103 protein-coding genes and 6 pseudogenes (2 of these 109 running past the window's edge) are annotated in these 115,343 nt (G+C 50.8%); 52 read left to right on the forward strand and 57 right to left on the reverse strand.

Going from position 1 to position 115,343, the window contains the following annotated elements:
- The 8 genes from ACM1PF_RS25315 to ACM1PF_RS25350 all read right to left on the reverse strand — a co-directional run.
- A protein-coding gene (locus ACM1PF_RS25315) for a hypothetical protein (RefSeq protein ID WP_416668416.1) crosses the window boundary here: on the reverse strand, nucleotides 1-81 show its beginning. Its footprint begins 198 nt before the window's first position; the window shows 81 of its 279 coding nt (coding positions 1-81); it begins with the start codon at nucleotides 79-81; its stop codon lies beyond the left edge, outside the window.
- Nucleotides 78-1,691 carry a tetratricopeptide repeat protein gene (locus tag ACM1PF_RS25320; RefSeq protein ID WP_416668417.1) on the reverse strand — a complete coding sequence of 538 codons (1,614 nt, stop codon included), beginning with the start codon at nucleotides 1,689-1,691 and terminating at the stop codon, nucleotides 78-80. Before ACM1PF_RS25320 ends, ACM1PF_RS25315 begins: the two co-directional genes overlap by 4 nt.
- Nucleotides 1,692-1,759: 68 nt before the next feature.
- Complete coding sequence (locus ACM1PF_RS25325) at nucleotides 1,760-3,100, reverse strand: protein kinase domain-containing protein (protein WP_416668419.1); 1,341 nt, start codon at nucleotides 3,098-3,100, stop codon at nucleotides 1,760-1,762.
- Complete coding sequence (locus ACM1PF_RS25330) at nucleotides 3,031-6,921, reverse strand: protein kinase domain-containing protein (protein ID WP_416668422.1); 3,891 nt, start codon at nucleotides 6,919-6,921, stop codon at nucleotides 3,031-3,033. The genes ACM1PF_RS25325 and ACM1PF_RS25330 overlap by 70 nt, the downstream gene beginning before the upstream one ends.
- 285 nt (nucleotides 6,922-7,206) lie before the next feature.
- A complete protein-coding gene (locus ACM1PF_RS25335; protein WP_416668425.1) occupies nucleotides 7,207-7,827 on the reverse strand; it encodes a L,D-transpeptidase in 621 nt (206 codons plus the stop codon).
- Between the two features lie 202 nt (nucleotides 7,828-8,029).
- The gene (locus ACM1PF_RS25340; protein WP_416668428.1) at nucleotides 8,030-8,422 is read right to left on the reverse strand and encodes a hypothetical protein; all 393 of its coding nucleotides are present in this window, start codon (nucleotides 8,420-8,422) and stop codon (nucleotides 8,030-8,032) included.
- Nucleotides 8,423-8,692: 270 nt separating this feature from the next.
- Nucleotides 8,693-9,838: an MORN repeat-containing protein gene (locus ACM1PF_RS25345; protein WP_416668431.1), complete on the reverse strand. Its 1,146-nt coding sequence runs from the start codon at nucleotides 9,836-9,838 to the stop codon at nucleotides 8,693-8,695.
- Nucleotides 9,839-9,948: 110 nt separating this feature from the next.
- Nucleotides 9,949-11,109, reverse strand: a complete 1,161-nt coding sequence (locus tag ACM1PF_RS25350; RefSeq protein ID WP_416668434.1) for a protein kinase domain-containing protein — start codon at nucleotides 11,107-11,109, stop codon at nucleotides 9,949-9,951.
- A gap of 341 nt (nucleotides 11,110-11,450) precedes the next feature.
- Here ACM1PF_RS25350 and clpB point away from each other — a divergent pair.
- Nucleotides 11,451-14,074: pseudogene (gene clpB / locus ACM1PF_RS25355) on the forward strand (ATP-dependent chaperone ClpB).
- Nucleotides 14,075-14,257: 183 nt separating this feature from the next.
- On the opposite strand, the gene ACM1PF_RS25360 reads toward clpB, so the two are convergent.
- Nucleotides 14,258-14,461 (reverse strand): hypothetical protein, encoded by a 204-nt coding sequence (locus ACM1PF_RS25360; RefSeq protein WP_416668437.1) that lies wholly within the window; start codon nucleotides 14,459-14,461, stop codon nucleotides 14,258-14,260.
- A gap of 602 nt (nucleotides 14,462-15,063) precedes the next feature.
- Here ACM1PF_RS25360 and ACM1PF_RS25365 point away from each other — a divergent pair.
- On the forward strand, nucleotides 15,064-15,807 hold the full coding sequence (locus ACM1PF_RS25365; protein WP_416668440.1) for an SAM-dependent methyltransferase: 744 nt from the start codon (nucleotides 15,064-15,066) through the stop codon (nucleotides 15,805-15,807).
- Between the two features lie 78 nt (nucleotides 15,808-15,885).
- On the opposite strand, the gene ACM1PF_RS25370 is transcribed toward ACM1PF_RS25365, so the two are convergent.
- From ACM1PF_RS25370 to ubiG, 3 genes are all read right to left on the reverse strand, one after another.
- Nucleotides 15,886-16,311, reverse strand: a complete 426-nt coding sequence (locus tag ACM1PF_RS25370; protein ID WP_416676793.1) for a VOC family protein — start codon at nucleotides 16,309-16,311, stop codon at nucleotides 15,886-15,888.
- Nucleotides 16,312-16,507: 196 nt separating this feature from the next.
- The gene (locus tag ACM1PF_RS25375; RefSeq protein WP_416668442.1) at nucleotides 16,508-17,986 is read right to left on the reverse strand and encodes an alpha-amylase; all 1,479 of its coding nucleotides are present in this window, start codon (nucleotides 17,984-17,986) and stop codon (nucleotides 16,508-16,510) included.
- Nucleotides 17,987-18,548: 562 nt separating this feature from the next.
- The gene (gene ubiG / locus ACM1PF_RS25380) at nucleotides 18,549-19,292 is read right to left on the reverse strand and encodes a bifunctional 2-polyprenyl-6-hydroxyphenol methylase/3-demethylubiquinol 3-O-methyltransferase UbiG (RefSeq protein ID WP_416668445.1); all 744 of its coding nucleotides are present in this window, start codon (nucleotides 19,290-19,292) and stop codon (nucleotides 18,549-18,551) included.
- Nucleotides 19,293-19,375: 83 nt separating this feature from the next.
- Here ubiG and ACM1PF_RS25385 point away from each other — a divergent pair, with 83 nt between their 5' ends.
- Nucleotides 19,376-20,128: a TIGR04283 family arsenosugar biosynthesis glycosyltransferase gene (locus ACM1PF_RS25385; protein WP_416668447.1), complete on the forward strand. Its 753-nt coding sequence runs from the start codon at nucleotides 19,376-19,378 to the stop codon at nucleotides 20,126-20,128.
- On the opposite strand, the gene ACM1PF_RS25390 is transcribed toward ACM1PF_RS25385, so the two are convergent.
- Complete coding sequence (locus ACM1PF_RS25390; protein ID WP_416668449.1) at nucleotides 20,110-20,811, reverse strand: DUF547 domain-containing protein; 702 nt, start codon at nucleotides 20,809-20,811, stop codon at nucleotides 20,110-20,112. The genes ACM1PF_RS25385 and ACM1PF_RS25390 overlap by 19 nt on opposite strands.
- 229 nt (nucleotides 20,812-21,040) lie before the next feature.
- On the opposite strand from ACM1PF_RS25390, the gene ACM1PF_RS25395 reads away from it, so the two are divergent.
- The 3 genes from ACM1PF_RS25395 to ACM1PF_RS25405 all read left to right on the forward strand — a co-directional run bounded on the left by ACM1PF_RS25395 (nucleotide 21,041) and on the right by ACM1PF_RS25405 (nucleotide 23,811).
- On the forward strand, nucleotides 21,041-21,694 hold the full coding sequence (locus ACM1PF_RS25395; RefSeq protein ID WP_416668451.1) for a Uma2 family endonuclease: 654 nt from the start codon (nucleotides 21,041-21,043) through the stop codon (nucleotides 21,692-21,694).
- Nucleotides 21,695-21,806: 112 nt separating this feature from the next.
- Nucleotides 21,807-22,841 (forward strand): tRNA dihydrouridine synthase DusB, encoded by a 1,035-nt coding sequence (dusB, locus tag ACM1PF_RS25400; protein ID WP_416668454.1) that lies wholly within the window; start codon nucleotides 21,807-21,809, stop codon nucleotides 22,839-22,841.
- 337 nt (nucleotides 22,842-23,178) lie between these two features.
- Nucleotides 23,179-23,811, forward strand: a complete 633-nt coding sequence (locus tag ACM1PF_RS25405; RefSeq protein ID WP_416668457.1) for an HPF/RaiA family ribosome-associated protein — start codon at nucleotides 23,179-23,181, stop codon at nucleotides 23,809-23,811.
- Nucleotides 23,812-24,030: 219 nt separating this feature from the next.
- Here ACM1PF_RS25405 and ACM1PF_RS25410 read toward each other — a convergent pair whose 3' ends face one another.
- From ACM1PF_RS25410 to ACM1PF_RS25465, 12 genes are all read right to left on the reverse strand, one after another.
- Nucleotides 24,031-24,720, reverse strand: a complete 690-nt coding sequence (locus ACM1PF_RS25410; protein WP_416668459.1) for a DUF2834 domain-containing protein — start codon at nucleotides 24,718-24,720, stop codon at nucleotides 24,031-24,033.
- 41 nt (nucleotides 24,721-24,761) lie between these two features.
- The gene (locus ACM1PF_RS25415) at nucleotides 24,762-25,079 is read right to left on the reverse strand and encodes a hypothetical protein (RefSeq protein WP_416668461.1); all 318 of its coding nucleotides are present in this window, start codon (nucleotides 25,077-25,079) and stop codon (nucleotides 24,762-24,764) included.
- Entirely contained in the window at nucleotides 25,069-25,266 is a 198-nt protein-coding gene (locus tag ACM1PF_RS25420; protein ID WP_416668464.1) for a hypothetical protein, read from the reverse strand. Before ACM1PF_RS25420 ends, ACM1PF_RS25415 begins: the two co-directional genes overlap by 11 nt.
- 253 nt (nucleotides 25,267-25,519) lie before the next feature.
- On the reverse strand, nucleotides 25,520-27,379 hold the full coding sequence (locus tag ACM1PF_RS25425; protein ID WP_416668467.1) for a CheR family methyltransferase: 1,860 nt from the start codon (nucleotides 27,377-27,379) through the stop codon (nucleotides 25,520-25,522).
- Complete coding sequence (locus ACM1PF_RS25430) at nucleotides 27,376-27,999, reverse strand: chemotaxis protein CheB (RefSeq protein WP_416668470.1); 624 nt, start codon at nucleotides 27,997-27,999, stop codon at nucleotides 27,376-27,378. Before ACM1PF_RS25430 ends, ACM1PF_RS25425 begins: the two co-directional genes overlap by 4 nt.
- Before the next feature lie 69 nt (nucleotides 28,000-28,068).
- A protein-coding gene (locus ACM1PF_RS25435) for an IS630 family transposase (protein WP_416668472.1) occupies nucleotides 28,069-29,207 on the reverse strand; the annotation gives its coding sequence in 2 pieces (ribosomal slippage) (nucleotides 28,069-28,772 and nucleotides 28,772-29,207; 1,140 coding nt in all).
- A gap of 584 nt (nucleotides 29,208-29,791) precedes the next feature.
- Nucleotides 29,792-30,868 (reverse strand): chemotaxis protein CheB, encoded by a 1,077-nt coding sequence (locus ACM1PF_RS25440; RefSeq protein ID WP_416668475.1) that lies wholly within the window; start codon nucleotides 30,866-30,868, stop codon nucleotides 29,792-29,794.
- A gap of 296 nt (nucleotides 30,869-31,164) precedes the next feature.
- Nucleotides 31,165-32,487: a sensor histidine kinase gene (locus ACM1PF_RS25445; RefSeq protein ID WP_416668478.1), complete on the reverse strand. Its 1,323-nt coding sequence runs from the start codon at nucleotides 32,485-32,487 to the stop codon at nucleotides 31,165-31,167.
- A 324-nt stretch (nucleotides 32,488-32,811) separates the two neighbouring features.
- Entirely contained in the window at nucleotides 32,812-33,366 is a 555-nt protein-coding gene (locus ACM1PF_RS25450; RefSeq protein ID WP_416668479.1) for a hypothetical protein, read from the reverse strand.
- Nucleotides 33,367-33,989: 623 nt separating this feature from the next.
- Nucleotides 33,990-34,208, reverse strand: coding sequence for a hypothetical protein (locus tag ACM1PF_RS25455; RefSeq protein WP_416668482.1), 219 nt, complete (start codon nucleotides 34,206-34,208; stop codon nucleotides 33,990-33,992).
- A gap of 316 nt (nucleotides 34,209-34,524) precedes the next feature.
- Nucleotides 34,525-34,953 carry a response regulator gene (locus tag ACM1PF_RS25460; RefSeq protein WP_416668484.1) on the reverse strand — a complete coding sequence of 143 codons (429 nt, stop codon included), beginning with the start codon at nucleotides 34,951-34,953 and terminating at the stop codon, nucleotides 34,525-34,527.
- Nucleotides 34,954-35,476: 523 nt separating this feature from the next.
- Nucleotides 35,477-36,046 (reverse strand): Crp/Fnr family transcriptional regulator, encoded by a 570-nt coding sequence (locus ACM1PF_RS25465; protein WP_416668487.1) that lies wholly within the window; start codon nucleotides 36,044-36,046, stop codon nucleotides 35,477-35,479.
- A 341-nt stretch (nucleotides 36,047-36,387) separates the two neighbouring features.
- Here ACM1PF_RS25465 and ACM1PF_RS25470 point away from each other — a divergent pair, with 341 nt between their 5' ends.
- Nucleotides 36,388-37,071 (forward strand): hypothetical protein, encoded by a 684-nt coding sequence (locus ACM1PF_RS25470; protein WP_416668489.1) that lies wholly within the window; start codon nucleotides 36,388-36,390, stop codon nucleotides 37,069-37,071.
- Between the two features lie 182 nt (nucleotides 37,072-37,253).
- Nucleotides 37,254-38,081 (forward strand): NADH-quinone oxidoreductase subunit NuoB, encoded by an 828-nt coding sequence (nuoB, locus tag ACM1PF_RS25475; protein WP_416668490.1) that lies wholly within the window; start codon nucleotides 37,254-37,256, stop codon nucleotides 38,079-38,081.
- A 245-nt stretch (nucleotides 38,082-38,326) separates the two neighbouring features.
- Here nuoB and petG read toward each other — a convergent pair whose 3' ends face one another.
- Nucleotides 38,327-38,461: a cytochrome b6-f complex subunit V gene (gene petG, locus ACM1PF_RS25480; RefSeq protein WP_416668492.1), complete on the reverse strand. Its 135-nt coding sequence runs from the start codon at nucleotides 38,459-38,461 to the stop codon at nucleotides 38,327-38,329.
- An 800-nt stretch (nucleotides 38,462-39,261) separates the two neighbouring features.
- On the opposite strand from petG, the gene ACM1PF_RS25485 reads away from it, so the two are divergent.
- Together ACM1PF_RS25485 and ACM1PF_RS25490 are read left to right on the forward strand one after the other, a co-directional pair.
- Nucleotides 39,262-39,447, forward strand: coding sequence for a hypothetical protein (locus tag ACM1PF_RS25485; RefSeq protein WP_416668494.1), 186 nt, complete (start codon nucleotides 39,262-39,264; stop codon nucleotides 39,445-39,447).
- A 147-nt stretch (nucleotides 39,448-39,594) separates the two neighbouring features.
- The gene (locus ACM1PF_RS25490; RefSeq protein WP_416668496.1) at nucleotides 39,595-40,074 is read left to right on the forward strand and encodes a DUF4383 domain-containing protein; all 480 of its coding nucleotides are present in this window, start codon (nucleotides 39,595-39,597) and stop codon (nucleotides 40,072-40,074) included.
- Nucleotides 40,075-40,481: 407 nt separating this feature from the next.
- Here ACM1PF_RS25490 and ACM1PF_RS25495 read toward each other — a convergent pair whose 3' ends face one another.
- Nucleotides 40,482-40,652, reverse strand: a complete 171-nt coding sequence (locus ACM1PF_RS25495) for a PsaJ protein (RefSeq protein ID WP_416668497.1) — start codon at nucleotides 40,650-40,652, stop codon at nucleotides 40,482-40,484.
- A gap of 359 nt (nucleotides 40,653-41,011) precedes the next feature.
- On the opposite strand from ACM1PF_RS25495, the gene crtW reads away from it, so the two are divergent.
- The 4 genes from crtW (at nucleotide 41,012) to ACM1PF_RS25515 (ending at nucleotide 43,808) form a co-directional block, all read left to right on the forward strand.
- A complete protein-coding gene (gene crtW, locus ACM1PF_RS25500; protein WP_416668500.1) occupies nucleotides 41,012-41,878 on the forward strand; it encodes a beta-carotene ketolase CrtW in 867 nt (288 codons plus the stop codon).
- A 202-nt stretch (nucleotides 41,879-42,080) separates the two neighbouring features.
- Complete coding sequence (locus tag ACM1PF_RS25505) at nucleotides 42,081-42,332, forward strand: high light inducible protein (RefSeq protein WP_416668502.1); 252 nt, start codon at nucleotides 42,081-42,083, stop codon at nucleotides 42,330-42,332.
- A gap of 423 nt (nucleotides 42,333-42,755) precedes the next feature.
- Nucleotides 42,756-43,463 carry an SGNH/GDSL hydrolase family protein gene (locus ACM1PF_RS25510; RefSeq protein WP_416676794.1) on the forward strand — a complete coding sequence of 236 codons (708 nt, stop codon included), beginning with the start codon at nucleotides 42,756-42,758 and terminating at the stop codon, nucleotides 43,461-43,463.
- Between the two features lie 96 nt (nucleotides 43,464-43,559).
- Complete coding sequence (locus tag ACM1PF_RS25515; RefSeq protein WP_416668504.1) at nucleotides 43,560-43,808, forward strand: hypothetical protein; 249 nt, start codon at nucleotides 43,560-43,562, stop codon at nucleotides 43,806-43,808.
- A 92-nt stretch (nucleotides 43,809-43,900) separates the two neighbouring features.
- Here ACM1PF_RS25515 and ACM1PF_RS25520 read toward each other — a convergent pair whose 3' ends face one another.
- The 9 genes and pseudogenes from ACM1PF_RS25520 to ACM1PF_RS25560 all read right to left on the reverse strand — a co-directional run bounded on the left by ACM1PF_RS25520 (nucleotide 43,901) and on the right by ACM1PF_RS25560 (nucleotide 55,615).
- Nucleotides 43,901-45,280 carry a CheR family methyltransferase gene (locus tag ACM1PF_RS25520; protein WP_416668507.1) on the reverse strand — a complete coding sequence of 460 codons (1,380 nt, stop codon included), beginning with the start codon at nucleotides 45,278-45,280 and terminating at the stop codon, nucleotides 43,901-43,903.
- 45 nt (nucleotides 45,281-45,325) lie between these two features.
- Entirely contained in the window at nucleotides 45,326-46,348 is a 1,023-nt protein-coding gene (locus ACM1PF_RS25525; protein ID WP_416668509.1) for a sensor histidine kinase, read from the reverse strand.
- 53 nt (nucleotides 46,349-46,401) lie between these two features.
- On the reverse strand, nucleotides 46,402-49,209 hold the full coding sequence (locus ACM1PF_RS25530; RefSeq protein WP_416668511.1) for an ATP-binding protein: 2,808 nt from the start codon (nucleotides 49,207-49,209) through the stop codon (nucleotides 46,402-46,404).
- 262 nt (nucleotides 49,210-49,471) lie between these two features.
- Nucleotides 49,472-49,678 (reverse strand): hypothetical protein, encoded by a 207-nt coding sequence (locus ACM1PF_RS25535; RefSeq protein WP_416668514.1) that lies wholly within the window; start codon nucleotides 49,676-49,678, stop codon nucleotides 49,472-49,474.
- Nucleotides 49,665-50,147, reverse strand: coding sequence for a type II toxin-antitoxin system VapC family toxin (locus tag ACM1PF_RS25540; RefSeq protein WP_416668517.1), 483 nt, complete (start codon nucleotides 50,145-50,147; stop codon nucleotides 49,665-49,667). The genes ACM1PF_RS25535 and ACM1PF_RS25540 overlap by 14 nt, the downstream gene beginning before the upstream one ends.
- Nucleotides 50,148-50,254: 107 nt before the next feature.
- A pseudogene (locus ACM1PF_RS25545) lies at nucleotides 50,255-53,450 on the reverse strand (ATP-binding protein).
- Nucleotides 53,434-53,556, reverse strand: a complete 123-nt coding sequence (locus tag ACM1PF_RS25550; protein ID WP_416668520.1) for a hypothetical protein — start codon at nucleotides 53,554-53,556, stop codon at nucleotides 53,434-53,436. Before ACM1PF_RS25550 ends, ACM1PF_RS25545 begins: the two are co-directional and overlap by 17 nt.
- Before the next feature lie 74 nt (nucleotides 53,557-53,630).
- On the reverse strand, nucleotides 53,631-54,674 hold the full coding sequence (locus ACM1PF_RS25555) for a response regulator (protein WP_416668522.1): 1,044 nt from the start codon (nucleotides 54,672-54,674) through the stop codon (nucleotides 53,631-53,633).
- A gap of 476 nt (nucleotides 54,675-55,150) precedes the next feature.
- On the reverse strand, nucleotides 55,151-55,615 hold the full coding sequence (locus ACM1PF_RS25560) for a phosphate-starvation-inducible PsiE family protein (RefSeq protein ID WP_416668525.1): 465 nt from the start codon (nucleotides 55,613-55,615) through the stop codon (nucleotides 55,151-55,153).
- 98 nt (nucleotides 55,616-55,713) lie between these two features.
- Between ACM1PF_RS25560 and queG the strand changes: the two genes are divergently transcribed.
- Nucleotides 55,714-56,685: a tRNA epoxyqueuosine(34) reductase QueG gene (gene queG, locus ACM1PF_RS25565; protein WP_416668528.1), complete on the forward strand. Its 972-nt coding sequence runs from the start codon at nucleotides 55,714-55,716 to the stop codon at nucleotides 56,683-56,685.
- 107 nt (nucleotides 56,686-56,792) lie between these two features.
- Here queG and psbP read toward each other — a convergent pair whose 3' ends face one another.
- Complete coding sequence (gene psbP / locus ACM1PF_RS25570; protein ID WP_416668530.1) at nucleotides 56,793-57,332, reverse strand: photosystem II reaction center PsbP; 540 nt, start codon at nucleotides 57,330-57,332, stop codon at nucleotides 56,793-56,795.
- Nucleotides 57,333-57,502: 170 nt separating this feature from the next.
- Nucleotides 57,503-57,784: a hypothetical protein gene (locus ACM1PF_RS25575; protein ID WP_416668533.1), complete on the reverse strand. Its 282-nt coding sequence runs from the start codon at nucleotides 57,782-57,784 to the stop codon at nucleotides 57,503-57,505.
- 572 nt (nucleotides 57,785-58,356) lie between these two features.
- Here ACM1PF_RS25575 and ACM1PF_RS25580 point away from each other — a divergent pair.
- Nucleotides 58,357-59,619 carry a hypothetical protein gene (locus ACM1PF_RS25580; protein ID WP_416668536.1) on the forward strand — a complete coding sequence of 421 codons (1,263 nt, stop codon included), beginning with the start codon at nucleotides 58,357-58,359 and terminating at the stop codon, nucleotides 59,617-59,619.
- A 215-nt stretch (nucleotides 59,620-59,834) separates the two neighbouring features.
- Here ACM1PF_RS25580 and ACM1PF_RS25585 read toward each other — a convergent pair.
- Nucleotides 59,835-60,544 (reverse strand): annotated as a pseudogene (locus ACM1PF_RS25585) (response regulator transcription factor).
- 354 nt (nucleotides 60,545-60,898) lie between these two features.
- Between ACM1PF_RS25585 and ACM1PF_RS25590 the strand changes: the two are divergent.
- From ACM1PF_RS25590 to ACM1PF_RS25615, 6 genes are all read left to right on the forward strand, one after another.
- Nucleotides 60,899-61,417 carry a phycocyanin subunit beta gene (locus ACM1PF_RS25590; RefSeq protein WP_416668539.1) on the forward strand — a complete coding sequence of 173 codons (519 nt, stop codon included), beginning with the start codon at nucleotides 60,899-60,901 and terminating at the stop codon, nucleotides 61,415-61,417.
- A gap of 84 nt (nucleotides 61,418-61,501) precedes the next feature.
- Nucleotides 61,502-61,990, forward strand: a complete 489-nt coding sequence (locus ACM1PF_RS25595) for a phycocyanin subunit alpha (protein ID WP_416668542.1) — start codon at nucleotides 61,502-61,504, stop codon at nucleotides 61,988-61,990.
- Between the two features lie 128 nt (nucleotides 61,991-62,118).
- Complete coding sequence (locus tag ACM1PF_RS25600; protein WP_416668544.1) at nucleotides 62,119-62,958, forward strand: phycobilisome rod-core linker polypeptide; 840 nt, start codon at nucleotides 62,119-62,121, stop codon at nucleotides 62,956-62,958.
- A gap of 127 nt (nucleotides 62,959-63,085) precedes the next feature.
- Entirely contained in the window at nucleotides 63,086-63,865 is a 780-nt protein-coding gene (locus ACM1PF_RS25605; RefSeq protein WP_416668546.1) for a HEAT repeat domain-containing protein, read from the forward strand.
- 42 nt (nucleotides 63,866-63,907) lie between these two features.
- On the forward strand, nucleotides 63,908-64,537 hold the full coding sequence (locus tag ACM1PF_RS25610) for a HEAT repeat domain-containing protein (protein WP_416668549.1): 630 nt from the start codon (nucleotides 63,908-63,910) through the stop codon (nucleotides 64,535-64,537).
- 116 nt (nucleotides 64,538-64,653) lie between these two features.
- The gene (locus ACM1PF_RS25615; RefSeq protein WP_416668552.1) at nucleotides 64,654-67,329 is read left to right on the forward strand and encodes a PAS domain S-box protein; all 2,676 of its coding nucleotides are present in this window, start codon (nucleotides 64,654-64,656) and stop codon (nucleotides 67,327-67,329) included.
- Between the two features lie 25 nt (nucleotides 67,330-67,354).
- Here ACM1PF_RS25615 and ACM1PF_RS25620 read toward each other — a convergent pair whose 3' ends face one another.
- The gene (locus tag ACM1PF_RS25620; protein ID WP_416668553.1) at nucleotides 67,355-68,272 is read right to left on the reverse strand and encodes a pentapeptide repeat-containing protein; all 918 of its coding nucleotides are present in this window, start codon (nucleotides 68,270-68,272) and stop codon (nucleotides 67,355-67,357) included.
- Nucleotides 68,273-68,749: 477 nt separating this feature from the next.
- On the opposite strand from ACM1PF_RS25620, the gene ACM1PF_RS25625 reads away from it, so the two are divergent.
- Nucleotides 68,750-69,163, forward strand: coding sequence for a Fur family transcriptional regulator (locus tag ACM1PF_RS25625; RefSeq protein WP_416668556.1), 414 nt, complete (start codon nucleotides 68,750-68,752; stop codon nucleotides 69,161-69,163).
- A 300-nt stretch (nucleotides 69,164-69,463) separates the two neighbouring features.
- On the opposite strand, the gene ACM1PF_RS25630 is transcribed toward ACM1PF_RS25625, so the two are convergent.
- On the reverse strand, nucleotides 69,464-71,578 hold the full coding sequence (locus ACM1PF_RS25630; protein ID WP_416668557.1) for a catalase: 2,115 nt from the start codon (nucleotides 71,576-71,578) through the stop codon (nucleotides 69,464-69,466).
- A 181-nt stretch (nucleotides 71,579-71,759) separates the two neighbouring features.
- Complete coding sequence (locus tag ACM1PF_RS25635; protein ID WP_416668559.1) at nucleotides 71,760-72,770, reverse strand: lipase family protein; 1,011 nt, start codon at nucleotides 72,768-72,770, stop codon at nucleotides 71,760-71,762.
- 124 nt (nucleotides 72,771-72,894) lie between these two features.
- Between ACM1PF_RS25635 and ACM1PF_RS25640 the strand changes: the two genes are divergently transcribed.
- Genes ACM1PF_RS25640 through ACM1PF_RS25655 form a run of 4 tightly spaced genes read left to right on the forward strand, consistent with a single transcriptional unit; the run spans nucleotide 72,895 to nucleotide 76,678 of the window.
- Nucleotides 72,895-74,157 (forward strand): alpha/beta hydrolase fold domain-containing protein, encoded by a 1,263-nt coding sequence (locus ACM1PF_RS25640; RefSeq protein ID WP_416668562.1) that lies wholly within the window; start codon nucleotides 72,895-72,897, stop codon nucleotides 74,155-74,157.
- Nucleotides 74,154-74,942, forward strand: coding sequence for an SDR family NAD(P)-dependent oxidoreductase (locus ACM1PF_RS25645; RefSeq protein WP_416668565.1), 789 nt, complete (start codon nucleotides 74,154-74,156; stop codon nucleotides 74,940-74,942). The genes ACM1PF_RS25640 and ACM1PF_RS25645 overlap by 4 nt, the downstream gene beginning before the upstream one ends.
- A gap of 24 nt (nucleotides 74,943-74,966) precedes the next feature.
- Nucleotides 74,967-76,328 (forward strand): flavin-containing monooxygenase, encoded by a 1,362-nt coding sequence (locus tag ACM1PF_RS25650; protein ID WP_416668567.1) that lies wholly within the window; start codon nucleotides 74,967-74,969, stop codon nucleotides 76,326-76,328.
- 38 nt (nucleotides 76,329-76,366) lie between these two features.
- Entirely contained in the window at nucleotides 76,367-76,678 is a 312-nt protein-coding gene (locus ACM1PF_RS25655) for a hypothetical protein (RefSeq protein WP_416668569.1), read from the forward strand.
- 41 nt (nucleotides 76,679-76,719) lie between these two features.
- Here ACM1PF_RS25655 and ACM1PF_RS25660 read toward each other — a convergent pair whose 3' ends face one another.
- Nucleotides 76,720-77,385 carry an SDR family oxidoreductase gene (locus ACM1PF_RS25660; RefSeq protein ID WP_416668572.1) on the reverse strand — a complete coding sequence of 222 codons (666 nt, stop codon included), beginning with the start codon at nucleotides 77,383-77,385 and terminating at the stop codon, nucleotides 76,720-76,722.
- Nucleotides 77,386-77,573: 188 nt separating this feature from the next.
- Between ACM1PF_RS25660 and ACM1PF_RS25665 the strand changes: the two genes are divergently transcribed.
- A complete protein-coding gene (locus tag ACM1PF_RS25665) occupies nucleotides 77,574-77,843 on the forward strand; it encodes a hypothetical protein (RefSeq protein ID WP_416668575.1) in 270 nt (89 codons plus the stop codon).
- 17 nt (nucleotides 77,844-77,860) lie between these two features.
- Here the strand turns inward: ACM1PF_RS25665 and ACM1PF_RS25670 are convergent, their stop codons facing one another.
- Nucleotides 77,861-78,490, reverse strand: coding sequence for a Uma2 family endonuclease (locus ACM1PF_RS25670; RefSeq protein ID WP_416668578.1), 630 nt, complete (start codon nucleotides 78,488-78,490; stop codon nucleotides 77,861-77,863).
- A 194-nt stretch (nucleotides 78,491-78,684) separates the two neighbouring features.
- On the opposite strand from ACM1PF_RS25670, the gene ACM1PF_RS25675 reads away from it, so the two are divergent.
- The 5 genes from ACM1PF_RS25675 to ACM1PF_RS25695 all read left to right on the forward strand — a co-directional run bounded on the left by ACM1PF_RS25675 (nucleotide 78,685) and on the right by ACM1PF_RS25695 (nucleotide 82,218).
- Nucleotides 78,685-80,520, forward strand: coding sequence for an ABC transporter ATP-binding protein (locus ACM1PF_RS25675; protein ID WP_416668581.1), 1,836 nt, complete (start codon nucleotides 78,685-78,687; stop codon nucleotides 80,518-80,520).
- A 20-nt stretch (nucleotides 80,521-80,540) separates the two neighbouring features.
- A complete protein-coding gene (locus ACM1PF_RS25680) occupies nucleotides 80,541-80,717 on the forward strand; it encodes a hypothetical protein (RefSeq protein ID WP_416668583.1) in 177 nt (58 codons plus the stop codon).
- Nucleotides 80,718-81,054: 337 nt separating this feature from the next.
- A complete protein-coding gene (locus ACM1PF_RS25685; RefSeq protein ID WP_416666324.1) occupies nucleotides 81,055-81,447 on the forward strand; it encodes a helix-turn-helix domain-containing protein in 393 nt (130 codons plus the stop codon).
- Entirely contained in the window at nucleotides 81,435-82,001 is a 567-nt protein-coding gene (locus ACM1PF_RS25690) for an IS630 family transposase (protein WP_416666323.1), read from the forward strand. Before ACM1PF_RS25685 ends, ACM1PF_RS25690 begins: the two co-directional genes overlap by 13 nt.
- A gap of 16 nt (nucleotides 82,002-82,017) precedes the next feature.
- Complete coding sequence (locus ACM1PF_RS25695) at nucleotides 82,018-82,218, forward strand: hypothetical protein (RefSeq protein WP_416668585.1); 201 nt, start codon at nucleotides 82,018-82,020, stop codon at nucleotides 82,216-82,218.
- Between the two features lie 112 nt (nucleotides 82,219-82,330).
- Here the strand turns inward: ACM1PF_RS25695 and ACM1PF_RS25700 are convergent, their stop codons facing one another.
- Complete coding sequence (locus ACM1PF_RS25700; RefSeq protein WP_416668588.1) at nucleotides 82,331-82,615, reverse strand: pentapeptide repeat-containing protein; 285 nt, start codon at nucleotides 82,613-82,615, stop codon at nucleotides 82,331-82,333.
- 146 nt (nucleotides 82,616-82,761) lie between these two features.
- On the opposite strand from ACM1PF_RS25700, the gene ACM1PF_RS25705 reads away from it, so the two are divergent.
- Nucleotides 82,762-83,061, forward strand: coding sequence for an RNA recognition motif domain-containing protein (locus ACM1PF_RS25705; RefSeq protein WP_416668590.1), 300 nt, complete (start codon nucleotides 82,762-82,764; stop codon nucleotides 83,059-83,061).
- Nucleotides 83,062-83,180: 119 nt separating this feature from the next.
- A complete protein-coding gene (gene rpsU, locus ACM1PF_RS25710) occupies nucleotides 83,181-83,372 on the forward strand; it encodes a 30S ribosomal protein S21 (RefSeq protein WP_416668593.1) in 192 nt (63 codons plus the stop codon).
- A 116-nt stretch (nucleotides 83,373-83,488) separates the two neighbouring features.
- Here the strand turns inward: rpsU and ACM1PF_RS25715 are convergent, their stop codons facing one another.
- Entirely contained in the window at nucleotides 83,489-84,235 is a 747-nt protein-coding gene (locus ACM1PF_RS25715) for a DUF6920 family protein (RefSeq protein WP_416668595.1), read from the reverse strand.
- Between the two features lie 125 nt (nucleotides 84,236-84,360).
- Nucleotides 84,361-85,293 (reverse strand): Fic family protein, encoded by a 933-nt coding sequence (locus ACM1PF_RS25720; RefSeq protein ID WP_416668598.1) that lies wholly within the window; start codon nucleotides 85,291-85,293, stop codon nucleotides 84,361-84,363.
- A 102-nt stretch (nucleotides 85,294-85,395) separates the two neighbouring features.
- Here ACM1PF_RS25720 and ACM1PF_RS25725 point away from each other — a divergent pair, with 102 nt between their 5' ends.
- Complete coding sequence (locus tag ACM1PF_RS25725) at nucleotides 85,396-85,905, forward strand: 2'-5' RNA ligase family protein (RefSeq protein WP_416668600.1); 510 nt, start codon at nucleotides 85,396-85,398, stop codon at nucleotides 85,903-85,905.
- Between the two features lie 76 nt (nucleotides 85,906-85,981).
- On the opposite strand, the gene ACM1PF_RS25730 is transcribed toward ACM1PF_RS25725, so the two are convergent.
- Nucleotides 85,982-86,752 carry an aldo/keto reductase gene (locus tag ACM1PF_RS25730; protein WP_416668602.1) on the reverse strand — a complete coding sequence of 257 codons (771 nt, stop codon included), beginning with the start codon at nucleotides 86,750-86,752 and terminating at the stop codon, nucleotides 85,982-85,984.
- 392 nt (nucleotides 86,753-87,144) lie between these two features.
- Between ACM1PF_RS25730 and ilvD the strand changes: the two genes are divergently transcribed.
- The 16 genes and pseudogenes from ilvD to ACM1PF_RS25810 all read left to right on the forward strand — a co-directional run bounded on the left by ilvD (nucleotide 87,145) and on the right by ACM1PF_RS25810 (nucleotide 109,215).
- Nucleotides 87,145-88,986, forward strand: coding sequence for a dihydroxy-acid dehydratase (gene ilvD, locus ACM1PF_RS25735; protein ID WP_416668604.1), 1,842 nt, complete (start codon nucleotides 87,145-87,147; stop codon nucleotides 88,984-88,986).
- A gap of 804 nt (nucleotides 88,987-89,790) precedes the next feature.
- Entirely contained in the window at nucleotides 89,791-90,546 is a 756-nt protein-coding gene (locus ACM1PF_RS25740; RefSeq protein ID WP_416668606.1) for an alpha/beta fold hydrolase, read from the forward strand.
- Between the two features lie 589 nt (nucleotides 90,547-91,135).
- Nucleotides 91,136-92,182: pseudogene (locus ACM1PF_RS25745) on the forward strand (PAS domain-containing protein); the annotation flags it as partial.
- 9 nt (nucleotides 92,183-92,191) lie between these two features.
- A complete protein-coding gene (locus ACM1PF_RS25750; RefSeq protein ID WP_416676796.1) occupies nucleotides 92,192-94,240 on the forward strand; it encodes a hybrid sensor histidine kinase/response regulator in 2,049 nt (682 codons plus the stop codon).
- 5 nt (nucleotides 94,241-94,245) lie between these two features.
- The gene (locus tag ACM1PF_RS25755) at nucleotides 94,246-96,786 is read left to right on the forward strand and encodes a PAS domain-containing sensor histidine kinase (protein ID WP_416668608.1); all 2,541 of its coding nucleotides are present in this window, start codon (nucleotides 94,246-94,248) and stop codon (nucleotides 96,784-96,786) included.
- Nucleotides 96,717-97,073, forward strand: a complete 357-nt coding sequence (locus ACM1PF_RS25760; RefSeq protein WP_416668611.1) for a response regulator — start codon at nucleotides 96,717-96,719, stop codon at nucleotides 97,071-97,073. The genes ACM1PF_RS25755 and ACM1PF_RS25760 overlap by 70 nt, the downstream gene beginning before the upstream one ends.
- Before the next feature lie 89 nt (nucleotides 97,074-97,162).
- Nucleotides 97,163-100,462 (forward strand): GAF domain-containing protein, encoded by a 3,300-nt coding sequence (locus ACM1PF_RS25765; protein WP_416668614.1) that lies wholly within the window; start codon nucleotides 97,163-97,165, stop codon nucleotides 100,460-100,462.
- A gap of 624 nt (nucleotides 100,463-101,086) precedes the next feature.
- On the forward strand, nucleotides 101,087-101,827 hold the full coding sequence (locus ACM1PF_RS25770) for a FeoA family protein (protein WP_416668617.1): 741 nt from the start codon (nucleotides 101,087-101,089) through the stop codon (nucleotides 101,825-101,827).
- A gap of 11 nt (nucleotides 101,828-101,838) precedes the next feature.
- Entirely contained in the window at nucleotides 101,839-104,226 is a 2,388-nt protein-coding gene (gene feoB / locus ACM1PF_RS25775) for a Fe(2+) transporter permease subunit FeoB (protein WP_416676797.1), read from the forward strand.
- Nucleotides 104,227-104,230: 4 nt separating this feature from the next.
- Nucleotides 104,231-104,449 carry a FeoC-like transcriptional regulator gene (locus ACM1PF_RS25780; RefSeq protein WP_416668620.1) on the forward strand — a complete coding sequence of 73 codons (219 nt, stop codon included), beginning with the start codon at nucleotides 104,231-104,233 and terminating at the stop codon, nucleotides 104,447-104,449.
- Nucleotides 104,450-104,492: 43 nt separating this feature from the next.
- A complete protein-coding gene (ftnA, locus tag ACM1PF_RS25785) occupies nucleotides 104,493-105,035 on the forward strand; it encodes a non-heme ferritin (RefSeq protein WP_416668623.1) in 543 nt (180 codons plus the stop codon).
- A gap of 112 nt (nucleotides 105,036-105,147) precedes the next feature.
- Entirely contained in the window at nucleotides 105,148-105,750 is a 603-nt protein-coding gene (locus ACM1PF_RS25790) for a ferritin-like domain-containing protein (protein WP_416668626.1), read from the forward strand.
- Nucleotides 105,743-106,339 carry an HMA2 domain-containing protein gene (locus tag ACM1PF_RS25795; RefSeq protein ID WP_416668628.1) on the forward strand — a complete coding sequence of 199 codons (597 nt, stop codon included), beginning with the start codon at nucleotides 105,743-105,745 and terminating at the stop codon, nucleotides 106,337-106,339. Before ACM1PF_RS25790 ends, ACM1PF_RS25795 begins: the two co-directional genes overlap by 8 nt.
- 24 nt (nucleotides 106,340-106,363) lie before the next feature.
- Complete coding sequence (locus ACM1PF_RS25800) at nucleotides 106,364-108,658, forward strand: heavy metal translocating P-type ATPase (RefSeq protein WP_416668630.1); 2,295 nt, start codon at nucleotides 106,364-106,366, stop codon at nucleotides 108,656-108,658.
- Between the two features lie 205 nt (nucleotides 108,659-108,863).
- A complete protein-coding gene (locus ACM1PF_RS25805; protein WP_416668632.1) occupies nucleotides 108,864-109,043 on the forward strand; it encodes a hypothetical protein in 180 nt (59 codons plus the stop codon).
- Nucleotides 109,033-109,215, forward strand: coding sequence for a hypothetical protein (locus tag ACM1PF_RS25810; protein ID WP_416668634.1), 183 nt, complete (start codon nucleotides 109,033-109,035; stop codon nucleotides 109,213-109,215). The genes ACM1PF_RS25805 and ACM1PF_RS25810 overlap by 11 nt, the downstream gene beginning before the upstream one ends.
- 184 nt (nucleotides 109,216-109,399) lie before the next feature.
- Here the strand turns inward: ACM1PF_RS25810 and ACM1PF_RS25815 are convergent, their stop codons facing one another.
- The 9 genes and pseudogenes from ACM1PF_RS25815 to ACM1PF_RS25855 form a co-directional block, all read right to left on the reverse strand.
- Nucleotides 109,400-109,723, reverse strand: a complete 324-nt coding sequence (locus tag ACM1PF_RS25815; RefSeq protein ID WP_416668637.1) for a DUF5132 domain-containing protein — start codon at nucleotides 109,721-109,723, stop codon at nucleotides 109,400-109,402.
- Between the two features lie 139 nt (nucleotides 109,724-109,862).
- On the reverse strand, nucleotides 109,863-110,777 hold the full coding sequence (locus ACM1PF_RS25820; protein WP_416668640.1) for an arsenic resistance protein: 915 nt from the start codon (nucleotides 110,775-110,777) through the stop codon (nucleotides 109,863-109,865).
- A gap of 95 nt (nucleotides 110,778-110,872) precedes the next feature.
- Nucleotides 110,873-111,217, reverse strand: a complete 345-nt coding sequence (locus ACM1PF_RS25825; protein ID WP_416668642.1) for a hypothetical protein — start codon at nucleotides 111,215-111,217, stop codon at nucleotides 110,873-110,875.
- A gap of 31 nt (nucleotides 111,218-111,248) precedes the next feature.
- Nucleotides 111,249-111,782, reverse strand: coding sequence for a DUF3122 domain-containing protein (locus ACM1PF_RS25830; protein WP_416668645.1), 534 nt, complete (start codon nucleotides 111,780-111,782; stop codon nucleotides 111,249-111,251).
- 70 nt (nucleotides 111,783-111,852) lie between these two features.
- Nucleotides 111,853-112,182, reverse strand: a complete 330-nt coding sequence (locus ACM1PF_RS25835; RefSeq protein ID WP_416668647.1) for a DNA-binding protein — start codon at nucleotides 112,180-112,182, stop codon at nucleotides 111,853-111,855.
- A 146-nt stretch (nucleotides 112,183-112,328) separates the two neighbouring features.
- Nucleotides 112,329-112,933 (reverse strand): annotated as a pseudogene (locus ACM1PF_RS25840) (Tll0287-like domain-containing protein).
- A gap of 166 nt (nucleotides 112,934-113,099) precedes the next feature.
- A complete protein-coding gene (locus ACM1PF_RS25845) occupies nucleotides 113,100-113,513 on the reverse strand; it encodes an ArsR/SmtB family transcription factor (protein WP_416668650.1) in 414 nt (137 codons plus the stop codon).
- Nucleotides 113,506-114,809: pseudogene (locus ACM1PF_RS25850) on the reverse strand (NAD(P)/FAD-dependent oxidoreductase). The gene ACM1PF_RS25845 and the pseudogene ACM1PF_RS25850 overlap by 8 nt, the downstream one beginning before the upstream one ends.
- A 229-nt stretch (nucleotides 114,810-115,038) precedes the next feature.
- On the reverse strand, nucleotides 115,039-115,343 hold the 3' portion of the coding sequence (locus ACM1PF_RS25855) for a cation transporter (protein ID WP_416676799.1). Its footprint extends 295 nt past the window's final position; the window shows 305 of its 600 coding nt (coding positions 296-600); its start codon lies beyond the right edge, outside the window — the gene reads right to left on this strand; it ends in the stop codon at nucleotides 115,039-115,041.

The raw sequence follows: 115,343 nt of genomic DNA on the forward strand, positions 1-115,343 counted from the left end.
CATTCCCAAACAGGCGACACAAACCGCCGCTTCCCGATGTCCCAGGGCGTAGTGCGCCTCAGCAAGATAGCTGTAGTTCAACCCCTGAAGATAGACATCGCCTGAAAACTGAGCCGCCTGGGCCCCTGCTCCAGATAGCGAATTGCCTCCTGGGGTTGTTCCAATAGGACGTAGGCAATGCCAAGGCTGTTGTAGCAAAGGGACTGGCTCTGCCGATCGCCCAACCGTTCTGCTAAGTTCAACCCTTGCTGAAGATAGTGAATCGACATTTCGTAGTCGGGTTCTGGGCGATCGAGTTGGCGGGCTGAAAGCACCTCACTGTATCCCAAATTGGTTAACGCATTAGCTTCCCCCTGCCGATCGCCAGACTGCCGGGAAAGTACCAACGCCCGCTGGCTATGACGAATCGCTGCTTCGTAGTTTTTCTGCGTGGCGTAAATGCGGCTGAGGTGGTTTAAATTTGCCACTTCACAAACCTGATCTTCCGCCGTTTGGGCAATCTCTAGAGCCTGTTGATGGAAGGCAATGGCCCGATCGTACTGACCTAACGCTCGATGGGAATAGCCAATTAAGGTGAGAATTCTGGACTTCTCCTGAGTCCCCGGCACCTGCCGCAGGGGCGCATCCAGATAGGACAGGGCATCCTGGAGATAGTTCCCAGACAGCAACGCGAACACGCCACCGTAGAGGGGAAAGTAGGACTGCTGGGAAAACTGCCGCAGGATTTGCAACATCACATGAAAGCATCCCTGGATCAGTCGGGGGCGATCGTCTGCCTGGACACTGGCTTGCTCAAAGCCGATCGATAGCTGACTCCACAGCACCGCAAAGGTTAGAAAGGTAGCAACCGACTGTTTGGTGCCCCACTTCGAGTCATAGGGCTGTTTCTCAAACCAGGTGATCAATCCTCGCTGGAGGTACTGAAACAAAATCACGAGTTCAACAAATTCCTCGATCCCGATCGTGCCCTGGTGAGCCACGACATCAACGATCGAACGTCCCTCGGCGATCGCTGCAAAGATTCCCCTGGGTAAAGCCTGATTCACCTGCCGGGCCCATAGCTTCCACGGACCCCACTGGGAGGGTGTCCCCTCAAACCCGATCGAGCTAGGGACTTCATAAACCCACTGAATTAAATAGGGTTCAAGCTCCTGTACGGCCTTGAGTCCATTGCGAATTCCTACCGCTATCTGCTGCACATCCGCCGGGAGTTCAGTTTCAGCAGTGGAGCTAGTTTGAGCCACCAGCGATTGCGCCAATCCCTTGAGGCGATCGAAGGTAATCCCCTGGGGCCGGTTTGGATCAACCCAATCTAGCCAGATCGACAGCCGTTCTCCCGCATCCGCTGCCATCAAGGCCTGGGTTGCTGCCGTAACTGCCTGATTTCCCCCCTGAACCTTTTGATACCGCTCCCATTCCCCCTGAATGGCTTGCAGGGCCCGCAGGATACGGCTGGCCTTGGCTTGCTTCAGTTCATCTCCTTGATCAAGCTGAACCTGCGTCTCATCCAATCGGGATTGCAGGCAACGCTCAAACATTTCCCCGCTTCCCGCTGGCACATCCTGTACCAATAGTTGATAGATCTGTTCCTTCGATCGCAATTGTCCTTTCAGCGTGATCTGGACAATGTGATCAATTAGATGCAGATGCCGATCGCGCTCGGAGGGGGTAGGAGTCGATGAGTCTGACATAAGCGGTTATGGGGATAAGGCGACAAAACTTGTCCTCAATTATAGAGATTGTGCGTTCAAGTCCCACCTCAGCGCATACTTTCCAACATCCGCCGGAAAGCAGCAGCATCCCTAACGCGAATTTCAGGATTGTCCACCAGCGCGGTATCAATAACTTCTGCCAGCGATCGCGGAATTTTAGGATTCTGCTGCTGGATGGGAACGGGTTCGTTTTGTAACAGGGCCAGGTAGGGATCCTTGCCAGAGAAGTTGCGGGGAGAAGTTCCCGTCAGCATCTGATAGAGGCAGGCCGCCGCCGCCCAGACATCCACTTCAGGTTCAGCGTAGTTGAAATTGACCGCACGTTGACGCGGCATAAATAGGGGTGGCTCTAGATGATTGACCTCTGAGGATCTTAATCCAGCCCGATCGATTGCCTTTGCCAAACCGTAGTCACCAATTTTGGCTACCAGCTTGCCCTGCACCTGAGAGAGCAAAATGTTTGATGGCTGCAAATCTCGATGCACTAACCCCTGTCCCCGCTGAAACGCATCGCTCGTGGGACTGATCCGAGGTAATGGTAGCGTGTGGGCATACTCCAGGGCATTCAATACCTGAAGCACAATGCCAATCGCCTCCGTCATGCTCAACTGTCCGCCCCCTTCCTGCATCAGATCAACCACACTCCCGCGATCGCAGTATTCCTGCACAATATAGAGGGTTTCGTTGGAGTAGCCTGCTGCAATTTGTCTGGCAATATGGGGATGTTGAAGCAGTTGGGTTTCTTCGAGGGACTGCAAACAAGCGTCGATCGCCGCCTGCCGAACTCCGGTTTTAGGGCGAATGACCTTGAGGACAGCCATCTCGTTGGTTTGCGCCTGCCGCACCAGATAAGTCTGTTGAGCCAGGGTTTCGTGAATCGGTTTGAGAATGGTATAGTCCCGCAGGTCAGGTAGGGGATAGGATTGCATCGACGGATCCCCTACGTCACCATTTGATCCCTGATGCGGAGCGGGGTGTGCTGGTGTTCCTGCGCGATCGGAATAGGGGAGTGATGCATTGTCCGATGGAGCGGGGCCAAATCGCTGGGGTTCCGCAAAGGCTGTCTGGTCAAAGCTGGTATCGAAGCTGGTTTGAGCCGTCCGGGTATCCATGACTGTGTCTGCCGGATCGGCGGGTGGTTCCTCTGTTTGCACCTGGAAAATGGTTTTACCCAGCTTGATTTCATCCCCCGTCTTCAAGTCGTGGGAGGGGAAGCTATCCTGGGACAGATCCTCTGGGGACTGATTGGGTCGTCGTCGTCCAATAATTTGCCCATTCACATAGGTTCCATGCAAACTACCCAGATCTCGAATCCGGATCACGGGCGGATTGATGTCGAGCAGGCAATGGTAGCGCGAAACGGTTTTATGGTACTCATCGTTCGGCAATTGCAGATTACAATCCTTGGCCGGCCAATAATGCAGGTGGTGCGATCGCGGAATTCATACACCTGTCCCTTAAGGCTGCCCTCTGTGACGCTCAAAATCACCTTCGCAGTTGGGGGTTCCGGCTCAAAGATTCCCGTTGGAAAAGCAGTTTCAAAGGTGCTACCAAAGGCAGTGGCAAAGGCTGTGGAGGGGGCGGACTCCCGACTGGGTGGGGATGATGCCTGGGCGATCGTGCTGGCCAGGGTTTGCAGCTCTTGCCGGACTCCCTCTGGGCGTAGCCAGCCGTAGCCAACTGTGCCCAGGGTTTGCATCAATCCAACAAAATCCGCTTCTGTCCAGGTCGGTACGCCTTGAGCCGTCAGGGCCAGCGTCACCTCCTGTTCGTTCGGATCCCGGTTTTTGGGTAAAAGCCCTACCTTAGGAGTATGCTGTCTCAAAAAGGTTTCCAGGTAGACTCTGGCTCCTTCATCCCAGAGGGCAGGGAATTTGTCTACCAGATCCCAATCCAGCGACCACAGCTTCAGGGTGCGATCGTCCCCAGCGGAAATGGCGTAGCTGCTATCGGCACTGAAGTCCACAGAACGAACCGGAGCACTATGACCCTCCAGGGTATGCAAACAGATTCCCACCGTGATATCCCAGAGCTTCAAGGTGCGATCTTCCCCCGCCGAAAGAGCATAGCGACCATCCCGGCTCAGGGCAACGGAGCGAACGGCAGCCGTATGACCCTCCAGCGTCCGCAGGCAGGTTCCCTGAGCCACATCCCAAACCTTAAGGGTATGGTCTTCACTTCCCGACAGAATCACCCGCTGATCCAGACTCATTACCCCTGCACTGACCCCCGCCCCGTGTCCGGCAAAGGTTTGCAGACAGGTTCCAGCCGCCAGATTCCAGAGTTTCAGGGTAGCATCCTGGCTGCTCGTTAAGACCTGAGCACCATCTGCACTATATGCAACTCCATTGATTCGATCGCCGTGGGCTTCGATCGCCCGCAGACAGCGTCCCATCGCCGTATCCCACAGTCTTAAGGTGCGATCGTCCCCACCGGAAACGGCATACAGGGCATCTGGACTGAAGGCAACGGCACAAACCGCTCCATTATGGCCACGGAAGGTGCTAACACAGCTCCCAGTGGCCACGCCCCACAGTTTCACGGTTTTATCGGTACTGCCCGACAGAGCATAGGCTCCATCCGAACTAAAGGCAACGGCATTGACACGATCGCGGTGGCCCTCAAAGCTGCGCAGACATCGATGGGTCGGCAATTCCCACAGTTTCACCGTCCAGTCATTGCTGCCAGAGAGGGCATAACGGCGATCGGGACTGATCGTGACGGCTTGCACCGCATCCACATGGCGATCGAGGGCCAGGCTTTCCCAGGCTCCATTCAATCCCTGATGGGGCAACACCGTATAGAGCCGAGTCCAGGCAGCGATCGCCTCTGAGGCGCGGTTGTATCCTGGAAGCGATCGGGCCAGACGAATGTGGCGGGCTGCACTCACCAGATCATCCTGCTCCTGGGCGGTATGCGCCTGGAGTAATTCCTGACGATAGACCAGATCGCTGGATAGGAAGGCCTCCGAGAGCTGTACCCGTGACAGGCGCAAAGGAGCCGCAACAGACCCCTCCGATAGGTTGACTGACCATCGCCGCATCCCCTCTGCATCCCCGGACACAATGTATTGTGCATCGGCACTCAGGGCAAAGGCACGAATGGGATATTGATGTCCCACGAAGGTGCGTAAACAGCGACCAGTCCCCGCTTCCCATAGTTTCAGGGTCGTATCATCCCCGGACGACAGCACGTACCGACCATCGGCACTAAAGGCAACCGATCGCACGGGCTGATCATGACCTTCAAAGGAGCGAACGATCGTGCCAGAGGCAATATCCCATAGCAGCAGCGAGGCTCCAGCTGACAGAGCATACTGACCATCGGGACTATAGGCAATACTGACCGCAGGCGAATCGGGTAGATCAAAGGTGCGAATTCCCCAACCCGATGCCACATCCCACTGCCGAATCGTCTTATCATCGCTGGTAGAAAGGGCAAACCGACCATCCTGACTGAAGGCAAGGGAGAGAACCCGCCCCCGATGCCCCCGAAAGACCCGCACACACCGACTTCTGACCAGATCCCAGAGCCGCAGGGTGCGATCGTCGCTGCCTGACAGGAAATATTGCCCATCGGGGCTGAAGGCAATGCACTGGACTGCCCGGCCGTGGCCCTTATAGGTTTGCAGATAGCTGGTGGTGACCATCTCACAGAGCTTGATGGTTTTATCTTGACTGGACGATAAAATGTAGCTGCCATTGGGGCTGAAGGCCACGGCAGTCACACTATCCTTGTGTCCCCTGAAGGTACAGAGACATCGTCCGGTTTGAATATCCCAGAGTTTTGTGGTTTTATCTAAACTGCCAGAAAGGGCAAAGCGACCATCGGGGCTGAGGGCAACAGAAACCACATCCGGATGGGCGTAGGTACGGAGTGGCTCATTTTCTGGCGTTCGCTGCCGCGTCTGGGCAACCCGCTCCCGCGCAAAGGTGAGTGCCTGTTCCACATCTTCCTGCTGTACACCGCTATTTTGCAACGCTTCTAGCAATTGAACTGCGGACTGAAAGTCTCCCCGCTCCAGGTGCACCAGGCTAAGGAGGTAATCGGTATTCCAATCTCTGGAGTGAGGACGATTGGCTTCAATTTGCTGTAGTAGGTCAGCATCGCTGCGAAGTTGCCCCGATCGCCACAGAATCAGTCCTCGATTGTAGTGGGTTTCCTGATGCTGGGAATTCACCGTCAGGGCTTGATCCCACAGGTGCAGAGCCTCTTCATACCGGCCCAGATCCCACAGAGCCACCGCACGATTATTCAGGCTGTCAGCAGTTTCCCCTGTGATGGCGGGAGCCTGACGGGGATAGGTTTCTCCGATTAACTCCTGATAAATCTGCTGTAGTTCCGTCGCTACGTCGTTCAGGGTGTGAGGACGGGCATCGGGATTGACCTGGAAGCACCGCCGCAACAGTTGGGCGATCGGTTCTGGCATCCGAGGCAGTTGGGGGTTCGCAGCAGAGACTAGATATTGTTCTAAAACCTGGGCCGCCTGGGCCCCCGATACCCAAATTCGATCACCAGCAAACATTTCCAGCACACATAAGCCCCAACTCCAGAGATCGGAGCGTCGGGTCAGAATGGCGCGGTTCACCTGTTCGGGAGAGCAATAGGCAGGGGTTAAGGCTCCTGTATTGGGCGCAATCAAGGTTGTAGAGGTACTGCCACTGGGGGCATCCAGCACGGTGGCGATCGCCTGGGCATTGACCAAGCCAAAATCTGTCACCTTGACCACGCCATTAGTGGTCATCATCACGGTGGCCGGTTTGACATCCTGATGGATCAATCCCTGCTCATGGGCGTAGTGCAGCCCCCAGGCAAATTGGATCGCCACATCCAGAATGCGGCGCAGAGCCAGCGTCGTCCCATCGGCATAAAGCCGGCGATCGGCAATCCAACTGTGCAGCGTACCGCCATTCACGTACTCGGTGAACATCAGCGGGTTATTATCAACCCGACGGACATAGTAACAGCCCACAATATGGGGATGCAGCCCCAGGTTAATCCATCCGGAGGCTTCCTGCTCAAACCGATCGCTCCCCAGAGCTGCAACAATCTCCGGTTTGGGACTTTTGACCGCCAGATCAATATTCCAGTTTAAGTGCCGAACCCGATAAATTTCACCCAGTCCGTCCTGCCCCAGAATGCCGATGACTCGGTACAGATCCAGAATGACATCTCCAGCCTGCCACTGAGTCCCGATTTGATATGACATAGTTGAAAATGCCCCTATCGCCGCAGATGTGTATTTACCGTACCCTACTTTAACATTTGTACAAATACCACAAGGGGCAACCCGGATATTACGGAAAAAAGCCGAATCTGAAGGGGTGTGACCCTCCAATCTGCCTTTCCCGATAGGTTGAGGAAACCCAGGAGCGTAGATTAAATCACCTGTCAATCATTCTGTCTGTTCAACTGGGCGGGCAAGACTTCGGCTTGAGCTCAGTCGAAACGCTGCCCACCCCACAAGAATTTGGGATGATTCAATTTGCATTCCCTAGTTTTCCACAACTACAGTCGTACCCATGCTGACAATTTCATAAAGTTCGCGGATGTCATGGTTGAACATGCGGACGCAGCCGTGGGAAGCTGCCTGCCCAACGGACTCAGGGTTCGGCGTACCATGAAAGCCGATATAGTTTCTGCCATCTGTCCAGAAGGCAATCCAGCGCTCGCCCAGTGGGTTATAGGGCCCCGGCGGTACGACTTCGCCGGTAAATGGATTCGTCCAGCCCGGATCCTGGAGCATTCCAATCACTTCATAGCTTCCCGTTGGCGTTTCCCATCCAGGTCGGCCGATCGCCACTGGATAGCTATTTTTCAGCGTTTCTCCCTCGTAGACGTAAACTCGGCGTTCAGACAGTCTCAAAACCAGACGAATCGGATGATTCACTTCTGGCAGAAATCGTTCGATCGAATCTCCTGTATCGATCGTCGGCAGTTCTGGCAACAGCAGGTAGGGCCGGAGTCGGGTGGTGGAAACCAGCGTTGGTTCCCCCGTCGCCTGAGAAGACTCTGCTTCCCAATCTGTCGGCGTTTCGGCTGCTGTACGAAACTGGGCAGCCAGTAAAACCGCGATCGTACTGAAGCCAATCGAAAAAGAACGATACCAGTTCATAGTGCGTCTACCCCGTACATTTCCCCTCACATTGATTGAATTTGGCAGCCCACAACAGTCAAAAAAGCTGCACTCAGATAGCCAGAAATCAGATATGGGCAAACCCGATCGATCGAGAAATACCCTGATACTTTTTTACCCCATCTCAGAGGGTTACGTCTCGTATCCGATCGGGTTGACCAGTTTCAAGCAACCATGACCGTTACCACAGGGCTGGTGGAGCGGCGGGAGCTGGTGCTGGAGTGGGCGTGGTTGGGGCGGGAGTAACCTGGGGAGTTGGGGTGGGCGTAGTTGTGCCAGGATCCGGGGTTGGAGCCGGCGTTGGGGTGGTTGGAGCTGGGGTGGGAACGGGAGAGGGAGAGGGAACCGTTGTGCCCGGAGAGGGTGGGGTAGTTGGAGTCGGAACGGGTGTGGGCGTAGGCGTAGGAACCGTGGGCGTTGGGGTGGGAACCGTAGGAGTCGGTTCGGGTGCATCCTGAGCAACGGCTCGCTGTAAGACCAGGGTTCCGCCCCCAGCGGTCAACAGCAGTGCTCCCAGCGGTAATAACCCTCGCAGGGCAAAGCTTTTGAGTGTGGAAAGTTTCTGATGATTCATTGATGCTCCTCCTATAAAAACCATGTCAAAATCATGAACCCGATCGCAGTTTGGATCGGCTTGGATCGGCTAATAACTGAGTGCTGGTCTGAAAACTCACTAGGTTTTTCAATCTACTGAGTTGAAACGTTAGCTCTGTGACCCACTCTAGGGGGTTGATCTGAACTCAGGCAATCTGAAATTAGGTTGATTTATTAGGTTGATTTAACGCATATCCGAATCGATAGAGCTTTGGGACTCCAAAACCCCTAACGGAGTTTTCGGAAGTGATTAGAGAGGGGTACAGCTTAACTCCTCGCCTACCAGATTACCATCCTGCCAAATGCCCCGTTGACTGCGACCATCGGCAAAGACGAAAACGCCCTCTCCATGACAGCGATTGTCTCGAAAAGTTCCAATGTAGCGATCGCCATTTTCCAAAATCCACATGCCCTGCCCCTGGAACTGATCCGCCTGAAATTCTCCGATATATTGTCTGCCATTGGCATTGGTTTGGGTGCCACAGCCATTGCGCTGCCCATCTCGAAACTCGCCATCGTAACGGTTTCCACTGGGAAAAACCAGGATACCGCGCCCATCTGCTGGCTGCTGCTCTGCCATTGCTCCGTAATACCTGGTGCCATCTGGAAACACGTAATCGGGTGGGTTGGGCAATCTGGCTGGAATCGGAGGTTCATTGCAGGTCAGAGCCTGGAATTCGGGGAAAGCTGCAAAATCCGTAGATGCTCGCGGTCTTGGATTCGCTAAATTTGCCAGAAAGGCGATCGTGGCAATCCCGATTAGCCCAATTCCCACTGCACCCGCCCCGATGAGCAGAATCCAGACGGTGCGAGAAACGAGTAGAAAGCGTGAAAACCCTGAAGGTGAACGGTCAGGAGAAGCAGGATCAGGCTCAGAACCGAGATCAGAGGGAGGCAGAGCCGTTTCATTGTTTGAGTTCGCAGTTCCGGTAATTTGTGTGGGGGCTGGGATCTCGGAGTCAGCGATGATGGTGGGAGGAATCGGGGGATGGAGTGGAACGGGATCTGGGTGAAAGGGAACCGGAGGAAAAGCTGGCGTTTCCAGGGCTTTAATATTTGATGCTTTGAATTCCTCGGAAGTGGCGGCTGGGAAGTCTGCGGCTGGAGATTCGCCCGATGCCTCCAGGGCTGTGGCTGAGGGTGGGGTTCCTGATGGAAGGTCAGAAAGCGGGGAGAGGTCAGAAAGCGGGTGTGCGGTAGGCTCCGCGATCGTGTCTTGAATCAGTGATTCTGGTTCCTGGGGTAGATTGTCTTCTGGGGATGTCCCCCTGGATGGGACTGGCTCTCCCGCAGCGATAGGGACTTCCGAAGTGATTGTCGCCGCTGATAAATCGAGCTGTGTCCAATCGATCTGAGCCGTGTCTACCTGGAGCAAAGATAAACCGATCGTAGTCAACGGACTGGATTCGATCGGGTTGGACTCAACGGGTGCTGCTGCGACGGGGTTGGATTCGATTACGTCTGGCTCGATTACGTCTGGCTCGATCGCGTCTGGCTCGATCGCGTCTAAATCACCAGGTTCAGAACTATCTTCACTGAAAGCTGCGATGGAGGATGCGTCAGATGAGGGGGGCTCTGGGGGAAAAGGGCCGTAATGTAGGGTTCAGAGGGGTCATCGTCCGCCAAGGAGGAGGCTTCCAGCACAATCGGCAAAGCAACCTGATCAGAGGGAGTGGTTTCGATCTCAGTTTGGTCAAATTGCGTCGGTTCAACAGACGGCTCGGACAGCGCAACGGGCGGCAGAATGACCGTATCTGCGGATAGCTCATCCTCCGGCTGTTCGGGCTGCTGGGCCATCAGATCGGATAAATCTTGCAAAACTTCCGTTACGCGCTGATAGCGATCCTTGAAGTGATAACAAACCATGCGATCGAGAATGGTTGCTAACCCTGAACTCACGCGCAGGGCAGGCAGGCTGCGGCCCTCCATGCGATGATTGCGCCAGTCTACTTCTCCGGTGTGGGGGTGGCGATCGATTTGTTTGGGATGCGTTCCCGTCAGAGCCTGGATCCCCACCATTCCGGCGGCATAGATATCGCTACTGAAGCGCGGATGTCCACCCAACTGTTCCGCGGGCATATATCCCTGAGTCCCGACCGATACCGTTTGCGTCTGTCCGACTCTGGAATCCGTCTGGGTCTGTCCCACCTGCTTGACGGCTCCAAAATCAATCAGCACAATCTTGCCGTCGGTGCGGCAGATTAAATTAGACGGCTTAATGTCCCGATGGATCACATTCTGTCCATGCACAAACTCCAGAACGGTCATCAGGTCATAGAGTAATTCCATCACCCGTTTTTCTGCCCAGGGAAAGCCCGATGCCAGCTTCTTGGTCAGCGGTTCCCCCTCAATCAGCTCCTGCACCAGGAAAAATTCTTCTCCATCCATAAAGTGAGCCAGCAGCCGGGGAATCTGATCGTGATTACCAAGCTGATAAAGGACTCTGGCTTCCGTATCAAACAGTCGTCGAGCGGTCTGCAAATGTCGCTCATCCGTCACCTGAGGCTTGAGTTGCTTCACCACGCACTTTGGATGCCCAGGCAGGTGCAAATCCTCCGCCAGAAAAGTTTGGCTGAACCCGCCGACCCCTAACTGGTTGACTAATCTGTATCTTCCACCGATCGTTAAACCTGTTGCAGTGGATTGAAAACGCTTGAAAAAATTCAATGCTCGCTGAGTCCTAAACCGTGTGAGGAGAAATACCTGATCAAAAGCGGAACGATGCTAAGAGGAGCGGATGCACACTAAATTTTTGCGACCTGGAGGCCCATCCTCAGTCATTAACTGATTTTGACGCAGGATGGCGGAACAGGTGGAAAACGTCGTACCTATTTTCAAACTGTACCTCGACTTGGGCCAAACGGCTGAGGAATTGTGCCCCCGGATAGAGATGGAAGGACGGTAATTGTGATCAGTCTGGGGGGAACACCGATCGCGTCATTTCCGTTTCAATCCATACAATAAGAGACATCATTTCCCTATTCCTGTACTCCTATTCCTGTACTCCTATGCAACCAACCAATCCGAATCAATTTACTGAAAAAGCCTGGGAGGCGATCGCGCGCACCCCAGATGTGGCAAAACAGGCACAGCATCAGCAGATTGAGCCTGAACATTTGATGTTAGCGTTACTGGAACAGCCAGAAGGGTTGACCACCAGCGTCCTTCATAAGTTAGGGGTCGATGTGCGCCGGGCCCGCGACTACACGGAAGACTTTATTCGCCGTCAACCCAGGGTGTCTGGAGCGGCTGATTCAGTCTACCTGGGTCGAGCACTGGATAAATTGCTCGATCGGGCAGATGCCTCTCGCAAAGACTTCGGGGATGAATATATTTCAGTTGAACACCTATTATTGGGCTATCCCAGAGACGATCGATTTGGCAAGGGATTGTTTCAAGAGCTTAAATTAAATGAAAAAAGTCTAAAAACGGCAGTGGAGCAAATTCGAGGGAATCAGAAGGTGACAGACCAAAATCCAGAGGGCAAGTACGATGCACTGTCAAAATATGGCCGAGATCTAACCGAAGCGGCCCGACAGGGAAAACTCGATCCGGTGATTGGCCGGGATGATGAAATTCGCCGCACAATTCAAATTTTGTCTCGCCGCACCAAAAATAACCCGGTGCTGATTGGGGAACCTGGTGTTGGTAAGACGGCCATTGCTGAGGGACTGGCCCAGCGGATTGTTAACAAAGATGTGCCAGAATCCTTGAGCGATCGCAAATTAATTGCCCTGGACATGGGGGCACTGATTGCGGGGGCGAAGTATCGCGGTGAGTTTGAGGAGCGGCTGAAGGCGGTACTGAAGGAAGTGACGGAATCCGCCGGAACCATTATTCTGTTCATCGACGAAATTCATACCGTTGTCGGAGCAGGAGCCACTCAGGGGGCAATGGATGCCGGAAACCTGCTGAAGCCGATGCTGGCTAGGGGGGAACTGCGCTGTATTGGCGCGACGACGCTGGATGAATACCGCAAGTACATTGAAAAAGATGCAGCCCTGGAACGGCGATTCCAGCAGGTGTATGTTGATCAACCGTCGATCGAGGACACCATTTCGATTCTGCGCGGCTTAAAGGAACGCTACGAAAACCATCATGGGGTGAAAATTTCCGACAGCTCCCTGGTGGCGGCAGCAACGTTATCCAACCGCTACATCAGCGATCGGTTCCTGCCCGATAAGGCGATCGACTTGGTAGACGAAGCAGCGGCCCGGCTGAAGATGGAAATCACCTCTAAGCCCGAAGAACTGGATGAGGTCGATCGCAAAATTCTGCAACTGGAAATGGAGCGGTTGTCTCTGCAAAAGGAAAGTGATGTGGCTTCCCGCGATCGGTTAGAACGATTGGAAAAGGAACTGGCTGACCTGAAGGAAGAACAGAGTGGATTAAATGCCCAGTGGCAGGCTGAAAAGGATGTGATCACTCAGATTCAAACCTTGAAGAAGGAAATTGATCAGGTCAACATCGAAGTTCAGCAAGCCGAGCGGGATTATGATCTGAACCGGGCCGCCGAACTGAAGTTTGGTAAGCTCACGAACCTGCAACGCCAGCTTCAGGAGGCAGAAACCAACCTGTCCCAAACTCAAACCAGTGGTAAAACCTTGCTGCGGGAAGAGGTGACGGAGTCCGATATTGCCGAGATCATTTCCAAGTGGACGGGCATTCCGGTCAGCAAACTGGTGGAATCGGAGATGCAAAAACTCCTGAACCTGGAGAACGATTTGCATCAGCGCGTGGTGGGGCAAGACGAAGCCGTGACTGCCGTTGCCGATGCGATCCAGCGTTCCCGTGCCGGACTGGCCGACCCCAACCGACCGATCGCCAGCTTCATCTTCCTGGGCCCACGGGGGTGGGTAAGACGGAATTGGCCAAGGCTCTGGCATCCTATCTGTTTGATACGGAAGATGCAATGGTGCGGATTGATATGTCGGAATACATGGAGAAACACGCCGTTTCCCGATTGATTGGTGCCCCTCCAGGCTATGTGGGCTATGAGGAAGGGGGACAGTTGACGGAAGCGATTCGTCGTCGGCCCTATGCAGTGATTCTGTTTGATGAAATTGAAAAGGCCCATCCCGATGTGTTCAATGTGATGCTGCAAATCCTGGATGATGGACGGGTGACGGATGCCCAGGGACGTACCGTCGATTTCAAAAATACGATCGTGATCATGACCAGCAACATCGGATCGCAATACATTTTAGATGTGGCCGGGAATGACGATCAGTATGAAGAAATGCGCTCTCGCGTGATTGATGCGATGCGATCGAATTTCCGTCCAGAGTTCTTGAACCGGGTGGATGAGTTCATTATCTTCCACAGCCTCCAGAAGTCCGAACTTCGCAATATTGTCAAGCTCCAGGTTCAGCGGTTAGAACAGCGGTTAGCCGATCGCAAGATGGGACTGCGATTGTCAGAAGCGGCTCTAGACTTCCTGGCGGAGGTTGGCTACGACCCGGTGTATGGAGCACGTCCTCTGAAGCGAGCCATTCAGCGGGAACTGGAAACCAAAATTGCGAAGGCGATTTTGCGGGGTGAATTCCATGATGGGGATGCGATCTTTGTTGATGTTGGTGAGACAGAACGCCTGGAGTTTAAGCGGCTGCCGACGGAGTTGGTGACGATGTAGGTTGCAGGGATTGAGGATGGATAGGGGGAATGGCTATTCATCCCAGCAGGAATCAGGAATAGGAAGGATCGTGGATTAAATAACCTGTTCACCGTTCTATTTCTGGAACTGGGCGGGCAGAATGCCCACCCCACAAGGCTTTCAGGTTATTCAATTTGCATTTCTGAATGGGACGATCGGTAATCATTCGATCGTCCTATTTTTGTAGCGTTCAGGATAGAGATCGTGAATGGTGGCACGAACGACTTCTTTAGAGCCAAAGATAATAATGCGAACACGCTCTCGTCCGGCACTCGGATCAGCATCCTCTCCAAAGGTAGGATGAGCGAACAGGTTAAAGTCATACCAATTTGATTGCAGAAATTGCACATCCCGGTAAGGGTGCATTGCTGTGCGCCCCTACAGGCAATCTATCTGCCGTACAAACGATTTGAATCGGTATCACCTGTCACAAAGGGCGCACAGCAGTGCGCCCCTACAGGCAATCTATCTGCCGTGCAAATGATTTGAATCGGTATCACCTGTCACAAAGGGCGCACAGCAGTGCGCCCCTACAGGCAATCTATCTGCCGTGCAAATGATTGGGGTTTGAATGAACAGAAGAAGCTAGGTTGTTGGGAATCAGGCTACTGCGACACGCATTTTTGTAGGCATAAACTAAGAAAATACCAGATCGATCGCCTCAGTCAAGTGTTCTGTTGTACAAATTCACTGGAAAAATCCAGAAAATACCGGCCGATCGGCATAGTTTAGGCAGGGTTTCTGTCTGAAGGTGGACATGGCAGTTCCCTAAATTCACTACAGTCTAAATAGAATGCAATCAAAATGCCTGGGAGATTTTGCTGGGATATGCCCAGGAAAAGTTTGTAGGAGAACTGGTCGATCGTGCTGTCATGCCATACATCAAACGGGCTGAGTTTTTCCTGCCTGCAGTTCCTGAGTGCGTCAATGTTGAGTTTGCTTTTTACCCTATTTATTGAGTTCCGACTATGAACAAAAGTTTGTTAACCTCCGATGCTACGGTTGAGGTTAAGTCCCCCAATCAAGTTTTCTTTTGTCCGGAAGAATCCCAGTTTTATGCCCAGTGTTTGGAAAAGATGGTGCTATCGCAGAACAGTGCAGAAGCCTCTATTGTTGAATTTGGGGCTGGAGATGGTAGTCCTGTGATTCGTGCACTGTTAAAGAGTGCTTTTGATGGCATGGTTTTAGGATATGAATTAAATCCCGATGCTTGCCAGTTAGCACAGTTAAGAATTGAACAATATGATTTGGGTTCCTATTATCGAGTTCATAATGCTTGCTTCTTTGAAAATGCACCTGACACCGCTCAATGTTTGATTGCTAATCCTCCCTATCTTCCAGCTCCAGATAATCAGCTTTATATGCCGACTTTACATGGCGGACAGGATGGCTCAGGTATTACAAAACGGCTGCTGTCCCACGGCTGTGAACAGGTGATGCTAATGATTTCAGCTTACTCAAACCCAGTTGATACGATCGATCATGCCCTGAGTTTAGGCTACCAGGTTGTTGATTTTATGGTATCTCCGCTCAAGTTTGGCTACTACAGTTGTGAACCCAAAGTTAGAAATACGATTACGGATTTGCAGCGTCAGCAGAAGGCGTTTTTCTCGGAGAACATTTACTTTTTGGCGGGCGTTCTGTTTCAGCGGAAAGGTGCCCAAACTTCCTGTTTAGCAGAGGAGTTTTTGAAGGTCATGACGGTTTTGTGAGGATGACCCACCCCAGCCCCTCCCAGGAGGGGATTTTGGAGGAGGTTGCTTTGGTAGGAAAGGTTTGCCAACGTTCCCTTACCTGGAGGCGTTAGAGGGGGTTCCGGCTTCAGTTGGAATTTGCGTTAATTCAACCACATTTCCATCCGGATCCTGCGTAAACAAAGCCGATCGCCCCGAAGCACTCAGTTGAATCGGGCAGTTGTGGGCCATCAGATGCGCCTTGGCTGCCTCCAAGTTATCCACACCGAGGGCAAGATGGGGATTACGCCCCCATTTCTCTGGATTGTGTAACCGGCTGGAACCGGAACCCACCCCTACCCTCCTGGGGAGTAACTCATCCACTATTAAATGCACCTGAATCTCCCCCAGTTGATACCAGACTCCTGGATATTTGAGCGGGCGATCGACTTTTTCCAGCCCCAATACAGTGCTATAAAAGTGCATTGCCTGCTCTAAATCAGTCACCAGAATGGCAGTGTGCAAATATCGAGTAATATGCATGGCAAACCAGAATCCAAACCCATCTATTGGCTTAGGATAGCGGATTTGGCTGGACATCGATCGAGGAGAGTGGAGCAATTAAGGATGGCGGATCATCAGTGGAGTGGTGAGGTTTAGAGGACTGGGCGGGCAAGATGCCCACCCCACAAGAATGAATTTGATGATTCTACAGAACCCAGTTGTTAAGCCAGCGATCCTAAGATTGGGGAACCCAGACTGAAACGGAACCCGCATCGCACCGGAACTCTGCCCAGCCTTCCTCATTTGTAGTAATTGGCTCGTCAATGTGTTCTGTGATGTCAATGTATGTGCAGTTGGGTTGCCCCACTTCCATATATTTGGTTCCAGCATCGCCATTGCTGAGGACTACCGCCATCCCGCCAGGATGTTCCTCGTTTCCTAACCGCGTCCAGCCGATCGTATTGGCGTGATCAAAGTAATCGTACTGATCACCATAGGCATAGGTGCGACGAGCGTGGAGAAACTTGTCAATGATCCACTGGTGGCTATCCATCCAGATCTCGTACTCTTCACCATCGTTTCCGGTGTCGGTGTAATGGGCCCCGTAATAATCGGCGTAGAAAATACAGGGATAACCATCCTGCCGGAGCAGAATCAGGGCATAGGCGAGGGGTTTAAACCAGCCTTCCACTACCGATTCCAGGGACTGTAACGGTTGCGAATCGTGATTGTCTACCAGGGTAACAGCTAGAGGCGGTTGCTGTTGCACCAGCGTGCCATCAAAGATTTGCCGCATATCGTAGTCATTGCCCTGCTTGCTGGCGGCACTGAAGTTGTAGTGGAGTGGTGCATCAAATAGTAAGACATCACCCCCCGTGACGCTGATGAAATGATGCAGAGCCTCAATCTCGTTCGACCAGTACTCACCCACCGCAAATAGCTGCCGTCCGGCATGATGACGACAGTGATCTAACCATTCTGGGAAGAATCCAGCCTTAACGTGCTTCACTGCATCAAAGCGGAAACCATCTACGTTGGTGGTTTCCACAAACCATTCGCCCCAATATTTCAACTCATCGCGCACTTCTGGATGTTCCATGTCCAGATCGCATCCCATCAGATAGTCAAATGCGCCCTTTTCCAGGTCAACGTTATCATCAAAGGACTTGTCTTTGAACAGGTAAACGGCGTTCTCACCTTCGTTGTAAACGTTGTAGTCTACGGCATCAAAGTGCCACCAGTGCCATTCTAAACCAGAGTATTTTCCATCTCGCCCGGGGAAGGTAAAGTGCGTCCAGACCTTGATCGTTTGCATATCCCCGATCGGCTGATTGCGATCGTCTGGGTTGTAGGGGGTTGCTTCCACTTCCTCCGGCTCATCGGCTCCCAGCTTGTGATTCAGCACCACATCAGCATAAACGCGAATCCCTGCGTCCTTGGCGGCTTTGATGGCGGTAATGTATTCTTCCTTGGTGCCGTACTTGGTGCGCACGGAACCCTTCTGGTCAAACTCACCCAGGTCAAACAGGTCATACACGCCATAGCCCACATCATAACCGCCCGCCGTTCCCTTATAGGCTGGGGGTAGCCAAACGGAAGTGACTCCCGCTTCAGCCAGGTCTTTGACCCTATCTTTGAGTTCATTCCAGAGGTTACCGTCGGGCGGAATATACCAATGAAAATACTGCATCATAACGCCATTTGGCTCAGACATAATGATACCTATCCTTTATCAAATTAATTAAGTGAGTGAAGGGTGGTTGATTAGAATCAAGAGCAAAAACAATAACCGTACAGCAATTCATAGCTGTGAAGCGAACGACCTACCATACTTTAGACAGTGTCGCATTAAGTTTTAAAAAATCTATCTCCCCTTAGAGATATTGACATTCTAAGTGACTTTGCAGGGATCATGAGCGAGAGGAATCGATCGGTCGATCGGATGATTGGGGTTGATTAAATGTTAGCTCAATAACAATTCTGCTGGTTGACTGGGCAGACAAGACTTCGGCTTGAGCCCTTCGGCTTGAGCTCAGGAGTTCGGCGAGGCTCACTCGAGCCGTCGAAAGCTCAGTCGAAACGCTGCCCATCCTACAAGAATTCGAGTTGATTGATTGAAGCTGTTGTGCTGGTTGACTGGGCGGGCAAGATGCCCACCCCACAAGAGTTTTAGTTGATTGATTGAAACTGTTGTGCTGGTTGTGACTGGGCGGGCAAGATGCCCACCCCACAAGAGTTTTAGTTGATTAGATTTGGATTTCTTGTAAACGATCGCTTTAATGTCTAACCATCTTTCTGGCTTTGCCAATGTACATGACTGCCGTATCCTCGTTAAGGCTGATTCTAAAATTACCCGTTTTGCGATAGTGCCAGTACGCAGCGATATTGTTGAACAGGGTGCTGCCGAAGATGTTAAATCCTTTGATTTCGATTTCAGTGAAGCCAACTTGCTGCATCAAATCTGACAATTTATTGGGTTGGATAAACTTCTGCCAGTCGTGAACTCCTCGCGGAATTTCCTGAAGAATATTTTCCAATAGCCAGATCATGATCACCTTTGATTTGAAGGTTTGGTTAATCGTATCAAAACAAAAGAAGCCACCTGGTTTTAAGACTCGATCGATTTCTGAAATCGTTTTTTGTACATTCGCCACGTGTTCCAGAACATCAACACAAATTACCCCATCAAAGGTGTGGTCTGGGTAGGGTAATGCTTCGGCAACACCGTGCTGATAATCGATCGCCAATTGATTCTGTTGGGCGTGGGTTCTGGCAGTCTCAATGCAGGGTTTTGACTGATCAATCCCGGAAACGATCGCCCCCCGGTTCGCCAGAAACTCGCAGGAGAACCCACCACCGCAACCCACATCTAGCACTCGTAATCCTTGCCAGTTAGAAATGTGGCGATCGAAGTACTCAAAGCGGGGAGCATTCAAATGATGTAAGGCGTAGATTTTGGAGGTTGTATTCCACCAATCCCCGGCACTGCGGTCATAAAAGCCTAGATCGTTTCGCTGCATACCAGTGTGATTTACAATTCATTCTGCTTTTAACTCTATTTATAATTCATATCAGCATACAATCTTGATCCTGAAATTTAACCGTGACAGTGTACGTTTCCATCATCATTCCAACTCTGAACGAAGCAACAACCCTGAACCAGACCCTGCAATGCCTGACGACCCTTGATCCACCCGCCCAGGAGATTCTAATCGTAGATGGTGGCAGCCAGGACAACACGATCGCCCTTGCCGAAGCCGCAACGTTTACCCAGACGACCCTCCAGATTTTGACTTCTCAGCAGGCAGGACGATCGGTGCAGATGAACTGCGGTGCAAAACAGGCAACGGGCGAGGTACTATGCTTTCTCCATGCCGATACGCTGGTGCCACCGGATTTAGTGACTGTAATTGACAAAACCCTGGCTGATCCGAGCGTCGTTTGTGGTGGGTTTATCTCCCTGATGGCGGGAACGGACACAACCCGGTGGAGCATTTCTCTACACAATTACCTCAAAACCTACTATGCCCCGCTGCTGTTTCGTCCCCACCTGTTTTTGTTCAAAGGGTTACGTTTACTGTTTGGCGATCAGGTGATGTTTTGCCGATCGCAGTCCTTCTGGAACTGTGGTGGGTTTGACCCAGCCTTACCGATTATGGAGGAGGCAGATTTGTGTCGCAAATTAGTGCAGCAGGGACGCATTCGTCTGGTGAATCGAGTGGTGCAGTCCTCCGATCGTCGGGTGGCGAAGTGGGGTCTGCTGAAGGCTAATTTGATCTATCTCTACGTTGGTTTCCTCTGGGGCATCGGCGTTTCCGCGAATTACCTCAAGCAATTTTATGAGGACATTCGTTGATTTAAGCCCCAATCGTAGTCCAAATACTTGACGGAGAGGGGATCAGGAAAGGGATCGGGAGATGCACGATAGGGTTGAATGTATTTTGGGATGGAATCCGCCACTGCCAGAAAATCCTGACGATACCACTTGAAGATCTTGCTGCAATACAGCGTTTGGCTGACGGCATCGTAGCGTACCTTTTCGGGATTGTTGATAAACCGATCGGCATCTGCCTCTAACTGCGCCTGCACCGTTTCCGGGAAATAGGCCTGATTTCGCAACAGCGGACAGCCGATCGCTGCACAAACTAAAGCAAAGTGTATCCGCGGTTCACCCAGCGGACGCAACACACGATGTTCAATATCATTCAAACTGTAGCGACGATCGCCTAATCCACAAACCGGATGCCAGAAGAACCAGAAAAACGCAATCCAGTTCGGCACTCCCAGGATGGGTCGCTGAATCGATGCGATCGGATATTGCGCCAAAACTTGCTGAATCACTAACGCATTGTAGAGGTTCATCCAGAAAGCAAGCTGATGATCCCTATCTGGTAGTGACTGAGGAGCGATCGTGGTAATGGACTTTAACCAATCATCTAATTGGTGCCTGGACTCCTGTTGCCAGGTGCGATAATCCACTCGTCCCTGCGGATTCACGTACTGGTGCAGCATTTGGTTCCAGGGATCGAAGTTTAGCATGATTCAGGCAGGGTAGGAGGGAGGGAGGGAGAGAGGGGTGACAATTAGCGTGGAATCAATCACCTGTGAAATTATTCTACTTTGTTGAAAGGGTGGGCAAGTTTGTTGAAAGGGCGGGCAAGATGCCCACCCCACAAGAGAGGCAGGCAAGATGTCTCCCTTACAAGAGGCATACAATAGCAGTGAGAGCGATTCAGTCCACAAATTCTATGACCGTAGTACTTGTGCCATGACTATAGTGCTTGCTACCCCCATCAGTCAGATTGAACTGGCTCCCGGTAGTGCCATTCGGATCGATGGTGTCACCTGGGAAAGCTATATTGCTCTACTTCAGGAGCTAAGAGACGATCGATCCACTCGCATGGCCTATGAAAACGGAGCATTAGAAATCAGGATGCCGGGGCAACCCCACGAAGCCGCCAATCGGGTGTTAGCGACCATTGCCCTCACCCTGGCAGAAGAATTTGGTTTTGAGTTTAACGATTTGGGTTCGATGACCCTGAACCGCCCAGAAATCAGGAAAGGGGTTGAACCCGACAGTTGTTTCTACATTCAAAACGCTCAAGCAGGACAAGGTTTAGGGGAAGCCATCTCCAGCGATTTGCCCCCCGACTTAGCCTTAGAAGTAGACATTGCAAACCGCTCTGATAGCAAACTCAGAATTTATCAAGCTATGGGCGTACCGGAAGTCTGGCTTTATCAACGCGAGCAGGTCAAGATTAAGCATCTGGAAAATGGCACCTATTTAGATGCTTTAACCAGCCGTGCTTTTCCTGCGGTCAGCACCGAGCAGTTGAACCAGTGGCTAGAAGTCCGACGCACCGGAACCGATCTAACCGTTGTGCGAGCAGTTCGTCAGTTTTGCCGAACTCTATTGCAGTAGAACCGTTGCAGTAGAACCGTTGCAGTAGAACCGATTGTTTCAATTCGTATTCCTGAAAGCAGCTAACCAGGGCGATAAGATGGGGAAGGCAATTGTATCGCACTCTACTGGCATGGTAACGCTGTCTTCGGCTCTCCAAACTGATCTATCCCAACCGCTGAGAATTGGCAATCTGGCGGTCAATAGTCGTGTCCTGCAATCGCCCCTGTCCGGCGTGACGGATCTGGTGTTTCGGCGGCTGGTGCGGCGGTACGCGCCCGATTCCATGATGTATACCGAGATGGTGAGTGCATCGGAACTTCACCATATGCGGCAACTCCCGAAGCTGATGGAAATTGATCCCCATGAGCGACCGATTAGCATTCAACTTTTTGATTGTCGGCCTGATTTTTTGGCAGAAGCAGCCCAGAAAGCGGTGGCGGAAGGAGCCGATACGATCGATATCAACATGGGATGCCCGGTGAACAAAATCACCAAAAAGGGAGGTGGTTCGTCCCTGTTGCGGCAGCCGGAACTGGCGGAGGAAATTGTGCGATCGGTGGTGGCAGCGGTGGATGTGCCTGTGACGGTGAAGACGCGAATTGGCTGGTCGGAGCAGGACATTAATGCGATCGAGTTTGCCCAACGCATGGAAGCCGCCGGAGCTAAGATGCTGACGTTGCATGGTCGGACTCGTTCCCAGGGCTATAATGGTGCAGCCGATTGGAACTGGATTGCGAAGGTGAAAGCGGTGCTGTCGATTCCCGTGATTGCCAATGGCGATATTGTTTCAGTGGAGTCGGCCCTGCGCTGCCTGGAGGTGACGGGAGCCGATGGAGTGATGTGTTCGCGGGGAACGTTGGGTTATCCGTTTTTGGTGGGTGAAATTGACTATTTCCTGAAAACGGGAGCCAGACTGCCTGCCCCCAGTCCAGTCGATCGACTTCAGTGTGCCAGGGAGCATCTGGTGATGCTGTGGGACTACAAGGGCGATCGGGGGATTCGCCAAGCCCGAAAGCACATGGCCTGGTATGCCAAGGATTTCCCAGGCGCGGCTGAGTTGCGCAATCAGTTGACCTTAATCGAATCGGTCGATCAGGGAGTTGAGCTACTGGATGGGGCGATCGATCGATTGGTTGCAGTAGAAAGCAATCAAAGCTTGAATTAAACTCAGGAATGCGAAGTTGATAATCTGAGTTAACAATCTGAAACTCTTGTGGGGTGGTCATCTTACTACCCAGTTAACAAAGTAAAAGGTAAATGATCTGCGATCAAACAGTGAACCGATCCAGGAGGTTAAGTTGAGCTGATCAATGTATTGATTTTCACAAGCTCAATTTGTATTTTTCCTAACCTACGACGGATAGATCAATTCTGTAAATTATTTATGATAATAGAACAGTTTTTTGAGTACTTTAGCGTTTGTAGAAGCAGTGGCTTGATGAGCCAGAAGGCTAACAAACTGGTATCAGGTGACTGAATTTAGAGCATTGGCTCCTTAGGTTATGAAAGTTGAACCAACCATTTCCTATCGTGATGTAGAGAAAACATCGGCGATCGAAAGCTTAATTCAAGAAAAAATTACCAAACTAGAACAGGTTTGTGATTACATCAGCAGTTGTCGAATTGCGGTGGAAACGGCTCACAAGCGTCCGAGCCACGGTTCACCCTATCGAGTTCGGATTGATATGACGGTTCCACCCAGCCATGAACTGGTTGCAGAAAGTAATCCGGCTGAACAGAATCAGTACGTCGAGTTAGACACCGTGATTCGAGATGCTTTTAGCCGGGCGGAACGGCAATTGCGAGAATTAGCCCGCAAACAGCGAGAAAGCGAACGCACCACCAGTCATGATGTTCCGGAAGACGATCGGGCCTTTGTGATCAGGATTTTCCGCGACCAGGGCTATGGCTTCCTGAAGACGCTCTCAGATGAAGAAATCTATTTTCATTCCAATAGTGTCCTTCATAACGACTTTGAGCGACTTGAGGTAGGAACCGCCGTTCGGTTCGTGGCAGCCCCACAGGGTCAAGAGCAACCCCATGCCAGTACGGTTCAAATCATCGACAAGCCGGGGCATCGGGCTGGAGAACAGAGTCATCCTGTTATTGAACCGCCCCTGGGATGGCAGGAATAACCCAGCATTAAATCCCCAGGTTACGGCTTTGTCTCACCAGCTCAAGTTAAAAGATTTGTCGTGTTAGTTATCCTCCTCTGTACAGTGTGCCTCCATGAATGGGGGCATTTTTTTGGTTGGATTAGAGGATGTTTTAAGAACTTCTGGCTAGTTGACAGGGCGGGCAAGATGCCCACCCCACAAGAAGTTAATGCTCACCCCAGAGGAATTTCAGGGGATTCAATTTGTATTTCTGATCGCATTGATTTCTTTCACTTGCAGCGGCGGGCGTAGACACAAATAGGCTAATGCACCGATCAGGGGGAATAAAGCGATCGCCCAGAACCCTTGAGAGCGGTCTAATCCGTGTCGAGCCATATCGTCATCTAGAAGCGGGGACAGGGGAAAGAGCAGACCCATCAGACAAAAATCGAGGGTGATGAGATGGACAAAAGGGATGGTGCGCCATTGCTCCACAAAATCTTGCCAGTCTCCTGTGAGCACGGCATAACTCAAGAGGACGATCGTACAGAAACTCAAAAATAGCCCCATGAGATGGGAATCCAACGATCGTAAGAGCCAATCCATTCGTCCCATAAAGAATGGTTTGCGGCTGCGGAGGGCCAGATAGGGAGCCAGTCCTACAATCCCGATGCCGTTGGAGACGAAAAAGTACAGAAATGCAGGCAATTTTTGCATTCTGCCATCGGCAAACAGGAGGCAGGCGTAGATCATGGGCCATACTCCCATCATCCAAAAAATGGCCACCAGGTAGGAATTCACCTGATCCAACTCAAAGGTGAGCAGGTGCCGAAACAGGGTAAATGTTTCTGGACGATCGAGGGGGGCAAGCCAGAGAATGTACAGCGTGAACCCCAACCAGATGATACCAACGGTAATTCTTCGTCCAAAGGATTGAAGGAATGACACGGTTTTTCCAGGTAAGGGTAGTCAAACGGCTGCCAGGGATACTACTCCAATCCGCCCGCCAACCGAGTTTCATCCTCATCGTCATCTACATCTGCAACCACATGGGTTAGCTGTTCCAGGGCGATTTTGGCATCCATTTCTTCAGGCAGCGTTTTGATTAAGATTGCCAGGGAGTGGGAAACGTCATGAAAGACTTCAACCTGTTCATCGGAAGAGTCACCGATCGCATCGGCTTTTGCTTCAACTAGATGTTTTAAGCCATTCAGAACGCTAACAAATCCATGTTCTTGAATGAGGGAGTTTAAGCTCAATTCAAGTTCATTGGGTTGTGTTTCCATCGGGAGAGGATTAAGGGTCATTGGCTTGCTCCTCAGAGCTTAGATGAGCAGTCTGTGCCCCCGGTTGAGAAGGAGGAACATCCAGTTCTGGATCAATTGGCAGTCCATCAATTTCCTGATCAGAGCCAGGGGCAGGTTCAGCGATCGTTTCTTGCAGGGATCGCTCATCTAGCAGATCATTGGTTGATGGCAGATTCTTTTCACTCACGGATCCGTCCTCTAACTCACAGGGTAAATGCCTTGAGCCTATCGCGTTCGTTCCGTCCCCTGCCCCTATCCAAGGTTGTAATTCAGCCTGGCTCCTGGCGATCGAACGTCCCATTCGGGAGCATGTCACTTTTGTCGCCCTCACCCTAAATCCCTCTCCCAAAGGGCGAGGGACTTCGATCCGGTTCCCCATGCGGGGAGAAGGGGTTAGGGGATGAGGGTTAGACTTGCAAACGTGCCATACTCCCTCCCATTCACGCCTCATCGACCGATCGCTCTTCCATTACCAGAATCACCCCTCCAATTCCCTCGTGAACCCCCACCAACGGCATACAGGTAATGCGACACTGAATTCCTCGGCCTCGACGATTAATGGCATCCAGGATCACCTCCGAAGAACTGCCATCGGAACTCGCCAGACAGTCTCGAATTGGCTGCCGCAAGTATTCTACGGGTAGTCCAATATCTAAGTTCAGGAAATTCTGCTGGAGGGCTTCTTCAACCCGCAAGCCCCACAGGTCTTCTGCCTTGTGGTTCCAAATCTGCACCCGCAAATCTCGATCGACCACCACCACTCCCCCCTTGAGGCTGGTGAGGATAGACTCCAGAAAGGCGTTGCTCTGGTTCAGTTCTTCGCTGCGGCGTTGTAGTTCATCATTAACCGTTTGTAATTCTTCATTGGTGGACTGCAATTCTTCATTCATCGTTTCCAATTCTTCATTGGTGGATTGCAGTTCTTCATTCGTGGTTTCCAGTTCTTCGTTGCTGGATTGTAATTCTTCATTCGTAGTTTCTAACTCTTCGTTGGTGGATTGCAGTTCTTCATAGGCCATTTCCAGTTCCTGGTTGGAGTGTTCCAGTTCTTCCTGGAGCCGTTTGTAGCGAGTGACTTCGATAAAGTTAATGCCAATTCCCAGGATGGTATTGTTATTGTCTAAAAGGGGCAAAATCTGCACATCCAGGTAGAACATATCTCCTGATGCGGTGAGCCACTGCACATCTCGCAGGTGAACTGCCCGCCGATCGCCATAGACCTGTTCAATGCAGGAGCGCAATTCCACCGGACGATAGGACAATTCCAAATCTTGCAGCCGCCGACCCACATCGCGGGCGGTTAGATTAAACAACCTTCGGGCCTGTTCGTTGATCAGGCTGATTAATCCATTGGCATCTACCACCACCCGTGCGGTGGGGCCGCTGTCGAACGCTGCTTCTCGTAGACGTATATGGTTAGACAATTGATCATCCCCTTCTTCATTGCCCGTTTGCGCCATGACGATGAATCGATCGCGCATATTCAATTGAGGGACTTTGCTGAATACCCGGCACTTCAAATTAACTGGACGAAAGAGGCTCGAACGGGTGAGCAGCATTTCCGCTTTCCCTAAAAATAGAATGCCCTCATTCCGCAAGGCAAAATGAAACCGCGCCAGAATTCGGCTCTGGGTTTCGGCATTGAAGTACATCAGCGTGTTGCGACATACGAGCAGATCAACTTTGGAAATGGGTGCATCCTGAATCAGATCATGGCGACCAAAGATGACCGATCGCCGCAAATCTTTACGAAACGTATAACGGTTTTCAACTTGTTCAAAATATTGCTCAATCTGCTGATCATCCAGCCCTTTCAGTTGGTTGATCGGATAGGTTGCCTGCCTGGCCTGATTGAGTGCGTCTTCATCTACATCTGTAGCATAAATTTTGACCCGCTCCTGAAATTGTTCTATCCCAATTAACTCAGCCAGCATCATGGCGATCGTATAAGCTTCTTCGCCAGAGGCACAGCCTGCACTCCAAACCCGAATTGGCCCATTCGGAGCCTTGGCAGAGAGCAGCGGAGGGAGAACCTCTTTTTCCAAATGTTCCCAGGCGGAACGATCTCGAAAGAACGAGGTAACGTTAATCAACAACGTGTTAAATAGATGGTTGAATTCTTCGGGATGAACTTCTAAATAGTCTAAATAATGGTTGTATCCTTCAATTTCAACGGTCTGCATCCGTTTGTTGACTCGCCGCATCAGACTCGATCGCTTGTAGCCTGTAAAGTCAAATCCTCGGTTGCGTTTGACATAATCCAAAAGGGCTTCAAATTCAGTATTGAGCGAATCGGTCACACCCTATCTCCCCTGCCGTTGATCAAATGAGTCAGTTTGGCAGCAATCTGGTCTAGCGGTATGATCCAGTCTACAGCCTGGGTTTGAATTGCGGCGGTGGGCATTCCAGAAAACTCTGCCGTTTGAGGGTCTTGAGCAATGGTCAGCCCTCCCTGTTGCTTCACCCTCTGAATTCCCCTTGCGCCATCTTGCCCATTTCCCGTCAGCACAACTGCAATGGCCCGCGCTCCACAACTGAGAGCCACGGACTCAAACAGGCGATCGGCCGATGGACGGGCATAGTGTACCTTTTCGGTGTGGGCCAGGGCAATTGTGCCCGTGGGTTCAATCAGCAGATGTTGATCCGGTGGGGCAATATAGACGACTCCAGGTTTTAGTGCTTCTCCAGCTCTAGCTTGTTTGACCATTAACCGAGTTTGCCGGGACAGAATGTCGGCAAGGAAGCTATGGGCCTTGGGGTTAATGTGTTGCACAATGACAATGGCTGCCGGAAAGGGAACAGCTAAACCCGACAAAACCTGGCTCAATGCCTTGATGCCGCCCGCCGACGTAGCCAGTGCCACAACGTCGAATAGGGCAGATGGGAAAAAAGCAGTCTTGGGCTGTAGATCAGGGGCCACAGGGCAGTTACAGGGGGGAATAGGAGTGGACTACCCCTTACTTATACCTTTATTTGCTCTAGTGGTCTGTCAAGGTTGAAATGAAGGGTAAAGTCGTTTGAGTTTAACCCGTGCATCTTCCGTGGTAAATTGCCAATCGATGGTTCGCAGTTGAGCATTCCTGCGCTGCTCCCACGCTAGTGTTTCTTGTTGCAATGACGGTTGATCTGGAATGCGGCGATCTAGACATTGGCGGGCTAAAACACTGAGTTCAGTTTCAGCCATATTGAGCCAACTGCCGTGAACCGGGGTGTAATGAAATTCCAACTTATCGAGGATCCGCTTGGCTTCTTGGGGTTCAAAGGTGGCATACAATGCCGAAGGGTCATGAGTGTTGAGTTGGTCTTGGACAACCGTGACCCACTCCGCATCCGGATAACGCTCGTCGACCAAGTATTTCATTTGCTGGGCATAATCGTGCTTGGTGCGCCGGTCTGTGACTTGGACATGTCTCCAACCCGCTAAGGGCTCAACGAACATGAACAGATTGTTGACCCCGTTTCGTTCATACTCGTAGTCATAGCGCGGCGGTTGACCCGGTTCAATCGGTAAAGGGACTTGGGTTTCCTTGACTAACTGTTTGCTGGTTTCGTCAAAACAAACTACGGGATAGCGTGAGTCGTAAGAGCGGGTGTAGACACTTAAGATATCTTCCATGTAGTAGACAAACGTCGCATTGGACTCGGGAGGAATCACCCAGCATTCTTTCAACCAGGGCTTGAGGTCGTTTTTTTCAGCGTTTGTCGAACGGTTTCATGGCAGATGCTTTCGACCACCTCTAATTCCACCATTCGCTCAGCTAACAAGCGCAGACTCCAACGGGCTTGTCCTTCGGGAGGCTCACTACAGGTCATCGCAATCAGATGTGCTTCTTGGGATCCATCGAGGCGGCGCGGTTTGCGTTGTTGCTGCACTTGCCGACTCAAGGCACTCTCTAGACCTGTTTCAACAAAGCGTTGCCGCACCCGTTCAATCGTCGCTACACTGATGTCGAGTGCTTGGCTAATTGCTTGATCCGTCCATCCTCCATCTTCTTGGTTGGTGTCGGCTTTGAGCAAAATCCGTGCATGGTTCATTTTGTAAGCAGCAACTTTGCCAGTTGTAGTGAGTTGCTCCAACTCTTTTCGTTCTTCAGCAGTTAGAGAAACGATGTATTTTTTTCGCGCCATAATGGTTTGACTGATTGGAGATAGCTCAAATTATCAATCCATTTACCCTTCAAATCAAGGCTGACAATCTACTAGGTTGAGGGTTAAATTTGCCAAGCTTCGATCCTGGTTCTAGCAGCTACCGTGTACACAGATCTTGACTGAGAGGCTCAAACCCTGATAGATCCCCCTAAATCCCCCTTAAAAAGCTACCGTGTACACAGATCTTGACTGAGAGGCTCAAACCCTGATAGATCCCCTTAAATCCCCCTTAAAAAGGGGGACTTCTAGTCCGGTTCCCTCCTTTTTAAGGAGGGTTAGGGAGGATCAAACCCAGTCGTGACTAGAGCAGATGACTTGTGTGTACCTGATTGACTGACAAAACTCCTGAAACCCTCATTCTCCCGTAGGTTGGGTTAGCGATAGCGTAACCCAACAGAACATAGGCTGGTGTTGGGTTTCACGTTGTTCAACCCAACCTACGGGAAAAGATTTGTCAGTCAACCAGTGTGTGTACACCGTAGGGTTCTAGCAGGGGGTTCGCTCGATCGGAGCCGGGAGCCGAGAGCCAATATCAGTCGATCGCCTGAGACTAGAACCCTACCCTATAGATCGGTGCGATCGATCGCTTCACGCGCTTGGTGCTTTCCATTGCCTCGTCTGATTTCTGTTTGCTGGAGAATCATTTGCCGCAGCATTTCTGCCTGATGTTGGGCTTCCTGGGCCCGCTCCAGGAACTGGGTTTCAGAGATACGGCGGTTTTGCTGTTTCGCCTGGGCAGCCATGCGTCGGGCTAGGGCTGCTTTTTCCTCCAGTGCGCGCGTGGCTGACCAGAGGGCCCGCTCTAAATCGTTTTCTTGCTCTGCAACTAAACTTTCCAGGGAGTAGGTATGGCCCGTATGACAGCGGAATCGGATCAGACTTTCATCCTGAAGTTCCCATAGCACCCCCCCGCAGTCTGGGCAGGTCCAGGTGGATGCAGTTCCAGATTTTTCGCCTTGCTCTAGTTTGGCTTTGTCCAGGGCAACAATTTCCCCTTCTCGCTCGATCCCATTATTCCTATCCTTTGCCATATCATGCTCTGCTGGGTCAGACATGGACTTTTCCTCCGGAATGGGTGTATGAGCCAGTTGAATTATCAGGGCTGCAACATCAGCAACTTTGAGCACATAGTCCACATGGGTATGTTCGATCGCACTACGCGGCATACTCTCGAATAACGCTTCCTCTGGATCCTGGGCGATCGTCACTCCTCCTCTGGCATGGATGAACTTTAATCCAGCCGTCCCATCATCCAGCATTCCCGACAGGATGATCCCCACGGCTCGCCGACCATAGGCGCGCGCCACTGAACGGAACAGAGTATCGATCGCCGGACGATGACCATTTTCTCGAGGGCCCCGACTTAACAGAATTTGTCCCGACTGTACCAGCAGATGATGATTCGGTGGCGCGACATAAATTTGACCCGGCTGAATGGGTTCACCATTGCGGGGATGAGCGGCCGGTAAAGTTTTGATGCGGTTCAGAATCTGAGGCAGGACGCTGCTGCTATTGGACGGAAAGTGCAGCACGACAAACAGGGGCGCAGGCAAGTCAGGGGGTAGGCGTTGAATCAGTTTTGCTACGGTTTCAACACCACCTGCAGAAGCCCCAATCGCTATGATGTCGTGATTGGGCATAAGCTCTCCTGATCAGGTGCTAGCAATGATTCACATATAACAGAAGAAATAGCCGTTTGCGTCCATCGAAAGGGTAAGGATCTGCGATTAAATGGCTTCCATCGGTAGACCAGAGATCTGCGATTAAATGGCATCCCAATTTTTGAAAAAATCGGCTGTAAAGGGTGTACGGCGATAAACCTGGGCGCACGGCGATAAACCTGGGTGTACGGCGATAAACCTGGGCGCACGGCGATAAACCTGGGTGTACGGCGATAAACCTGGGCGCACAGCAGTGCGCCCCTACGATCCATTTTCTAACCATTGCGGGATTTCAACCCGAACGGTTGTTCCCTGCCCAATTGGCTCTCGACCGAAATCGAACCCTGCATTAAATTCACAATGGCCTGGACGATCGCCAGTCCCAGCCCTGTGCCGCTTTGCGATCGGGTGGTGGAGGCGTTGACTTGCCAGAATTCGCAAAAGATTTTGGGCAGGTCGGATTCTGCAATGCCAATGCCGGTGTCTTGAACAATCAGAGCAATTTTCTGTTTGGGGAGTTCTCGAATTTCAACTTGAACGCTGCCCTGATCTGTGAATTTAATGGCGTTGGAGATGAGGTTAACCACGATCTGGCGCAGCCGAGTTGGATCGTTGACGATCGCAATGCAGTCCTGGGAGGTATGGAGTTGCAGGTCAATCGCTTTTTGCTCCACTAGCGGTTGCAGTTCCTCCATTACCAGCGTCACGAGTTCTACCACATCCAATGGTTCAGGGTGCAGTTTTAACTGAGCCGATTTTAGCCGAGAAAGATCCAGTAGTTCTTCGATCAGGGCGAGCAAATGCCGACCATTGCGAAAGACGCGCTCGATCATGCCTGCCAGATGGGGATCATAATTCTTTTGGAGATGACGCTGGATTAATTCTGAGAAGCCCAGAATGGCATTCATCGGCGTTCGCAGTTCATGGGAAATATTGGCGATGAATTGATTTTTGAGGCGATCGGATTCCATCAACTCCAGGTTTTGCAGTTGCATCTGCTGCAATCTTGCTTCTGCTTGTTTCCGGGCGGTGACGTTGCGGATCAGCCAGCGCAGTCCAGAGGGTTGTCCATCCTCATAAACTGTTTCTACCGTCAATGCCGCATCAAAGGATGCCCCGTTCCGTTGACACATCATCATTTCCCATTCCTGAATTCGGCGCATGGAGGGAAGTTGATTGAGCATGACGCGAAACGATCGCCGCTGTTCTTCTGGAATAAAGTTGACGATGGGTTTACTCAAAAGGTACCTGTGTTCCACATCGAAGAGGGAAGCAGCTACCTGATTCGCTTCTCGGATAAGGCCGTGAGTATCTGTGACTACGTAGGCATCTGGAGCAAATTCAAATAAATCCTGGTAGCGTTGCCGTTCCACTGCGATCGATTCGTACGCTGAAATTAAAGCTTCATGCTGTTCCCGCAGTTCTTCTTCCGCAATATGCAACTCTTCTAAAGCCACCCGCAGTTCTTCAACATACTCAAGCACAATTTGCGGGTACCGATGCGTATCAGTACTCTTAGCCTTTTCACTCAGAGCTTCTGTATACTCGTAAACAGCTTGAATGCGTGGGGTGAATTTATCGTTCTGCGGAGTGTGCATAATTCTCCTATGCTCTAGCCACGACTGGGTTTGATCCTCCCTAACCCTCCTTAAAAAGGAGGGAACCGGATTAGAAGTCCCCCTTTTTAAGGGGGATTTAGGGGGATCTATCAGGGTTTGAGCCTCTCAGTCAGGATCTGTGTACACGGTAGCTCTTTTTAAGGGGGAATTAGGGGATCAAAAGCAGGTGTTGCCGTGAATGCAATTCATTTTCGATCGACTGAAACCAGCTCAAACTCGGTGACGATATTGGGTTAACAATTCATTAATCGAGGAAGTAATTCAAGTTAAGAAAATGACGATTTCTTAATCGATCGCTTTCACCTAAACATGGAGCATATCATACACATTCCAACTGCGGATGCTTTGTTGCTCTAACTTTGTTCCCGCTGGCTCAATTTCATCCTTTTGACCTTCAAGGCTAATTAAATAATTCCCCTGCACCACGCGATCGACGTAGAATCGGGCATCCTTTTCAGGAATCCCCAGCTTTGTCATTGCTTGAACTAAATCCTTAATTGCCAGGGATTCAACCCCAGCCCCAGCCACACCCGTTACTAACGCTGCGCCAAAGCTTCCGGCTGCCAGTATGGGGCCAATACCAAACAAGGAGAGGCTGGTTAATCCAGCCAACACTGTTCCCCAGGTTGCATTATTGACGGCATCCGTTACAATATCTGAAGATTTTTCAATGGATTGACCGTGGATGCGATCGGTGGCTTCAGCACCCTGTAAATCTATTTCTGCGTCAGTCGGTTTAGCAATGACAGAAACCTTGTCCATTGGGAAACCGGAATGATTTAGTTCGCTAAGGGCAGATTCTAACTCTCGTCGGTGTAGAAAAACGCCAACGGCTCTAAGCTGATGATCTCCAACCATGTTCTCTTCCTTCCTTTCAATCCTGCCTTTTTCTTTAAGCTTGTATTCTTGAGCTTGTATTGACGTTTTTATTAAGTTTTGTCAATCAGGCAGCTTTATGACAGTGCAAGTGTGTTTCCTGCGTTTGTAGCTTTGAATATTTCCGGTTGAACAATTTTTGAACGATCGTGATCGCGGACATTTGTTCAATCAAACTGAATTTGGTTTCAGCTGAATCACAAAGCATTCTACCTATTAAAGTCGTTGATTTTCGTAGGATCAGCATCGTGCCTGCGAGAGAGATACAGCTACTAAAAATGTAGAGCGAGTGTACCTCTATGCAAACTTTAAGATGATCGGATGGATACGTTAAATCTTAACAATAATGATTCTATGCTGGTTGACTGACAAATCTTTTCCGTAGGTTGGGTTGAACAACGTGAAACCCAACACCCGTCTGCATTCCGTTGGGTTACGCTATCGCTAACCCAACCTACGAGAGAATCAGGGTTTCAGGAGTTTTGTCAGTCAATCAGGATTCTATGACTCCTTGGCAGGCAACCACAGTATAAACAACCCACCTGAGAGGGAGATCCCAGGCAGGTAATAAAAGTTTGGGTCGGTTAAAGTTGAACCAATCTTTCTTAATCAATCCGGCGAGGTGTACGGGAATCAAGGTGGTTGATAAAGGGAAGGCTTTTATGCTTGGCTAAATCACGCCCAAAGCTGACAATGCTCATATAATCTTTCTGGGCACAAAGAAACCGTCCGGTATGAACATCCTTTTCATTGGGATAAAGTTCGATCGCGCCTGGAGAAACGTAAAGGGAGTAAATTTCTTCGTTATGCTGGGTTGATTTCATGTTAGCCTCCTGATTCACAAAAATATTTTTTCTTTAACGGGCTTTAACCGGAGCATCCCACTGCTGCAAATGGCTGATTGACTGAGAAAAGTTGTGTGCCCTCACCCCCAACCCCTCTCCCCCTGGGAGAGGGGAGCGATTTACTTTTCCAGTTCCCTCTCCCAGGGGGAGAGGGCTAGGGTGAGGGCTTTCAGGGTCTTGACTAAGAAGTTTTGTCGGTCAACCACTGCTGCAAATGAATTAATTTCCGTAGCGCAGGTATCGCCTGCCAGGGGATAATTTCTGATGCAGATGCAAAATGTAGGATACATTTCCTTCAACAAAGGAGTTGCTGCTGGCGAATGGTCTGCTTCAAACTCAGTAAATTTTTTACTTTTGACAATAAATTGTCAATTTCATAGGGCAAACACACGCAGCTTTGGGCTCCTACTTCAAAACCACGCAGGGCATAGTGCGCACCATGAGCGGTCATCAACACGATCGGGATAAACGGCAGCCATTCTGACGATCGAATTCGCCGAATGACTTCGTAGCCATCCATCCCCGGAAGTCCCAAATCAAGCATTAATAAATCAGGTGGGTTTGCAGTGATCTGATCCAGGGCATCAAACCCATTGTTCACGCATTCGCTCTCGTAGCCTTCTTCTTCTAAAATCTGTTGAAGCAGAAATAAGTTGTCGGGTTGATCATCCACCAGCAAAATTTGTTCCGGATACCTGAAGCAGTAGATTATGTCGTTTTGCATGCCAGCTTCAAAAAATATTCAAAAAGGTTTGCTCAAACACGATTTAATTAAGCTGGAATTCATCAAACGGTTATCCGTCAAACCTTTTAGCTCATGGTTATTCCCATTTCTGCTTTTAAGATAATTGGTTACACCCTTTTTTGAATCCCAAATTAGTTAGATGCTATCGCCAATAAAATGGTGCGTCTGTTCGCTTGCGTACGCTACCTTAAAAAACTTTTCAAACCAATGTTTGTTAGAAAAACTTGATGTTCCTTGAAAGGAGTATTCAGGTTATGGAAACGAAACAGTATCGCTCGATGCAAACGCTGGTTAGAGGGTGTTTGAATAGGGTTCTGTTGTGGCTTCAGGCACTTTGATCGGGAGCATCCCACTTTTGTAATAGGGTGAAGATTAACCCACCCCTGCCCCTCCCAAGAGGGGATTTGATGGACATTCTTCTGGTTAAGTAGGGATTTCCTAGAGTTTCCCCTCCTGGGAGGGGTTAGGGGTGGGTTCCAACGTCTGATTCCACCAGATCTTTCTATCCGATCGCCCTCATGCGGCGCGTCCCCAGCATATGGGAAATGAATTCCTGAGTCAGAGGTAATTCGTTAGACTCCAGGCGATCCTGAAACGTGAGCAGCCAGCGGGCCAAGCGATTTTCCAACCGATGTAGCCGATTACAGGCCGCCAGCCGAGTCACATGGATAAAAACAACCTGAATATAGTGCAGAATTGCATCCTGGAACGCGCCCCCCCGATCGAATTCTGCCTTAAACTGTTCTGCGTGCATTCGCATCGCTAATCCAGAAATCTGGACAACAGCCTGTACAGTTGCAATATTTGTACCCAGAACAATGGGGATACCAACCGCCCCTTCGTTCCCCACAACAACCGCTTCCACCATTGAGCCATCTTCCATGACGGACAATAAGGAGATCACGGCTTCTACCGGAAAGTAGGCATATTCCAGCGATTCACCCGCCTCCGCTAAAACCTGATGTTGGGATAGGGAGACAAATTCTAAGTGAGGCAGTAACCTTTCATAGTCGCTGTCTGGCAGTTTCGCCAGTAAGCGGTTGGCAGTTCGGTGAGCATTCAGAACGTTCATTATCATAAGTGTCCGATACGCGACAGCAGGGTGAAATTTAAGTCCAGCTTGACCTATCAAAAGTTTTGTAGCTTCGGGCACTGATCGATCTCATGCTGTTTGCTGATAGCTGTTCTGTTAAATGCTTCAAACAACCGAGAATCAGCGGAAGATGCGGGGCTTTGAGTATCTCATTTAAGAGAAATGAACTACACGAGAGGGATTCAGAAATCCTTGGATAGATATTGGTATTTACCAATGATTCGTACCCTTTCCCAGCAGTTTTGCTTTAAGTATATAGTAAGAGAAGGACAAGCAACTGCACGATCAAAACGGGTAGATTTTTTAAGTACGAATCACCTATGGACTTACTGAAGGGCTTGCAAACCGATCTGGAAATTCTTCAAACAGAGCGATCGCATCTGATTCAAACGGGCTGGTGTTTACAGCACTGCTGGTTAGTTCAGGTTAAACCGGGTGGAACCGCCAGAACGACCCGTACCTACTGGCAGGCCAGGAGCCGCCAACCCATTTTTGATGGGAAGAAGCTAAAACACTTAAAGACGGATGAAGTGGAAACCTATAGGGCTGCGATCGAGCGAGGACGGCAGTTAAAACAAATTGATGCGGAAATTAGCAAGGTGCAGCAGCAGCTTTGGCGAGCCGTCAAAAAACTTAATCGATCTCAGCCCCAAAGCGAATCTCATTCCCCCATAGAGCAGCAGCCTGCATCATCTCCAGCCGCGCCCGAATCAGATCCATCTACCGCCACGCTTCCCGCCCAGATAAATCCCGATCATCTCACCCGTCCGGAAAAACAACCTGAGCAACTTGATCCCGACCATGCCATTGAACGTTTGATTAGCCGAAGCCAGGAATTACGCACCCTGATGCAGCAAACCATTGCTTACAAACGCACACTTATGAAAGAAAATCGATCGCTAAGAGCGCAATATCAGCAAACGCGATCGACCACACGGCTATGTAGTGCTGAATTATTGGCTCGTGTCAAAAATTGCATGAACAAATCTTCCCAAACGCCATAGCATTTGCAATCTCAGGTTATTGCCCAAGCTGTATTGATGTTCACGTTGATTCTTAACGTAGCCTATTTCAACCGGAGGATTAATTCCATCGGGTAATCCACCTATGTTAAGACAGGATACCTTGCGCGTCTTCATCGCCTAATCCTGACTTCAGGCTGAACTCCCTCGCTGAGCATCGTACCATGACCAATCCTTTTGCCCGCGAATTAAATCAACCGATCGATTCTCAAACCGCGCCTCCTCTTGTGAATCCGATCGCGCATTCCCAGGTTACCCAACAGCTATCAGAAAACGTCATTCTCACGACGGTGGATGATCTATACAACTGGGCTCGGCTTTCCAGTCTGTGGCCCATGCTGTACGGAACTGCCTGCTGCTTTATCGAATTTGCCGCCCTGATCGGCTCTCGCTTTGACTTCGATCGATTTGGTTTGCTCCCCCGTTCCAGCCCCCGTCAAGCCGATCTGATTATTCTGGCAGGCACATTAAACATGAAAATGTCCCAGCCGACCCTGCGCCTGTACGAACAGATGCCCGATCCTAAATATGTCATTGCGATGGGAGCCTGCATGATTACTGGCGGGATGTTCAGCATGGACTCTCCGACGGCCATTCGCGGTGCAGACAAAATTCTGCCCATTGATGTTTATATTCCGGGTTGTCCGCCTCGCCCCGAAGCAATCATCGATGGCATCATCAAGCTTCGCAAAAAAATCGCCAATGAATCCCTACAGCAGCGAGGAATGCGGGCCCAAACCCATCGATACTATTCGGTTCAACACAAAATGAAGCCTGTTTCCCCCATCTTCACGGGTGAGTATCTCCGTTCCGCCGATCGCCAGCATCTCCCTGAAAACGTCGCTGCCGTCATGGGCGATCGAATCCCGCCAGCCCTGGCAACGATGCCCGATCGAGATGCAGAAAGGGCAAAGGATGACCCGCGTTTACAGGCGAAGGTGGAGGAGGCGGGTGAGAAAGCAGTTGAAGGCACTTCGGATGTAGGAGCCTAGAGGCAAATTGAATCATCTGATCTTCTTCTTGTGGGGTGGGCATCTTGCCCGCTCAGTCAACCAGCCCGCCTACCGGGAGCATCCCATTGATGCAAATTGATCGATCGATTCCCGTAGCGCAGGCATCCTGCCTGCCAGTGAACTATCCGTCATGCAAACGCAAAAGTGGGATACACCCAGCCTGACTGAGTGATCCGCGAGAATCGTGGTATCAGAAATTTTGTCAGTCAATCAGATCAATCAGGTTACGGCTTGTCAGGATTGTTCTTGTCTAGCAATTTTTCACTGCGGCGATATTGCAGGTAAGCATCAACTAATAATCCCAGAATAGTAACGGGAATAAGTCCAAGGACGATGCCATCCAGTAGCGGTTCAGTCATGACAGATATCCCTCGGCAATTTTTCTACTTTAAAGATGCCAATTTTCTACCCGGCGATCGTCTATCTGGCAAAGGAAGTTTGATTACATTGAATTGTGAAAAGAAACACAGTTTAATTGATGAAGGTCAACCCACCCCTGCCCCTCCCAAGAGGAGAAACGCTGGAGAACCCCTGCTGAACCTAGAGATTGTCCATGAAAATGGGAGCATGTCACTTTTGTAGCCCTCACCCTAAATCCCTCTCCCAAAGGGAGAGGGACTTCCGATCCCCTTCTCCCCAGGGAGAAGGGGCTGGGGGATGAGGGTAAACTTTCAAGGGTGATATGCTCCCCATGAAAATCCCCTCCTGGGAGGGGTTAGGGGTGAGTTTCACTGTCTGATCCCGCTGAGTTTACCTGAAGAATCGTTCACTGGCAGGCAAGATGCCTGCGCTACGGGTAATCGATCCATTTGCATCAATGGGATGCTCCCAAAACGAGGTTTGCGATCGAATAAAACTATTAATAGTTAAAACCAGACAAAAACTGAAGAATTAAATCAAAATCAAGCAGAATATCTATTTTTTTACCAACCTATCGAACAACAAATTTGTGTTCCTTAGCACCAACAAACGATCGCAATTTGTACGATCGATCATCCTACTTAAACGGCTTTCATGTTTCTTTTGATAGAAGGCAAAAACTTGATAAATCATTTTCATGGAATAAGCGCGCTGGCTAGCAATATTGCTTCAAGGCGTTCATTCAAATAAATGATGCACATAAATAATGCACCCTATGCACATTGACTAAGAGGAAACCATGAAAAGAATTGGGCTTTTATTGTCAGTCTTTGGGGTATTAATGTTGACTGCTGCTTGTGATCCGGGTACGGGGGGCACAGGCACCACCGATGACACCACCACACCCGGTGCAACCCCCGGTGAAGTGGAACCGACTCCTGGAGAAGGTGCTGCTCCAACCAGTCCTCCTCCTGCATCTCCTTAACGTTCGCTTTGCTAAACAGCTTTTTGTTTCCACATCAGCTTAACCCTAATTTCAGAATTCTAATATCAGCATGAGGAGTGAACGAAACAATTTCTAAAACTGGCTTCACCCACAAGTTCCATACTTTTGATTCAGCGAGATTCAACGATGAAATCATCCAACACTCAACCTTCCCTTAATCAACTCTCTGATCTGATGCAAATTCGTTACTGTGCCCTGTTCTTAGGGGTACTCTTCCTGCTGCTCGGTTTAGGTGGCTTTGCGTCAGGACTATCTGCTGAGTTGCCCGGTGTCCACCCTGGGCCAGGCTACGGGTTTGTCCTGGGCATCTTTCCCACCAACTACTTTCATAATGCCATTGGGCTTCTAGTCGGACTTTGGGGGCTGGCTGCTTTTACCAGCCTGAGCGGGGCGATCGCCTTTAACCAGGCCTTTGCCATCATCTACGCCACTCAGGCCATTTTCGGCTTACTTCCCTACACCAAAACCCTATTTGGCACTATGCCCCTCTATGGCAATAACATCTGGCTCAGTCTGCTCACAGCCGGAATTGCCTATTACTTCGGATTTGTGAAGCCAGGTCGTCTGCGGCGGGAGACCGGGCTTTCGGCTAATGCTAGTTCCTAGCGATCGCAGGTAATTGGCGCAGGCAGTGGTACTCAGGAATGCAAATTTAATCATCTGAAATTCTTGTGGGGTGGGCATCTTGCCCGCCCATTCAACAAGGCAAATTAGATTACAGGTTATTTGATCCACGATCCCTAGAGGATGTTTTAAAAGTCCTGCTGTTGGTAGGAGAACGGTTTGGATCCCCCTAAATCCCCCTTAATAAGGGGGATTTTGAGTTTGGTTTCCCCCTTTTTTAAGAGAGGTTAGGGGAACCTAACGTGTTCAAAAGCATAACAAAACAATTTTCAAACACGCTCTTAAATCAGTCCATAAAATAAATCTGATCCATTCGTTTAACCGAGCTGGATCAGATGATAAGTTGGGAGAAAACATTTGGGAGAAAACGCGATCGTCTTAATCTAAAACTATTGTGGGAAGAAAAGCCGATCGGGATAGAATCGGTTGATAAAAGCCCATACCGTGAAGGCGATCGAGATTGAAACAACAGCAATGACTGGAATTAAAGAGAGGTATCGGCTGAAATAACGAGGTTGTCCTTTGTCAGTTTTGGATGTGTTGGGTTGGGATGATTGCATAGTTTACTCCAACAAAATAAAGATTAGAAACATTGCAAACATACTATTTGAAATTGTTTGAGCAAGCGTCTGACTAAAGAGAGGATACATCTCAAAAAAGATTGTTTTTCTCAATACATTGACCAGGCATTCTTCTCAACATTTAGCTTTAATTTATTCTGTCTCCAAAGGCGGACGGCAATTCCTATTGCGAACCATATCATGAGTTATTGAGGCAAAACCCATCGGTATGGACACGAAAAGGGTAAAGGCAATACTTCGCACAAGGTACTGAAACCCAAAGGGAATCAGCTTTGCAATTCAAATGAGCCTGTTCCCTCGCTACACTACTAATTGTGCAATGAGCAAGGAGCCGAACATTGGTAGACTCTGGTACAACCCTTCTGGAAGCAGCGCAGACTGAAACTGCAAAAGTTGTTTCACTCAAAGATCAAGACCCATATCAGAAATCATCCAGCCAGCAAGGATTATCTCAACCTCACGCCCAAACCGATCATTCCGCATTCAATTCAAACGCGACAAGTTATGGCGGATGGATTGCTGGTGCAATCGTCCTGCTCTGGGCAACCAGCTTCAGCCTGTTTATGAGATTGGACATCACGCAATTTCCCGCCTGGCTGGTGGCACTCGCAGCCCTCTGGCAAACACTACTCTACACGGGATTATTCATCACGGCCCATGATGCCATGCATGGTTCCGTTTGTCCGCAAAACCCTAAGCTTAATCAGGCGATCGGTTCATTTTGTACCGTCAGCTATGGGCTGTTTTCCTACAAAGAATTGCTGCGAAAACATCAACTGCACCATCGCTATCCAGCCAGCGATCGAGATCCCGATTTTCATGATGGCATCCACAAACACCCGGTTGCCTGGTATCTCTATTTCATGGGGCAATACTGGCAATGGCAGCGGGCATTTGGGTTAGCATCCGTCTTTATCCTGGCGAACCTGGCATTGCATATTCCGGTTAGCAACCTGCTAATTTTTTGGGTGCTTCCTTCCCTACTCAGCTCCATTCAGCTCTTCTACTTCGGCACCTTTTTAACCCATCGAGAACCCCACACCGGATACAGCACTCCCCAGCGGGCCCAGAGCACTTCCCTGCCTATCTTTTGGTCTCTTGTCACCTGCTATCACTTTGGCTATCACCACGAGCACCATGAGTTTCCCCATCTCCCCTGGTGGCGGCTGCCCACGGCACGTAAGGTTCCTCGCTTGAACGGCTAGACCTGGACAAGTCTGGTGGAGCAGACAACGGGTTAAACTCTGATTAAACTCCGATCGATGAATGGTGAAATGACTGACAAATTTTCAATTAACAGCAGATTAAACAGAGATTTTAAATCACCCTACTTTCATTCTTAAGGCGGAACAAATCAACTCATTCAGTCGATAGGATGTTCTTAGAAAATTGATTGAGGAATGAATCATGCAAACTGATGCAAATAAAGTTGCTGAGAATGCAGCAGAGAATGTCTCGAAGAACGTAAAAAATAATATACAAACTCCTCCGATCGCCCTGGCTTACAATGGCATCGATCGCAACGCCTGGATTTTTGGTTGGAATCCCCAGCAGGAGTTATGGAACGGTCGTTTAGCAATGATTGGGTTTGTGGCCTATTTACTCTGGGACTGGGCAGGTTACAGCGTTTTACGGGATGTTTTACATCTGATTCACTAAAGCAGTGGAAGTGGTATCCCCGGTTGAGTTCTTTAAAGCAGTTTGTTCAAGCCTATGGCGTGGGATAACCCACGCTTTTTGTTGTCTGAGGCGAAAAAGGTTAGCGTAGAAAAACGTGCAGCAAAAACCAGTGCAGCAAAAACCAGTGCGAAATAAATCAGTACAGCCAAAACCAGTACGACAAAAACCAGTGCAACGAGGCATTCTTTCGATCGTTCTGGCCAGCCTGACTTTCCTCAGCGTCCTGGCCTGCGCTCCCCCCCAGGTGAGTCCTGTTGCCGAAAGACCGATCGATGCAGTGTATGTGTTTGGGGATAGTCTTTCGGATATGGGTTCTGTGTTTGAGGCCAGCGGTGGACTGTATCCCCCAGATCCCCCTACTTTCAGGGACGATACTCCAATGGGCGCGTCTGGATTGAGTACCTGGCCGATCGGCTTCAGCTTACTGCTGCTCAAATTCATAACCTGGCCTACGGTGGCGCGACCACCGGCAGCCTCAACCCTCAGACTGATCCGACTGGCTCTGCTAATTTTGTTCCCAGTTTACTGAGCCAGGTTGCCTTCCTGACCCAAACCAATCAGCAGGCTGAACAAACCCTGAATCCTGATGCGCTGTACGTCCTCTGGGCCGGGGCGAATGATTATTTGCAGGGGGGAACCGGCATCCCAGCTTCCAGGTCAGTTGCGAATATTGCTGAGGCGATCGAGTCTTTGATGGATCTGGGAGCCAAACGGTTTCTGATTGCTAACCTGCCTGACCTGGGGCAACTCCCTGGAACCCGCAATGGGGCTGAATCTGAGGCACTGAGCAGCTTAACTCAAACCCACAATCAGCAGCTACAGCAACGCCTGATCTCCCTCAGCCAGCAGGATGCCGATCTCCAGGTTGTTCTTCTGAACGTGGAACGGCTTTACCAGGAAGTTCTCTTGCATCCAGACTCATTTGGCTTCACCAATGCCACAGATGCCTGCCTCAATGCCCAGAACATTTGCGATAACCCCGATCGCTTTTTGTTTTGGGATAGCATTCATCCCACGACCACAGCTCATCAAAGATTAGCTGACACGGCATTAACCGCCCTTGAAGCGAACAACGGGGACGATCGCTTTTATGAATCTATACTTCCATAAATCCGTCATTTGCAGAATTTTGATAGCGAACCATGCAGAGCTGCGATAAAAAGTAGGTTCGAGCTTTGTATCGCTAAAAATTCAGGAGGAACCATTGTGGAAATCTCACATCCTCATCGACGGGAATTGACGGTTGAAGAACAGCAAGAACTCGACAAATTGAGACAATTAATTGAGCGAGTGAGCGCGGATGGGGTGATTACCAGGGCTGAACGGGATCAAATTTCAGCAGCTTTGCGAGCCGATGGCAAAGTAACCTATGAAGAATTGTCCTTAGTGAGAACCCTGGTTCAGGAAAAAGTCGCGCAAGGGGAATTGACCCTGAATTATGACGATCAGCCATAACGAAGTTGCGATTGGTGGAGTATGATCCAGTGACCTTTTGTCTGTTGAGAAGCTAGCGGGTGAATCAGTTACAGCACAGACTACTCGCCCGGTCATGACTCTTCATCCCTACTTAAACCCCTCGCTTGATCCAGAAGCTGCATTTTCTGATGAGCCACCTCTAATTCCGATTGGGTTGCTTCCAGGCATTCAGACATTCTCTCTAGCTCTGCATCCGCCCATTGCAATTGCTGCGCCAACTGCTTACAGTTCGTTTGGTCTAAAAATGCGAGCGTAATCCCAAGTAATTGCCGTTTAGCATTTAAAACAGGGGCGATCGTGACCTCAAAATACTGCGTTCCCTGGGGCGTGTTCCGTTGCACATCTTTTAGAACCACCGAATGATAAGGGTAAGTATTAAATTTTCGGGATGTATGAGATGCAATGAGCTTCCCTGGCTCTAGCTCGTAAAAGGGATGTTTCCAATCATCCAGGGTCAGCCCAAACAGGAGATTGGCCTGCTCGTTTGCCCCAATCAGGCGATCGTGGGCATCAACGGCAAATTGAGCAATGGGGCTGGTTTCAGTTGCCGTTTGCCAGAAATGCTTTTGAATCGTCAGAATGTTCTCTTGTTGGCGTAATTTGAAATCTAACGATAAATGATCCTTCAGTTCTAAATTTAATCCTTTGGCATAGATGCGGTGTTTCAGATTAATGGGTGTAAAAATTTTCCGATCGAGAATCAGCGTTTCTGACTTGCCCAGAAAGAGAAAACCCGTTGTTTTGAGGGCAAAGTGAAAGCGCACCAGAAGGGAAGCCTGGGTTTCCAGGTTGAAATAAATCAGGACATTACGGCATATGAGCAAATCAATTCTGGACATCGGTGCGTCCTTCACCAGGTCATGACGACCAAAAACCACTGTACGGCGCAGACTTGGATGAAAGACATACCCCTGTTCAGTCGCCTGGAAGTATTTTTGCAGCCAATCCGAAGGAACGTTGGTTATCCTCAAATCGCTGAACGTCGCCTGTCGTGCCTGTGCCAGAATCGCTTCATCAACATCCGTGGCATAGCATTGCACCCGCTGCACACAGGACTCAATCCCTATTGCTTCCGCCAGCAGAATTAACAGACTGTAAATTTCTTGTCCCGTTGCACAGCCTGCACTCCAAACACGAATGGGTTCATCGGGCTGTTTGCTGGCAATGATCTGAGGAATCACTTCGGCCGCGAGATAATCCCAGGTTTCCTGATCACGGAAGAAGCTCGTCACGTTAATCAAAACAACCTCCAGGAGTGCGAGATATTCCTCCGAATGGCTCCTTAAATATTGCAAGTACCCCTGATAACTGCCAATTTCAAGACTTTGCATTCGGTATTCAAACCGCCGCATTAAGGTCGCCCGTTTGTAACCCGTTAAATCGCACCCTCGCTCATGTTTGAGGTAGTCTAGCAACGCTTCAAATTCGGGAGTGATTTGAGGTGAATTCATGGAAACATACTAGCAGAGCGTCAGTGAAGGATTGCGGTATCCCGATTACACTTGGTGAAGGGGAAGCTGGAGGGTGAAGATCGCGCCCTGACCTTTGCCTGCACTTTCAGCCTCAATCGTGCCGTGATGCAATTCGACTAAGTGATGGGCGATCGCTAATCCTAATCCTAATCCTAACCCTTTGTCTGCTGAAGTTTTAGCTTGATAGAAGCGATCGAAGATCTGGGGCAGAACATCAGGGGCGATGCCGATGCCAGTGTCAATGATGCGGATTTGGGCAGAGGGAGGGGAGTCGGGAGTGGGGAGTAGGGGCGATTTGTGAATCGCCCATTCGGGAGTCGGGAGTAGGGGCGATTCGTGAATCGCCCATTCGGGAGTGGGGAGTCGGGGCGATTCGTGAATCGCCCATTCGGGAGTCGAAGGTCGGGAGTGGGAGAGTGGTTGCCGATTGTCGAGGGCCAATGCGTCGTTGCCCTGGGACAGTTCAACCGTAATGCTGCCGGATTCTGGTGTGAATTTAATGGCATTAGTCAGGAGATTGCAGATCACTTGCTGAAGCCGATCGCCGTCTCCCAGGACTTGAAATTTTGGATTTTGAACTTCATCGTGAGCGTTCAGTCGATCGACTTTGGATTTAGGATGGGTTGTTTCTGGGGTTTGGGATGCAGTCAGGTTTGGATTGGTTGCGGATAATTCAAAATCAAAAATCACAAATTGCAAATCAATTCCCTTGTCCTGGGCGGTTTGTGCGACCGTGGCGATCGCGGCTTCAATCACTGGTATGAGGTCGATGGGTTGAAGATTTAAGCGCAATTTGCCTGCGGTGATGCGGGAAATATCCAGCAGATCCTGCACCAGTTTGGCCTGGAGGGTAGCGTTGCGCTCGATCGTATCCAGCGCTTTTGCCAACATAGACAGACTGGAAGGATTGCTCCGCAGCCAGCGCGTCCAGCCCAGAATCGCCACCAGGGGAGTGTTCAGCTCGTGGGAAACGATCGACACAAATTCATCCTTCCGACGATTGATCATCCGCTCCTGCGCCAGGGCTTCTCCCCGCAGTTGGGCCATTTGCAAATGGGCATTGACGCGCGAGATCAACTCTTGAGCTGAGAAAGGTTTGATCAGGTAATCATCTGCCCCTGCTTCCAGTCCTTCGACGATCGATTCTTCCCCCGCACGGCCGAAAGCAAGATGATGGGAATCTCTCTGGTGCGTGGATCGGCTCGCAATGCCTCCAGCAGTTCAAATCCATCCAGTCCTGGCATCATCACATCACTGAGGATGAGATCGGGGACTCGTTCTTGCGCCACTGCCAGAGCCGTTGTTCCATCTGCGACAGTTTCCACTTGCACGTGTTCGCTCAGAATCCGGGTCAGGTACTCCCGTATGTCGGCATTGTCATCGATTACAAGTATATGGGTAGCGGATTTTGGAACGGATGAAGCGGATGGTAAATCGATTGATTTCAATAATTCTTCGTTCTCAGAAGAGAAATTATCCGTTTCATCCGCTTTGCTATCCGTTGCCAACCATCGCTCTGCTTCTGACCCATAAGCAGCAGCCCCCATTGCCGTAGAGGTTAGAGTGCGGGCTGTCTGAATGCGATCGGCTTCGCCGCGTCGTAGACGTTCGCCGGGTAAGTGGTCTGTGCCAAAGCTCAGGGCGATCGCAAAGCAGGTGCCTGCTCCTGAAGTGCTATTCACCTCGATCGTGCCGCCTTGTAGTCGAACCAGTTCATATACCAGAGCAAGCCCGATACCAGAGCCTTCGTGGGTTCGCTCCTGGGTGCCTCGAACCTGGTAGAACCGCTCGAACAGATGGGGCAAATGTTCGGGAGGAATTCCGGTTCCCGTATCTTGAACCTGAAGGATAGCTTGATTGCGATCGGTTGAATGCAAACTGACTCTGATTTCTCCCGTAAAGGTGAACTTGAAGGCGTTGGAGAGCAAATTCAAAACAATCTTCTCCCACATTTCCCGATCGACATAAACAGGTGCGGGTAGGGGTGGACAATCGACAATCAACTGCAAGCCTGCCCGTTCGATCGCCGATCGAAATACACTGGCTAAATCTGCTGTGAACTGCGCCAGATCCGTTGGTTCATAGACTGCTTCCATCCGTCCAGCTTCAATGCGGGAGAAGTCGAGGAGAGTGTTGACCAGTTTGAGCAGGCGAAGACTGTTACGGTGGACAAGTTCCAGCCGTTCTTGGTGAACTGGATCGAGGGGATGGGCGCGATCGTTCAGGACATCTTGCAGGGGAGCCAGGAGGAGTGTTAGCGGCGTACGGAATTCGTGGCTGATGTTGCTGAAAAATTGAGTTTTGGCGCGATCGAGTTCTGCCAGAGATTCGGCGCGTTGGCGTTCTTCTTCGCGGGCAGATTGTTCTCGGACTCGCTGAAGTTCTGCTTCACGTAAGGCAGCTTCAGCACGGGCGCGTTCGATGGCTGCCCAGGTACGCTCACTGACTTGCTCCAGCAGCACCCGCTCGGACTCGTTCCAGTGACGGGCTGTGGTTACGGTGCACACCAACGCCCAGATGACTTGGTGTTGCCCCTTTCGCAGCGACACAACCAGCAAGGCTTGTATTTGCAACTGGGCCAGCAGTGCCTTCTCGGAGTCTGCGAAGTCGGGGTCGTTGGTTACATCGTGGATGACCATCGGCTGGGTCGCAATCTGTCGCATTATTTCGGGGTAGTCCGACAGCCGATAGACACCCGCCGTCGGCAACAGATCCAGTCGATGATATTCCCAGCCGATCTTGGCGATGTCCTGCTGCTCAAACACCTCGGCGAGCCAGCAGCGGTCGAGGTGCAGATGCTCGGCGAGCATTCGGACTGCTCGGTTCGCTACAGAGTCGGCATCGGGTTCGGCACGTAGCGCGTCGCTAAATTTCAACAGAAACGCCTGCTGCTCTTCGGTGCGTTTGCGTTCGGTGATGTCGTTGAACACTGCGGCAACTTGACGGCTCCCTTCACCACCGATTCGCGAAGCATAGACGGTGTACCAACGGTCAGTGGAAGCTGTGTAGTATTTGGTACGCCTCCCTCTGCCAGAAATCACGACATCACTGTAGAAGTCAAGCAACGGCTGTTCAAAATCGGGAGCGATTTCCAACAGCGTCTTACCACTTACATTGGTTAAGCTGGTTTGTTGCTCCCAGGCTGGATTCGTTTCCAAACTCCGAAAGTCAGCGGGACGATCTGACTCATCGGCAATCATTTCCAGCAGGGTAAAGCCTTTGTCAATTGATGTGAACAGCGATCGATATTTCGTTTCTGATTGGCGGATGGCGACTTCGGCACGTTTGCGATCGGCAATTTCTGCTTCTAGCACCACATTGGCTGCCAGCAATGCTCCCGTTTGCCGCTGCTGTAACCGCAAAGCAGTAGCCGTGAAATCTGCCAGACTGGTCATGATCCGCACATCTTCTAAATCAAACTGCCGCTGCTCATCGTGCGACATGATCCAGATTGTGCCGAGGGCATGATTATTGGCAACTAAGGGCAGCACCAACCCTTCAACGATCGGCGTATTTGCCTCCTGGAAATAGGTAAAATATCGTTCAGGATAGGAAAACAGGACAGGAATACCCTGTTCCAGACAAACGCCACAGGGGCTAAAGTGGCGGGGAGTGCTGCCGCCAGCATGATGGGACAAAGTTCCGGCTAATGCCACCCAACGAAACGCTTCTTCCCCCTCCGCTGTCTTCACCAAACTCACCCCCGCCGTTCCTGCCCGGCACAGCTCCAATGCCGTTTCCACCAGGGATTGCAGCAGGCTATCCGAACTCTGCGCCATTTGTCGCGCCAGGGATTGCATTGCCTGGACTTCTGCCTGCCAGTTGGGAGCGCGGGAAGAACGCTGCGACAGGGCTTCGGTAATCAGAATGTCGGTGAGGGTAACGGCTTCAGGATGAGGGTGTGACATGGGGGCGATCGCTCCAGCAATTTGAGCAATTAGGCAAGGATTTTATCCACTCGCAATGGAAATCATTTGAATTCCTGTAACCCGGTGCAATCGAGGTAGACAAACTTTCGACATCGGTGGTCTGTAGAGACGGGCAACGATCGCATCAATTTCGGCTTCGTAGGGGGTGACGATTTGCCCCTGGGCGGTGAGGCACTGCTGGACGAGAGTTTCGATAAGGGCTTTGTCTGGGGGTAAGGCAGGAGGAATGGGGATTTTCTAATCACGTAGATGGAGTAGATTTAGGCGTAGAGATTGTATTGGTAAACTGTCGAAATTCTTCGAGGGTGGGTTCGCTGGCTTGATGCCGTTCCAGAGTGTAGTCACCGTTGCCAATTTCGAGTTGCTGAAGGAAGCGCAACATGCCAACGACTCCGAGCGAATCAATCAGAGCTTTGTAGCCATTTTTTCTAATTTCAGCTTGTTTCATGGTTTGTATTTTCCTCTTGCAACAGTTTCATGAACCAAACGACTGGATTTTCAACCGGGATAGTCACTATTTCAGGATACTGCTTGGCTTTCCGCAGCAAGCGATCGTCAGTGGTCAGGAAAATATCGACTGACGCGGATTGGGCAAATGCCAGATGTAAGGCATCGTAAAGCTTAAATCCCAGCTGCATCAACTCTTGGGCATGAGCTTCAATTTCTGGCGTGGAGGAGAGGTAGGTTTGAGCAATGGATAAGATGGCTTCTAGCTGCTCTTGTTTGGATGAATCGGTGTTTCTGGCAATTTCAAACCGAATTGCATCACTGCTGAGTAGTGACCACTCTCGATCTTCGCATTTTTGGAGAATAGACAGCATGGCTTCCGCTTCAAGTTTGACCCTTGATTGTTGCAAGTCATCCAGTGGGCGGTTGAGGCAACAGACATCAGCATAGATGGCATAGGGCTGGGTCATAGCTCACCTCGGATGATTTGCCGTTCGGCATCGGTGAGACTATAGAGACGGGCAACGATCGCGTCAATTATTTGATCATCCCTTAACAAACTCATATCACTCATCAATCAGGTGACTCCGCCCGCTTCTGACTCATGAGTCCCCAACGGCAGCCTGACGGTAAACGTTGCCCCTTGCCCTTCTCCCTCACTGGCTACCTCGATCGTACCGCCATGCAACTCCACCAGATGATGAACGATCGCCAGACCAATGCCTACTCCTCCCGGTGAATGACGGCTGGGTACTTCCGCCTGCGAAAAGCGATCGAAGAGATGGGGCAGAAAGTCGGGATGGATGCCGATGCCAGTGTCGGTGATGGTGAATTGGGCGTAGGCGAGATCGGGTAGGGGCGATTCGCGAATCGCCCGTGTGGAGGGTAGGGGCGATTCGCGTTCGTGTAACGTCTCCGAAGGAGTTATCGCCCGTACAGAAATGGGGAATGGCAAATTGCGATCCTGTACGGAACCCATCACCCATGATCCACGACCCATTACCCTGGCCAACCCAATTTCCACCCTACCCCCCTCAGGCGTAAATTTAATCGCATTATCCAGCAAATTCGCCAGGATTTGTTTCAACCGATCGCCATCTGCCAGAATATCCCCCTGGACAATGTTGGAGATTGTCATGACCAGACGAATGGACTTTGCCTCAGCCGCCTCACGAAATGTTTGCACCACATTTTCGAGCAGCGCAGTTAAGTCCACCACTTGAGTTTTAAACGCAGGCTACCAGACAGCAGGCTAGAAATGTCCAGCAAATCTTTTACCAGTTTGGCTTCAATCATGGCATTCCGCTCGATCGAGGCTAATGCTTTCGCCGTTGTTTCTGGATCAAAAGATTTGGTTTGCAATAAACGGGCCCAGCCCAGAATTGCGGCTAAAGGCGCTTGCAGTTCGTGGGTTACAGTCATGAGAAATTCATTCTTAAAGCGGTTTGCCGATCGATCCTGACGCAGCCGTGCCAGTTGCAGATGGGTTTCCACCCGCGCCACCAGTTCACGGGCAGAAAAGGGTTTGATCAGGTAATCATCGGCTCCAGCTTCCAGCCCTTCGATCGTTGCTGCCCCTCCCGCCCGGGCCGATAGGAGAATAATTGGGATGCTGCTGGTTTGTGGATCAGCCCGCAGTGCGTTCAGCAATTGAAACCCATCCACCTCCGGCATCATCACATCCGTCAGCACCAGATCGGGCAGGTGTTGCTGGATTAAGCCAAGGGCGATCGCGCCATTTGCAGCCGTTTTGACCTGCCATCGTTCCCTCAACAACCGCGCCAGGTAATCGCGCATATCAGCGTTGTCATCCACCAATAAAATTGTGGCAACGGATGAAACAGATGGCGAATTGGTTCGCTGTAACCCTGGTGTACTCCCAGCCGCAACTCTATCTGTCTCATCTGCTTCACTATCCGTTTTCAACCATTGCAGGGCTTCTTCTATATAGGAAGCGGCTTTTACTGCGGTTGAGGTCAGGTGTCGAGGGGTTTGAATCTGGGCTGGAGGAAGATGGGCTGAGCCGGTGGGAATTGAGACGGTAAAGCAACTGCCTTCGCCTTCAACGCTGCTCACCTGAACCGTACCGCCATGCGATTTCACCAATGCCTGCACCAGCGATAAACCAATGCCTGTGCCTTCAAACGATCGCCCCTGGGCCCCTTTCACACGATGGAACCGCTCGAATAGACGGGGGATTTCTGCGGCTGGAATACCAATGCCAGTGTCTTGCACTGCTAGCTCAACGCTTTCGCCAACTGGATGCAGGCGAACGGTAATCTCGCCCGTAAAGGTGAACTTGAAGGCGTTCGAGAGCAGATTCAGGACAATCTTTTCCCACATTTCCCGATCGACATAAATTGGCTCAGGTAGGGGCGGACAATCCACCACCAGGCGCAGACCTGCCCGCTCGATCGCCGATCGAAACACGCTGGCAAGCTCTGCGGTGAAGGCAGATAGATCGGTCGGTTCGTAAACAGCAGAGATCCGATCGCTCTCAATCCGTGAGAATTCCAGCAGGGTATTGACCAACTTCAGCAACCGCAATCCATTGCGATGAATGACTTCAATCCGCTGCTTTTGGTGGGGGGACAGAGGCTCATCCTGATCTGCTAACGCATCTTCGGCAGGGCCCAGCATCAGGGTGAGCGGGGTGCGAAATTCGTGGGACACATTGCTGAAGAAAGTCGTTTTGACGCGATCGAGTTCTGCCAGTACCTCTGTCCGTTTACGTTCTTCCTCATAGCTGCGAGCCGCTGCAATGGAACTGCCAACTTGTTGAGCCACCAGTTCGAGAAATGAGCGGTATTCGGAATTGAACGGAAGGCGCGGACTAATGCCAGCTACCAACAGACATTCCACCTGTTCTTTGTTGCGCGATAGGATCGGGAGAATCAGGGCAGAGTGGGGACTTTGGGCCACGGTTCAACCGATAGCGACCCAAAGCGATCGATCACATCGGTCATCAGTTGTGGTTCACGACTCTGGAACACTTCAGCTAGCCGCCACTCTGAATCATGCGAGGACAGCGCGATTGCTTCAGCCTGCGCGGTTAGCGCGATCGTTGGGGGTGCAGCGGCACTATCTGCACTCAGCCCACTGCTCGCCACCAGTTCTGCCAGGTTGCCCTGAGGATTGACCTGATAGAACAAGGCAAAGGGAATATCGTAGGGGTTGAGGGTATCGGTAGCAGCTTGACAGGCAGACTTTAGCGTTTTTGCCCCACTACCCGCCGCAGCCAACTCTCGTAGCATCGTCAAGCGACGTTGACTGATGACTTGTTGAGTGGTTTCCGGCGAGGTACAGAGTATCCCACTGATCTTGCCTGTTTCGTCCCAAATCGGACTGTAGCAGATGGTGAAATAAGCCTCTTCCAGGTAGCCAAAGCGCAAGAGGGCATAAAGCTGATCTTCTGCAAAGATCGGTTCGCCTGTCTTTTTGATGCTCTCCCACATTGGTTTAGCCCGATCTTCCCATACTTCTGGCCACGTTTGACAAATCGACTGCCCCAACGCCTGTGGGTGATTTGCGCCATAAAGGGTTTTCATGGCATCGTTGTAGAACTGAATGTAGTCATCCCCCCAGAAAATGCCCTGGGGAAGAGGAGACGCGAGCATGGTGCGAAGAGAAGTCCGAAGGCTCTGTGGCCAGTTCTCCACCTGGCCTAAGGGCGTGTTCAACCAATCGTACGATCGCATCAATGCCCCCATTTCACCGCCTCCGGCAAACATGGTGTTAGGCAAAGTGTTTTGAGTTTCAGGGGTGAGCGACATATTTGGCTCTCCTCACGGGTGATGGCGTTAGTTCTAATTCAATTCGGCCATTGCGATCGGGCGATCGTTTTTCTTGTAGGAGAGATTTCTCCTGTGGGCGAATCACGATTCGCCCCTACCGCCTTCGGGCGAACTCAATTCGCTCCTACCGCCTTCGGGCGAACTCAATTCGCCCCTACCCTACTTCCCACTCCCCACTCCCCATTCCCGTCCCGCCAGCCGAGCCACTACCTCAACCCATTCACTCGGTTGGGACAGCTTATATAAATGGGCCTCAAATCCCGCCGTTAATGCCCTCGCTCGATCCTCATCCAGATAGGCCGTAATGGCAGCAGCGGGGAGATGTCCGCCTTGTTCCACTTCCAGGGCGCGGATTTGCCGAATCAGGCTATAACCATCGCTACCGGGCAAGCGAATATCACTCATCAACACATCCGGGCGAAATTGCTTCAACTCCTCCAGGGCGGCTGCGGCACTATCCACTGCCCGAACCCCAACTCCGTAGGATTCCAGGACAGCGGTAATAAATTCACGGGCATCGGCTTCATCATCCACCAGCAATATCTGTAGACCATCCAGGGACTGAGGCAGTTGAGGTTGCACACCTCTGGTTTGAACTGCTTCCGGGGGGAGTTGGGGAGAGCGATCCACCTGCTGCTGATACCGACTCAGGTTATAGACTCCAATCCGCAGAGACTCAATCAAACCCGATTCATTCCGAAGGATCGCCACGTGCAGTTCCGCCCGGAAGGGTTCCGCCGATCGCGGAGATAATGTTACCTGCCAGTACAGTAAGCCATGGGGATCAGGGGTGAAGGAAAGCTGATTCAGGTTTGTCCGAAAGGCGGTGCGATCGTCTTCTGCGACGTACAGAACCATTGGTTTGCCTGGCAAATAACGCTGGGGCACTCCCAGGAGGTGAGCGATCGTCTGATTGGCTTCCAGAATCACGCCATCGCTATCCGTCACCAGATAGGCAATCGGCGATAGCTGGAACAAATTGTAATAGTGATAGTAGTCTGCGGTGATTTGTTGACTCTGCTGAAGTAACTCCTCCCTGACCACCTCCGCTGCTGCTAAACTCGATTGCAATTGTTCATAGGTGACTTGTAAATTCTCCAGCACTGCTTCAATTTCTTGCCAGTCCTTTGTATGGTTCGTTTGCAGAACCTCAATCTGCTGCTGGAGCTTTTGAAAAAACAGGTTCACGCGATCGTCATTCATACACTGTGCCTATCAATATGCTTGGCCAAGGGGATGGACGGGTGCTCTTGATCAGCGTCATTCCAAAAGCTTCCATCTGACTCACCTCCACCCACGACGCTCGGCAGGTCAAATCTATAACCCCTTAGAAGAGTAGAAAAAGCTTTCGGCGCGTTCAATTCAGCACATCAAAATTAGGAGATTAACAAAGCTGTCTTCAGTCTAGTACTCCAGAACCGAAATTTGGGTCACCCCCGGTGGGGTAGGCAGAGTTGCAAGTGAATGCTTCAACCGGGTTTTGCTTGTCCAGCCAGCGGAAAAGTACCCATGAAAAAAGAAGGGTGCGATGAAGCGTAACCCTCCTCGGAAAGAATGAAATCCCAGGATTCTCCTTGGTATCTCCATCTTCAACAAAGAAATTAACTACGTCAAAAGACAGCCTGTCAAACTGATTCAACTCGTTACTTTTCGCAACAATATTGTGATTTTGATCCTGCCTACTCATATCGCTTGTTGGTTCGACGCACCAGCCAGTAGCTAATAGACAAAGTCAGGATTGCAAGGCCCAGAGCAATCAACTGCTGCCAGGTGGATTTGGCAAAATCAAAAATCACAATTTTTCGGGCAACGGCAGTCAAAGAAGTCACCACCACTAATTCCACCTGAACCACGTGCCGTCGTAGATAGGCAGTAATGTTCTCCAGCACCTCCAGGGCCACCAGAATGTTCAGAAACAATCCAAACACTTCAAATAGCGTCACTGTAAACAAACCATAGGGGGCAGTGGTAATTTCTCGAAACAGAAAAATCAGCAGATCAACGATCGACACCAGCAGCACCACCAGCATGGCGATCGACAAAACTTTAGACACCAGAATTTCAACGAGCTTGACGTAACTGAGAAACACCTCATCGTTGCTGGTGGAGGTGAAGAACCGAGACAATTTACGCCAAACACCCATTTGCAATCACTCTCTACCTAGCAGTGCAATTGATATCCCGAATTCCCATTCAGCTTCTAAGATCGTTCTTAATGGGGCATAACCTCAATCATTATGTCATGCAAACCTTCAGCTCTGTGGACTCACCCTCAACTCCCATCCCGCCTGACCTTAACCGCGATCGCATCAAGCAGAAAGCCCTGGATCTCGGCTTCCACAAAGTCGGAATTGCCTCTGTCCCTCCCCTTGCCTCCCGCCCTTCCCCCTCCCTCCAAACCTGGCTGCATCAGGGACACCATGCCGATATGCTCTGGATGGAACACCCCAAACGCCAGGACATTCGATCGGTGATGCCTGCCGTTCAATCGGTGATCTGTGTGGCGATGAATTACTATACTCCCCACGATCGCCCGGCAGGAAAAGCCTATGCCAAAATCTCTCGCTACGGTTGGGGACGAGACTATCACCGCATTCTGCATAAGCGACTCAAAGCCTATGCCACCTGGCTTCAGTCCCAGGGAGAAGGCATTGAAGCCCGGTACTATGCTGATACAGGCCCCATCCAGGATAAGGTTTGGGCAGAGCGATCGGGGATTGGCTGGATTGCCAAAAACAGTAATGTGATTACCCGCGAGTATGGCTCCTGGGTGTTTCTGGGAGAAGTGTTGACCAACTTAGAGCTATCACCTGATCGCCCCCATACTCAGCACTGCGGCACCTGCACCCGCTGCCTAGAAGCCTGCCCCACCCAGGCCATTACGCAACCGTTTGTGGTCGATGCCAATCGCTGTATTGCTTATCACACGATCGAGAATCGCGGTGAAATTCCTGATGAAATTGCCCAGCAGATGCAGGGATGGGTGGCGGGATGCGATATCTGTCAGGATGTTTGCCCCTGGAATCAACGCTTTGCCCAGGAAACAGACGTGAGTGATTTTCAGCCTTACCCCTGGAATATTGCGCCCAAACTGGAGGAACTGGCAACCCTTACCGATGAAGAATGGAGCGATCGGTTTCCGGCTTCAGCTCTGCGGCGAATTAAACCAGAAATGCTACGGCGCAATGCCAGGGCAAATCAGTTGTCTCAATGAACAGAAATTTTGTAGATTGGGTAAATTCTGTAGGGTGGGCACTGCCCACCGAATCTAGCATTTCGAGCGTATGGCACTTTTGAGCGTACAGCACTTATGCAGTGTAATTAATACACCGAAAAAGACTCAACCACCTTATGGAATGTATCCTCAGCCTTTTCCCAGCGTTTCTCAGTAGTAGAAAGATTGAGCGTATAAAGCTGATTCCGCCGAACCGCCACACTAGCCAGGTTGTGTCGCACCTGAGTCGGCAACTGCACCACATATTCCAGCAAATAGTACGTGACCCCATTCACTTGCCGCGACTCCGCACTCACCAATTCTGCTTGCCGTCCTGAATCGGGAGGGGCGATCGCGTTTTTAGACAGACGATATCCCACATCCGTTGGAGTGCCCAGTTCTTCCAGGCTCTTTTGCTCTGGAACCGGACTAATCACCACGCTCACATTTTCAGTTTCTTCAATCAAGTCATGCAGCACCACATCCGGGCCATCAGTCACGTTCACAGCAACCCAGCTATTGGGGTATAAAAATTCGTACCCATCATAATTATCGGCATAACTGACCAGACTGGCTGTCGCCGAAGCGCAACTTTGTAAGCTCAGACTCAGTACAACCAGCAATATCGCTGCAATTCGCTTCAGCATTTTTAAAAATATCCTCAAAACCCTCTCAGTAGCATCTTACTGGTTTGAGGGGATCAGAGGGCAGGGAGGGGGGAAAGGAAAAGGGAAAAACGAAGAGGGAAGAAAGAAGAGAGAAGAGGGAAGAGAGAAAAGGGAGAAACCTTCATTTTTCGTTCTTCATTTTTCGTTCTTCATCGACTGCCTTTCCAGTCGGGACAGGGAATCTCTCCGTGCCATCCATAGGCGTGGAAGCCACAGACCAGCATCGTCCGCCTGTCCTGGGTTTGACCGTAGGCAACGCCGTGGTAGTTTTCACAGCCAATACAAGCCCTAGGGCGAGAAAAGGCAATATCATTGAAGCCAAGTTGCGATCGTAGAATTTGCTGTTTGCTTTGAGTACGATGCCAGTTGGCATGGTGAGCCTTCCGAATCAGGTAGTTGGCTCGCTTAAACGGGTCACGAGTGGCATCCATAGGTATCCGTGGGTGTGAGAAGAGCGGGTGACATTTCTAGGCTACCTAGTGAAATCAGCCAAAATCCTCAGAAAGTAAACAAAACTCACAGTTCAAAGTCCCAGGAAGCTGGCAAAATCAGAGAGGACAGGACTTTTGCATCTTTAAAGATTTATTTTAGCTTTAACAAATCTTCAAAATTCCTTTGATCCAGCCGGAAAGACGATCGCGGCATTTTTAGATTCCGGATGAGCGCAATCTTGCCTGAAGGTTGGGAGAGAAGGATCCGGGTTATGGCAAGTCCCTACCGCCAGAAATCAGCCCCCACCGTTGGTAAATCAACGTCCTGGCTTATATGATTGTTTGTAAACGCCTGTTCGTATTGGCTTCAGATCCCCCTGAAACCTGCGACAGATCATTACTTAGTGTGGCCCTGTTGAACTGAACCTGATTGAACTGGAAACTCCAGGAGTGATTGACTTTCATTGCTCTTAAAGATAGTTTAAGACTGCTATCTACTGTGGATGTTCGTCTGAGTGTTTAGGTGCAGCGTTAGCGGTTGTTAGGAACGATTGCAGAGAGTCAGGGCAAATATGCTGTTAAAGTTGCTTATTCCTAGTGCGTTGCTGGCGGCGGGCACCTATCTTGGTACGACCGCTTTTGCCGAAGCAGAAAATGCCTCAAAGGAACCATCCTCCAAGGCACAATCCCATCTAATCTCCGAAGGAACGTTGGGAGCAACGGAGGGTATGGCAGAAAAAGAAATGGCAGAAGAGATGGCAGAAGAGATGGCAGACGATTATCCCTCTCCAGCTCAAACGGCAACCCGTTCGGTGGCTGATGATAGTTCAACCATTCGGGATCCGCTATTTTCTAACTTAATTTTGCCATTACCGCCGCTGCTCTTACCGGATTTATTAATGCCGCCGTATGACTTTCCCTCATTTAATAGTCAACGGTTAGATGAAGAACTACAAATCTATTCCCGCTACCTGCGCACCTATGGCACGCCAGATGTGCTGATTGTTGGCAGTTCTCGATCGCTGCAAGGTATTGATCCCCTGGCATTGCAGGAGGGCTTAGAAGCACAGGGCTATTCTGGCGTGAAGGTCTTCAACTTTGGAATCAATGGAGCCACGGCGCAAGTGATCGACGTGCTGTTGCGGGAAGTCCTGGAGGAGGAACATTTGCCTCAGTTAATTATCTGGGGTGATGGGTTACGAGCCTTTAACGATGGCCGACCTGACTTGACCTATCGGGAAATTGTTGCCTCAGAAGGCTACCAACGACTCCAGCAGGGCGATCGACCGATCGTTTCGCGTGCCTTCCCCGATGAACCGATTTTGACGGCATCAACTGCCCAATCGATCGTCACCTCCACCCTGACGGAATCCGTTCAGCAAACCATCTCCGCCGATTTGGATATGTATGGGTTTCAGGCAATTCCCGATCGCTTCGATCCAGCCACCTACTACACCCGCTATCCCAGGGTGGCGGGCAGTTTTGATTCAGACTACGCCCCCTTTAGCCTGGGGCAAGAGCAAACCGCAGCAACGATCGCAGTGGCAGAATTCGCTCGATCGCGCAGTATTCCCCTCGTGATTGTCAACCTACCCCTGACGCATGACTATCTGGATGCCACCCGACAAACCTACGAACGCCAGTTCGTAAACCATATGCAGCAACTGGCCCAGCAACACGCCTTCACCTTCATTAACCTCCACCAGTACTCGGATTTGATGCAAAATCAATATTTCGCCGATCCCAGCCACATTAACCAGCACGGAGCAAGGGCTGTGGGACTGCATCTGGCAGGTGACTCGAATGTACCCTGGGGGAGAGTGAAAAATCCGTAGCACCAGCATCTTGCCTGCTGAATATGCTCGCCCTTTGTGCCTGAAACGGGATACCTCATCTGCAAAGCGAGTGATGACAGCATAGATGAATTGAAGATCATGTAAGGATTCGGAGTGGGTGATTTCGGCAGCCAAGAACCGTAGTTGAGTGGATAGCTCTCTGGCTTGGGTTTGGTCAAGCCTATGCCTGGAATAATGGTAGTTGATCTTTTCTGCTAGCCAGTGCTCTTCAATTTTTGGCCGGTACTTAGATTGACAGGAAGCATTAACCGATAACCTACTCCATGAACCGTTTCAATAAAATCTTCTGGCGCACCAACCGCCTTTAATTTTTGTCGAAGGCTCCTGATATGAACTTTGACAGTATGTTCATCCGGCATTGCTTCCGTAGACCAGATATGTTCGATGATCAGACTGCGGCTCAACACTCGCCGCCCATTCCGCAGTAATAATTCCAGCAGGCTAAATTCCTTGGGTGTGAAATGCAATAGGGTGTTGCTATAGCTCACTTCATAGGTACTGGGGTCAAGACGAAGATTGCCCCATTCCAAAATCGGAGGCAGGGCCGTACCGCGTCTGAGCAGGGCCCAATTCGCGCAAACAGTTCTCCGAGATCAACTGGTTTGACCACATAATCATCCGCGCCTGCATCCAGTCCACTAATCTTGTCGCCGACTGTATCCCGTGCGGTAATCATCAAAACGGGCATCTGATGACCCTGCGATCGCAGTTGCTGACACAGGCTGATGCCATCTAAATCAGGTAACATCACATCCAGCAATAACAGGTCATAGTCCAACGCCTTCGCATGTTCCCAGCCCGACTCACCATCGGTGGCAATATCCACCACATAGCGTTGGTCAGTCAGGGCTTCGGCTAGCGTTTCTGCCAAACAGATATCGTCTTCAACTAACAGAATCCTCATTCGGAAAAAGTCCTCATTTGGAGCGTTGACCGTCCGATCGATCCAAGCTTAAGGGAAAACGGGAAAAGGTTGAACGCACCAGTCGCCCTGAGACAGAAGCAAAAGAGCTGTAACGCTGATGAAATCCTGGTTTGCAGGATGCGATCGGTTCTGAGAAACTGAAAAATTTCTTCACATGAATGTTTAAGAATGTAACGATTTACACCATTTGGCGAATCTTTCCGATTTTTTTACATTTTCCTTACCCCTATGTTTACCGTTAGCCCAGTAGTCTCCTACTCAAGGCAAGCAACGAACGCCTGCTTTCCCAAAGGCTGAATAACGAACGTAATAACGAACGTAGGAGATAACAATATGCTTGATGCTTTTTCTAGAGTAACGGAGCAAGCCGATCGCAAAGGCTCCTATATCGGCGAAGATCAGCTCAATGCCCTCTCGTCTATGGTGGCTGAGAGCAACAAACGGCTGGATGTGGTGAACCGCCTCACGAGTAATGCTTCCACCATTACTGCCAATGCGTACCGGGCCCTCGTTGCAGAACAGCCGGATGTATTCGGGCCAGGTGGGGCGTGCTTCCATCACCGCAATCAAGCGGCTTGCATTCGTGACCTGGGCTTCATTTTGCGCTATGTCACCTATTCCATGTTGGCGGCTGATGCCAGTGTGATGGACGATCGCTGTCTCAATGGTTTGCGCGAAACCTATCAGGCGTTGGGAACCCCTGGCGCAACGGTAGCGTCCGGCATCCAAAAAATGAAAGATGCAGCCGTTTCGATCGCCAACGATCCCAATGGTATTACCCGAGGTGATTGCAGTGCTTTGATGTCAGAACTGGCAGGCTACTTTGATCGGGCGGCCGCCGCAGTGAGCTAGTACCCGCCTGGTTTGCCTCAAACCATTGGAACAATCGTTTGCACCCTACTTTGGACAATCAATATTTCAGGAGATTAACCTATTATGAAAACCCCTTTGACTGAAGCGATCGCTGCTGCGGATTCTCGCGGTGCCTACCTCAGCAACACGGAAATGCAGGCCATTTTTGGTCGGTTCAACCGCGCCAAAGCCGGATTAGATGCAGCGAAAGCCTTTGCTCAGAACGGACAGCGTTGGGCAGAAGCGGCGGCCAACCATGTGTATCAGAAATTTCCCTACACGACTCAAATGCAGGGTTCCCAGTACGCTTCAACTCCTGAAGGCAAATCTAAGTGTGTGCGTGACATCAGCCACTATTTGCGGACTATCAGCTATTGCTGCGTGGTGGGGGGTACAGGGCCCCTGGATGAGTATGTCATTGCTGGCGTGAAGGAATTCAACGCGGCACTGGGCCTGTCTCCGAGCTGGTATGTTGCGGCTTTAGAATTTGTGCGGGACAATCATGGCTTGTCTGGCGATGCGGCTGGGGAAGCGAATACCTATCTGAACTATGCCATTAATGCTTTGAGCTAGTGCGATCGCTGTGATGCACGGATTTCAATATCTCCCTCCAGACTGGCCAGGAGGGATTTCCTCCCGTCACACGGAGCCAATCCCTTCTGACCCTTTCGGGTTTATTGCTATAACAATGGAGTTTCACCATGAGCCTTTTAACCAACGAACGGCTTGGCATTAGTGGGGCAACGGCACGCAAGGTAGAGCTACGTCCAAATTGGACAGAAGACGATTTGCAGCAGGTCTTTCGGGCAGCCTATGAGCATGTCTTTGGGCGAGAGCGAGTCTATGTCAATGGTGTGTTTGCCAGTGCTGAAGCCTTGCTCCGTGACGGTCGAATTAACGTTCGGCAATTTATCCAAATTCTGGCCAAGTCTGAGTTTTACAAAGAGCGGTTTTTCTACAACGCTTCGCAGGTGCGGTTTATTGAACTGAATTACAAGCACTTGCTCGGACGTGCCCCCTATGATCAATCAGAGATTGCTTTCCATGTCGATCTCTATGCGAGTCAAGGTTACGATGCAGAGATTGATTCTTACCTGTATAACCCTGAGTACGACAGTGCCTTTGGCGATACAGTTGTGCCTTACTATCGAGGTTTTCAGTCCATTCCTGGCATGAAAACCGTGGGCTTTAACCGCATGTTTGCGCTGTATCGGGGCAATGGCAACAGTGACAATGCTCAATATTCCGGAAAAAGCTCGCGCCTCCGACAGCAGGTCGCCATGAACCTATCGAATACGATTTCTGCCTCGGCATTATCTCTGGGCATGGGATCGTATCAGCCGTCCGGTCGGCTGAACCTGGCTCCCGCCCGAGGGGATAACCGGGTGTATGTGGTTGAGGCGATCGTTGGTGGTGTAGGCACTCAGGTAGCAGTTGTCCGGAGCCGCCAGAGGTATCTGGTGCCGTTTGATCAGCTTTCCCAACGCTATCAGGAAATCCACAATCGCGGCGGCAAAATTGTCAGTATTACGCCTGCTTAACGGGAAGGGGTTGCTTGAGAACGCGAATTAAATAAACCAGAATTCTTGGGGGTGGGCCTCTTGCCCGCCCAATCATGCCAGGTTGCAATTCACAAAATAGCGAATGAAGTGAGCACAGGACAGGACTATGGTAACGACGGCTCCTGCTGAACCCATCCTCTCTGCTGAGGCTGCGATCGCCGCTTTGCAGGGGGAAGATAATCAACTGCGCTACTATGCTGCCTGGTGGTTGGGGAAACACCAAATTCAAGCAGCCTGGAGGGTGTTGTGTGAAGCCCTGCAAGATGAACGTTACCGTACGGTTGAGGGTGGATATCCGTTACGACGACAGGCAGCGCGCGCCCTGGGACAACTCAAACAGAGGGAAGCGGTTCCAGCTTTGTTAGCAGCCCTGGGGGATTCGACGGATCTGCCATTGCGGGAGGTGGTTGTCCAGGCACTGGCCGAGATTGGCGATCGACGGGCAGTTTCTCCCTTGCTGGCGTTGCTTCAGGCAGACGGAGAACAACCCTACGAGGCATTGATTGAAGCGTTGGGAACGTTACAGGTGGAGGAAGCCTGTCCTCTGGTGGAGCCGTTTTTGCAGCATGCTTCTGAGCGGGTTCAATGTGCGGCGGCACGTTATCTTTTTTTGATCACGCACCAAACCCCTTATCTAGAGCGCATTGTCCAAACCCTCAGCCATGAAAATCCTTACCTGCGCTGGGCGGCCGCTTTTGATTTGGGGGCGATCGGTCATGTGGCGGCGGCTCAGGCAATTCTGGATGCGAAGATTGCGAATAGCTTAAAATTGCTGAATCTAAAGCGCATTTTAGCGGCAGTTTTGTCCCATGAATCAGAAACAGTGCAGCAAAACACGGTTCAGTTTTTATTTCACGCGATTGATAATTTACTGATTCAGCTTTGAATCACCATTGCAATTGCCCTTTCAATCCTTTGCTAATGACCCATGGATACTCCGATCTCCGATGCTCCTAATCTTGATGAGATTCTCAAACAAATTCAAGAGACAACCATTCCTGCCACAGTATTACCTCTGATTTCCGTCCTGGCGCAGCACTCAACCGAAGGAATTCCCGCGCTCCTGGAATTGCTCCAGCATCACCATCCTGCGATCGTTTCTGCCGTTGCCACCCAGCTAGAGCAGCTTGCTCCAACCAGCGTTGAACCCCTCATTGCCGGGTTCCATACCTGTACGGATCAACTGGTGCAGGCCCAGATTGTTTGCATTCTGGCCAGGATTGCAGATCCACAGGCCCTCGATTTATTAGTTGAAGTGGTGGGGGTTGAGGTGGCCAACCACTGTCAGGGAAATGTGCGGCGAGTTGCAGCCAGGGGCTTAGGTCCGATGGTGAATGCAACAACGGTTTCTGGATTGCGGCAACGGGCGATCGAACGGCTGACATGGGCACTGTTGCATGCAGAGGACTGGGCCCTTCGGTATGCAGCGGCTCTGTCCCTGGCTGAAATTGCCACGAGCGAAGCTCAAATGACCCTGCACCAGGCGTTGAAACAGGAAGCTGATCCGGTGGTGAAAGCGCGAATTCAAGCGATCGTTCAGCCTGCGGAGGCAGCATAACCGATAATAGTAGGGGCGAAGTATTTGCAGCAAACTGCATTGCTCAAGATAACAATTTTGATGCAAAGGCTTCACCGCTACTCATTTTTGCGTCATTTTTACCGCGCTCACCTGCCATGACTACGCCTAGCCCATTTGGTCTGCTTTCATTCCATCTGCTCAGTTGGGCAGGAGTGGGGGTGGGCGTGGGCATTCTGGCGGTTTTTAGCCTTTACTACCTACTTCAGCAGGTAACGCAACGACGCACGGTTGAAAAAGTATTGCGGCAGCAGACGGAGCGGGAACGACTCGTTAACCAGATTGCCCACCAGATTCGTCGCTCTCTCAACCTGGAAGATGTACTGGTGACAACCGTAGCAGAAGTGAAAGAGTTCTTACACACCGATCGCGTTCTGATCTATCGGCTGTGGGAAGATGGTACGGGCAGTGCCATGACTGAAACTGTTTCGCCAGACTATCCCACTATTCTCGGTCGCACCTTTCCGGCTGAAGTGTTTCCCTCAGAATATCACCGCGCCTATACGCAGGGAAAAACCCGCGCCATTACCAATATTGAACAGAAAGAAGTCATACCCTGTCTGGCGGAATTTCTCAAGCAGTTTGAGGTGAAAGCGAAACTGGTGGTGCCGATTCTGCAAGAGTTTCGAGGAGATGAATCGGATAAAGAAACCTACCTGTGGGGGTTGCTGATTGCCCATCAGTGTAGCCATTTTCGGCAGTGGGAAGCCTGGGAAGTGGAACTGATGAAACAATTGGCGAATCAGGTGGCGATCGCCATTCAGCAGTCTGAGCTATACGAACAGCTCCAGCGATTCAATGCCGAACTGGAAAAGCGCGTCCAACAGCGCACAAGAGCCTTGGCAAGAGCCAATACATCCCTGCAAGCTGAAATTGTCGAACGGCAGCGAACAGAAGCAGCCCTGCGCCATACCAATCAGACGTTACAATCCCTGATTGCGGCTTCTCCCCGGGCAATATTTACCCTGGACTTAGCAGATCAGGTGAAGCTGTGGAATCCGGCGGCTGAGCGGATGTTTGGCTGGACGGAAGCTGAAGTGCTGGATCAGCCCAATCCCATCATGTCTAAAGCAGCGTTGGAAGACTATCAAGCCATTCGGCAAGCGGTAGCTCAAGGGATTACGCCCTCCAGCCTGGAAGTTCGACGACACCGGAAAGATGGTTCCCCGATCGACATTGTGTTTTCGGCGGCTCCCCTGCGGGACAGTGAGGGACAAATTAGCGGCATGGTGGCAGTGATTGCTGATGTGACGGAGCAAAAACGACAGGCGGAACAGGTGAGGTTATTGCAGTCTGTTGTGGTTCACAGTAACGATGCAGTGGTGATTACTGAAGCCGCACCGATCGATGAACCTGGCCCACGAATCCTGTATGTCAATGAAGCCTTTACGCACATGACGGGCTATGCTCCAGAGGAAGTCATTGGCAAAACGCCTCGTATTCTTCAAGGTGCAAAAACCGATCGAGCAGAATTGGCAAAATTGCGAGCTGCCCTTTCCCGCTGGGAGCCAACGACGGTTGAGGTAATTAATTACCGCAAAGATGGTTCTGAATTCTGGGTTGAGTTTAGCGTGGTTCCTGTCGCAGATAAAACGGGATGGTATACCCATTGGATTGCTGTGCAGCGCGATATCAGTGAACGGAAGCACTCGGAGCAGGCCCTGCGTCGCAGTGAAGAACGGTTTCGATCGCTGATTGAAAATGCCCTGGATATTATTGCAATTTTAGACACCGATGCGACGATTCATTACATTAGTCCTTCAGTGGAAAAGATCCTGAATTATAAGGCGATCGATCTGATTGGTAAGAGTTTCTTTGAACTGATTCATCCCGATGATTTTGTTGATATCTGTCATGGCATTGCGAATGCGGTTCAGAATCCCGAAGTGGCACAGATTATCGAATTCCGGTATCAACATCAGGACGGTTCCTGGCGTACGCTGGAAGCAATTAGCCAGCAATGTGTGTATGATGCAGACCTGACTCGGATTGTGGTCAATTCCCGCGATATTACTGAACGCAAACGCTTAGAAGAGGTGCGTCTGGCCCTGGAACGGGAAAAGGAGTTGAGTATCTTAAAAAACCGATTTTTCTCCATGGCTTCCCACGAATTCCGTACCCCTCTCAGTACGGCACTGGCAGCAGCGCAACTGTTACAAAAGTCGCCTCATACCTGGGAAGATCCTGAAAAGCGATCGCGCAATCTAGTCCGAATTCAGGAATCGGTCAAAACAATGGTGCAATTGCTCGATGATATTTTAACGATTAATCGGGCGGAAGCTGGAAAGTTAGAGTTCAATCCGCAATGGCTGGATCTAGAAAAATTCTGTCGCCAATTTGCTGAAGAAATTCGCTTAAGCCATCGTACCCGCTGCACGCTAACGTTTACTTGCGATGGTCGGTGGACTCAGGCTTTTTTAGATCAAAAGCTGCTGCGATCGATTTTAGGGAATTTGCTTTCTAATGCGATGAAGTATTCACCCGAAGCGAGCCAAATTCAATTTTCTCTGCACTTTGCTGAAAAGATAGCCCAACTGCAAATTCAAGATCAGGGCATTGGTATTTCGGACAAGGATCAAAGGCAACTGTTTGAACCGTTTCACCGAGGGAGCAATGTGCGAAACATTCCCGGAACAGGACTGGGACTGGCCGTTGTCAAGAAGTGCGTCGATTTACACAATGGGACGATCGCCCTGTGTAGCAGCGTGGGGCAGGGAACAACCGTTACAGTTACATTGCCCCTTTCCGCCCCCAATGAATCCGCATCACTCTAAAATTGAGGCGATCGAATCATGGTACTCACTGCCGAAAAAACCAGATCCCTTCAGATTCGATCGGTTCTATTTTTGCATCAGTCAGATCGGCCCCTCGCAGAATCGCAGTACTGATGTCCACATCCACTAACAGTGCCTTCAGCAACGTTGCCGCACTCAAATTTGTCCCTCTCATGCTGCTCCAGCTTAAATCAGCTTCTGTCAGATTCGCTTTAGTCAGTTCGGCCCAATCCAACCTCGCTCCCCGCATACAGGCTAACATCAGCTTTGCATCAATCAAGTGGGCACGGGTTAAATTGGCTCCAGTTAAATTCACCCCATCCAGGCTAGCTCGGTTCAGGTTGGCCCCACTTAAATTCGCGGCATTGAGATTCACCCGACCCAAATCAGCCTCCGTAAAAACAGCTTGACTGAAATCCGATCGCTCCAGGTTTGCTCCCCGGAGCTGCGATCGCATCAGTCGGGCTTCCCTGCCATTCACCCACTTTAGATTGGCACTGGTTAAATTAGCCGCACTCAAATGAGCACCCGCTAAATTCGCTCCATTCAAAGTTGCTTCGGTTAAATTTGCTTCGGTTAAATTTGCATGATGTAGATTGGCTCGATCTAAATTGGCCTTAGAAAGATTGGCTTTTCTTAGCCCCACGCGCCACAAATTCGCACCACTCAAATCAGCCCCGATGAGCTTCGTTTCGGACAAATCAGCCCCGATCAGACGCACCCCTGCAAGACAGGATTCCGTTAGATTTGCCTGCCGCAAAATCACACCATTGAGATTCACATCAACCAAATTTGCGCCAGTTAAATCAGCTTCAAATAAAACAGCTTTCTTCAGGCTGACTCCTTGCAGATCAACTTCACGTAGTTCAACTCCGCTTAAATCCGTAGTATCAAAATTTCGTTCTCCTGCGGCATAGCGTTGCAGGAGTTCTTTCGCATTCATGGAAATATCCTATATCTTAATTTTGGGATTGATTAAACGGTTGATTTGCGGGCTTTTTATCTATTTCCAGCTTTTTCTTATTTCCAGCTTATTTCCAGCTTATTTCCAGATCCATCCACCATTGCTCACTGGCAGGCAAGTCTTCGGATCTCGGCGTGAACTCGGTCGAACGCTCACTCGATCCGTCGAAATGCTGCCTGTGCTACGGCGATCGATCTAGTTGCAGCAATTGGGATGCTCCCGATCGCTTTGACTCTGATCGTTCTTCTGATCGTTTTGACGATTCTACTCGTAACTATACTTACTAATTTCGCAGAAATTTGCGATCGTTCAAAGGGATTTTTATATTTATTCATAGGCGTAATGGGTATGAATAAATGCTACATTTACCGGAAAAACCCGTATCGAATACGTTTTATGGCTAAATTTTGCCTAGTATAGAGTTACAAAGGGAAATACTTTAAGGAGCTAAGGGGTATGGCTCCCGATCTTGAATCTTACGAAGAATGTTTGGAATACTGCACGCAGCAGGGAATGCGGTTGAGCAAGCAGCGACAACTCATTCTTAAACTTTTGTGGGATACAGATGAACATTTATCTGCGAAAGAAATTTACGATCGATTAACTCAACAAGGAGAGAAAATTGGACATACTTCGGTTTACCAAAATTTAGATGCGCTGGCACGGGTGGGGGCGATCGAGCGGGTGGAGCGGGCTGAAGGATGTCTCTACAGTCATCACACCTGCGCCCATTCCCATGTCTATTGCCTGGATGACGGTCAGCTATTTGATGTGGCGGTGACTTTACCTGCCGAACTACTGGAGGCTGTGGAGGCGGAGGTCGGGTTGAAAATTGTGGATTACCAAATTGAGTTTTTGGGGCACAGATGATCGGGGCACCTAAGGGATCTGCAATCAAATGGCATCCCAATTTTTGAAAAAAGGCTGTAGGGGCGCACTGCTGTGCACCCCTATCGGGTATGTTATTTTGTCGCATCTCCCTAACGATCGGGGCACCACTGAGCAGATCACCTAACGATCGGGAGCATCTCACTAATGCAAATTGATCGATTTCCGTAGCGCAGGCATCTTGCCTGCCAGTGAACTATCCATCATGCAAATGCAAAAGTGGGATACACCCGTGATCAACCACTGAAGATCGCTGTTATCCCTTGAGCAGCACTTGAAACCTCACGCCGGAACCCGTTCTTTTTGCATCCGATTCCAGTGCCGATGTTGGGCAATGGCAGCAATAAACTGCTGGCTGACATCCGCAATTGAACCCTGCCGGGTGGTGACTACGCCGTTATCCGCTGAAATCCGGCCATCTTGATCCGCCAGTTCAGCACCCACAATATCAGAGGCTTTCAGCAATTCCACCCCTTCCCCTGTTGCGGCGATCGCTTTCCCATGTCGGAAAGCTTCGTTGATGAAGTGAAGGGCATCACCCTGCTGTTTCAGCGTTTCAATGCTTTGCTGTCCACCGGGAACATAGATCGCATCAAACATCACAGAGGCACTGGTCAAAAAGGTCTTATCAACCTCCATTTCCTGACCATCAGCACTGTGCAGTGTCCCAGAGAATTTGGATACGATTTGGGCATTGGCTCCAGCCTTTTGCAGGGCTTGCTTCATCTCCATCACCTGGGTGTGGTCGAAGCCATCGATCGCCAGGATTGCCACCTTGCGGCTCTTGACGGTGTCTTTCACCGTGTTTTCCATACTCAAGGCAGGCGAACTGCGATCGTGAGTTTGTCCGGCGGGTTCCGTGGGTTCCGGTACACCAATCCCCTGGGCAACTCGCTGCGCCAGGTCATGGCTGATCTGATTGAAGTGATCGACCATCCGCTGACGAATCGCTTTGTCGTTGACCTTGGCCAGCTCAAAGTGGGCCGCAGATACAATGTGATCTTTTTCCGCCTCAGACATACTGTTCCAGAACAGCGTCGCCTGACTGTAGTGATCCTTAAAGCTCTCGCTACGCTTACGGATTTTTTGCCCTTCCACCTTCTCCGCATAGTGGGTATAGGCCCGCAGGTTATCGGGGTTGGCCATCGGACAGCCGCCACCGCGAGAGTTGGGCGAATAGTTGACGGCTCCCTTGTCGATCGTCTGCCGCATATAGCCATCCCGCTGGTTGTTGTGGGCTGCATTGACTGGACGGTTAATTGGAATTTCTGTGAAGTTCGGCCCACCCAGACGAATCAGTTGCGTGTCGGTATAGGAGAACAGCCGTCCCTGGAGCAGGGGATCATTTGTGAAGTCAATTCCAGGCACCACATGACCCGGGTGGAACGCCACCTGTTCCGTTTCAGCAAAGAAGTTGTCGGGGTTGCGGTTGAGTACCATCTTACCCACGGGGCGCACCGGCACCATTTCCTCTGGAATAATTTTAGTGGGATCGAGCAAATCAAAATCAAATTTGTGTTCATCTTCCGCTTCAACGATCTGCACACCCAGTTCAAATTCGGGGTAATCTCCCATTTCGATCGCTTCCCACAGATCACGGCGGTTGTAATCGGGATCTTTTCCTGCTAATTTCTGCACTTCATCCCAAACTAAGGAGTGCATGCCCAACTTCGGTTTCCAGTGGAGTTTGACGAACCGAGCTTTCCCCTGCTCATTTATCCAGCGGAATGTATGCACCCCAAACCCTTCCATCATGCGATAGCTGCGGGGTAAGGCGCGATCGGACAACACCCACATAATCATGTGCATGGATTCGGGCATGAGGGAAATGAAATCCCAGAAATTGTCGTGGGCGGCTGAAGCCTGGGGCATTTCATTGTGGGGTTCTGGCTTAATTGAATGCACCAGATCAGGAAACTTAATCCCATCCTGAATAAAGAAAACGGGCATATTGTTGCCCACCAGATCGTACACGCCATCTTCCGTGTAGAACTTGGTGGCAAAGCCGCGAACATCCCGCACGGTGTCAGCCGATCCCCGAAACCCCACAACTGTCGAAAACCGAACAAACACCGGAGTCTTTACCGCTGGATCTTGCAGGAATTTCGCTTTTGTATACTCCGCCATCGACTCATACACCTGGAAATAGCCATGCGCTCCCGATCCTCTAGCATGGACGACCCGTTCAGGAATGCGTTCGTGGTCAAAGTGGGTCATTTTCTCACGGAAGTGAAAATCTTCCATGAGGGTTGGGCCTCGTTCCCCAGCGGTCAGGGAATTGTCAGTATCGTCAATGCGTACGCCCTGGTTCGTGGTTAAATGTTCACCGGATTCGCGGCGAAAGGGTTCCAACTGTTCATCTTTCCGCTGCTCATTCCTACCATTATGTTCAACCATAATGTTCTCCCTTCCATGATCTACTACCAAATTAGAGAGGTTTGGTTTTGTACGAATCGCTCCAAGGCAGCATTTTCATTTGGTAGTCTAGGTAACCATTCAAGTACACACTGCTTCTGGGAGATGGGAGGAGAATTGGAGTGGGTCAACAGAGTAGTGTAGTGGAGTAGTTCAGCGAAAATTAACGAGCTGTGGATTTTAAAACTTCGATGTAGCGGGCGATCGCATGATCCTTAAACCGATCCGAGAGAAAGTTAAGACTCAATCGCCGACCAATTCGGAGTTCTTTATCTACATGGTGGTAGCCTCCCTGCCACCACCGGGGTAATTCAGCCACAATATCCATGCCATGCACAAACCGATAGCTTTTGGGAACGCGGCGGTTGAACGAGTCTCGGAATTTGTCATTACCGACTTTGGGGGAACCAAAGGTATAGGACTCGATCGTCTTGATCTGCTCCGAGAAGTTGTACTGAATATCAATGGCGCAGAGGGTGGCCAGTGCTCCCCCCAAACTATGACCTGTGGTAATCACGGTAGAAATGGTTCGGCCCTTGATATAGTCGTGGATTTCATCCCGAACTGAGAAGTAAGCCCGGACAAACCCCCGATGCATCATTGCCCCAGAACTGCCTCCGTCTGGGTAAGGATAAACCTTTTCCCGATCCGCTGCGTCAACAATTTCGCCTTGAATAATTTTTTGGTCAAACTCTGCCCGCTCTTGCTGGGAGGCAAAGTTGGTGTCCCAGTCAAAGGATGATTCACTACCGCGAAACACGATCGTTATTTCTGTGTTCTCAGGTAAAATCGCGCACTGTGTATCGGTGGCTTTTCGGTCAATCAATATCGGTTTTTGGGTTAATCCACCAAATCGAATCGTAGAAAAGTTTTGATAAACTTCCTGGCAGTAGACTGCGTATTTTGCTGCCTTAGAATAATTCCCTTGCGTCATTATTCCCTCCCAGATAAAATCATGAGTCGTTGTAGTATATAGCAGTTGTAGCGTTCCCATCGGCTGCCTGTCCATTGACCAGGGTAAAACTTCACCATTGCGATGCCTGAGTGTGCCTGGGTTTGCTACGTTGAGTCCATCAAAGTGTAATCTGCGATCGAATCCATTCAACTGGTTATAATGATTACCTTTGAACCAGATTGAACCAGACTTTAGATTGGGTAATAACCCATGAGTCATTGCTCTAGACCGTTTCAGGCCAAGAAAACGATCCAAGAAAACGATCAAGAAAACGACAACATTGTTGACAAATCACTGCTCATCTGGTGAAAATCATTCCCTTCTCCCCCATCCTTGAGGCAAGATGACTCAATCTGACCCTACAGATAATCCCCCATCCGGTATCGGAGGAAAACGGAAACTCGCCCTTCTCGTCGCATTCCTGGCTTCCCTCTGGCTTCCCTGGATTTTGAGCCTTGGGGGCTGCTTCCTGAGCCTGTGGATTGTTATTCCAGCCCCTACCCTGTTCCTGCTGCCCCTGGGAGTTGGTGCGCCGGAGGTGAGTCCCTGGTTAATTGGGGTGAATGCGATCGCCCTGGTATGGGTAGCCATGCGGCTGCCGTCGGGTTGGATCTATAGCATTGCATTGGGCTGTAGTGTGCTGGGTCTGCTGTTGAGTCTGCTCCCCCTGATTCAGATCCCTGCGGCGAATGCTCGGATGGCGGCGGATATGGCAGCGGAATTTGGTCAAGCGGTACTGACGACAGAGCCTCCCCTACCCCAACCGTTGCGGCCCCAACCATTTGTCTGGCTCGATGCATTTCGAGGAATTCAGGTGCCAGAGGTGCGAATTGAGCGGGGGATTCGGTTTGCGACTGTAGACAGGGTGGATTTGACCCTCAATCTCTATCGCCCTTTAGAGTCTGGACGGCATCCAACGATCGCCATGATCTACGGAGGAGCCTGGCAGAACGGCACGCCAGCCAACGATGAAACCTTTAGCCGTTATATGGCAGCCCAGGGTTACACAGTGGTGACGCTGGATTATCGCCATGCTCCCCAGTTTCGCTATCCAGCCCAGGTTGAAGATATCCAAACCGCCCTGTCCTTTATTCAAACCCAGGCAGAAGCATTAGAAGTCGATATCCAGCGGGTGGCCTTGATGGGGCGATCGGCTGGCGCACATCTGGCCTCCCTCGTTGGTTATGGGCAGAGTCCTTTTCCGATTCGAGCCGTGGTGAACTACTACGGCCCCACCAACCTGACGGAAGGCTACAACGACCCGCCAGTGCCCGATCCCATCAACACCCGCGCTATTCTGGAAGCCTTTCTGGGCGGTAATCCCGACCAACTGCCGCAGCTCTACCGGGACGCTTCACCCATTCACCAGATTCGCCCTAATTTGCCCCCCTCCCTGCTTGTTTATCCCAGACGCGATCATCTCGTCCGTGCCAAATTCGGACAACAGCTCTATGAAAAACTGCAAGGGGCGGGGAATCAGGCGGTTTTGCTAGACATCCCCTGGGCGGAGCATGTGTTTGATGCCGTCTTCAGTGGAGTCAGCAATCAGCTTGCTTTGTACTACACAGAACGATTTCTGGCCTGGGCATTGAGGGAACTGCCATGACTCAACTCAAAGATGCAGTTGTGCTGATTACTGGAGCCACAGGAGGGTTTGGGCAGGAACTCACTCGGCAATTGCTTCAGGCAGGGAGTCGGTTGATTTTGACGGATCTAGATGGGGACAGACTGGCGCAGCAAAGGGCAGAGATGCAGCAAGCAAGCGCGTCGGGAGAAGTGCTGACTGATCTGGTGGCAGATCTATCTACATCAGAAGGTTGTGAGCGGCTATATCAACAGGTTCAGGCACTCCAGACTCCGGTTGATATATTGATTAACAATGCGGGGATTGCGGTATTTGGGCGGATGGATGAAGTTCCGCCGGAGGAATGGGAACGGTTGATGTCCATTAATCTCCTGGCTCCCATGCAGTTGAGCCGCTTATTTGGGGCAGAGATGATTGCTCGGCGATCGGGGCATATTGTTAATCTTTCATCGGCGGCAGGCTGGGTCGCCCTTGTTGGACTGACACACTACTCTGCCAGCAAGTTTGGTTTGCGGGGCTTCAGCGAAGGGTTACAGGCTGAAGTGAAACCCTACAACGTCAGAGTGACCGTTGTATACCCATTTTTCAGTCGTACCCCGATTTTGCAGTCAAAACGCTATGGCACTCTGGCAAAGACGGCAAGCCCTCTCCCCGATCGTTTGATCACCGATCCTGCCCTGGTGATGAGCCGTACCCTTCGAGGGATTGAACGCAATCAGCTCCATGTCTTTCCCGATCGGATTGCCAGTACCATTCATTGGGCCAAACGTTTTGCGCCCCGGCTTCTAAACTGGATAGATATATAGCAGGCTGACGCGAAGGAGAGAGTTGTGGTACAGATCGATCGCCCCAGGGTAGTGCCCCAGTCCATTGACCGCACCGATCGCCACCTGATCCTGGGGGCTGGATTTGTGGGGTTGGGAATGGCCCAGGCACTCCAGGCAGCGGGAATTGCCTACGATCAGGTCGATGCCAGCGATCAAATTGGCGGCAACTGGTATCACGGCGTTTATCAGACGGCCCATATCATCTCCTCAAAGAAAGTGACTCAGTTTACGCACTTTCCCATGCCGGAGGACTATCCCGATTTTCCCAGCGCAGCCCAAATGCGGGACTATCTCAATGCCTTTGCCGATCGCTTTGATCTTCGTTCTGCCATTGAACTGAACCGTACCGTTTCAGAGGTACGACCGATCGAAAATAATCACTGGCAAGTAACTTTTGCGGATGGAGAACAGCGGATTTACAAAGGGGTGCTCCTGTGTAACGGGCATCACTGGGATAAACGCTTTCCGCAGTTTCAGGGCGAATTTAAGGGCGAGATGATTCATTCCAAAGATTACAAACACCCCGATCAATTGCGAGGGAAAAGAGTCCTGGTGATTGGTGGCGGAAATTCAGCCTGTGATATTGCCGCAGAAGCAGCGCGAGTTGGGGCGAAGTCGGTGTTGAGTTTGCGAGAATCCGTCTGGTTTTTGCCCAAAACCTTTGCCGGATCGCCAATCACCGATTTAATTCAAGGGTGGATGCCAGAATCGCTGCAACGGCTCCTGGCCTATGGTATTGTTCGGCTCACCTTTGGCAGACACGAAGATTATGGACTGGCTCAGCCCACCTACCGCATCTTTGAAAAACATCCCACCCTGAATAACGAAGTCCCCTATTACATTCAGCACGGGAGAATTCAACCCAAACCAGCAATCCGACAACTGAGCGGAGATCAAGTCGAATTCGTTGATGAAAGCTGTGAAGCCTTTGACTTGATTGTTTGTGCAACTGGATTTTATGTATCCTACCCGTTTCTACCGCCTGCCCTTCAGCGGACAGAAGGAGCGATCGTCCAGTGTTATGGTGGTAGTTTTTTGGATGATTATAGGGGCATTTATTACATTGGCTGGGGTCAGGCACGCGGAGGGGTAGGGTCTTTGATTTCTGCCTATGGGCCTTTTTTCGCCCGCTGTCTCAAACTCCAGGATGAGATCAACGTACCGATCGGTCTGGTGCTCAAGGAGATGGGGCAAGCCCTGCCTCAAACCCACCTGTCCGATCCCCATGCCATCTTTCGTCAACTTAAGGTGTCCAACTGGGGGTTTGGCTGGCTCAAACGCAAAGCGCATCAGGTCGATCGCCACTACCCCAATTTTCAGAACCTACCTCTGCTTTCTACCCATGATCCCCATCTGGTTCACTAAGAAGTTTAACCTGAAACGCCCTGCTTTATCTTCAGAACATGATTCGTCTCACCCAACTTCGCAACCAGTATCTTGAACTCACCAACCAGGTCTTACCCAACCTGGCAACCGATCGTAACTTTCCAGTTCGCCAGAATCACTGCTTTCAGCGGATCATTCTGGACAATTTGTTCGATCGCTGCTGGTATGAAGTCTTAGAGCGCCAACGAGAACCAGCGTACAAACAGTTGACCGAAGAACAGCTAGAACAGGCGATCGCCCTGGCAACCGCCATCATGGAACAGCCGGATTCCTACGTACAACAGTTAAACCAGAACAGCTTAAACTGGCGCAGGAAGAGGGAAAAGTAACCGTCGTCTACCGCTGCGATCGTCTGGAAATCACCTGGGAATCACCAGGGCAATACCTCACCATTGCTATGCCAGAACGTGCCCGTGTTGTCTAAATTAAGTTCATCAATTCGTTGCAGTAATCCCTTCACTGCGACTTCGGGGGTGATGCCACCAGATGTAAAGTTAGTCATGCGAGTTTGAACCAGTCCAGGATGCAAAATTGCCACTGCAATACCGGATGATTTCAAATCGTGAGATAAGGATTTACCCGCCATGGACAGGGCAACTTTCGACATTCTGTAACCATAGGAGCCACCCGAAGTATTATCATCGATCGAACCCATGCGGCTGGTCATGAGGATGACCTTTGAACCAGATTTTAGATTAGGTAAGAGAGCATGGGTTACCCGCAATGCACCCAAGGCATTGACCTCAAACTGTTTGCGAATGCTCTCAAAGTCCAGCTTTTCTAACGTGACTCGCTCCAGGATGCCCGCATTGTTAATCAACCCATCGATCGACAGACCCTGAAGGCGATCGCATAGATCTGCTACCGAGCGATCAGAGGTGATGTCTACTCCTGCTTCAATCCGCACTCCTAAAGCCTGCAATTCATCGGAAGCCGATCGACAGACTGCAATCACCGTATCGCCTCGCGCCTGAAGTTGACGACAGAATTCATAGCCAATGCCGCGATTTGCCCCAGTGATCAAGTAATTTGCCATACTGCTACCCATCTCATCGCTTACCACTGTACTACGGTATGGATGAATCCGGTTGAGCCATCTACAGCGATTGAAATCCACGAAGAATCAGCAGGCGAACTTGGCAGTTGCAGCATCAAGTTCGTTATCCTGATAAAAGACTGGTAAGCTAATCTATCCAGCTCTTTACCGTTGATGAGAGGTCATTGATGAACGCATCTCACCCAATCGCAGAGCAGCTTCTGGCTGACCTGAAGCAGGAAAGTCAGCTTGTGAACTTAATTATCCAAGGATGTATTGAGCATCGTTGGGCGGTTGATCAGGAAGAACGGGAAATCGCTGAGGCGATCGTCTACAATGCGTTTGAAGCGTATGCGATCGATCGAGGGATGACGGAACGGCAAGCTGAACAATTTTGTGAACAGCATTTAGAATCTCTGATTCAAACCGTTCAGAGGATTCTGGAACGAGGTGAGTAGATTGCTCTCTGGCTTTATTATTTAATCTGCTTTCTCACCCACTTCCGGAAAGCTTTCACCAACGTTAAATAATCTTCCGTTCCCGTTTGTTGCAAAAATTCAGCAATTTCTGAAATTGGAAAAGTTGGAAAAAATTGGCTTGTCTGAGAAACCATGTAGCAACCATTGCGCAATTGATGGATAATCAGGGATGCTCCGTTGTAAATCCAAACCTCTGCCACGCCCAGATCTGCATAGACCTGGAGACGACTTTGGGAACTACTGGTGACATCGATTTCAATTACCAAATCGGGAGCTGGATCTTCGTTGAGATCTAAGCGTTTTTTACCCCGAACCCGATCAATATTGCGAAAATAGAAACATTCATCTGGCTCTGCACCACTCAGTCTGGGGCGTTTGAATGTGGTTGATCCTAGAGGTTCGATCTGTATGTCTAGTTCTTCAGCGATCGTCTCAACAAATCGTCCAGTTACTTTTTTGAATCGTCCATGTTCTGGAGAGGGGGCCATAATTTCTAAACTGCCACGGTTGTAGGTGAGGCGCAGACGACGATCGCTCAACTCTTGCAGCAGTGTCTCGTAGGTCTGCCAGCTAATTCCCGTCAGGTGGATCAGTTCAGTTGGAGGAGCCAGGGGAGTAGCAACCATAGGACAATTCCAGCGCATTATTCCAGCAAAGGATGTCTTAATTCTAAATCACATTGTCCTTGCGATCGGTGAAGTGGACAAGAGTCCCCTCCCATAAAAGGTTGAAGAGCAGAGCAGATTCAGAAATCGGAGGGGTTGAACGTGTTTTTCTAACTAGAGAATAACTTGTCTCAAGCTGAGGGAGCCTCTCCAACATGAAGCCAACCGAATTATTGCCCATGCAGGCATTGCGGCGAAGTCTGTGGATGGTCGTGCAGGCAGCACCGAAGGAACTGCGGAACCTGGCGATTCTAAATTTGATTACCGGGACAGGGCCATCTGTTGCCTTGTTTTTGAGCAAAGTGGTGATTGATGAATCGACGCGATTGCTGGGAAATCGTTCCCTGGAAGAGGCGATCGCCCTGCTATTGTCTCAGCCACTCCTCCTGTGGAGTGTGGTTGCAGTTGTAGTCTTGAATTTGTTCGTCGATTCGATCGATTCCGTTGGCACAACGTTATTCGCTGCCTTACGCGATCGGGTTCAGGGATATGTTCAGGGTAAAGTTCTAAATAAAGTCGCAAATTTTGATGATATTGCTCTGTTTGAAACTCCAGAATTGTTGAACCTGCTGGAATTAACCGAGAAAGGGATTCAGCGCTTACAACGATTATCTTTTATTGTGGCTGCAACCCTGGTGGGTGTGTTTCTCTTTATTCCATCGGTTGCTGTTTCAATTTCGATCGCCTGGTGGGTTCCCCTGGTGTTGATGGCGGCTGCCATTCCATCGATTTATGTGGAGATGAGGTTTCACAAAAAGAGCTGGCGGGTGGAAGAAACCCAGGCGGGAATCACCCGTGAGATGAGTATTTACTCCAAGGTGATTACGGGCGAAGCCTATGCTAAAGAGATTCGATTGTTTTCCCTGCAATCGGTGTTATTAAATCGCTGGCGCGGGTTATTCAGCCGTATGTTCACGACGATGGAAGCAGTCCGTCGAGATGGGGCATTGACGGTAATGTTATGGGCTTTAATCGGGGGATTTGGGGCAGCCTTACCGTACATTTATGTGGTCATTGGTGTGTTGGCAGGAACGTTCACGTTAGGAGATTTGGCTCTGTTCACGGGAATCATTCTACAAGTACGCCGCAGTCTTTACATCCTGATCGGCAATACAGGAGATATTTACGATGTTGCATTAGCCACCGGGCCCATTTTTCAACTGTTAGATCTGCAACCCCATCTGGTCACGGGGCAGGAGGCCATTCTTCCCACTGATCAGATCCGTCCCTCGCAACGGGGCATTCAGTTCCAGGATGTTTCCTTTGTCTATCCTGGCAGCGATCGCACCATCCTAGAGCACATCAACCTGACGATTCAACCCGGAGAGATGGTGGCTCTGGTGGGTGAAAATGGAGCTGGAAAAACCACCCTGGCGAAGTTGCTCTGTCGTCTGTACGATCCCAGTCAGGGTTCAGTTTATTGGAATGAGCAGGATTATCGCACGTTGAATTTGGATGATCTGCGATCGCGGATTGCTGTAGTCATGCAGGATTATGCCCACTTCCCAGCGACCCTACGAGAGAATGTCGGCTGGGGATTTTTGCCGAAACTGACCGAAGATGAAGCGGTTCAAACAGTGTTGCAAGAAGCCGGACTGGGCTACCTCAGTACTGAACTTGCGCACGGACTGGAAACTCCCCTGGGCAAGCAGCTAGAAGGGGGCATCGATCTCTCTGGCGGCCAGTGGCAGCGCGTGGCGATCGCCCGTTCCCTGATTCGGCTTTCCCAGGCAGAACTGTTGGTATTCGATGAACCCACCGCAGCCCTGGATCCCAAGAATGAACACGAAATTTATCAAATTTTCAGGACGATCGCCAAAGGACGAATGACAGTGGTTGTCAGCCATCGCCTGGCCCTCGCCAAAATGGCCGATCGGATTATCGTCTTAGAACACGGCAAGATCGTTGAAGCAGGCAGCCACGAAGCTCTGATGGAGCAGGCAGGAGTCTATCACACCATGTTTACCCGGCAAATGAGCAGCTATCTCTAACCTCTTGTGGGGTGGGCATCTTGCCCGCCCAGTCATCCAACCCAACCCCTTGTGGGGTGGGCATCTTACCCGCCCAGTCATCCAACCCAACCGCTTGTGGGGTGGGCATCTTGCCCGCCCAGTCATCCAACCCAACCCTGGCAAAGCCGATCGAGAACCCTCAACAAAAAGTAGCGGCATACGCTTGTGTTTGCTAAACGTATCCGATATGCTGTTGCGATACTGGTTTTTTCACCCGAACGAACCAGTTTACTCAAACCCGCTTAAGGTGAGGTGCAACGCTGATTAGGGAAGTTCCCAGCAACCCTAACCAGCTAACCTAACATCTGTCGAAACCAGAGGTCAGGCTGTCTGATTTTAGATCAAACTGTCTATTTTCGGCTGGCTTGCTGATGAACGACGTTTGGGGGGCTTCTCAATCCTCCCCACACCTTAAGCTTTTCTTCTCCAAATCATCAGCGAGGAAATCAAATACAGCACTTTCGAGGTATATGAGGTACACTTAAAAGGAGATTAGAGGTATCAAGAATCCCGATGAAAGCCTACTCCGTTGATTTGAGAGAAAAAATAGTTAATGCTTATGAGAGAGGCGATACTTCAATTAGAAAAGTAGCCACTCAGTTTGGCGTTGCGAAAAGCTATGTCCAAAAGCTGCTCCTCCTTAAGAAAACTCAGGGACACTTGGCACCCAAGAAGCAAGGTGGAACAATGAAGGGACAGTTAGATGAGTACGGTAGCGAATTAACTGCAATGGTACAAAGCCATCCTGACGCAACTTTAGCAGAATATTGCGAGTATTTTGGAGAGCAATACAACGTTTGGGTCTGTCGCAGTGTCATGTGCTGTGCCTTGCAAAAACAACAACTCACGCGAAAAAAAAGACCTTACGCAGCACTCAAGCGAACACAGAGCGGGTGCAAAAGCTGAGAGTAGAGTATTGGGAGAAGGTCAAACCCATCGAGGTAGAGAACCTGGTGTTTCTAGACGAGATGGGAGTTCTACTCGGGTTGACCCGTACCCATGCTAGAAGCAATCGAGGCGATAGAGCGTATGACTTTAAGCCCTACTATCGAGGTGAAAAGGTGAGTGTGATTGGGGGCATCAGTTGCAAGCAGGTGTTGGCTCTCATGACACTAGATGGTTCAGTCAATGGCGATGCCTTCAAAGTTTTTATCGAGCATTTCCTGCTGCCGCAGTTATGGGAGGGTGCAGTAGTGGTGATGGATAATTTGCCTGCTCATAAAGTTGAAGCAATCGAGCCTTTAATTGAATCAGTAGGTGCCAGTGTTTTGTATTTGTCGCCCTATTCTCCTGAATTTAATCCCATTGAGCATTGGTGGTCACAATTGAAAGCATTCCTGAGACTATTTTCTCCAACTACTGCATCTGGTGTGGATGGTTTAATCGGAATAGCACTTGAGTTAATGAATCCTGAACACCTCAAAAATTGGTTTACACATTGCTGCTACTGTACCTCATAAACCCCGAATCCGCTGTATGTCATCAGAGTTCAACGAACCGCTGCCCGTCGCGCAGGATGAACGGGTACAGGTCTGGATTATCGGCACCCGTGATCAGGTCATCTTCACCATGAACGAATTCTACGTGCGGCGGATTGCCACCGACCGGGTTCAGTTCACCCCAATTATCCCGGCTCCCTTTGCCACCGGAAAATACATGACCGTTCTGGTGCGATAAGGTCTGGCGCGATCCTATTACTCCGGCAATAGTTGAGAAGACATTCCTTTAGGGTGGGCAATGCCCCACCCGGACGCTACAGTTTTAACGTGTTGCGATCGCCCGTTCCCTTTCAGTCATGAATCGTGCCATCGGGCATTTTTGTCCCCCTTAAGTTGGCAGAACTTAAATCGGCTCCCTCTAAATTTGCCCAACTTAAATCGGCTCCCCTCAAATCAGCCCAACGTAAGCTGGCACCGTTCAGATTGGCCCAGCGCAAGTTAACATGGCGTAGATTAGCCCTGCCAAAATCTATACCCTGCAAATTTATACAGCTGAGGTTGGCTGCGCTGAGGTCAACATTTTGAAAATTTCGCTCTCCTGCTGCGAACAGCATTTGGAGTTCGGTTGCGTCCATGCTGCAATCCTAGCATAGTTCTCCGTTGTTGCTGATTCTGCGCTATTATGTATATTGTCCAAGGTTTATTTTCGGTCGTGTAATTCGCCTAAAAACGTTTCTCCGGATCTAATCTCTCTACATTTCCATGATTTTGGAGAACTTTTATGTCGATTTATATTGGCAATTTGTCTTACGACGTAACGCAGGATGACCTAACTCAAACTTTTGCTGAGTATGGTACAGTCAAGCGGGTTCAGTTACCGATAAATCGGGAAACAGGTCGGATGCGCGGGTTTGCTTTTGTTGAAATGGACACTGATGCAGAAGAATCCGCAGCGATTGAAGCGCTGGATGGTGCGGAGTGGATGGGGCGCGACCTCAAGGTCAATAAGGCAAGACCGCGGGAGGAAAGAGGTTCCTCTGGTGGTAGCTGGGGAAGGGAGAATTCTTCTCGACGTTACTAGGCTCAACGATTGCAACGTTCACTTCTTGAACACTCTATGCTAAGGCTGATAAGAGCTATTTTTCTGCGCGAATTTAGATAATCAGCCTTACTGTTCATCTAAGCTATTCAGGAGATTAAATGACCCAAATTATTCCTGGTGAAGATGAGGGAATTGAGTCAGTACTGCGTCGCTTCAAGCGAGAAGTGTCCAAAGCGGGAATTTTCCCCGATATGAAGAAAAATCGTCATTTTGAGACACCAATTGAAAAAAAGAAGCGGAAAGCGTTCGCTAAACATAAACAGCGTAAACGAACGTTTCGCTATTGGTAGGGTAATTTTCCATGCACTGCCTGACGTGCTGCAAGCCTTCCCAACCTGGAACTCAGATGGTTGATGGAATGGTTCATGCTTCATGTTCCCCAGTTTAGATTGGTTCGGCGGCAAACTTATCGGTAGGTTACCCGATCGATCGTGGCGCGAAAGAATTCTCCCTCCGACTCAAAGCGATCGCTGCCAAAGTACCAGCCGACTCGAAATTTTGTCGGAACGGTGTAGCCGGCAAACGTTCCCTCTTGCTCCATATATCCCCCAAAGGCTGCATAGCCCGGAGTTTCGCCTGCCGGACTGCCCCAGCGTTGAAAGCAAATTTGCTCTAGCTTTCCCGTGTCACCGATCGTCAGAATCAGATCCGTCGGTTCATCCAGAAAGTTCAGGCTGGTCTGGACATGGGATTCATCCAGGGCAGTCCATTCGAGCGCAGGATCACAGAACACCGATGGCAACCAGACGCTTTCCCCCTGCATCCGGCCGATCGCCGATCGGGTGATATCCTCTCCGCTGACTACCATCACCGGAATCAGCCCCAACAATTTCCACTGCATACTGCCTGTACCGTCAACGATGCGATCGAACCCGGAAATCGGCAAACCCTTGATCCAGGCCGTCGCCCGCCAGATCATCCCCCGATTCAGGCAAATCACCTGTTCCGCCTGAAAAGGACACCACCCCTTGAGTTTAATCTCACCCTGCATCCGCAACCGCACGGCAGCAGCTAAGGGTGCACCGGGTGCGATCGTATGTTCCAGGTATCGCCTTGCAGTTTGGGGCAGATCAGAAATCAGTTCAGGAGAAAAAGAACGCCCTTGAGGAACGGCTGATTTCCACAAAGTATCCAGAGAAATGGATTGCACCATGACCTTAACCAGACAATTCTTTACTTCAGTTATAGACAAAGAAGTTGAGGAACCTGTGAGAAAAGCAAAACGCTGAAAAGATTAATATTCACTCTGCCGGATCAGGGCAAAATCATCTCCAGTCGCTACACTTCGGACTGCAAAAAATCCAGCAACTCCTGGTAAAAGGGAGCATCTTTGGCCTGAGTCTCTGCGGCCGTTGCCAATACACTTAATAGCTCAACTAACGCTGTCTTTGTCGCTTCTATCATGAGTTCACAGAAAGCATCCCACTGGTTCAACTGCTGCCCCTGGACTAAGGCTTCAATGTACCGTTGCCGATTTTGAGCTGAAATGATGATGATGGGATAACCCGATCGCAGCAAGAGTAAGTTCATCATCAGCCGTCCAGCTCGCCCATTGCCATCTCGAAATGGATGAATTGAGACAAAACGATAGTAAGCCTCAGCTGCATACAGAACTGGATGGAGAGACTGAGCTGCTCCAGAGTTGAGCCAACTGACGAAATCAGCCATTAACTCAGATAACAGATAATGGGGAGGATAAACGTACCCCGTACCCGCAGCTTGAACATCGAGGGTGCGATATTTTCCCGCTTCCTCTGGCTCAATCTTCCGCAGAATCAGACTGTGAATTTGACGAATTTCCCATTCTCCAATTCCCGTGGTTTGCTGGGCCAGCGTTTCAATGTAGGCGATCGCATCCTGATGCCCAATGACTTCCAAATGCTCCCGTAGGGTTTTCCCGCCAATGGTAATACCCGTCGTCAGAACCAGTTCCGTTTCACTCTGGGTCAGCGTATTTCCCTCAAGGGCATTGGAATGGTAAGTGAACCGCACCCGATAGCGTTGGCGGAGTTCAGCGACAACCGTAGCTGGCAGAGGTCGGAAAGCATCTAGCCAGGTTTTGAGTTGATTAATCGACTGGAGATCGTTAGAAGGCATAGAATGAGCGGCTAACCATTGCCAAAGGGTATCTTCGACTTGCCAGATGCGATGGTGTTTCAGGTAAGTCAAGAGTTTTGCTTGCCGGGTGGATGGAGTTTGGAGATCAGGCATCCCTGGGGGTTCCTTGGAGGGTTCCTTAATTAACGGCGGGTTCCTTGATCAGCAAGGACATCTTCAATTATGGTATCGAAGTTATCCAGTCCCTGATCCTCCATGACTTCTCCCCTGATTCTCACCCTCAAGCTCGATCAACCCACCTTTGAACAGGTCAACGCCCTGCGGCAGCAGTACTTTCCTCCCGAAAGGAATCTGATCCCAGCTCACATCACCCTGTTCCACCAGCTCCCCGGCGATCGAGAACCAGAAATCTCTGAATTCTTACACACACTTTGCTCCCAAACAGCGAAAATCTCCCTCTCCTTGCCCGAATTGCGCTTCCTGGGTCAAGGCGTGGCGATCGAAGTTCATGCGCCCCAACTGACTGAGTTACGACAAACCCTGGCCACAACCTGGAATGAATGGCTGACGGCACAGGATCAACAAGGCTATCGATCGCATATTACAATTCAAAACAAAGTTGCCGCAGCAGCAGCGCGACAAACCTATGAACAGCTAAAGGAACAATGGCAACCCGTAGATGGACATGGGGAAGGATTACTACTCTGGTACTATCGCGGTGGCCCGTGGGAATTGGCGAGTGAATTTACCTTCACTCAAAACTGACATTCCTGAATCATAGAACTTAAGCACTGAACAGAATAACCGTAGCGCAGGCATCTTGCCTGCCATCAAGATTAGATCACAACATTTCCAGAGGCACAGGTCGCCTGGGCGGAGGGAAAGCCCCATCCAGCCGCTCCAGTTCTGCCTCACTGAGTTTCAAATCCAGGGCCGCATAATTCTGCTTCACATGCTCAATCCGGCTCGACTTGGGAATCACAATGACCTCCTCCTGATGCAACAACCAGGCGATCGCCACTTGTGCCGTTGTCATTTCTCGCTCCTGGGCAATTTGTTTGAGGGTGCGGTGATTCAATAACCGTCCTTGCTCGATCGGAGAATAGGCCATGATGGGAATGCTCCGCTGCCGACACCAGGGAAGTAGAGAAAATTCAATTCCCCGTCGCGTCAGGTTGTAGAGGACTTGGTTCGTGGCGATCGCCTTTCCCCCAGGGAGGGAAACCACTTCCTCCATGTCGGCCACATCAAAATTGCTCACCCCATACCCGCGAATTTTTCCTGCCTGCTGTAGGGTCTGGAAGGCTTCCAGGGTTTCTCCTAACGGAAAAGAACCGGGCCAGTGCAGCAGATAGAGATCTAGATAGTCAGTCTTTAGCCGCTGGAGACTGCGTTCACAGGCAGCGATCGCCCCTTTCTGAGATGCATTGTGGGGATAGACCTTACTCACCAGGAACACATCTGAACGGCGATCGGCAATTACCGGCGCAATCACTTCCTCGGCTCCCCCCTCCCCATACATTTCAGCGGTGTCAATCAGCGATAGCCCCAGATCCAGTCCATACCGCAGGGCATCCCGTTCACTCGACTGACTTCGCTTTGATTCACCCATGCGCTAGGTGCCCATACCAAGCACCGGAATGGTTTGTCCAGAGGGGAGTTGCAGCGATCGCATGATGGTGATCCTTCAGATTAAGAGCAAGTTCCTTGACTGTAACGAAGATTGCAGCGGGGAGATGAACTATCGAAAGTGGGATTTTTTCAGTCCAACTCAGGCGGAGAGCGGAAATCCGGCGGCCAGCAGCCAACCAAAGAACAGGGCAGAGCCGATCGCATAGACCCATGCTCGATTCAATGATCCCTTTAAAACGCTCAATCCGTTAGAAAACACAATAATAATCCGTTGAAAAACACAATTGAAAAAAACAATTACTCCAACAGATTCGACTACGGTTTCCCATACAATTTAGACTATGCACAAGCCTTAGACGAGCAGAACACGCCATGCCGACCTATCGATCGAAAACCTCCACCCACGGACGCAATATGGCTGGGGCCCGCGCCCTCTGGCGGGCGACTGGAATGCAATCGGAAGATTTTGAGAAGCCGATTATTGCCGTTGCCAACTCCTTTACCCAATTTGTCCCCGGTCACGTTCACCTGAAGGATCTGGGGCAATTGGTCTGCCGTGAAATTGAAGCGGCGGGTGGTGTGGCCAAGGAATTCAACACGATCGCCGTGGATGATGGGATTGCGATGGGTCACGATGGTATGCTCTACAGTCTGCCCTCGCGGGAGATTATTGCCGATTCCGTGGAGTACATGGCCAATGCCCACTGTGCCGATGCCCTGGTGTGCATTTCCAACTGTGACAAGATCACCCCTGGGATGTTGATGGCGGCCCTGCGGCTGAACATTCCTGCGGTGTTTGTCTCGGGTGGCCCCATGGAAGCGGGGAAGACGAAGCTCGCTGAACACAAGCTGGATCTGGTGGATGCTATGGTGGCTGCTGCCGACGATCGGATCAGCGACGAAATGGTGGAGGAATATGAGCGTTCTGCCTGCCCCACCTGCGGTTCCTGTTCCGGGATGTTCACGGCCAACTCCATGAACTGTCTGACGGAGGCGATCGGGCTTTCCTTACCGGGTAATGGCACCACGCTGGCCACCCATTTCGATCGCAAGGATCTGTTCCTCAACGCCGCCCGAACCATTGTCAGCATTACCCGTCGCTACTATGAACAGGATGATGATTCAGTACTGCCCCGCTCGATCGCCAGTGTCAAAGCCTTTGAGAACGCTGTGGCATTAGATGTGGCAATGGGTGGATCAACCAACACAATTCTGCACCTGCTGGCGGCTGTCCATGAAGCCGGAGTTGATTTCACGATGGCAGACATCGATCGCCTCTCGCGTCAGATTCCTCAGCTTTGCAAGGTTGCCCCCAACACGCAAAAGTATCACATTGAAGATGTGCACCGGGCTGGCGGCATTCCCGGTATTCTCGGCGAACTCGATCGGGCGGGACTGCTGCACACCGATGTCCCCACCGTCCACAGCAAAACGATGCAGGAAGCCCTCGATCGCTGGGATGTCATGCGGACTGATGATGAAGCGGTTCATACTTTCTTTAAGGCTGCCGCCGGAATTCCCACCCAGCAAGCCTTCAGTCAATCCACCCGCTGGGACTCGCTGGATCTCGATCGAGAAAACGGCTGTATTCGCAGCATTGACCATGCCTTTAGCACCGAGGGAGGGCTGGCGGTTCTCTACGGCAACCTGGCGGAACGCGGCTGTATTGTCAAAACGGCGGGGGTCGATGAAAGTATTCTGGTGTTTGAAGGCAAGGCCAAGATTTTTGAAAGTCAGGATGCCGCTGTGGCTGGAATTCTCTGCAATGAAGTGAAACCCGGCGATGTGGTCATCATTCGCTATGAAGGGCCGCGCGGCGGGCCAGGGATGCAGGAAATGCTCTATCCCACCAGCTACCTGAAATCAAAGGGGTTGGGCAAAGAATGCGCCTTGTTAACCGATGGTCGATTCTCCGGCGGGACATCGGGGCTTTCGATCGGCCATGCCTCTCCAGAAGCGGCCGCAGGTGGCAATATTGCGCTGGTTCAGGATGGCGATCGGATCTTGATCGATATTCCCAATCGCAGCATTAATGTCGATTTATCAGCAGAGGAATTAGCCAACCGACGGGCAGCAATGGAAGCGAAGGGCAAGGATGCCTGGAAACCGGCCCAACCCCGGCAGCGGCGGGTGACAGCAGCACTTAAGGCCTATGCCCTGCTGGCAACCAGTGCGGATCAAGGTGCGGTACGCAATCTGGAAATGCTGGAGTAAAGAACCCAACCACCTGATTGGCTGACAAAAGTTGTGTGCCCTCACCCCCAACCCCTCTCCCAAAGGGCGATGGGAGCCAATCCGTTTCTTCAGTTCCCTCTCCCCTCGGGAGAGGGCTAGGGTGAGGGCTTCCGGGGTTTTGGCTGAGAAGTTTTGTCAGTCAACCAGCCCAACCAGCTCACCTCCCCTTCGCCCCTGCTCCCACCGTTCCTGGGTAAACCCTCAGGAATACAAATCGGAGCACCCAAAATTCTTGGGGGGTGAGCAACTTGCCTGCACCGTATCTACCCAGATGGGTGGAATCAGACATTGGAACATTGGAACCCACCCCCAACCCCTCCCAGGAGGGGAAACTCTGGGAAATCCCGACTCAACCCGGAGAATGTCCATAAAATCCCCTCTTGGGGGGCAGGGGTGGGTTCTTCATCCTGTTCCAAAAGTGGGATGCTCCCAACCCTAACTCTTGTGGGGTGGGCAGCGTTTCGACTGAGCTCAAGCCGAAGTCTTGCCTGCCCAGTCCAGGAGCAGAACAATAGCACAAACTATGGACGGAGCTACATAAATGTGCGCTTCAATACCTTAAAACGTATTAAACAGCTATTCCTTTAGATAGTTGACCCGCATTGACAATCCACTCCTGATGCAGTTACCATTTTTGGTTACTTGTTTGGGATCGCTGTAGGTCATTAGTCCGGATCAATGCGCAAGCGTTAATCATTTAAGCATCAATCCTTTGAGCGGCAATGATTTAGAGGGTGTCCCTGGTGAACCGAGTTGGATTAACACACTACTGGTAGGAAACTTATGGCGAAGTCACCGGATATTTTGTGGTTAAACGTTAATCCAGGCTTGCAATGTTTCGATCGCCCTCTGCTGCACTACCTGACTGAACATAGACGGGTTGAACAATGGCAATATCGCCAATCTCCCGATGAATCGAGTTCATTTGAAGCGGTATTGACGTTACTGCATGACGATATCCAGCGCTCTGATGCTCCCCTGCATCTCATCGGTCATGGGACAAGTGGGCTGTTAGGGTTACTCTATGCTCAACGCCATCCCGAACGGGTGCGATCGTTGACCCTACTCTCGGTCGGAATTGAATCAGCGATCGATTGGAAAACCCATTACTACAACTATCGGCGGCGGGTTCCCTATTCGCGCCAAAAAGTTTTACACCAGATGATTGGTGATTTGTTTGGGGACACCCCTTTATCCATTGCCAGGGAGCTGACTGACCTTCTGGAACAGGATTTAGATCAATCCCTGTCGCTCCATCATTTGTTTAAACAAGTCGATTTACCTCGCATTCCTGTCACAGTTCCGCTGCTGGTTTGCAGTAGCGTGGATGATGTTATCCTCGATCCCAATCATCTACGAGACTGGCAGTCTCACTTTAGCGATTCCCATTCTCGTCTCTGGATCTGCTCCGGGGGTCGCCACTTCTTTCACTACTTTTATTCTCAACAGGTTGGTGAAGAAATGCTTTCCTTCTGGCGATCGATGTCCCCAGAATCCAACCTCTACCCGATCTCGGATCTGCTGAAGGCGAGTGCTTAGGAACGCGGATTAGATAAAATCGAAAATTTAATCTCCAGAAGGGGCACACAGCAGTGCGCCCGTACAGAAAAAATCGGAGTTATTTAATTTGCGTTCCTTAGGAGTACAAATTGAATCATCTGAAATTCTTGTGGGGTGGGCATCTTGCCCGCCCAGTCACACAGGTAGAATAATTGCACAGGTTCAGTAGATCTAAAATGGGTTTGCTTCACAGTGAACCCTGGGGTTGATCCCCCTAAATCCCCCTTAAAAAGGGGGACTTCAACCCCTCTTCGGTTTGTGCTACGCACACGCTCCGCGAACGATTCCCCCTTTTTCAAGGGGGGCTAGGGGGGATCTAAACAAGGGTTGTAATCGACTGAGGTTGTTTAATTCACGCTCCTTAGGAGGATGCGGAACAATTACGATCGATCCTGAGCAAAAGCATTGGTAGTTCACAGGCAGGCAAGATGCCTGCGCTACGGTTAATTCTTGTTAAAAGCTGTGAGGGAACGACGAGGCATCCATCATCACTCTTAAGATAGATTTTCATTCCTGAGCAACTCCGCTTGAATAGAATAGACCGTGTATGTATACGGATTGAGCCTCTATGAGACGCGATGCGACGGGTAGATTCGCCAGGAAGTGGGAATTAGAAGCGAAACGGCGGGTTAGCCTGACTTTGACCAATACAGCATGGCAACTGCTACAGGAAGAGGCTCAAAAAAACGACATTTCCCGTTCCGAGGTGATCGAGCGAATTGCCCGTCGTTGCGCAAGCTGTCCCCCAGCCCAAACTCAGCTAGAGGAAGCTTATATTCAATCGCAGGAACTGATTCAGGCGCAACAGCAAACGATCGCCACTTTGCAGCGACAGACCCAAGAGCTAGAAGCATTGCTGGAAAAAGCGCAACAGCACACTCACCTGATTGTCGCCCAGGAAACCGATCGCAGAGTCATAGCAATTTTGGAAAGTATTAGCGATGCCTTTGTCGCCCTTGATGGCAACTGGTGCTACACCTACATTAACCAGGCAGCAGCTAAAATTCTTCGCAAAACCCCAGAGGAGATACTGGGCAAACACATCTGGAACGAAGTTTTTCCTGAACGGGTCGGTGGAATGGCTGATCAACAACTCCATCGAGCCATCACAGAACGAGTATCAGTGTCGTGGGAGGAGTACGAACCAACGCTTCAGCGATACCTGGAGGTAAAGGCATACCCATCGGATGAAGGCATCGCTTTATATTTTCGGGATATTACCGAGCAAAAACAGTTGGAAGTGCAATTGCAGCAGCAGGAACAACAGTTCAAAATGCTGGCAGAGAACGCACCCGATATCATTGCTCGTTTTGATCCGGAGTTTCGCCATTTGTATGTGAGTCCTTCGGTGGAACGGGCCACGGGGTTGCCTGCAACGGCATTGATTGGCAAAACCAATGCAGAATTGGGGATGGCGGAAGACCTGTGTTTACGCTGGCATGAAGGATTGAAGCACGTATTTACGACGGGGCAGGAGCAAAAAATCGAATTTCAGTTTTCTACTCCGACCGGAAACCGCTGGTATCAGTCGCGTCTGGTGCCAGAATTTGCGGCAGACGGATCGATCGCATCGGTTTTGAGTGTCACCCGCGATTTTGAAGACTACAAGCAAGCGGAACAGTCCCTGCGTCAGAGCGAGGAACGGTTGCGCTTTGCTCTGGAAGCGGCTGAAATGGTGGCCTGGGAATGGAATCCGATGACCGGACAGGTTGTGCGATCGCATACAGCGCAAAAGTTAATGGGACTTGAATCAGATACTGTCTTAGAAGATGCTTCCGAGTTTTTGAATTTGATTCATCCAGACGATCGAGACTCCGTAGCGAGGTTGTTAGAGCAGGCGATCGATCAGCATTCCTCTTATGCGGTAGAGTTTCGTATGATCCAGCCCGATGGTTCGCTGCGCTGGGTGTTTGATCAGGGTCGCGCCATTTGTAACGCTGCGGGCGATCTGATTCGCATGAGTGGTGTGATTCAAGATATCACTGAGCGAAAACAAGTGGAATTTGCCCTGCGCGACAGTGAACTCAAGTTTCGGACGCTGGCTGACACTATGCCCCAACTGTTCTGGATCACGCGAGCTGATGGCTATCACGAATACTTTAACCAACGCTGGTTTGAATACACCGGGATGACCCTGGAACAAACCCAGGGATGGGGCTGGCATCATTTACTCCACCCCGACGATCGCCAACGCAGCTTAGCGGTCTGGCAGGAGTCCCTGCGGACGGGCAATGATTACAAGATTGAATACCGCTTTCAGCAAGCAAAGAGCGGCGAGTATCGCTGGTTCCTGGGTCGGGCCTTTCCCCTGCGCAATCAGGATGGGCAGATTATTCAGTGGTTTGGCTCCTGTACCGACATTCACGATCAGCGTTGTTTACTGGAAGAGCGCGATCGAGCATTGGTTCAGGAACAACTGGCCCGTCAGCAAGCGGAAACCGCCAACCGCATCAAGGACGAGTTTCTGGCGGTATTGTCCCACGAACTGCGAACGCCCCTGAATCCTATCCTGGGTTGGTCAAGCTTAATGAAGCGGGGCAAGTTGGATGCCAACCAATCTACCGCAGCCCTGGAAGCCATTGAGCGCAATGCCCGGTTACAAATTCAACTGATTGATGATCTGTTGGATATTTCCCGGATTTTGCAGGGTAAACTCGGCCTCAATTCTGCCCCAGTTGATTTGAAAACCACCATCAACAATGCGATCGAAACCGTTCATTTGGCCGCCGAAGCCAAAGCCATCCAGATTCAAACCGATTTTGAGGCAGGCGTTCATCTGGTTTTAGGAGATGCCGCTCGCTTGCAGCAAGTTCTCTGGAACCTGCTGACCAATGCCGTGAAGTTTACCCCAGAAGGTGGGCAAGTGACGGTGAGGTTGGAGTGCATCATGGGCGATGCCATTGTCACAGATGATCAGTCCTTGGCGATAGGGAATGACTCATGGGTGGAAATCGGCGAAACCCATGCCCCGCAATTTGCCCCCTCCACCTACCGTTACGCCCAAATCACCATCACCGACACTGGACGGGGAATCTCCCCTGATTTCTTACCCCATGTTTTTGAGTATTTCCGGCAAGCCGACAGCAGCACGACTCGCCAGTTTGGCGGACTGGGATTAGGGCTGGCGATCGTCCATCGTCTTGTAGAATTGCATGGCGGTACGGTGAAAGCAGCCAGTTTGGGGCAGGGAGCAGGATCCACGTTTACTGTGCGATTACCGTTGCTGGAAAGGCAGGGAGAACCGGACAAAGAGAAGGATCAGCATGCCCGCCCAATTTCTCCGCCGCGCCCCTTCTCTGGGCTGCAAATTCTGATTGTAGATGATGAGGCAGATATGCGCGAGTTGCTTTGTTTTATCCTGGAGGAGCAGGGAGCAACAGTCAGGGTTGCAGCATCCGCAGCCGAGGCTCTGCAACGGATTCCCCAATTTTTGCCAGATGTTTTGATCAGTGATATTGGTATGCCGGAGATGGATGGCTATGCGCTAATGCGGCAAATTAGAACGCTGCCGTCGGAACAGGGTGGCTCAGTACCTGCTATTGCCCTCACTGCTTATGTGGGAGAACAGAATCAACGGAAGGCGTTAGCCTCTCATTTTCAACAGCACCTTTCTAAACCTGTGGAGCCAGAGGTGCTGGTGAGAACGATCGCAATATTGGTGAACCAGGAGTAAATCGGATGTCAGAGCAGTCGAATTTAAGATACCTGTTTGCCATCCTGATAACGGTAACGGCCCTCCTGCTCATGTGGGCACTTGATCCCCTGGTGCATCTTACCCAGGCTTCCTTTTTGCTCTTTTTTGGAGCCGTAACCCTAGCTGCGTTGTATGGCGGACGTGATTCAGGTATTTTGTCTACCTTCCTCGCGGCAATATTCGCAAATTATTTCTTCCTGCCGCCCCAATACAGTTGGTCGGTTGATCTGCCGGGTGGTGTTCGGATGCTGCTGTTTGTGGTTCAAGGGTTAATCATTAGCGTCCTGATTGGCTCCCTGAGAACAACACAGAACCAGTCTCAGAAGCGTTTGAGCCAACTTCAAGCTTCAGAAGCAGAAATTAAAAAGCTCAACCAAGAACTCCAGCATCAGGTCAATGAATTAACTCTGGCGGAAAGAACAATCCGTACCAGTGAAGAACGTTTGCGGGTTGCCCTAAAAAATGCGCCGATCGCAGTTTTCAATCAAGATCAAGACCTCTGCTACACCTGGATTTACAATCCTTGCTTTGGTTTTTCAGTCCCGGAAGTGGTGAGCAGATCCGATCACGATTTGTTTTCTCCAGAGGATGCGATGGTTCTGAACCAAATTAAACGCAGTGTATTAGAAAGCGGGATTGGCGTGCGCGAAGAGGTCAAACTAACGGTTCAGGGACAGGTTTACTATTACGATCTGACGGTTGAACCACTGCGAAATGAACAAGATCGGGTGATTGGGATTACCTGTGCTGCGGTTGACCTGAGCGATCGCAAACAAGCCAATGAGGCACTGCACCAAAGTGAGCAACGGTTCCGACGACTGGTGGAGTCAAACTTGTTTGGGGTGGCCTTTGGTCGGGCCAGTGGAGAAATGTACTATGCCAATGATTATTTTTTGAACATGGTGGGCTATAGTCAGGAAGATTTAATGGCCGAGCAAATTCACTGGCTTAATCTGACTCCACCGGAATTTTTACCCCTCGATCAAAACGCAGCCCAGGAGTTACGGCAAAGGGGAGCAGCGACCCCCTTCGAGAAGGAATACATCCGCAAGGATGGCAGCCGTGTGCCAGTTTTGATTGGTGTGGCACTATCTCAGGAACCGTTTGATCAAGAACAAGAATCGATTTGTTTCTATATTGATTTGACCGATCGCAAGCAAGCCGAAGCGGCCTGGCAGGAGGGTAAACAAATTCTGGATGCCCTGATGGAATACATTCCTGAAGGAATTACGATCGCAGATGCACCGGAGGTGATCATTCGCAAAGTGAGCCAGCATGGACAGCAGTTGACGGGGCGACCTCAAGAAATGCTAGAGGGAATATCAGTGGCGACCCACTTTCAGGATTGGAGCATCCCGCAGGCGAACGGTGTGAGCCAGCCCACGGAAGCTGAATTGCCCCTGGTTCGGGCAGTGCGGCAATCAGAAGTGGTGGTCAATGAAGAGTGGATTTTACATCGTCCCGACGGCAGTAAGATTAATCTTCTCTGCAATGCTGGCCCCATTCAAGATCGGCATGGGAACACAACGGGAGGCATTCTGGCCTGGCGAGATATTACAGAACGAAAACAGCTTTTAGAACGAGAACGGGCTGCCCGAACGGAAGCAGAGGCGGCAAACCGAGTTAAGGATGAATTCTTAGCGGTTCTCTCTCACGAACTGCGATCGCCCCTCAATCCTATCCTGGGATGGTCTAAGTTGTTGCAAACCAAAAAACTAGATGAGGCCAAAGTTAAAATCGCATTGAAAACCATTGAGCGGAATGCCCAATTACAAGCAGAACTGATTGAAGACTTACTGGATGTCTCTCGCATTCTGCGGGGTAAATTGAACCTCAATGTTAGCGAAGTAGACCTGCCTGCCACGATTCAAGCTGCGATCGAAACGGTGCGGTTAGCTGCCGAAGCCAAATTAATTCAAATTGAAACCCACCTGGAACCAGTTGGCAAAGTAGCTGGAGATTCCAGTCGTCTTCAGCAAATTGTTTGGAACCTCCTGTCTAATGCCGTTAAATTCACTCCAGAGGGCGGGCAGATTGAAGTGAGATTAGAACAAGTGAGGGGGAATCACTTATCTGTTGCAGTAACTGACCCCCAACCGATGCTTCATCCCCCATTACCTATTCCCCATTCCCCATTCCCCACCCCTGAACATGCTCAAATCACCGTCCGCGATACCGGTAAAGGGATTCAACCCGATTTTTTGCCCCATGTATTTGAATATTTTCGTCAGGCGGATTCCACCACTACCCGAAAATTTGGTGGGTTAGGATTAGGGCTGGCGATCGTTCGTCATTTAGTTGAGCTGCATGGGGGTACGGTTCAGGTGGAAAGTGAGGGAGAAGGACGGGGTGCCACCTTCATCGTTAACCTGCCGCTGATATCCACTCCATCCCTGACTACCACAGAGATACATCCCCCTCCCCCCCGCGCAACCTGGATGGGCTGCAAATTCTGGTGGTTGATGATGATGCGGATACCCGTGAGTTCACGGCCTTTGTGCTGGAGCAGGCTGGAGCCAGGGTGATCACCGTTGCCTCTGCGGCTGAGGCGTTGGCGCGCTTAACCCAACTTCAACCCGATCTGCTATTGAGCGACATTGGCATGCCAGAGATGGATGGGTACAGGCTGATTCGTCAGGTCAGATCCCTGCCGCCGGATCAGGGGGGACAGATTCCCGCGATCGCCCTGACTGCCTATGCGGGAGAAATCAATCAGCAGCAAGCCCTGGAGGCTGGATTTCAGAGACATCTCTCGAAGCCAGTAGAACCTGATCATTTGATTGCTACGGCTGCGCACTTAGTCATTCGTTGAATCGCGGTTGTACTTCTCTATGTTTCCCTGTGCATTTTTCGTTCAAATTGCCTGTTTCTTTGTATTGAGTTGGTCGAAGTAACGCCTCTATGGAATTTAACCCGGTGAATGCAAACCGCGATCGGTCTCAGCCAATCGAGCCATTGGCACAACGTCCATTGCAGGGACAGCCTACTGAAGATGCGATATCGGGTACAACGGGGATGATACCGATTGAAGCCGCTTTGCAGGAACGAGGAGTTCAACTATCCAGTATTTTTCAGACGGTTCCCAGTGGGATTATTATCCTCGCCCCAACGGGACAGATTATTGCTGCCAATTCAGCAGCCGAGCAGATTCTGAAACTGACTCGCAGCGATATTACAGCGCGAGGGTATAATGATCCAACTTGGGCAATCACGACGATTGATGGCAAACCATTACCGGATGAAGAGCTACCGTTCTCCCAGGTGATGCGCACTGGAAAACCCATTTATGAGTCCGAACATACGATTACCCGTGCCGATGGGACAAAAATAATCCTCTCCGTGAATGCTTCTCCCTCATTGGATGTAAACGGAAACATTACCAATGTAATTGCCGTTATTAGCGATATCACAGAACGGAAACAGATAGAAATGCGTCTGCGAGAATCAGAGGAACGCTACCGTTTGGTGATTGAAACGGCGGCGGAAGGCATTGTGTTCCAGCAGGCGGATGGGACGATTTTCACCTGTAATGCCAGTGCTGAACGAATTTTGGGTTTAACCGCTGATCAAATCATGGGGCGAACGTCCCTTGATCCCAACTGGTGCGCTATTTATGAAGATGGTTCTCCTTTTCCGGGTGAACTGCATCCATCTATGGTGACCCTGCGCACTGGCGAACCGCAATCTAACGTCACAATGGGAATCCGCAAACCGGATCAAACCTTGACCTGGATTTCCATCAACACCCGTCCGCTGTTTCGATCGAACACCACCACCCCTTCCGCCGTTGTTGCCTCCTTTTTTGATATCACTGACCATAAGCAAGCCGAAACAGAACGAGTCGAATTACTGCGGCAGCAAATTCAGGAGCAAACGGCTCGTCTGGCAGCAGAGGCTGATCTGCGGCGATCGGCTTTCCTGGTTGAAGTGAGTACTGCGCTGGCGAAGTCTCTGGACTATGAACAAACCCTCCAGCGGGTTGCCCAGTTAGCCGTGCCCTATTTTGCCGACTGGTGCGCCGTCGATCTGCTGCAGGAGGACGGGACGATTGTTCGCGTAGCAGTGGCCCATTCTGAACCTGAAAAGGAGCGGTTGGGGTGGGAGTTAGCCCAAAGTTTTCCCAGACATTTAGCAGATGGCTATGGCATCTCTGAAGTGATGAGAACGGGGCAAAGTGAAATCGCGATCGCCATTACGGATGAACAACTGGCGGAAATTCCCAACGCTGAATATTTGAACATTCTGCGTGGGTTGGGGTTAAAGTCCTTTGTGGTTGCCCCTCTGCAAGCCAGAGGGCGGGTTCTGGGCAGCATTTCCTTTATATTTGCTGAATCCAACCGTCACTATGATAAGAACGATCTGGAACTGGCAGAGGATCTGGCCCGTCGGGCAGCAATTGCAATTGATAATGCGCGACTTTACTACAGTGCTCAACAGGCTCAACAAGCTGCTGAAATTGCTGCCGATCGCACAGCCCGGTTGCAACGGGTGACGGCTGCGCTCTCGGAATCTCTGACCCCGGAACAGGTGGTGGATGTGATTGTAGAACAGAGTATGAGTGTTCTGAAGGCGGCAGCGGCACTGGTTGTGCTGGTGAACCCGGAGCAGACTGAAGTTGAGATTGTCAAATCGGTTGGCTACACTGAGGACTTAGTGGATGCCTGGCAAAAGTTTTCGATCGACACTGATGTACCGCTAGCCCAGGCAATTCGCACCGGAGAACCCGTCTGGATAGAAAACTTCCTCGATCGGATTGCTCGCTATCCCCACCTGGCAGGGGTCTACAATCGCTACGGCTTCCAATCCTGGCTATCGCTGCCGTTGGTGGTGGAAGGTCGATCGATTGGGGGATTGTTGCTTAGCTTCAATGAGTTCAGGCACTTGAACCAGGACGATCGGGAGTTCATTCTTGCCCTGACGCGCCAATGTGCTCAAGCCATCTCCCGGGCCCAGTTGTATGAAGCCGAGCAAACTGCAAGAGCCGAGGCAGAGCAAGCCAACCGGATCAAAGATGAATTTTTAGCGGTACTCTCCCATGAATTGCGATCGCCCCTCAACCCGATTTTAGGTTGGACAAAGCTACTGCGGACTCAGCGAGTTCAGCCTGAAAAAATCGATCTTGCCCTGGAAACGATTGAACGCAACGCCAAACTTCAGGCGCAACTGATTGAAGACTTGCTGGATATCTCCCGGATGCTGCGGGGCAAACTCAGCCTCAACAGTGCTCCCGTTGATCTGAAGGCTGTGATTCAAGGCGCACTGGAAACGGTTCAGCTTGCCGCTTCGACGAAATCGATTCAGGTGCAAACCACACTCCAACCTATTGCCGGAACTGTAACGGGTGATGCCAATCGGCTTCAGCAAGTCCTGTGGAACCTCCTTTCCAATGCCATTAAGTTCACGTCGGAGGAGGGCCGGGTTGAGGTGCGGCTGGAACCCGTCATTGAGAGTCGCCCATCGGACATGAATCAAACTGCCCCATCACCGATCGCCCACGGCCCATTGCCCCTGCCTCACCAGGTTCAAATCACCGTCACCGATACTGGCAAAGGCATTCATCCTGACTTTCTTCCCCATGTATTTGAGTACTTTCGTCAGGCCGATAGCAGTATCACGCGCCGGTTTGGCGGATTGGGATTAGGGTTAGCGATCGCCCGCCAGATTGTGGAATTGCATGGGGGCACCATTCAGGCTGACAGTCCTGGGGAGGGGCAGGGTGCCATCTTTACCGTTCGATTACCGTTACAAATAAATTCAACAGATCACAGGAAAGGGGAAGCCCACCGCCGTTCGCCAAATGCTCCATCCGATGCCACCCTTGCCGGGATTCAGGTTCTCGTGGTGGATGATGAACCCGATATGCGCGACCTGACCGAATTCGTTCTTTTGCAACATGGGGCTGAGGTGACAGTGGCCAGCTCTGCGGCAGAGGCGATTGCAGCCTTGTCTCAACGGGTGCCTGATGTTTTGCTCTGTGATATTGGCATGCCGGAAATGGATGGATATGCCCTGATGCAGCAGATTCGAGACCGATCGCAGGCTGCGGGGGGAATGATTAAGGCCATCGCGTTAACAGCCTACGCTGGAGAATACGATCGTCGTCAAGCCCTGGCGGCGGGATTTCATCGCCACATCACGAAACCCGTCGAACCGGATGAACTGGTCAAGGCGATCGATCAGCTTGTGAATCAGGAGCCATAAGGGGCATGGGGCAAAAGAACATACTCATTAGGGGCGCACTGCTGTGCGCTCTTACAGCCGATTTTTCAAAAATGAGGATGCATTTGATTGCAGATCCCTCACTCCCCAGAACAATACTATCCCTGATACGGGCGCACAGCGGGGTGCCCCTGATTCCATTCCTTAAGCTTTGATAAAGGCTGACAGAGATTTATGCTTTTAGTGAAACAATCAACAGTTATTCTCATTAATCCATTACTTATCCGAAACGGTTGAACAACGGTTGAACGATCGCTAAATTTTATTGCTAACTCTCACTCGTTATCCCAGACAGTGACACTGTGCTTCTACAAGCGGCAGCCAGTATTCCTATCTGCACCGAAGCCAAGTCACTGCTCTCTCTCAGTTACTCCAAATAAATAAAAACAATTCGCAAAATCTCTGCCAGGTGAGGACTGTAGAGATATAGCTAGAGATACAGCTAATGCGGTGTTCGTTGCAATCGGTTCAATCACCTCAGAAAGATTAAGATAGTCGCTTTATGATCGCTTTAACACTATTGAGTGATTAAGTGATTTAAAGAACAAAATTCGGGTAAGATATATTTGAGAAATTTTCTTAGTAGTCCTTGTGGAGTATCCTCCCATGAATAGTGGCGATGATCTGGTCAATTACTGGTTAGACGATCTACAGCCTGCGGGTTGGCAGGGCTTTGTTTATGTCAGCGATGCGATCGACGATCAGCATACCCATCAGTCAGATCGTCCATTAAATGACCCAGAGGCACTAGAGTATCCTCAAAATGCCCAGGTGTTTCCCCTCTCTACGATGCGATCAGGCGATCGGGTGCGGATTATTTCCTTGAACTGCGAAGTCTCCAATCAACGACTGATGGGCATGGGCCTGATGCCAGGCATGGTGCTGGAGGTTATCAGTTGCACTGCCACTGGCTCAGTGATTGTCGCTCTACAGGATACGTTTGGCTCTACGGTGGGCCAAAGTCGGTTGGGCTTGGGCGCGGAAATGGCCCAATACGTTCAGGTCATGGCAGAGCCAGTCATGGCAGAGCAGTTCCATAACAACACTCAAACCCCTCACCCCAGGATGGAAAGGATGGACACAAGGATGGACACGATGCAAACCCCTCCTAAATCTTCAGTGAAGCTACGCGATATGGCGATCGGTTCCCGGTTGAAGGTGGTGGGCTATGAACCCACTGCCCGCGAGTACAAACGCAAATTACTGGCAATGGGATTAACCCCTGGCACTGAATTGTTGGTGAAACGCCATGCCCCCCTGGGCGATCCGACGGAAGTTGAAGTCCGTGGATTTCGTCTGAGTCTGCGAAAGGGGGAAGCCAGTGCTCTGATGGTTGAGGCAATCTAAGGAGTGGAATGATGACGCAACCTATGGCGCAACCTACGGCGCAACCTGTAGCACAACAAACGATCGGATTGGTGGGGAATCCCAACTGTGGCAAAACGACTCTGTTCAATGCGCTGACAGGTGCCAATCAGCGGGTCGGTAACTGGCCCGGCGTGACAGTAGAGCGGAAGGAAGGCAGCTATCGCTTTCAGGGGCGAACCATCACCGTTGTGGATTTACCCGGCGTTTATTCGGTGGATGCCGAGGATACAACGACCGGACTGGATGAACTGGTGGCGCGGGATTATCTGCTCTCCGGTGAGGCGGATGTCATTGTCAATATTGTGGATGCTTCCAATCTGGAGCGGAATTTATATCTCACGACTCAGATTCTGGAGATGGGTGTACCAATGGTGATCGCCCTCAACATGATGGATCTGGCTACGAAGCGGGAAATTCGCATCCATGCCCAACGGTTATCGGAACGGTTGGGCTGTGCTGTGATTCCGCTATGCGCCCACACGGGGAAAGGGGTGCCACAGTTGCGGGAAGCGATCGATCAGGCTCTGATTCATCCCATCCTTCCCAATACCTATGTGGCCTATCCTCCCGTGATTGAGTCCGCTCTGGCAGACTTAATTCCTGCCCTCCAGCAAGGGGCAGGGGCGAAGCCTGAGAATATCCGCTGGTTTGCCCTCAACCTGCTGCAATACGACGATCGCCACCTGCCGGATTTAGGGGCAGACACCCTGAAACAAATTGCTGACCATCGCCATCGAATTCACCAAACCCTGGGAGAAGATACCGATCTGTTGATTGCCGACAGTCGCTACACCTGGATTCGGCAGTTGATGCAGCAGGTGACAGAACGGACGAATCTTGTGCAACAAACTATGTCCGATCGCCTCGATCGAATTGTCCTGAACCGCTGGTTGGGGATTCCGATCTTTTTGGCGGTAATGTACCTGATGTTTTTTGTTTCAATTAATTTGGGGGGAGCCTTTATTGATTTCTTTGATATCGGCGTAGGGACTCTCCTGGTGGGTGGAACGGCCCATCTATTGCAGCAAATCAATGCACCGGGTTGGTTGATTGGGTTGCTCGCAGATGGGGTCGGAGGCGGGATTCAAACCACTGCAACGTTCATTCCGCAGATTGGACTGTTGTTTGTCTTTTTAGCTATCCTGGAGGATTCCGGTTATCTGGCCAGAGCTGCGTTCGTCATGGATCGACTGATGCGGTTTGTTGGGCTGCCAGGGAAATCCTTTGTACCTATGATGGTGGGCTTTGGCTGTAATATTCCGGGTATTATGGCCACCCGCACGCTGGAAAATCGGCGCGATCGGCTGATGACGATTTTGATGAATCCGTTCATGTCCTGTGGGGCCCGGTTGCCGGTGTATGCCCTGTTTGTTGCAGCCTTTTTCCCAAGGAATGGTCAAAATTTGGTTTTCCTGCTCTACGTTCTGGGCATTCTGGCCGCTATCTTCACCGGACTGGTGATGAAACGGACGCTGTTTCGCGGGGAGGCTGCCCCCTTCGTGATGGAATTGCCCCCGTACCATATTCCTACCTTCAAGGGGGTCTTGATTCGCGCCTGGGATCGCCTGAAGGCATTCATCACCCGTGCCGGAAAAATGATTGTCATCATGGTAGTGATTCTGGGATTGATCAGCTCGGTGGGCGTGGATGGTTCCTTTGGTAAACACGACAGTCAGGATTCCATTCTCAGTGCCTTCAGCCAGACGGTCACTCCGGTATTCACTCCCATGGGTATTCAGCCGGAGAACTGGCCGGCGACGGTGGGTCTGTTTACGGGTGTCTTTGCAAAAGAGGTGATGGTGGGGACGATGGATTCCCTCTATACCCAACTGGCCCAGCAGGAGGCGGGCGGCAGTGATGAGCCCGAAGAATTTGACCTGTGGGGTGGGATGGGCGAAGCCTTTGCCAGCATTCCAGCGAACCTGACGGATTTGTCGAATCAATTACTCGATCCGATCGGGCTGGGCATTCTGGGTAGCACGGGTGATCAACAAGCTGCATCCGAGGAGCAGGAAGTTCACTACAGTACCTTTGGGCAAATGTCGGCTCGATTTGGGAGTACTGCGGCGGCGATCGCTTTTCTGCTCTTTGTCCTGCTCTATTTCCCCTGCGTGGCTGCAACGGCGGCGGTTTACCGGGAAACTAACCTGGGCTGGACAATCTTTGTCGCCTGCTGGACAACGGGATTGGCCTACTGGGTGGCAGTGTTCTGCTACCAGTCCATGACCTTTCAGCAGCATCCTGGCAGCACGATCGCCTGGTGGGTGGGCTTACTGCTGGTGATGACGGGAACCCTGGTGGGGTTGAGGAAATTCAGCGATCGTCGTCAGGTGCAGGCGCAGAGACCGATCGAACAGAAAGTATGGGTGGGACGGTGAAGCCGTGATTTTACAACAACTTCAAACCTACCTCCGTACCCATCCCTCTACTTCCCTGGAAGAGTTAGCCCAGCACTTCCAGATGGATGCCGATGCCCTGCGGGGAATGCTGGGTTCCCTGATGCGCAAAGGGCGGGTGCGTCGCCTGGCGGGCAAACAGTGTGGTCGCTGCCATAGCTGCACGCCAGCAAGCCTGGAACTGTACGAATGGATTAATTCATGATTCAGGCGATACTTGAAGGAAAGACTTGAGGAGAGATGATTGCATGCTGTCACAGTCCATGATCGATCGGTTGAATGAGCAAATTAACCTGGAAATGTTTTCGTCCCATCTCTACTTGCAGATGAGTTCCTGGTGCGCCTACAAATCCCTGGATGGGTGTGCCACTTTTCTGAGTCAACATGCAGATGAAGAAATGATTCATATGCGGCGTTTGATTCACTATTTGCAAGAAACTGGAGCGTTGGCAATTTTGGGGGGGATGGACGCTCCTCCCCGAGAGTTTGACTCATTGACCGAGATGTTTGAAAAGATCTATGCCCACGAACAATTCATTACCGGCAAGATTAATGATTTAGTCCATCTGGCTAACACGGAACCCGACTATTCCACCCTGCAATTTTTGCAATGGTATGTCGCAGAACAACACGAAGAAGAATTTTTGTTCAAGGGTATCCTTGATAAAATTAAGTTAATTGGGGTTGAGGGACAGGGATTGTTCTTTATCGATCGGGAAGTCAGTACCATCGCCACCACCCGAAACGCCCGCAATCCTGCTTCCAGTACCACACCGTCCGCTGGGGCTTGAAGATTGTACCTGGAATAGGCACCTGAAATAGTCACCTGAAATAGGCACCTGGAAGAGAGACCCGGAATAGGGATGGTGTTCAAAGCCAACGATCGCACGATCTGAAAAACCTATGATGGAAACACTTCAACGGGCCCTAAACGAGGCCCTGGCAGATGAATACAAGGCTCGGGCCATCTACCGTTTAATCTTGAGTCGCTTTGGTGCAGTTCGTCCATTTGTCAACATTGTTGAGTCGGAGGAACGCCATATTCAAGCACTCTTGCCCCTATTCCGGAAGTACGATATTCCAATTCCGGTGGATGATTGGGAACAACGAGTTGAAATACCCGCTTCTCTACAAGCCGCCTGTCGTGCAGGGGTTGAGGCAGAAATTGAGAATGCTGAAATGTATCAACGTTTACTTGCTTCAACCCGAGACTATCCAGATGTTCAGCGAGTTTTTCTGAACTTGCAACAGGCTTCTCAGGAGAACCATCTTCCAGCGTTTCAGCGGTGTGCGGAACGTCATGCAGACAGTGAGAGCGATTATGGTATGGCCCGTAACATAGATCTGAATCACCCCATAGAGCCTCAAACGGTTCTATCCCATCCGGGCAGAGGGAAACATCAGCGATCGGGACGTGGTGGACATCGGCGCGGAATTTGTCGCAATCCTAGCAGTCACCCTGGCGGGAACGAGAACTCAACAAGCAGGGGAATCAACCATGACTAATGCAGCAGCAGCAACCCCGAACCTGGAACCGGCTGGTAGCCTGGATGTGGCTCCGCGAGTAGGACATTTTCTAGAAGAGTATGGCGAAATCTCAGCGATTTTACCTGTGCTGGTAGGGCTATTTGTCACCAATCGTTTACAACTGCGGGGAGTACAGGCACTCATGGTGAATTTGGCGATCGCTGCGGTGGCTCGCCAGGTGGTGCTCCAGCTTAAAAAGCAAGCCCATCATTCCCCTGCCGTGGTGTCTACCGCAAACGGGCAGCCTGGCCATGAACGGACTGCTGCTACCGCATCAGCCGATGCGGTGGAGGACTATACCATTGTCCATTCCACCCCTGGACGCTTGCGGTTACGTATTCCGCGATTGCTGAGTGATCCCGGCTATGCCAAACGCTTAGAAAAATTGTTGAAGGCTGAGGAACGGGTAACGGGGGTGCGGCTGAATCGGGCTGCGGCTTCCATTGTGGTGCTGTATGACGGAGAGGGCGTTTCTGAACTGGAGTTGGGGATGCGCTTGTTGCAGATTTTAGAGCAAGCTGAAAATGTTGGTTCCCTGGATGCAGTTGCGACTGCATCTGATTCGTAATTATCGCTATCCCACCCATCTTTAATGGTGTATCCCACTTCCTCTACGCTCGGCTCAGAACCTGCCGCCATCTGCCAATTGGTTCACCACATCCCCGGACGAGTCAGATTCCGTTTGCCGCTGTTAGGGCAGCCTCACCAGACGGGCGCACAACTGCCAGCCCTTCTAACAGAAATTCCAGGGATTACCAGTATCCGGATTAACCGAGCGGCTCAATCCCTGGTGATTCAGTATCACTCGCCCACGATCGCTGAGTCGTGCATTGTCGAAGCTGTCTCCGAGCGATTAATGGCTTGGTCAACCAACGTCCAGGATCAGGCTCCTACCGCGTCGATCGCCATACCTCTATTGTTTCCTCCGGCTCATCCTCCATCCCGGACTGCCCTGACAGAATTGCCACCGGGTCACGAAGAGGCGACGGAAGAGCCGTGGTCAAGTGAGGGGCAGTGGTCAAGCGAGGGGCAGTGGTCAAGCCTGCGATTGCCTGCAACGGCGGCACTGCTGGCCTTTCTCTGTCGATTTCCCAAATTAGGACGGCTCTATCCTCTAGCGGTAGTATCCCTGCTGGCCGCAGCCCTGCCCGTGGCGCGTCGTGCCGTTCATAGTCTGGTAGTGCAACACCGGATCAACATTGACTGCCTGGATTTGCTGGCATTAAGTTTGAGTGGCTGGCAGGGTAAATTGTTCACTCCGGCGATGGTGATTACCCTGCACGAGTTTGGAGATGTGATTCGAGAACAAACCGCGCGATCGACGGCAATCCGAACGACCAACTTAATGGATGCGATCGGCCATTTTGCCTGGGTGAAGAACGGTGATCAACCCCCAAAACAGATTCCCAGCGATCGGGTTCAGGTAGGCGATACAGTCGTGGTTTATCCGGGGGAGCAAATTCCCGTGGATGGAACAGTGATTCAGGGAGAAGCTATTGTTGATCAGCAAGGCTTAACGGGGGAAGCGATGCCCGTGGTTCGCCGGGTAGGAGAACTGGGATTGGCTTCAACGCTGGTTCGTTCCGGGCAGCTTTACCTGCAAGCGGAACGGGTGGGCAAACAAACCCGAGCGGCAGCCAGCATTGAGCTATTGCAGAAGGCTCCCGTCTACGATACGCGCATGGCTAACTATGCGGAAAAGGTAGCCGATCGTCTGATTCTTCCTTCTCTACTACTGGCAACGATCGTTCTATTGACCACTCGTGATCCGGCTCGCACGGCTGCGATTCTGACGCTGGACTTTGTCACAGGGATTCGCGTATCGATTCCGACTGCCTTCCTGAGTGCATTAAACCATACCACCCGCCACGGGGTTTTAGTTCGGAGTGGACGTACCCTGGAACAGTTGGCCGACGTGGACACGATCGTATTTGACAAAACCGGAACCCTGACCCAGGGTAGGATCGCCATTACAGGGGTGAGAACGGTGGAGGCAGGAGTGTCGGCGGAGAGGGTCTTGCAACTGGCGGCCGCAGCGGAACAACGGCTCAACCATCCCCTGGCGGAAGCGATCGTCCAGCAGGCTCAGCAGCAACACCTGGAAATTCCCGTGCGGGGAGAATGGAACTATGAGGTAGGACTGGGCATCCGGGCCCAAATTGACGGACAGGAAGTTTTGGTCGGCAGTCAGCGGTTTTTGCAGCAGTCGGCGGTGGATTGGGGCAACTGGACGGCGGCAACGGCTGAGCCCAGGCTGTCTCTCATCTATGTTGCCTGCGATCGCCGGTTCCAAGGGGTGATTCAATACACCGATCCCCTGCGTCCGGAAAGTCGTCACCTGATTCAGTCCCTCCAGCAAGACTATGGAATTGACCTGCATTTGCTGACGGGCGATCAAACCCAGCGGGCCCATCAAGTGGCTCAAGATCTGGGGATTCCAACCTCCAGGGTTTATGCAGAAGCCTTTCCAGAACACAAAGCGAAGATTGTCCGCGATCTCCATCGAGCGGGGCGCACTGTTGCCTTCGTCGGGGATGGGTTAAATGACTCGGTGGCGTTGGCCTATGCGGATGTCTCCGTGTCCTTCGAGCAGGGATCGGAGATTGCCCGAGAGACGGCCGATGTGGTGTTGATGAACAACAACCTGCTGGATTTGCTGGAGGCGATCGCCATTGCGCGCCAAACGCGGGAATTAATTGAACAAAATACCACGCTGGTCGTCGCCCCGAATTTGATTGCCCTGGGACTGGCTTCCACCGTGGGACTCAATCCGCTGGCGGCCACGGCTATTCACAACGGTTCAGCGATCGTGGCAGGTATGAATAGTTTGCGGCCTCTGGTGCAACACCAAATCGATCAGCAACGGGATGGCGGGATGGTGGTTTAGAGGGAAGACATAGCAAAGGGGCGATCGGTGGCAAAATAACAGATCCGTTAGGGGCGAACTGCTGTGCGCCCTTTTGCCTGGCAGTGAATATGGGTTATTCCTCCAGTGAAATATGGGTCATCCTTATCACAATTGCAAATCTTTCCCGTTAACCAAAAATTCTGGTAGGCTAAAACCATAACTGTTTTATTCCTCCCCAATGACTATGTCTTTAATTCACCTGGAGAAATCCGTCCTTACCTTTCATTTCAAAGAGATTCTGGAAGATGGGCACGGCAACCATCCTCTGACCTGGTTAGGGTTGAGTGTGCTAATGCTAGGCCTAGTTTCTGCCCACTCTGGTAAAAGCTTCCCATCCCGTTACGAAGACCCTGGTGAAGCATAAAACCCTGGTGACCCATCGCTACGCTACATCAGGCTACACCCCCGTCCCCTTGTCCCAGTGGATTGCTGAAGCCAGAAGACGGGAAGTAGAGTCTCAAATGATGGCGATCGTCAAATCTGAATCCCATCAACCCACTGAATCCAGCTCAACCCAATCAGCCGCCCTTCTGTAAACAACCCGAGAAAAGCGACCAGAAAGAGGTTGGTGTGGTGCAGTGAACCAGGGTTGGATTTACCTGGATGATTTGGATGTTACTCGGATGACACCGGTATCAGCAGGTTTGCATCGCTGTGTAGCTTGATTTCCCCTCGAGTGGGCAATGTTGCCCGCCTTAATTAAGTGCCATTCAACGGTGGTTAATCTTCTGCCGCCGATTGAACCATAGGTCGTGCAGCCTGGAGGGTAGCTTTTTTCTGGACTTCGGCGTGAGCTTCAGCCCTCGCTTCGGCAGCGATGTCTGCTAACACTTCTCCCGTTTCAGCAATGGCACTCTTTGTCCGCTCAAACAGAGTAACACCCGACCTGATCGTGGCTTTTAGCACGGGGCGAACCAGGGGAAGCACCACTGGCGCAAGGGCTACAGCTGTCACTCCGACGATGACCAGCTTGGCGTTTGGATCGGCGGCCAGTTCTGCAACTCGTGCTCTCAAACCGATATTTCCCTGATGCATCTGTGGCATATGCGTACCTCTCTAAACCTGGATACAAGACAAAGCGCATCCAGACCCTTATTATACGTCCTTGGTATCTTCCCCGATCTGATTGATCGGTTGATTTTGGCTGGTTTGCCTTTAGCTGGTTTGCCTTTAGCTGTTTGCTTTAACTAGTTTTAGGTTGCACCTGTTCTGCTGCTCCAAAAATTCGATCGGTTAACTTAACATACCAGGCGGCGGCTTGCACTTGAATGATATACGCCATTGCGATGATCAAGGCAATTTCCGCACCCTGCTCCCCACCAAACACAGTCAGAGCTACTGCTAAGGCGATCGATAGGTTCCGCATGACTGTTCCATACACTAAAGCGATCGCATCTCCCCGATTAAAGAAAGCCTTACCGATGAATGTGCTGAATATAAAGTTACCGGTATAAAGAATCGCCAGGGGAACTAGAAACGACAGAAGAGACAGAGGACGTTGAACAATGTCTTCTGCCCTAAGAGCCATCGCCACGAATACAACCCCCAGTACCCCTAAAGTAGAAAAGGCGGGAAACTTTTGTCTGAGGTTTTTGTTGTACTTATCCGCCCCAACGATCCGAATCAACACTAACCGCGTAGCAACACCCAAAATCATTGGTAAGAAAACAATAATGGCAATTTGCCGGAAGGTATTGGCCAGGGGAATCTCGATCACCGTGCCCATGAGCCACTTTGCATAGAACGGGGTGGCGATTGATCCCAGAATCAGCCCAATCACCGTCATCTTCACGGCAGCACTCAGATTGCCTCTGGCAAAGCCTGTCCAGGAAATAGTCATCCCGCTAGTCGGCAGAAGGGATGCCAACAACAGACCCAGAGCCACCAGAGGGCGATCGGCAAAGAACATGCGACCCATGCCATAGGCGAAAAAGGGCACGATCGCAAAATTAATCAATTGGGTGATCAGCTGTAACTTATAATCTCTCCCGGTCAGGACTTTCTGAACTTGCAGGTTAATCATCATGGGATAAACCATGAGAAAGGTGAGGGGAATAATCCAGGCTTTGAGGGGGGCAGGATTCGTTAAATTACCCATCACAATTCCCGCTATCATCGAGGCCGGAATTGCTCACACCAAGTTCTTTTGAAGAATCTCTAATAGCTTCCACATCTTGTCAAATCCTTTGGGGTTTAATGGGATACCTGTAGGGTGCGATCGAGTTCGGCAATCAGTTGGGATAAGCGATCGCGGATTTCATCTATTCCGGGTGAAGGTTGATCTTCAATGCCCATAGCCAGCAATTGCAGTCCCAGTTCCACCGCATCAGGCAGACTGAGCATCCAGACCAGCATTTCATGGGGTTGATGCACCAATTCAAAGTTGAGATGGATGGCAGCGGGATTCTGCTGTTCCTGTCCTTCCACCGCACCAATTCGGGAGATTTTATTCCCCCGCACCGTTGCCACATCGGTGACATTTCCCATCACGGTAATATCGTTTGTGTTTAAAGCATGCGTGACGAATTTAACAGTCATTGCTTTGGCTCCTTTTGCTACATGGTTTCGGTTATAAATCAGCCAGGGTGTGCCACTCCTGCACCAATGAAGGTGGAACTGGCAGCGTCAGGGTTTGCTCATCGGTGGTGGATAAGTCTAAGTGCCAGGGCAACTCTGCCCGGAGACGGGGCAATAGCGGTTGCAGGTCATACTGGCCAACGTTGGGTTCTGGGGAATGGGTGTCCGTAAAAATCTGGCTGGAGGCATCGGCCGCGGACAGGGTTTGGCCCATTGAGTTGCGGATGGACAGGGGCTGCGATCGATCGATGGCTGCTGTACCCGGAAACCCAACCAACCGTAAATAGAAGTGGCTACTGCCATCAGTCCGAATGCGCTTGAAGGCGATCGCTTGCCAACTCCTGCCCATTTGATCCGTCAGCGTTTGCCGGGACTGATAGACCACCTGACCGGGAGCCTCCTCCAGTTGCCGGATATTTGCGCTGGCAGAAGCACCCGATAGCCCGAATTCAACGAACAGGGCAAGGAGAACAATCACCAGAAAGAAGAACCTCAAAATACTCCGTCGAGAACCATCCCACGACAAATTTCAGCCTCCTGTAAGAATAACGAGCGGAACAAGGAACGATAGAATACTGGCAAAACCAAAATCAATTTCAACGAGCACTCTGTCCCCTACCTCGCCACATGGGCAGACCATTAGCATCCCTTAAAATTAAAACCTGATCGCCTGATTTGACCTGGGCTGCAATCAGGTTAGGTGTTCCACTCTGATCAATCCGTGAACCTGTTACTTCAATCCGATCGCCCGTTGCCACTGTAAATCCTGCTGCTTCTAAATACCAGTTGGGACCCAAATGCACCTCAACGGTTTCCTGATCAGTTTGTACAAGCAGATGAACACCCTGGTATCCGACATCATGGACGCTTGTGACTTCGCCAGTGATGGTCATAACTGTAGATGGATCGTACTGGCGGGCTTGCATTCCGCGTTGGGCTTGAAGACTGCTTCTTTCCTGCCTCAACGGGGGGATATCACGTTGCGCCCAGGCGGATGTAGTGAAAAACCCAAAAAGCAGCATTATTATTGAAACAGAAAGAGATTTCATTGGGTTTGCTCTCCTCTACTAACTTATTCGCTCAGTGCCTTCTGTAGTGCGTCCCGCACATCGGGAATAAATACGGCATACATTCCTCGCAAATCTCCCACATGAAAGTCATAGGCAAGATCCTGGGGATAGTTCTCCTGGACAAATTGGGGGCGATTGTTTTTCAGCCCATGACAAGCCAAACAGCTCGCTTCCACATTAATCCGGCGGTAGTACCGGGTTCCTTCCTGTCCATCTAGCGTTTCCCGATCCCAAAAGCCGATCAGCTCAGGGTTTTGTTCAAAGCGCGCTAGGGCAAGCTTGGATCGCAAATTGTCAGGGGCGTGGCCGGATTGCGATACTTACTGGCAATTTGTTTGACCTGCCAGTGGTTCTCCTGGCTTAATTGCATTGCCTGCATCCCAACGGGTTTACAGACTTCCTTCATGGTTTGCATAGTGGCTTCTTCCGTCCGTCCTTCCAGCGTAGAAGCTAACCCCGATCGCAAACTGTCCAAACCCTCAATTTCCTGAACCGCTTTTGCCAGGGCTGCTGGATCGGTTTGAGCTGAGGCTAGCAAAGGGTTACAGAGAACCAAAACGATCGCCAAACTGATTCCCAAAATAATTCGATAAATGTGAGTTAACATGTCCTGATTCCATCCAGATATGACTCCAACCATGTTTGAGCAGACATTCTTGTAGGGTAGGCATCACCCACCGCAATTCAATCGATAAAACTACAAAATTTGGGTGGACATTGCCTACCCTACGAAATCTTGGACTCTAACCGTTCCTTTGTGTGTTTCTGTTCGATTACTGATGAGCCAGTCCTTCCCGCAGGTTACGGCAAACGGTCATCAGGGCAGTATCAATCAAGCGGTAATAGCGAAAAATTCCTTCTCGACGGCAGGTGACAATCCCCGTTGTTCTGAGTAACTGCAAATGCTTAGAAACGTTCGCCTGATGTAATCCAGTTTGGGCGCAAATTTCTTGAACATTGCGTTCTCCTTCAGACAAGGTCGTGAGAATCCTGAGCCGAGCGGGTTCCCCTAAAAGCTTGAAGCGATCGGCCAGTTGTTCAAATTCATCGCTATGGATGCTAGCGGGTGTGGGCTTGCCTCGATTGTGATGATCACCATCAATGTTGTGGGTCATTGCATCAGGGTTCCATTCATTCAGCGTTCCATTCCTGCCGTGGCACGATGGAGCAACCTCTAAATCAGGCATTGGCAGGGGTATGCTGTTTAGGAACAGGTACTGGCTTCACCAAATCCACACCAAAGATTGCCTTCAGTCCCAACCGTTCAAACCAGGGGACGGCAGCCCCTCGGCGCATCTTGGTCATAAAGTATTGTTCAAAGGCTGTTTTAGCCCAGACGACCCATTTCCCTTGCACCGCATAGGCACAGCGGCGTTCCTGGGTGACCGGATCGGGAAGGACGGGGGCGGCGACGTAGAGAATGCCGGTATCGCCAAACTCAGCAAAGCAAATGGCTTCCAGAGTCGGTAGCTTTAAGGGTGCTTCGATCGCCCCTAATTCAACTGCAATATTGTGAGCAACGGCCATTCCCATTGCTTCCGTCATTTGACCACTCTTGGGCAAGCCGATCGGCACCCGAGGTTTGTCGGGCTGGGCTAAACTGACGCTAACTCCCAACCCATAGATTTCTGGAAACAGGGGATGTTGCTGAGTCGGCAAGATGGGGACAAAACCCTTGTCGTCGCCCAATCCAGGAGCATCCAGAATAAACTTCACGCCTCGGAAGGCAGGCAGGATCATTGCGTACTGATGGGGTAGTTTCTGGCCATCATCCAGGGTGATGGTGTTGGCATCGATCGCAGTAATGGCAGCATTATCGATTACATTCACCCCCTTTTTGTGTAGTAGGGCCTGCGTCAGCTCTTTGGCATTCGTCACGCCTCCCACCCCCAGATGACCAGCATAGGGTTCAGGAGTCACCAGCGTCAGCGATACCCGATCGCGTAGCCCTTTACGGCGAAGAATCCAATCTGCCATCAATACAAACTCATAGGCAGGGCCAAAACAACCCGCTCCCGGTGCAGCACCGACCACCAGTGGGCCTGGATTGTCCAGGAACCGCAGCCATGCTTCTCGGGCTTCCTGGGCGTGGGGAGCAGAGCAGATGGAGTGGGTATAGCCGCCGTGGGGCCTAATCCTGGCACGCGATCGAAAGCAAACCCCGGACCCGTTGCAATCGCCACATAGTCGTAGTCGATCGTTTGACCACTCTCAACGGTGATTTGCCGGGCTTGAGGGTCAAGGGCGGTCACTTTACTATTGACCAGTTCCAACCCGTGTTGTTGAACCAGAGGACTCAACTCAAGCTGGAAATGCTCTAAGGGATCCAGATCTAACGCCACGCGCACCAGACCGGGAATAAAGGTGAATTTAGGTTGTTCCGAGATTAGCGTGACGGTATGTTGGGACGGCAGCAGATGCCGTAACTCATACGCAGCGGGCAATCCTCCTAACCCTGCACCGATAACAACAACATTTGCCATTGTTCATTTAACTCCTGTATTGAATGAAACCTGCGTTGGGATCAGGAATCTAGTGGATGAAACAGAAAAATTAACTTAGTAAAACGGTTTAGCCGGGAAAGCAGTGTCTCCCTTCACTTTTCGCTGGTTTTATTTAAGCCTTGTGACATATATAACCATATAGCAATATAAAAATCAAGCTGAGTTTGTGAAGTTTTACGATGTTAGGGTTGATCGGGCGAGTGGGACTTCAATCGGCCCGTTCCCGTCGAGCATCGCAAATAATGTCAATCCCCCCATGCAGAACCAGTAGGGCGATCGCCACGCCAATCATTAAGTCAGGTAAACGGGATTGAAACACACTGACGAGAAATCCAGCCAGAATGACACCCAAATTGGCAATTACATCGTTTCTAGAAAAAATCCAACTGGCACGCATGTGGACTTCACCCCGACGGTGTTTGGCAATCAACGCCAGGCAGTACAGGTTTGCCAGCAGGGCGAGAAAGCCAATGCTCACCATCCAGCCCGGTTCTGGTTCACTGCCTACGAAGA

Origin of the sequence: Egbenema bharatensis FJBBOT/2019, from assembly GCF_048077055.1 — a bacterium.
Lineage (GTDB): Bacteria > Cyanobacteriota > Cyanobacteriia > Elainellales > Elainellaceae > Egbenema > Egbenema bharatensis.

What these genes read in the sequence shown, in the direction of transcription:
- ACM1PF_RS25320 (WP_416668417.1), bottom strand. Translation starts at nt 1,691, where the DNA reads ATGTCAGACTCATCGACTCCTACCCCCTCCGAGCGCGATCGGCATCTG.
- ACM1PF_RS25330 (WP_416668422.1), bottom strand. Translation starts at nt 6,921, where the DNA reads ATGTCATATCAAATCGGGACTCAGTGGCAGGCTGGAGATGTCATTCTG.
- ACM1PF_RS25335 (WP_416668425.1), bottom strand. Translation starts at nt 7,827, where the DNA reads ATGAACTGGTATCGTTCTTTTTCGATTGGCTTCAGTACGATCGCGGTT.
- ACM1PF_RS25340 (WP_416668428.1), bottom strand. Translation starts at nt 8,422, where the DNA reads ATGAATCATCAGAAACTTTCCACACTCAAAAGCTTTGCCCTGCGAGGG.
- ACM1PF_RS25360 (WP_416668437.1), bottom strand. Translation starts at nt 14,461, where the DNA reads ATGCACCCTTACCGGGATGTGCAATTTCTGCAATCAAATTGGTATGAC.
- ACM1PF_RS25365 (WP_416668440.1), top strand. Translation starts at nt 15,064, where the DNA reads ATGAACAAAAGTTTGTTAACCTCCGATGCTACGGTTGAGGTTAAGTCC.
- ACM1PF_RS25370 (WP_416676793.1), bottom strand. Translation starts at nt 16,311, where the DNA reads ATGCATATTACTCGATATTTGCACACTGCCATTCTGGTGACTGATTTA.
- ACM1PF_RS25375 (WP_416668442.1), bottom strand. Translation starts at nt 17,986, where the DNA reads ATGTCTGAGCCAAATGGCGTTATGATGCAGTATTTTCATTGGTATATT.
- ubiG (WP_416668445.1), bottom strand. Translation starts at nt 19,292, where the DNA reads ATGCAGCGAAACGATCTAGGCTTTTATGACCGCAGTGCCGGGGATTGG.
- ACM1PF_RS25390 (WP_416668449.1), bottom strand. Translation starts at nt 20,811, where the DNA reads ATGCTAAACTTCGATCCCTGGAACCAAATGCTGCACCAGTACGTGAAT.
- ACM1PF_RS25395 (WP_416668451.1), top strand. Translation starts at nt 21,041, where the DNA reads ATGACTATAGTGCTTGCTACCCCCATCAGTCAGATTGAACTGGCTCCC.
- dusB (WP_416668454.1), top strand. Translation starts at nt 21,807, where the DNA reads ATGGTAACGCTGTCTTCGGCTCTCCAAACTGATCTATCCCAACCGCTG.
- ACM1PF_RS25405 (WP_416668457.1), top strand. Translation starts at nt 23,179, where the DNA reads ATGAAAGTTGAACCAACCATTTCCTATCGTGATGTAGAGAAAACATCG.
- ACM1PF_RS25415 (WP_416668461.1), bottom strand. Translation starts at nt 25,079, where the DNA reads ATGACCCTTAATCCTCTCCCGATGGAAACACAACCCAATGAACTTGAA.
- ACM1PF_RS25440 (WP_416668475.1), bottom strand. Translation starts at nt 30,868, where the DNA reads ATGCCCAATCACGACATCATAGCGATTGGGGCTTCTGCAGGTGGTGTT.
- ACM1PF_RS25445 (WP_416668478.1), bottom strand. Translation starts at nt 32,487, where the DNA reads ATGCACACTCCGCAGAACGATAAATTCACCCCACGCATTCAAGCTGTT.
- ACM1PF_RS25450 (WP_416668479.1), bottom strand. Translation starts at nt 33,366, where the DNA reads ATGGTTGGAGATCATCAGCTTAGAGCCGTTGGCGTTTTTCTACACCGA.
- ACM1PF_RS25455 (WP_416668482.1), bottom strand. Translation starts at nt 34,208, where the DNA reads ATGAAATCAACCCAGCATAACGAAGAAATTTACTCCCTTTACGTTTCT.
- ACM1PF_RS25460 (WP_416668484.1), bottom strand. Translation starts at nt 34,953, where the DNA reads ATGCAAAACGACATAATCTACTGCTTCAGGTATCCGGAACAAATTTTG.
- ACM1PF_RS25465 (WP_416668487.1), bottom strand. Translation starts at nt 36,046, where the DNA reads ATGAACGTTCTGAATGCTCACCGAACTGCCAACCGCTTACTGGCGAAA.
- ACM1PF_RS25470 (WP_416668489.1), top strand. Translation starts at nt 36,388, where the DNA reads ATGGACTTACTGAAGGGCTTGCAAACCGATCTGGAAATTCTTCAAACA.
- nuoB (WP_416668490.1), top strand. Translation starts at nt 37,254, where the DNA reads ATGACCAATCCTTTTGCCCGCGAATTAAATCAACCGATCGATTCTCAA.
- petG (WP_416668492.1), bottom strand. Translation starts at nt 38,461, where the DNA reads ATGACTGAACCGCTACTGGATGGCATCGTCCTTGGACTTATTCCCGTT.
- ACM1PF_RS25485 (WP_416668494.1), top strand. Translation starts at nt 39,262, where the DNA reads ATGAAAAGAATTGGGCTTTTATTGTCAGTCTTTGGGGTATTAATGTTG.
- ACM1PF_RS25490 (WP_416668496.1), top strand. Translation starts at nt 39,595, where the DNA reads ATGAAATCATCCAACACTCAACCTTCCCTTAATCAACTCTCTGATCTG.
- ACM1PF_RS25495 (WP_416668497.1), bottom strand. Translation starts at nt 40,652, where the DNA reads ATGCAATCATCCCAACCCAACACATCCAAAACTGACAAAGGACAACCT.
- ACM1PF_RS25505 (WP_416668502.1), top strand. Translation starts at nt 42,081, where the DNA reads ATGCAAACTGATGCAAATAAAGTTGCTGAGAATGCAGCAGAGAATGTC.
- ACM1PF_RS25520 (WP_416668507.1), bottom strand. Translation starts at nt 45,280, where the DNA reads ATGAATTCACCTCAAATCACTCCCGAATTTGAAGCGTTGCTAGACTAC.
- ACM1PF_RS25525 (WP_416668509.1), bottom strand. Translation starts at nt 46,348, where the DNA reads ATGGCCCAACTGCGGGGAGAAGCCCTGGCGCAGGAGCGGATGATCAAT.
- ACM1PF_RS25530 (WP_416668511.1), bottom strand. Translation starts at nt 49,209, where the DNA reads ATGTCACACCCTCATCCTGAAGCCGTTACCCTCACCGACATTCTGATT.
- ACM1PF_RS25535 (WP_416668514.1), bottom strand. Translation starts at nt 49,678, where the DNA reads ATGAAACAAGCTGAAATTAGAAAAAATGGCTACAAAGCTCTGATTGAT.
- ACM1PF_RS25540 (WP_416668517.1), bottom strand. Translation starts at nt 50,147, where the DNA reads ATGACCCAGCCCTATGCCATCTATGCTGATGTCTGTTGCCTCAACCGC.
- ACM1PF_RS25555 (WP_416668522.1), bottom strand. Translation starts at nt 54,674, where the DNA reads ATGAATGACGATCGCGTGAACCTGTTTTTTCAAAAGCTCCAGCAGCAG.
- ACM1PF_RS25560 (WP_416668525.1), bottom strand. Translation starts at nt 55,615, where the DNA reads ATGGGTGTTTGGCGTAAATTGTCTCGGTTCTTCACCTCCACCAGCAAC.
- queG (WP_416668528.1), top strand. Translation starts at nt 55,714, where the DNA reads ATGCAAACCTTCAGCTCTGTGGACTCACCCTCAACTCCCATCCCGCCT.
- psbP (WP_416668530.1), bottom strand. Translation starts at nt 57,332, where the DNA reads ATGCTGAAGCGAATTGCAGCGATATTGCTGGTTGTACTGAGTCTGAGC.
- ACM1PF_RS25575 (WP_416668533.1), bottom strand. Translation starts at nt 57,784, where the DNA reads ATGGATGCCACTCGTGACCCGTTTAAGCGAGCCAACTACCTGATTCGG.
- ACM1PF_RS25580 (WP_416668536.1), top strand. Translation starts at nt 58,357, where the DNA reads ATGCTGTTAAAGTTGCTTATTCCTAGTGCGTTGCTGGCGGCGGGCACC.
- ACM1PF_RS25590 (WP_416668539.1), top strand. Translation starts at nt 60,899, where the DNA reads ATGCTTGATGCTTTTTCTAGAGTAACGGAGCAAGCCGATCGCAAAGGC.
- ACM1PF_RS25595 (WP_416668542.1), top strand. Translation starts at nt 61,502, where the DNA reads ATGAAAACCCCTTTGACTGAAGCGATCGCTGCTGCGGATTCTCGCGGT.
- ACM1PF_RS25600 (WP_416668544.1), top strand. Translation starts at nt 62,119, where the DNA reads ATGAGCCTTTTAACCAACGAACGGCTTGGCATTAGTGGGGCAACGGCA.
- ACM1PF_RS25605 (WP_416668546.1), top strand. Translation starts at nt 63,086, where the DNA reads ATGGTAACGACGGCTCCTGCTGAACCCATCCTCTCTGCTGAGGCTGCG.
- ACM1PF_RS25610 (WP_416668549.1), top strand. Translation starts at nt 63,908, where the DNA reads ATGGATACTCCGATCTCCGATGCTCCTAATCTTGATGAGATTCTCAAA.
- ACM1PF_RS25615 (WP_416668552.1), top strand. Translation starts at nt 64,654, where the DNA reads ATGACTACGCCTAGCCCATTTGGTCTGCTTTCATTCCATCTGCTCAGT.
- ACM1PF_RS25620 (WP_416668553.1), bottom strand. Translation starts at nt 68,272, where the DNA reads ATGAATGCGAAAGAACTCCTGCAACGCTATGCCGCAGGAGAACGAAAT.
- ACM1PF_RS25625 (WP_416668556.1), top strand. Translation starts at nt 68,750, where the DNA reads ATGGCTCCCGATCTTGAATCTTACGAAGAATGTTTGGAATACTGCACG.
- ACM1PF_RS25630 (WP_416668557.1), bottom strand. Translation starts at nt 71,578, where the DNA reads ATGGTTGAACATAATGGTAGGAATGAGCAGCGGAAAGATGAACAGTTG.
- ACM1PF_RS25635 (WP_416668559.1), bottom strand. Translation starts at nt 72,770, where the DNA reads ATGACTCATGGGTTATTACCCAATCTAAAGTCTGGTTCAATCTGGTTC.
- ACM1PF_RS25640 (WP_416668562.1), top strand. Translation starts at nt 72,895, where the DNA reads ATGACTCAATCTGACCCTACAGATAATCCCCCATCCGGTATCGGAGGA.
- ACM1PF_RS25645 (WP_416668565.1), top strand. Translation starts at nt 74,154, where the DNA reads ATGACTCAACTCAAAGATGCAGTTGTGCTGATTACTGGAGCCACAGGA.
- ACM1PF_RS25655 (WP_416668569.1), top strand. Translation starts at nt 76,367, where the DNA reads ATGATTCGTCTCACCCAACTTCGCAACCAGTATCTTGAACTCACCAAC.
- ACM1PF_RS25660 (WP_416668572.1), bottom strand. Translation starts at nt 77,385, where the DNA reads ATGGCAAATTACTTGATCACTGGGGCAAATCGCGGCATTGGCTATGAA.
- ACM1PF_RS25665 (WP_416668575.1), top strand. Translation starts at nt 77,574, where the DNA reads ATGAACGCATCTCACCCAATCGCAGAGCAGCTTCTGGCTGACCTGAAG.
- ACM1PF_RS25670 (WP_416668578.1), bottom strand. Translation starts at nt 78,490, where the DNA reads ATGGTTGCTACTCCCCTGGCTCCTCCAACTGAACTGATCCACCTGACG.
- ACM1PF_RS25675 (WP_416668581.1), top strand. Translation starts at nt 78,685, where the DNA reads ATGAAGCCAACCGAATTATTGCCCATGCAGGCATTGCGGCGAAGTCTG.
- ACM1PF_RS25685 (WP_416666324.1), top strand. Translation starts at nt 81,055, where the DNA reads ATGAAAGCCTACTCCGTTGATTTGAGAGAAAAAATAGTTAATGCTTAT.
- ACM1PF_RS25695 (WP_416668585.1), top strand. Translation starts at nt 82,018, where the DNA reads ATGTCATCAGAGTTCAACGAACCGCTGCCCGTCGCGCAGGATGAACGG.
- ACM1PF_RS25700 (WP_416668588.1), bottom strand. Translation starts at nt 82,615, where the DNA reads ATGGACGCAACCGAACTCCAAATGCTGTTCGCAGCAGGAGAGCGAAAT.
- ACM1PF_RS25705 (WP_416668590.1), top strand. Translation starts at nt 82,762, where the DNA reads ATGTCGATTTATATTGGCAATTTGTCTTACGACGTAACGCAGGATGAC.
- rpsU (WP_416668593.1), top strand. Translation starts at nt 83,181, where the DNA reads ATGACCCAAATTATTCCTGGTGAAGATGAGGGAATTGAGTCAGTACTG.
- ACM1PF_RS25715 (WP_416668595.1), bottom strand. Translation starts at nt 84,235, where the DNA reads ATGGTGCAATCCATTTCTCTGGATACTTTGTGGAAATCAGCCGTTCCT.
- ACM1PF_RS25720 (WP_416668598.1), bottom strand. Translation starts at nt 85,293, where the DNA reads ATGCCTGATCTCCAAACTCCATCCACCCGGCAAGCAAAACTCTTGACT.
- ACM1PF_RS25725 (WP_416668600.1), top strand. Translation starts at nt 85,396, where the DNA reads ATGACTTCTCCCCTGATTCTCACCCTCAAGCTCGATCAACCCACCTTT.
- ACM1PF_RS25730 (WP_416668602.1), bottom strand. Translation starts at nt 86,752, where the DNA reads ATGGGTGAATCAAAGCGAAGTCAGTCGAGTGAACGGGATGCCCTGCGG.
- ilvD (WP_416668604.1), top strand. Translation starts at nt 87,145, where the DNA reads ATGCCGACCTATCGATCGAAAACCTCCACCCACGGACGCAATATGGCT.
- ACM1PF_RS25740 (WP_416668606.1), top strand. Translation starts at nt 89,791, where the DNA reads ATGGCGAAGTCACCGGATATTTTGTGGTTAAACGTTAATCCAGGCTTG.
- ACM1PF_RS25755 (WP_416668608.1), top strand. Translation starts at nt 94,246, where the DNA reads ATGTCAGAGCAGTCGAATTTAAGATACCTGTTTGCCATCCTGATAACG.
- ACM1PF_RS25765 (WP_416668614.1), top strand. Translation starts at nt 97,163, where the DNA reads ATGGAATTTAACCCGGTGAATGCAAACCGCGATCGGTCTCAGCCAATC.
- ACM1PF_RS25770 (WP_416668617.1), top strand. Translation starts at nt 101,087, where the DNA reads ATGAATAGTGGCGATGATCTGGTCAATTACTGGTTAGACGATCTACAG.
- feoB (WP_416676797.1), top strand. Translation starts at nt 101,839, where the DNA reads ATGACGCAACCTATGGCGCAACCTACGGCGCAACCTGTAGCACAACAA.
- ftnA (WP_416668623.1), top strand. Translation starts at nt 104,493, where the DNA reads ATGCTGTCACAGTCCATGATCGATCGGTTGAATGAGCAAATTAACCTG.
- ACM1PF_RS25790 (WP_416668626.1), top strand. Translation starts at nt 105,148, where the DNA reads ATGATGGAAACACTTCAACGGGCCCTAAACGAGGCCCTGGCAGATGAA.
- ACM1PF_RS25795 (WP_416668628.1), top strand. Translation starts at nt 105,743, where the DNA reads ATGACTAATGCAGCAGCAGCAACCCCGAACCTGGAACCGGCTGGTAGC.
- ACM1PF_RS25800 (WP_416668630.1), top strand. Translation starts at nt 106,364, where the DNA reads ATGGTGTATCCCACTTCCTCTACGCTCGGCTCAGAACCTGCCGCCATC.
- ACM1PF_RS25805 (WP_416668632.1), top strand. Translation starts at nt 108,864, where the DNA reads ATGTCTTTAATTCACCTGGAGAAATCCGTCCTTACCTTTCATTTCAAA.
- ACM1PF_RS25815 (WP_416668637.1), bottom strand. Translation starts at nt 109,723, where the DNA reads ATGCCACAGATGCATCAGGGAAATATCGGTTTGAGAGCACGAGTTGCA.
- ACM1PF_RS25820 (WP_416668640.1), bottom strand. Translation starts at nt 110,777, where the DNA reads ATGGGTAATTTAACGAATCCTGCCCCCCTCAAAGCCTGGATTATTCCC.
- ACM1PF_RS25825 (WP_416668642.1), bottom strand. Translation starts at nt 111,217, where the DNA reads ATGACTGTTAAATTCGTCACGCATGCTTTAAACACAAACGATATTACC.
- ACM1PF_RS25835 (WP_416668647.1), bottom strand. Translation starts at nt 112,182, where the DNA reads ATGCAAGCCCGCCAGTACGATCCATCTACAGTTATGACCATCACTGGC.
- ACM1PF_RS25845 (WP_416668650.1), bottom strand. Translation starts at nt 113,513, where the DNA reads ATGCCTGATTTAGAGGTTGCTCCATCGTGCCACGGCAGGAATGGAACG.